This is a genomic window from Paenibacillus tyrphae (genome assembly GCF_000722545.1).
GTDB classification, from domain to species: Bacteria; Bacillota; Bacilli; order Paenibacillales; family NBRC-103111; genus Paenibacillus_G; species Paenibacillus_G tyrfis.
The window spans coordinates 346,029-446,196 of record NZ_JNVM01000002.1; the positions used below are offsets into that span (position 1 = coordinate 346,029).

General features: G+C 53.8%; 98 protein-coding genes, 2 pseudogenes, 1 riboswitch and 1 other annotated feature (1 of these 102 running past the window's edge). Of the genes and pseudogenes, 15 read left to right on the plus strand and 85 right to left on the minus strand.

Going from position 1 to position 100,168, the window contains the following annotated elements; all coding sequences use genetic code 11:
- On the plus strand, positions 1–469 hold the 3' portion of the coding sequence (locus ET33_RS02005; RefSeq protein WP_036675711.1) for an AraC family transcriptional regulator. It extends 398 nt beyond the left edge of the window; the window shows 469 of its 867 coding nt (coding positions 399–867); its start codon lies beyond the left edge, outside the window; it ends in the stop codon at positions 467–469.
- A gap of 23 nt (positions 470–492) precedes the next feature.
- Here ET33_RS02005 and ET33_RS02010 read toward each other — a convergent pair whose 3' ends face one another.
- From ET33_RS02010 to ET33_RS02045, 9 genes and pseudogenes are all read right to left on the minus strand, one after another.
- Positions 493–1,698 carry a trans-sulfuration enzyme family protein gene (locus tag ET33_RS02010; protein WP_081890179.1) on the minus strand — a complete coding sequence of 402 codons (1,206 nt, stop codon included), beginning with the start codon at positions 1,696–1,698 and terminating at the stop codon, positions 493–495.
- A gap of 29 nt (positions 1,699–1,727) precedes the next feature.
- The gene (locus tag ET33_RS02015; protein ID WP_036675713.1) at positions 1,728–2,564 is read right to left on the minus strand and encodes a carbohydrate ABC transporter permease; all 837 of its coding nucleotides are present in this window, start codon (positions 2,562–2,564) and stop codon (positions 1,728–1,730) included.
- Positions 2,564–3,496: a carbohydrate ABC transporter permease gene (locus tag ET33_RS02020; protein WP_081890164.1), complete on the minus strand. Its 933-nt coding sequence runs from the start codon at positions 3,494–3,496 to the stop codon at positions 2,564–2,566. Before ET33_RS02020 ends, ET33_RS02015 begins: the two co-directional genes overlap by 1 nt.
- A gap of 66 nt (positions 3,497–3,562) precedes the next feature.
- Positions 3,563–4,885, minus strand: a complete 1,323-nt coding sequence (locus ET33_RS02025) for an ABC transporter substrate-binding protein (RefSeq protein WP_036675715.1) — start codon at positions 4,883–4,885, stop codon at positions 3,563–3,565.
- A 337-nt stretch (positions 4,886–5,222) separates the two neighbouring features.
- Entirely contained in the window at positions 5,223–5,909 is a 687-nt protein-coding gene (locus ET33_RS02030) for a FadR/GntR family transcriptional regulator (protein WP_036675717.1), read from the minus strand.
- Between the two features lie 528 nt (positions 5,910–6,437).
- Positions 6,438–6,749 (minus strand): annotated as a pseudogene (locus ET33_RS02035) (RICIN domain-containing protein); the annotation flags it as partial.
- A 21-nt stretch (positions 6,750–6,770) separates the two neighbouring features.
- Positions 6,771–6,989, minus strand: a complete 219-nt coding sequence (locus ET33_RS36155) for an RICIN domain-containing protein (RefSeq protein WP_051775046.1) — start codon at positions 6,987–6,989, stop codon at positions 6,771–6,773.
- Positions 6,990–7,246: 257 nt separating this feature from the next.
- Positions 7,247–8,053 (minus strand): phosphodiester glycosidase family protein, encoded by an 807-nt coding sequence (locus ET33_RS02040; RefSeq protein WP_051775047.1) that lies wholly within the window; start codon positions 8,051–8,053, stop codon positions 7,247–7,249.
- A 214-nt stretch (positions 8,054–8,267) separates the two neighbouring features.
- Positions 8,268–8,759, minus strand: coding sequence for a hypothetical protein (locus tag ET33_RS02045; RefSeq protein ID WP_036675719.1), 492 nt, complete (start codon positions 8,757–8,759; stop codon positions 8,268–8,270).
- Between the two features lie 284 nt (positions 8,760–9,043).
- Here ET33_RS02045 and ET33_RS02050 point away from each other — a divergent pair, with 284 nt between their 5' ends.
- The gene (locus ET33_RS02050) at positions 9,044–9,514 is read left to right on the plus strand and encodes a hypothetical protein (RefSeq protein WP_036675722.1); all 471 of its coding nucleotides are present in this window, start codon (positions 9,044–9,046) and stop codon (positions 9,512–9,514) included.
- A gap of 860 nt (positions 9,515–10,374) precedes the next feature.
- Here ET33_RS02050 and ET33_RS38850 read toward each other — a convergent pair.
- Positions 10,375–10,644: a hypothetical protein gene (locus ET33_RS38850; protein ID WP_036675724.1), complete on the minus strand. Its 270-nt coding sequence runs from the start codon at positions 10,642–10,644 to the stop codon at positions 10,375–10,377.
- A 332-nt stretch (positions 10,645–10,976) separates the two neighbouring features.
- On the opposite strand from ET33_RS38850, the gene ET33_RS02060 reads away from it, so the two are divergent.
- The gene (locus ET33_RS02060; RefSeq protein WP_036675727.1) at positions 10,977–11,531 is read left to right on the plus strand and encodes a hypothetical protein; all 555 of its coding nucleotides are present in this window, start codon (positions 10,977–10,979) and stop codon (positions 11,529–11,531) included.
- Positions 11,532–11,533: 2 nt separating this feature from the next.
- On the opposite strand, the gene ET33_RS02065 is transcribed toward ET33_RS02060, so the two are convergent.
- The 11 genes and pseudogenes from ET33_RS02065 to ET33_RS40215 all read right to left on the minus strand — a co-directional run bounded on the left by ET33_RS02065 (position 11,534) and on the right by ET33_RS40215 (position 16,691).
- Positions 11,534–11,749: a hypothetical protein gene (locus tag ET33_RS02065; protein ID WP_036675730.1), complete on the minus strand. Its 216-nt coding sequence runs from the start codon at positions 11,747–11,749 to the stop codon at positions 11,534–11,536.
- Positions 11,750–11,882: 133 nt separating this feature from the next.
- Positions 11,883–12,113 (minus strand): annotated as a pseudogene (locus tag ET33_RS40380) (DNA methyltransferase); the annotation flags it as partial.
- Between the two features lie 66 nt (positions 12,114–12,179).
- Positions 12,180–12,878, minus strand: coding sequence for a hypothetical protein (locus ET33_RS40385; RefSeq protein WP_327204047.1), 699 nt, complete (start codon positions 12,876–12,878; stop codon positions 12,180–12,182).
- A gap of 28 nt (positions 12,879–12,906) precedes the next feature.
- Complete coding sequence (locus ET33_RS40390; protein ID WP_327204048.1) at positions 12,907–13,185, minus strand: ParB N-terminal domain-containing protein; 279 nt, start codon at positions 13,183–13,185, stop codon at positions 12,907–12,909.
- An 80-nt stretch (positions 13,186–13,265) separates the two neighbouring features.
- The gene (locus ET33_RS02075; RefSeq protein WP_036675733.1) at positions 13,266–13,532 is read right to left on the minus strand and encodes a hypothetical protein; all 267 of its coding nucleotides are present in this window, start codon (positions 13,530–13,532) and stop codon (positions 13,266–13,268) included.
- Between the two features lie 384 nt (positions 13,533–13,916).
- On the minus strand, positions 13,917–14,315 hold the full coding sequence (locus ET33_RS02080) for a hypothetical protein (protein ID WP_036675736.1): 399 nt from the start codon (positions 14,313–14,315) through the stop codon (positions 13,917–13,919).
- A 144-nt stretch (positions 14,316–14,459) separates the two neighbouring features.
- A complete protein-coding gene (locus ET33_RS02085; protein ID WP_036675738.1) occupies positions 14,460–15,035 on the minus strand; it encodes a hypothetical protein in 576 nt (191 codons plus the stop codon).
- 197 nt (positions 15,036–15,232) lie between these two features.
- On the minus strand, positions 15,233–16,003 hold the full coding sequence (locus tag ET33_RS36160) for an NPCBM/NEW2 domain-containing protein (RefSeq protein ID WP_051775048.1): 771 nt from the start codon (positions 16,001–16,003) through the stop codon (positions 15,233–15,235).
- Between the two features lie 38 nt (positions 16,004–16,041).
- Positions 16,042–16,299 (minus strand): sigma factor-like helix-turn-helix DNA-binding protein, encoded by a 258-nt coding sequence (locus ET33_RS36165; protein ID WP_051775049.1) that lies wholly within the window; start codon positions 16,297–16,299, stop codon positions 16,042–16,044.
- Positions 16,300–16,389: 90 nt separating this feature from the next.
- The gene (locus tag ET33_RS40210; protein ID WP_268808305.1) at positions 16,390–16,524 is read right to left on the minus strand and encodes a hypothetical protein; all 135 of its coding nucleotides are present in this window, start codon (positions 16,522–16,524) and stop codon (positions 16,390–16,392) included.
- A 35-nt stretch (positions 16,525–16,559) separates the two neighbouring features.
- Positions 16,560–16,691, minus strand: a complete 132-nt coding sequence (locus ET33_RS40215; RefSeq protein WP_268808306.1) for a hypothetical protein — start codon at positions 16,689–16,691, stop codon at positions 16,560–16,562.
- Between the two features lie 313 nt (positions 16,692–17,004).
- On the opposite strand from ET33_RS40215, the gene ET33_RS38855 reads away from it, so the two are divergent.
- Positions 17,005–17,166 carry an FDLD family class I lanthipeptide gene (locus ET33_RS38855; RefSeq protein ID WP_161783518.1) on the plus strand — a complete coding sequence of 54 codons (162 nt, stop codon included), beginning with the start codon at positions 17,005–17,007 and terminating at the stop codon, positions 17,164–17,166.
- An 82-nt stretch (positions 17,167–17,248) separates the two neighbouring features.
- On the opposite strand, the gene ET33_RS02105 is transcribed toward ET33_RS38855, so the two are convergent.
- Genes ET33_RS02105 through ET33_RS39610 form a run of 3 tightly spaced genes read right to left on the minus strand, consistent with a single transcriptional unit; the run spans position 17,249 to position 18,057 of the window.
- Entirely contained in the window at positions 17,249–17,434 is a 186-nt protein-coding gene (locus ET33_RS02105) for a hypothetical protein (protein WP_036675744.1), read from the minus strand.
- A complete protein-coding gene (locus ET33_RS02110) occupies positions 17,431–17,721 on the minus strand; it encodes a hypothetical protein (RefSeq protein WP_036675747.1) in 291 nt (96 codons plus the stop codon). Before ET33_RS02110 ends, ET33_RS02105 begins: the two co-directional genes overlap by 4 nt.
- 3 nt (positions 17,722–17,724) lie before the next feature.
- The gene (locus ET33_RS39610) at positions 17,725–18,057 is read right to left on the minus strand and encodes a hypothetical protein (RefSeq protein WP_235206621.1); all 333 of its coding nucleotides are present in this window, start codon (positions 18,055–18,057) and stop codon (positions 17,725–17,727) included.
- A gap of 57 nt (positions 18,058–18,114) precedes the next feature.
- Between ET33_RS39610 and ET33_RS40560 the strand changes: the two genes are divergently transcribed.
- Entirely contained in the window at positions 18,115–18,435 is a 321-nt protein-coding gene (locus ET33_RS40560) for a tyrosine-type recombinase/integrase (RefSeq protein WP_407668070.1), read from the plus strand.
- 82 nt (positions 18,436–18,517) lie between these two features.
- Entirely contained in the window at positions 18,518–19,990 is a 1,473-nt protein-coding gene (locus ET33_RS02120) for a DUF5050 domain-containing protein (RefSeq protein ID WP_036675750.1), read from the plus strand.
- On the opposite strand, the gene ET33_RS37185 is transcribed toward ET33_RS02120, so the two are convergent.
- The 4 genes from ET33_RS37185 to ET33_RS02135 all read right to left on the minus strand — a co-directional run bounded on the left by ET33_RS37185 (position 19,987) and on the right by ET33_RS02135 (position 21,505).
- On the minus strand, positions 19,987–20,640 hold the full coding sequence (locus tag ET33_RS37185) for an MFS transporter (RefSeq protein ID WP_327204050.1): 654 nt from the start codon (positions 20,638–20,640) through the stop codon (positions 19,987–19,989). The genes ET33_RS02120 and ET33_RS37185 overlap by 4 nt on opposite strands.
- Before the next feature lie 18 nt (positions 20,641–20,658).
- Positions 20,659–20,904: a hypothetical protein gene (locus tag ET33_RS39450; protein ID WP_051775050.1), complete on the minus strand. Its 246-nt coding sequence runs from the start codon at positions 20,902–20,904 to the stop codon at positions 20,659–20,661.
- The gene (locus ET33_RS39455) at positions 20,901–21,089 is read right to left on the minus strand and encodes a hypothetical protein (RefSeq protein ID WP_051775051.1); all 189 of its coding nucleotides are present in this window, start codon (positions 21,087–21,089) and stop codon (positions 20,901–20,903) included. The genes ET33_RS39450 and ET33_RS39455 overlap by 4 nt, the downstream gene beginning before the upstream one ends.
- A gap of 71 nt (positions 21,090–21,160) precedes the next feature.
- Positions 21,161–21,505: a winged helix-turn-helix transcriptional regulator gene (locus tag ET33_RS02135; protein WP_036675752.1), complete on the minus strand. Its 345-nt coding sequence runs from the start codon at positions 21,503–21,505 to the stop codon at positions 21,161–21,163.
- A gap of 164 nt (positions 21,506–21,669) precedes the next feature.
- Between ET33_RS02135 and ET33_RS02140 the strand changes: the two genes are divergently transcribed.
- Positions 21,670–22,338 (plus strand): flavin reductase family protein, encoded by a 669-nt coding sequence (locus ET33_RS02140; RefSeq protein WP_235206622.1) that lies wholly within the window; start codon positions 21,670–21,672, stop codon positions 22,336–22,338.
- Here ET33_RS02140 and ET33_RS02145 read toward each other — a convergent pair.
- From ET33_RS02145 to ET33_RS02160, 4 genes are all read right to left on the minus strand, one after another.
- Positions 22,329–22,976, minus strand: coding sequence for an SIMPL domain-containing protein (locus ET33_RS02145; RefSeq protein ID WP_036675755.1), 648 nt, complete (start codon positions 22,974–22,976; stop codon positions 22,329–22,331). The genes ET33_RS02140 and ET33_RS02145 overlap by 10 nt on opposite strands.
- Positions 22,977–23,139: 163 nt before the next feature.
- Positions 23,140–23,538: a cupredoxin domain-containing protein gene (locus ET33_RS02150; protein ID WP_036675757.1), complete on the minus strand. Its 399-nt coding sequence runs from the start codon at positions 23,536–23,538 to the stop codon at positions 23,140–23,142.
- Between the two features lie 258 nt (positions 23,539–23,796).
- Positions 23,797–24,981 (minus strand): MFS transporter, encoded by a 1,185-nt coding sequence (locus tag ET33_RS02155; RefSeq protein ID WP_036675759.1) that lies wholly within the window; start codon positions 24,979–24,981, stop codon positions 23,797–23,799.
- Positions 24,982–25,125: 144 nt separating this feature from the next.
- Complete coding sequence (locus ET33_RS02160; RefSeq protein WP_036675761.1) at positions 25,126–25,986, minus strand: AraC family transcriptional regulator; 861 nt, start codon at positions 25,984–25,986, stop codon at positions 25,126–25,128.
- Between the two features lie 187 nt (positions 25,987–26,173).
- Between ET33_RS02160 and ET33_RS02165 the strand changes: the two genes are divergently transcribed.
- Both ET33_RS02165 and ET33_RS02170 read left to right on the plus strand, forming a co-directional pair.
- Entirely contained in the window at positions 26,174–26,524 is a 351-nt protein-coding gene (locus ET33_RS02165) for a phasin family protein (protein WP_063761610.1), read from the plus strand.
- Positions 26,521–28,200, plus strand: coding sequence for an ABC1 kinase family protein (locus ET33_RS02170; RefSeq protein ID WP_036675763.1), 1,680 nt, complete (start codon positions 26,521–26,523; stop codon positions 28,198–28,200). Before ET33_RS02165 ends, ET33_RS02170 begins: the two co-directional genes overlap by 4 nt.
- Before the next feature lie 164 nt (positions 28,201–28,364).
- Here the strand turns inward: ET33_RS02170 and ET33_RS39615 are convergent, their stop codons facing one another.
- On the minus strand, positions 28,365–28,580 hold the full coding sequence (locus ET33_RS39615) for a hypothetical protein (RefSeq protein WP_235206628.1): 216 nt from the start codon (positions 28,578–28,580) through the stop codon (positions 28,365–28,367).
- Between ET33_RS39615 and ET33_RS02175 the strand changes: the two genes are divergently transcribed.
- Entirely contained in the window at positions 28,569–29,576 is a 1,008-nt protein-coding gene (locus ET33_RS02175; RefSeq protein ID WP_235206627.1) for a winged helix DNA-binding domain-containing protein, read from the plus strand. The two genes, ET33_RS39615 and ET33_RS02175, sit on opposite strands and share 12 nt — an antisense overlap.
- A 40-nt stretch (positions 29,577–29,616) precedes the next feature.
- On the opposite strand, the gene ET33_RS02180 is transcribed toward ET33_RS02175, so the two are convergent.
- The 3 genes from ET33_RS02180 to ET33_RS02190 all read right to left on the minus strand — a co-directional run bounded on the left by ET33_RS02180 (position 29,617) and on the right by ET33_RS02190 (position 33,187).
- On the minus strand, positions 29,617–30,999 hold the full coding sequence (locus tag ET33_RS02180; protein WP_036675765.1) for an MFS transporter: 1,383 nt from the start codon (positions 30,997–30,999) through the stop codon (positions 29,617–29,619).
- Between the two features lie 244 nt (positions 31,000–31,243).
- Complete coding sequence (locus tag ET33_RS40395; protein ID WP_327204049.1) at positions 31,244–32,614, minus strand: peptidoglycan DD-metalloendopeptidase family protein; 1,371 nt, start codon at positions 32,612–32,614, stop codon at positions 31,244–31,246.
- Between the two features lie 132 nt (positions 32,615–32,746).
- Positions 32,747–33,187, minus strand: a complete 441-nt coding sequence (locus ET33_RS02190; RefSeq protein ID WP_036675768.1) for a Dps family protein — start codon at positions 33,185–33,187, stop codon at positions 32,747–32,749.
- Between the two features lie 312 nt (positions 33,188–33,499).
- On the opposite strand from ET33_RS02190, the gene ET33_RS02195 reads away from it, so the two are divergent.
- A complete protein-coding gene (locus tag ET33_RS02195) occupies positions 33,500–34,516 on the plus strand; it encodes an acyltransferase family protein (protein ID WP_036675770.1) in 1,017 nt (338 codons plus the stop codon).
- A gap of 247 nt (positions 34,517–34,763) precedes the next feature.
- On the opposite strand, the gene ET33_RS02200 is transcribed toward ET33_RS02195, so the two are convergent.
- The 14 genes from ET33_RS02200 to nrdI form a co-directional block, all read right to left on the minus strand.
- Positions 34,764–35,546 (minus strand): ABC transporter ATP-binding protein, encoded by a 783-nt coding sequence (locus ET33_RS02200; protein WP_036675773.1) that lies wholly within the window; start codon positions 35,544–35,546, stop codon positions 34,764–34,766.
- A gap of 19 nt (positions 35,547–35,565) precedes the next feature.
- A complete protein-coding gene (locus ET33_RS02205) occupies positions 35,566–36,489 on the minus strand; it encodes an ATP-binding cassette domain-containing protein (RefSeq protein WP_081890168.1) in 924 nt (307 codons plus the stop codon).
- 23 nt (positions 36,490–36,512) lie between these two features.
- Positions 36,513–37,385 carry a nickel transporter permease gene (gene nikC / locus ET33_RS02210; protein WP_036675775.1) on the minus strand — a complete coding sequence of 291 codons (873 nt, stop codon included), beginning with the start codon at positions 37,383–37,385 and terminating at the stop codon, positions 36,513–36,515.
- A complete protein-coding gene (gene nikB, locus ET33_RS02215) occupies positions 37,382–38,332 on the minus strand; it encodes a nickel ABC transporter permease (protein ID WP_036675778.1) in 951 nt (316 codons plus the stop codon). Before nikB ends, nikC begins: the two co-directional genes overlap by 4 nt.
- Positions 38,333–38,334: 2 nt before the next feature.
- Complete coding sequence (nikA, locus tag ET33_RS02220; protein WP_036675781.1) at positions 38,335–39,954, minus strand: nickel ABC transporter substrate-binding protein; 1,620 nt, start codon at positions 39,952–39,954, stop codon at positions 38,335–38,337.
- A gap of 88 nt (positions 39,955–40,042) precedes the next feature.
- Complete coding sequence (locus tag ET33_RS02225; RefSeq protein WP_152570579.1) at positions 40,043–40,894, minus strand: DMT family transporter; 852 nt, start codon at positions 40,892–40,894, stop codon at positions 40,043–40,045.
- Positions 40,891–42,210, minus strand: coding sequence for an opine metallophore biosynthesis dehydrogenase (locus ET33_RS02230; protein WP_036675785.1), 1,320 nt, complete (start codon positions 42,208–42,210; stop codon positions 40,891–40,893). The genes ET33_RS02225 and ET33_RS02230 overlap by 4 nt, the downstream gene beginning before the upstream one ends.
- A complete protein-coding gene (locus tag ET33_RS02235; protein ID WP_036675788.1) occupies positions 42,204–43,007 on the minus strand; it encodes an SAM-dependent methyltransferase in 804 nt (267 codons plus the stop codon). Before ET33_RS02235 ends, ET33_RS02230 begins: the two co-directional genes overlap by 7 nt.
- A gap of 407 nt (positions 43,008–43,414) precedes the next feature.
- On the minus strand, positions 43,415–44,368 hold the full coding sequence (locus ET33_RS02240; protein ID WP_036675791.1) for an ABC transporter substrate-binding protein: 954 nt from the start codon (positions 44,366–44,368) through the stop codon (positions 43,415–43,417).
- 218 nt (positions 44,369–44,586) lie between these two features.
- On the minus strand, positions 44,587–45,564 hold the full coding sequence (locus ET33_RS02245) for a helix-turn-helix transcriptional regulator (protein ID WP_036676024.1): 978 nt from the start codon (positions 45,562–45,564) through the stop codon (positions 44,587–44,589).
- Between the two features lie 71 nt (positions 45,565–45,635).
- Complete coding sequence (locus tag ET33_RS02250) at positions 45,636–46,820, minus strand: MFS transporter (RefSeq protein WP_036675793.1); 1,185 nt, start codon at positions 46,818–46,820, stop codon at positions 45,636–45,638.
- Between the two features lie 215 nt (positions 46,821–47,035).
- Positions 47,036–47,998 carry a class 1b ribonucleoside-diphosphate reductase subunit beta gene (gene nrdF / locus ET33_RS02255; protein WP_029191656.1) on the minus strand — a complete coding sequence of 321 codons (963 nt, stop codon included), beginning with the start codon at positions 47,996–47,998 and terminating at the stop codon, positions 47,036–47,038.
- A gap of 42 nt (positions 47,999–48,040) precedes the next feature.
- Entirely contained in the window at positions 48,041–50,125 is a 2,085-nt protein-coding gene (gene nrdE, locus ET33_RS02260) for a class 1b ribonucleoside-diphosphate reductase subunit alpha (RefSeq protein ID WP_036675799.1), read from the minus strand.
- The gene (nrdI, locus tag ET33_RS02265; protein WP_036675801.1) at positions 50,112–50,471 is read right to left on the minus strand and encodes a class Ib ribonucleoside-diphosphate reductase assembly flavoprotein NrdI; all 360 of its coding nucleotides are present in this window, start codon (positions 50,469–50,471) and stop codon (positions 50,112–50,114) included. The genes nrdE and nrdI overlap by 14 nt, the downstream gene beginning before the upstream one ends.
- 157 nt (positions 50,472–50,628) lie before the next feature.
- Positions 50,629–50,833, minus strand: a riboswitch (cobalamin riboswitch).
- Positions 50,834–51,085: 252 nt separating this feature from the next.
- On the opposite strand from nrdI, the gene ET33_RS02270 reads away from it, so the two are divergent.
- Positions 51,086–52,426, plus strand: coding sequence for an SCP2 sterol-binding domain-containing protein (locus ET33_RS02270; protein ID WP_036675804.1), 1,341 nt, complete (start codon positions 51,086–51,088; stop codon positions 52,424–52,426).
- Positions 52,427–52,473: 47 nt separating this feature from the next.
- On the plus strand, positions 52,474–53,049 hold the full coding sequence (locus tag ET33_RS02275) for a TetR/AcrR family transcriptional regulator (RefSeq protein WP_036675806.1): 576 nt from the start codon (positions 52,474–52,476) through the stop codon (positions 53,047–53,049).
- A gap of 138 nt (positions 53,050–53,187) precedes the next feature.
- On the opposite strand, the gene ET33_RS02280 is transcribed toward ET33_RS02275, so the two are convergent.
- The 6 genes from ET33_RS02280 to ET33_RS02305 form a co-directional block, all read right to left on the minus strand.
- Complete coding sequence (locus tag ET33_RS02280) at positions 53,188–53,973, minus strand: arylamine N-acetyltransferase family protein (protein ID WP_036675808.1); 786 nt, start codon at positions 53,971–53,973, stop codon at positions 53,188–53,190.
- A 116-nt stretch (positions 53,974–54,089) separates the two neighbouring features.
- Positions 54,090–55,031, minus strand: coding sequence for a formylglycine-generating enzyme family protein (locus tag ET33_RS02285; RefSeq protein ID WP_036675811.1), 942 nt, complete (start codon positions 55,029–55,031; stop codon positions 54,090–54,092).
- 16 nt (positions 55,032–55,047) lie between these two features.
- On the minus strand, positions 55,048–56,550 hold the full coding sequence (locus ET33_RS02290; protein WP_036675813.1) for a sulfatase: 1,503 nt from the start codon (positions 56,548–56,550) through the stop codon (positions 55,048–55,050).
- A gap of 78 nt (positions 56,551–56,628) precedes the next feature.
- The gene (locus ET33_RS02295) at positions 56,629–58,083 is read right to left on the minus strand and encodes an ABC transporter substrate-binding protein (protein WP_036675816.1); all 1,455 of its coding nucleotides are present in this window, start codon (positions 58,081–58,083) and stop codon (positions 56,629–56,631) included.
- Between the two features lie 36 nt (positions 58,084–58,119).
- The gene (locus tag ET33_RS02300) at positions 58,120–58,938 is read right to left on the minus strand and encodes a carbohydrate ABC transporter permease (RefSeq protein WP_036675817.1); all 819 of its coding nucleotides are present in this window, start codon (positions 58,936–58,938) and stop codon (positions 58,120–58,122) included.
- Positions 58,939–58,952: 14 nt separating this feature from the next.
- Positions 58,953–59,852, minus strand: a complete 900-nt coding sequence (locus tag ET33_RS02305; RefSeq protein ID WP_051775053.1) for a carbohydrate ABC transporter permease — start codon at positions 59,850–59,852, stop codon at positions 58,953–58,955.
- A gap of 242 nt (positions 59,853–60,094) precedes the next feature.
- On the opposite strand from ET33_RS02305, the gene ET33_RS02310 reads away from it, so the two are divergent.
- Entirely contained in the window at positions 60,095–61,624 is a 1,530-nt protein-coding gene (locus ET33_RS02310) for a response regulator (RefSeq protein WP_036675819.1), read from the plus strand.
- On the plus strand, positions 61,614–63,383 hold the full coding sequence (locus ET33_RS02315; protein ID WP_036675822.1) for a cache domain-containing sensor histidine kinase: 1,770 nt from the start codon (positions 61,614–61,616) through the stop codon (positions 63,381–63,383). Before ET33_RS02310 ends, ET33_RS02315 begins: the two co-directional genes overlap by 11 nt.
- A gap of 262 nt (positions 63,384–63,645) precedes the next feature.
- Here the strand turns inward: ET33_RS02315 and ET33_RS02320 are convergent, their stop codons facing one another.
- The 29 genes from ET33_RS02320 to ET33_RS02460 all read right to left on the minus strand — a co-directional run bounded on the left by ET33_RS02320 (position 63,646) and on the right by ET33_RS02460 (position 99,916).
- Positions 63,646–64,092, minus strand: coding sequence for a GNAT family N-acetyltransferase (locus ET33_RS02320; protein ID WP_036675825.1), 447 nt, complete (start codon positions 64,090–64,092; stop codon positions 63,646–63,648).
- 184 nt (positions 64,093–64,276) lie between these two features.
- A complete protein-coding gene (locus ET33_RS02325; RefSeq protein WP_036675828.1) occupies positions 64,277–65,188 on the minus strand; it encodes an SDR family oxidoreductase in 912 nt (303 codons plus the stop codon).
- A gap of 199 nt (positions 65,189–65,387) precedes the next feature.
- Complete coding sequence (gene ileS / locus ET33_RS02330) at positions 65,388–68,468, minus strand: isoleucine--tRNA ligase (RefSeq protein WP_036675830.1); 3,081 nt, start codon at positions 68,466–68,468, stop codon at positions 65,388–65,390.
- 43 nt (positions 68,469–68,511) lie between these two features.
- Positions 68,512–68,767 (minus strand) — a binding site (T-box leader).
- Between the two features lie 87 nt (positions 68,768–68,854).
- Positions 68,855–70,162 carry an SMI1/KNR4 family protein gene (locus ET33_RS02335; protein WP_036675833.1) on the minus strand — a complete coding sequence of 436 codons (1,308 nt, stop codon included), beginning with the start codon at positions 70,160–70,162 and terminating at the stop codon, positions 68,855–68,857.
- A 16-nt stretch (positions 70,163–70,178) separates the two neighbouring features.
- Positions 70,179–70,874, minus strand: a complete 696-nt coding sequence (locus ET33_RS02340; protein WP_036676030.1) for a DUF4274 domain-containing protein — start codon at positions 70,872–70,874, stop codon at positions 70,179–70,181.
- Positions 70,875–70,930: 56 nt separating this feature from the next.
- On the minus strand, positions 70,931–71,392 hold the full coding sequence (locus tag ET33_RS02345) for a phosphotransferase (RefSeq protein WP_036676032.1): 462 nt from the start codon (positions 71,390–71,392) through the stop codon (positions 70,931–70,933).
- Between the two features lie 142 nt (positions 71,393–71,534).
- On the minus strand, positions 71,535–72,089 hold the full coding sequence (locus ET33_RS02350; RefSeq protein ID WP_036675835.1) for a hypothetical protein: 555 nt from the start codon (positions 72,087–72,089) through the stop codon (positions 71,535–71,537).
- A 173-nt stretch (positions 72,090–72,262) separates the two neighbouring features.
- Positions 72,263–72,598: an antibiotic biosynthesis monooxygenase family protein gene (locus ET33_RS02355; RefSeq protein ID WP_036675838.1), complete on the minus strand. Its 336-nt coding sequence runs from the start codon at positions 72,596–72,598 to the stop codon at positions 72,263–72,265.
- 61 nt (positions 72,599–72,659) lie between these two features.
- The gene (locus ET33_RS02360) at positions 72,660–73,757 is read right to left on the minus strand and encodes a GerAB/ArcD/ProY family transporter (RefSeq protein WP_036675841.1); all 1,098 of its coding nucleotides are present in this window, start codon (positions 73,755–73,757) and stop codon (positions 72,660–72,662) included.
- Between the two features lie 43 nt (positions 73,758–73,800).
- Positions 73,801–74,316, minus strand: coding sequence for a GNAT family N-acetyltransferase (locus tag ET33_RS02365; protein ID WP_036675843.1), 516 nt, complete (start codon positions 74,314–74,316; stop codon positions 73,801–73,803).
- A 53-nt stretch (positions 74,317–74,369) separates the two neighbouring features.
- Positions 74,370–75,485 carry a GerAB/ArcD/ProY family transporter gene (locus ET33_RS02370; RefSeq protein ID WP_036675846.1) on the minus strand — a complete coding sequence of 372 codons (1,116 nt, stop codon included), beginning with the start codon at positions 75,483–75,485 and terminating at the stop codon, positions 74,370–74,372.
- Positions 75,486–75,494: 9 nt separating this feature from the next.
- Positions 75,495–76,589, minus strand: a complete 1,095-nt coding sequence (locus ET33_RS02375; RefSeq protein ID WP_036675849.1) for a GerAB/ArcD/ProY family transporter — start codon at positions 76,587–76,589, stop codon at positions 75,495–75,497.
- Positions 76,590–76,628: 39 nt separating this feature from the next.
- The gene (locus ET33_RS02380; RefSeq protein ID WP_036675852.1) at positions 76,629–76,862 is read right to left on the minus strand and encodes a hypothetical protein; all 234 of its coding nucleotides are present in this window, start codon (positions 76,860–76,862) and stop codon (positions 76,629–76,631) included.
- Between the two features lie 15 nt (positions 76,863–76,877).
- Positions 76,878–78,083, minus strand: coding sequence for a Ger(x)C family spore germination protein (locus tag ET33_RS02385; RefSeq protein WP_036675854.1), 1,206 nt, complete (start codon positions 78,081–78,083; stop codon positions 76,878–76,880).
- Complete coding sequence (locus ET33_RS02390) at positions 78,080–79,717, minus strand: spore germination protein (protein ID WP_036675857.1); 1,638 nt, start codon at positions 79,715–79,717, stop codon at positions 78,080–78,082. Before ET33_RS02390 ends, ET33_RS02385 begins: the two co-directional genes overlap by 4 nt.
- A 235-nt stretch (positions 79,718–79,952) precedes the next feature.
- Complete coding sequence (locus tag ET33_RS02395; protein WP_036675859.1) at positions 79,953–80,327, minus strand: hypothetical protein; 375 nt, start codon at positions 80,325–80,327, stop codon at positions 79,953–79,955.
- A 54-nt stretch (positions 80,328–80,381) separates the two neighbouring features.
- On the minus strand, positions 80,382–81,242 hold the full coding sequence (gene bioC / locus ET33_RS02400; RefSeq protein ID WP_036675862.1) for a malonyl-ACP O-methyltransferase BioC: 861 nt from the start codon (positions 81,240–81,242) through the stop codon (positions 80,382–80,384).
- On the minus strand, positions 81,205–82,065 hold the full coding sequence (locus tag ET33_RS02405) for an alpha/beta hydrolase (protein ID WP_051775054.1): 861 nt from the start codon (positions 82,063–82,065) through the stop codon (positions 81,205–81,207). The genes bioC and ET33_RS02405 overlap by 38 nt, the downstream gene beginning before the upstream one ends.
- A complete protein-coding gene (gene bioF, locus ET33_RS02410) occupies positions 82,062–83,240 on the minus strand; it encodes an 8-amino-7-oxononanoate synthase (RefSeq protein ID WP_036675864.1) in 1,179 nt (392 codons plus the stop codon). Before bioF ends, ET33_RS02405 begins: the two co-directional genes overlap by 4 nt.
- A gap of 12 nt (positions 83,241–83,252) precedes the next feature.
- On the minus strand, positions 83,253–84,269 hold the full coding sequence (gene bioB / locus ET33_RS02415; RefSeq protein WP_051775064.1) for a biotin synthase BioB: 1,017 nt from the start codon (positions 84,267–84,269) through the stop codon (positions 83,253–83,255).
- Positions 84,270–84,287: 18 nt separating this feature from the next.
- Positions 84,288–85,067, minus strand: coding sequence for a dethiobiotin synthase (gene bioD / locus ET33_RS02420; RefSeq protein WP_081890170.1), 780 nt, complete (start codon positions 85,065–85,067; stop codon positions 84,288–84,290).
- Positions 85,064–86,431 (minus strand): adenosylmethionine--8-amino-7-oxononanoate transaminase, encoded by a 1,368-nt coding sequence (bioA, locus tag ET33_RS02425; RefSeq protein ID WP_036675866.1) that lies wholly within the window; start codon positions 86,429–86,431, stop codon positions 85,064–85,066. The genes bioD and bioA overlap by 4 nt, the downstream gene beginning before the upstream one ends.
- Before the next feature lie 192 nt (positions 86,432–86,623).
- Positions 86,624–88,039 (minus strand): amino acid permease, encoded by a 1,416-nt coding sequence (locus ET33_RS02430; protein ID WP_036675868.1) that lies wholly within the window; start codon positions 88,037–88,039, stop codon positions 86,624–86,626.
- A 458-nt stretch (positions 88,040–88,497) separates the two neighbouring features.
- Positions 88,498–89,319 (minus strand): GNAT family N-acetyltransferase, encoded by an 822-nt coding sequence (locus ET33_RS02435; protein ID WP_036675870.1) that lies wholly within the window; start codon positions 89,317–89,319, stop codon positions 88,498–88,500.
- Positions 89,320–89,421: 102 nt separating this feature from the next.
- Positions 89,422–89,781, minus strand: coding sequence for a VOC family protein (locus ET33_RS02440; protein ID WP_036675872.1), 360 nt, complete (start codon positions 89,779–89,781; stop codon positions 89,422–89,424).
- A gap of 330 nt (positions 89,782–90,111) precedes the next feature.
- Entirely contained in the window at positions 90,112–95,742 is a 5,631-nt protein-coding gene (locus ET33_RS02445) for a glycerophosphodiester phosphodiesterase family protein (protein WP_036675874.1), read from the minus strand.
- A 303-nt stretch (positions 95,743–96,045) separates the two neighbouring features.
- Positions 96,046–97,038 (minus strand): iron-hydroxamate ABC transporter substrate-binding protein, encoded by a 993-nt coding sequence (locus tag ET33_RS02450; RefSeq protein WP_036675877.1) that lies wholly within the window; start codon positions 97,036–97,038, stop codon positions 96,046–96,048.
- Between the two features lie 113 nt (positions 97,039–97,151).
- Entirely contained in the window at positions 97,152–98,747 is a 1,596-nt protein-coding gene (locus tag ET33_RS36180; RefSeq protein ID WP_051775055.1) for a helix-turn-helix domain-containing protein, read from the minus strand.
- Between the two features lie 194 nt (positions 98,748–98,941).
- Entirely contained in the window at positions 98,942–99,916 is a 975-nt protein-coding gene (locus ET33_RS02460; RefSeq protein WP_081890171.1) for an alpha/beta fold hydrolase, read from the minus strand.
- Between the last annotated feature and the right edge of the window lie 252 nt (positions 99,917–100,168).

A 100,168-nucleotide genomic window follows, 5' to 3' on the forward strand; every position in this document is an offset into this window, starting at 1 on the left:
TCAAAAGAGCGGAGACCTCACGTCCCCGCTCAGAGCAAATACGATTCTATATGAAATTTTGACGTACTATATGGACCGTCTCCCGCCGCAGGCGATCCGTCTATCCTCTTCCCCGGCGATCAGCCGGACGAATCAAATTTTGCAGTATATCGAAGATCACCTTGCCGAGCCGTTGACGCCGAAAGCGTTGGCTGAAGCGTTTCATTACAGTCCGAACTATTTTTGCCGGTATTTCAAAAACTTGTTCCAAGTTACGCCGATCGAATATATTAACAAGGTCCGGATCGAAAGGGCCAAATGGCTGCTCACCCATTCGAACCAATCCATCGAAAAAATCGCAAGCCAGATCGGGCTGGAACGGTTTTATTTCTCGAATTTGTTTAAGCGGTCTACGACGCTGTCCCCCAGCGAATATCGGCTAGCCGTACGTTCGGTCACCGGCCTAGAGGCGGGACTGGAAGAAGGTTGATCTGGCCTTTTCCAATATTGTGGTTATTTGGATTCCACCGGCAGCTGTGCGCTGGCCTGCTCGATGTCATCAATTAAAACTTGAGGATTTTCCAAGCCGACATACAATCGGACGAGCGAGCCCGGAACGGACTCGTAGCCGGGTCCGAGCCGGCCGACGGTGACCAGACTTTCATGGCCTCCCCAGCTGACGCCGATCCGGAAGTATTCGAGCCGGTCCGCCCACGCTTTCATTTCCTCGGCAGGCAGATCGGTCTCGAAGGAGAACAAGCTGCTCGAACCGCTCATTTGCCGCCGGGCCAGTTCATGCTGCGGGTGGGAAGCAAGCCCCGGATGGTTTACCTTCCTCACGAACGGAAGGCTTTCCAGATGGCGGGCGACGGTCAGCCCGCTCTGCTCCTGCTTCTCCAGCCGCAAAGGCAGCGTTCGCAGCCCCCTCATCGCAAGCGAGGCCGAATGCGGAGTCATAATCCCGCCCAGCAGCAAGTATTCGCTGGCGTTAATCCGATTGATGTTCTCGGCGGACCCGACCAGCACCCCGCCGACGATATCGCTGTGCCCGCCGATATATTTGCTCATGGAATGAAGCACGAAATCAACCCCGTGCTCGAACGGATTTTGCAAGCACGGCGTCGCCCACGTATTGTCGATCATGGTCACGGCCCCGATGCTTTTCGCTAGGCGGGCGCATGCGCTTAAATCTTGAAGCTGGAACGTCATGGTGGTAGGACTTTCCAGATACACCAGCTTCGTATTCGCCCGAACGGCAGCCTGGAATGCTTCGAGCGAAGCGCCGTCCACAAAGGTCGTCTCGACGCCATACCGCGTAAGAAAACTCGTCAACAGCTCCCGCGTCGGCCCATAAACCTGATCGATGCAAAGAATATGGTCGCCCGCGCGGACATTCGCCAGGATCGCGGTGGAGATGGCGGCCATGCCCGAAGCGAAGCATCGCGCTTTCTCGCCTCCTTGAAGCGCAGCCAGCCGCATTTCCAGTTGACGTACCGTCGGATTATTCCCCCGCGTGTACACGAACGAATCGCTCGCGCCTGTAGACGCGCGGTCAAACTCCTCGTAAGTGGCGAAGGTGAACAAGCTGTTCTGGTAAATCGGCATGACCACGGCGCCCCGGTGCAGCTCGTCATGCGAATCGTGGGCTACCTGCGTGCTCGAATCGATAATATTTTCGCGGGTACGGTCGTCTGTTTGACCATCCAATTTAGGGTTCACGGGAATCGGTCCTTTCAATATGGTTTTGACTATCCTTTTACCGCTCCCTGCGTCAAGCCTTCGACGATAAATCGCTGACAGATGGCGAATAAAATGACCGTCGGGATAATGGACAACACGGTTGCGGCAGACATCGAACCCCAATCGATATCAAATTTCGTAATAAAGGAGTTCATGGCGACCGGCAGCGTCTTGGAGCTTTCCTTGTCGATAAACATGATGGCCATGAACAGCTCGTTCCAGTTCTGTACGAAGGCAAATATAAACGTTGCCGAAATACCCGGCATCATGACCGGCACAATGACGCGAAACAAGGCGCTCAGCCTAGAGCAGCCGTCGACCATCGCCGCTTCCTCCAGGCTCGCCGGAATTCTTTGAAAAAAACCTCGCAGCATAATGGTGCAAAACGGAACGAGACCGACCGTGTACATCAGGATCAGAGAGCCCTGTTTGTTCAGCAGTCCCATGCGGGACATCATCAGATAGAGCGTACTAAATCCGATAAAAAGCGGAACCATCTGGGTGACGAAAAAGGCGATCATCAACTGCTTGCTGCCCCGAAACGTGAACCGGGCCAAAACGTATCCGCTCAGAACGGTCACGACCAGCACGACGGCCGCCGAGGTGAGCGAGACGATAAGACTGTTGCCGATGTAAATATGAAACTTCGAGATTTTGAAGATCTGAATATAGTTTTCGAACGAAATTCGTTCGGGCCAATACTGCAAAGGCAGCGTAAAGATCTCGTTGCGAGGCTTGAGTGAAGTAATGACCATCCAATACAACGGAAATACCATAAAGATCAAATAAAGGCCAAGAGCGGCCGCCTTGCCTGCCTTTCCGGCAAAAGCCAGCTGTTTCTTCATTAAAAATCACCCGCTTTTTCCGCTCTAGTCGCAAACAGATAAAAGGTCGTAAACAGCGCCAGAATGGCGATGCAGATGATCCCGATCGCGCTCGCCTGCCCGTAATCGCCGGAAAAGACGATTTTATCGAGCATGTACGTCGTCAAAATGTGGGTCGAGCCTGCCGGTCCGCCGTTGGTCATGCCGTAGATCAGATCGGGAAAATTGAAGATCCAGATGACGCGCAGCGCGGTCGTTGAAATGATGGTCGGCATAATGTAAGGGATCGTTACATGAAACAGCTGATTGAACCGGCTCGCCCCGTCGATCTCGGCAGCTTCATACAGCTCGGACGGCACGGATTGCAGCGCTGCCAGCAGCATAATGGCAAAGAAGGCTACCCCGTACCAAACGTTGGCGACAATGACCGAGAACATCGCCCATTTCGGGTCGGATAAAAAGCCGATACGCTCCGTAATCAAGCCAAATTTCAGCAGCAGGTCATTGATGACGCCGATTTGTCCGTTGAACAGCCAGCGCCAGATGATGCCGATTAGAAAACCGGACAGCGCCCACGAATAAAACACGAAGCCTTGATAAACCCCGCGTCCGCGAAAGCTTTTGCGCATCAGAAGCGCCAGACAAAATCCGATGACGAACTGCAAAACGAGCGAGATGATCACCCATAAGGCGGTATTTTTAAGGATCGTTTTGAACTGATCCCCGGCGAGCACCGTACGAAAGTTTTGCAAGCCGACAAAATGAACATCCGTCAAATTAAACAACGAATAGTTTTGAAACGCGACGCTAATCCCTTTGAGAATCGGAAAATAGGTGAAGCCGAAGACGAGCAGCAGGGTCGGAAGCAAGCATAGAAAAATAAACGTTTGTGTTCGGTTCAGCCGGAACAACCTTCCCGTTCCCCGTAACGGCGTCGCTTCCCGATTTTTCATGCATGGTCCCTCCCAGAATAGAGGCGGCGGCTAGGGGATGCCTATCCGTCGCCCGCTTTTGCTTGCTTATTTGCCTTGTTTCTTCTCATTGATCCAGTAGGCGTCCCATTTCTTCAAAGCATCGTCAATCGACATTTGGCCAAGGAGAATTCCCTGCGCATCCTGCTGAACGATTTTTCTCCATTCGCCGAAGCCCTTATAATCCGTCTCCGGTTTGTACGGGATGTAGTGGGCGGTATCGTTGGCCATATCGATATATGGCTTGTAAGCGCCTTCTTTAAAGTAATTGTCAACGGACGAGCTGTTGTGAATCGGGATAACGCCAGCCGCTTTGGTGAAGATCGCATTTTGTTCGGGACTGGAAATGAACTCGATTAGCTTCCACGCTTCTTGTGGGTGCTTGGAATAGGACGTAACTCCCCATCCGGCTGCGCCTACTTTGTAGTGCGAAGCTCCTGTCGGACCGGTCGGCATCGGCGCGGTCGCCCAAGTGCCTTCCTTCAGCTTCTGCTTGACCGGATCGATCGTATCGGGGTCCTGTATGAGCATCCCCGTCGCTCCGGAGACGAAGCCCTGCACCTGTTCCGCGAAAGCCCAGTTGACGGAGTCCTTAGGAGAGCCTTCCTTGTATAAGTTCACATACATCGTCATGCCCTGCTTGGCTTCCGGCGTGCTGAAGATCGTAGCCCCGTTTTTCAGGAACATCGCGTCGTCGGGGTTGACGTTCGTACCGTTGTAGTCGCGCAGCAGATCGACGATGTAGCCGTCAGCCCCCGCCCCGCCGCGGAACGAGTAGCCGAAGCGGTTGTTCGCGGAATCGGTCAGCGTTTTGGCCGCCTTGTACAGGTCGTCCCATGTTTTCGGAGGCGTCAAGCCTTTTTGATCGAACCAGTCTTTCCGGTAAAACAGCATTTTCTGGTACAGGCCGTATGGAATGTAATAAGGCTTTTGATCAATGTAATTCGCCATAGCCAGCGAGTTGGCATTCAGGTCTTTGTAACCGCTCCAAGAGGAGGTATACGAGGAAAGATCGGCAATCCACTTGTTTGTCACGAACTGCTTGACGGTAACGTCTCTTACTTCCAGCACATCGAGATCGTCTTTGACGGAAAGCAAGGTGGAGATTTTATTGTCCGCGCTTTCCAGAGGCGGAGAAATCAATTCGACTTTAATGTTGGGGTTCGCCGCTTCAAAGCTGGCGATCATTTTCTTAATCACTTCGGTCCTTGCCGGGCTGGTCAAGCTTTCGATCATCTTGAGATTCACGGTTTTCGAATTGCTTCCATCGCCCGCCGTTCCCTTCGCTTCATCGCTCGAACAGCCGCTTAACGCCCCTGCCGCCAAAACCGGAATCAAAGATACGGTCAACCATCGTTGTGTCCCCTTCATACTGCACCCCTCCACCATAATTGTTTTCCAGACAAGACCTCTGTGTCTGTTGAGGCCCCCTTTGAGCTAACGGAGGCCCTTTTACCGTGGAAATCTTATCCACCTATATACCTGTCTGATAGCTTGTGTAGAAGCTATCTCCAGTTTATGAGGACAAGGATCCCAAGCGGGAAAATGATTTGGACCTATATACCTGTCAGACAGGTATATAGTCAGTTGAGATAACCAAATCATAATATGGTGGAGGAGAGGAAGTCAATACCTTTTGTTATCTTTCATCACTTTGAAAGAAAATTGAAAACGCTGTATTGGAAATTAAATGGATGAAAATGTCATGTTACATGACATGAAACTGAAAATTTTTGATCGACTGCTCCATACTATCCATAATTTTATTGAATTCCTCACGTGCTTTCATGGGATTTTTCTCAACGATGGCGGCGAATAAGGTTTGATGAAACGGAAAGCTGTCTTGAAATATTTCCTGATGGCCGAATGGAGCATTCCAGAATACGGAAAACAGCTCCCACACCGATTCCACGATACTTTGCAAAATTGGATTCCCGGTTGCTTTATAGATCGCTTGATGAAATTTCATATCGGCAATCGAGCTGGCCTGTCCGCGCGTCCTTTCGATTTCCAGCAAATAGTGGCGCATTTCCTCAATATTCGCATCCGTAGAACGCTGGGCCGCCAATTCAACCGCGAGCACTTCCAAAGCGCGACGAACGTCCATGAGCTGCAGCAAAGCGGACCTTTCGTCCTCTACATTGATTTTCGCAGACATTTGATACTGGGCCGTTTCTTTCACATAAATGCCTTTCCCGTTAAGGACCTCGATGACATCCGACGCTTCCAGATAACGCAAAGCTTCCCGCAGAGAAGAACGTCCGACTCCCAAAATCTTCATAATGCTTTCCGCAGAAGGAAGCTTGTCCCCTTTCTTCAGGTCGTTGTTCCGAATATATTGTTTCAATTCTTCGGAAACCATTTCGTGCATCCTGACTTTGTTGATTTTTTTCATGCTCCGACTCTTCCTTTCCCTATCTCCAACACAAACATCACAAGAATCCAAATCAGCCCTACACTACACCGTTCAAATTGAGTTTGAAAAGTCTGGCGATCGTGCGCTGCTCTCTCATTATAGCAAGTATCTACGAGAAAAGAACCCCGCCATACAATCTTTACCAACCGTTGCGCAATGAAAGTTTCGTGAATCGCTTCACTCGTTCCGATGGCTACCTTTTAGACCATTGGTTGAATTTTTGCGGCAAAAGAAAAACACCTGTAGCAGGTGTTTCAGAGTGCTGAAAAGTAGTCAATTGAGGTAATAGAGGTTACGAGGGGGTGGGGTATCCACTTCCGACCGCTGTTGTCATCGGGAAATTTGATTGGAAGCCGTTTGTTAGCAGACATTTCCCGAAGACAAAGGCGGCCGCTATCGCTTCTCCAGTGGATACCCCACCTCCGTTTGCATCTCTATTTTGTTAAATCTCCACTTTCTCAACAAGCTCAAACACCTGTAGCAGGTGTTTTATAGGTCCAGACAAACTTAATTCGCTCTTTGAAGAAACCATTTTTGATTGTCCGTGTTTTGAAAAGGCCATTGGTGCAAAAACGCCGGGTCTTCGGACCTGCCGTTTTTCACATCCAGAACCTTGCCGCTATGCTTGGCGGCAATTTTGTAAGAGCCGTCGCCCAGGGGCTCGATGCTCCACCTTTGATTATTCCCCCCGTTATCGGACCATTGAACGATATACGCCCCATTCGCGTAGGAGTTATCAGCAACATCGAGCACTTTGCCGCTATGTACGGCAACAATCTTATAGAAGCCGTCGCCCGTCGGCACGATTCTCCACTGTTGATTGCCCCTATTATTATAAGTCTAGGTTTGGATGGCCGCGCCATCGTCCGAGGAACCATTCCTTACATCCAGCGCTTTGCCGCTATGCTTGGCGATGATGTTATAAATGGCCGAAGGGTCAATGTCGACCGCCGCTTCCGCAGACTTGGCCCCTGTACCAACGATGGCCAGCAGCACGAAGCAAAAGCTAATACCTAACGAGATCACCCAATTTTTGTGAGATTTCAGAGACTGAAGCACGTTCACCACTCCTCAATTTTGATGTTCGAAACATTACAATTTCGTTTAAGACATCTCCAGAATCGACAGCCTGTTAGTTCAAAGAAGTTTAAACCATCAAACCACCTCGAATTGTATATTCTAGGAAAATTCTATATTGTACCATATAATATGGTAAATTTATACATACGTTTTGAGAATCAAAACAAATAAATCGAAACAAAAAACAAGCAGGCCGTCTTTAAATGACAGCCCGCCTGCTTCCGAATTCGTCGTTATTATGGGGTAACCGTAACAATCTGATGCAACGCTCTGCTATCCCCTTTAATGTTGATTAGCTTATTGTTATTGTCATAGGCCCTCATTTGAGAAGAACCGCTGCCATCCAAAAATATCCCATTCACATCATTCTTAGGCGAGCCATCTTTAATTCCAAAATACTGTTGAATCGCCCCCCGAAACGCCTCGGCAGTACATTTCGTATCTGTTACAATTAAATAAATTCCCGTACCGCTATAAACCATGGCCGTACGTTGGACTTTTCCGTCCGGGTTCGGCAACTTTTCCTTTGTTATTGTGTCTTTCCAGCTTGTCGAACCAAGGCTCATCGACACGCCGCCTTGTGCCCAATAATTATTATGCCCAACCGCTTTGTTGACTTCCCAACCGTTGTTTAACACTTTAAACAGAAACTTTCCATTTTTCACATCCCAAATAATCGTGCCTTGGTTTCCCGAATTGTACCAGCCGTTATTGCCAGCTTTATCTGTACCAATGACCGGTTTTCCATTATTTATAGCAATATTGTGTGTTTTTTTCATACTTGTCGTTTCTTCGACTTGATTGGAAAAAAATCCGCCATTTATACCAATATAGCTTGTATTCTCCAGATTAACGCTAAGATTGAGAGCTTTCAACTGAATATTACCGGGACTCGTTTGAATCACATTTAATTTAACGTTATTCGCCGAATAAGTAGAGTATTTGTATGATGTCGGACCACCTATGCCTGCGAAGCTGCTGTGCGGAATAACGAATGATAGCAATACGATCAACGCCATAATAATAGAAAATCTCTTTTTCATCCAATTCGCCTCCAACCGATGAGTGTGTATTACAAGCCGTATAATACAATATCTCTCGGTTTAAAACCCATTTTGGATTATCTCGCAGAAAAATGAAATGATCCGGTGCAAAAATTGTCGAATTCCATATTCCTCATCCTAAGGCTGCCGTTTTATTTTGTTTTTTGCGCAAATGAAAAGTACTCCGGTTAGAGTGCTTCTCACGCAAAACTTTTTAGTTTGTATAGTAGGCTTCAATTTTGAAATCGTGGGACTTATCTGCCTTCCATGTACTCGAACCGACCCGCAAATAATAATACGTGTTTGCCTTCAATTTATCGGACTTAACCGTTCCCAATGAGCCTTGGCTTATGGATAAAAGAGCAGTGTTATTATTGGGATCGGAATCGTACACCGAAATCTTGTAGGTCTGACCGCTAGGGCCATAAAGCTTTACTTTCAGATTTCCTAGTTTCGCCGGTGTCATAAAACGATACCACACAACGCTATTATCTGTTTCCAGTGTTCCCGTAATCTTATCTGTATCTTTCGAAGGGATCTCAACATCAGTAAATTCCTTAGGCTCTGAAATCATAGGTGCAGCTAACTCTTCTGCAGTAAAAACGGTTTCCTGCTGCATAGGGACAGATGCGAAGCTTGCGGTTGGTGCCAATACGCCGGCCAATAACGTTGCTGTAGTGCCAAGTGCAATGAATGTTTTTTTCATAGGAACCTCTCCTTTTCATTAGTGTTGAGAAAAAAATCCTCTCACATCCATATTATACATTATTTTCCTAAATCAAGTTCATCTCTTGATTATCTGGTACAAAAATTGTCGAAATGCAAGATGCGAGAAAAACTATGTTACACAGGCTCATCCTTTGCACCTCCGTCCAATTCTTAACCTGTCTATAAAATGATGAGCTTGCAAAAATATCATTTTACAATATAAGAAATTATTGTTAGTATAATATTATAGTAAATTATTCCATTTGAAGGAGATGATTTACATTGAAGAAATTAGTTGTTTATGGTTTGCTGGCTCTTTCTCTTACAGTCGGGATTGTAACTACTCCACTCGATACTTCTACTGCAAATGCACAAACTACAGGTAATGGTCAGCGAGTAACAGGGCTAAACCAAGTGCAGCCTGCGGCATCCGATACAATCTCGTTTAAGGATGATTATGTTGAAAGGGGACGGTGGATTAGGAGAACAGATGCGAAAATTACAATTACTACTCCTAAACAATATAGATTACAAGTTACGCAAAACTCTCTTGATGGCACTACCATTAGTAATGTAGGGTATGATTTAATAAATGAAAACGACTTCCGTGGAAGCAGATCCTTTAACATTCCAGGAAATGGGAAATCTAAAGAAAAATATATACCACTTCTCCCTGGAACGTATCACGTCGAATACTTTAGCCAGCATAATAGTCCTATAAAGCTTGATGTGTTCCTCTACCCGGAAGCATAATGAAAGAATTCATGTATAGCGCACGGCAGTATGCTTGTTGTCCAGAATTAATCAGGGATCCGGGGTGTCTATTATTAGACGCCCCGATACTTCATGTCTTGCTTCCTCCGCTCTCCGGAGAAGCTTCAACGTCCCATCCAATTATCAGAAAATAAGGGTAACTAAGTAAAGGGGGTTGCCACATGACCAAGAGGGAACAACGTCGTCATACATGAATCGAACGTATCATAGATTACCAATCGAGCGGCCTTGCCGTATCAGCATGGTGTACCGCCAATCACTTCAAGTTAGATCAACTCAAATATCGCCTCCGTAAAACGTAAAAAACCTCCGCCTCCGTTTCACCAGCTCCTTCTAATGCCCAGGTTCCACTCCAGGTTGCCAGACCATCAGATACGTTTGCCTCCACGCCCTCTCTTGTTGTACGCATCGGACAAGTCCGTATCGAGCCGCGGCCAGGATTCGATCCGCAGTTGCTCCGCGAAGCCATTCCGGCACTGGATGCAACGCGATGCTGCCCCTTGCCCAGTACCCACTCGGTCTACCTTGCTTGCGGGCCAACCGATCTAGGCAAGTCGATTGACGGCTTAGCCGCGCTCATACAAGAAAGCTTTATAGGCCCGATGCTTTTTCCCCATGCGTGCTCGTATTCTGCAACCGCGGGCGAAACAAACTTAAAATCCTGCTGGGAGCACAACGGCTTTTGACTGTTCTATCGTCGGCTCGAACGCGGTACGTTTGAGTGGCCCAAGGGAAGTGAAAGTGCTCCTGTCCACGTCTCTTCCCGCGCACTTCGCTTTCCGCTCCCGGATTTGCTCTCAGTCAGTGGCAAGCATACTCGCAAATCATGGCAAAAACGGTCATTCGATTCGGATGATGTCGTCGAACTTTCGGTACTCTTTCTCCTCGATCTGAGACTCCACCAGTTCAGTTCGGTACAGGATTTTCGTGACCCCCGACTTGTCCTCACGAACCGGTACGGCGTCCTTGATTTCTTTCAATTCCCACAGCACCCGTCGCTGCGTTATCAATACCTGCTCATCAGGCTGCAGTGCACCCAGCCATATCGCTTTGTATTCTCCGGTCGTTACGGCCTTCTTATTCCCGGGTGGGCCGCCGCGGTTCCCCAATGCGTTTTGCTTCCCCTTCGGTGCGCCGCCTTTGTTGCCTACAGCGTTTTTGTTCCCTTTCGACGCGCCCCCTCGATTAGTAACGTTACCTTTCGATTCATTGTTTTCATTGGTAGCCTTATCTTTGAGCTTGGCGTCCCACTTGTCCAGACTCTTCCATTTCGAATCTGCGTTTCGCCAAGACCGGGAGCAGCGGCGATGTCCTTCAATTTCATCTTACCGCCGCTCTCTCGCCATACTACATATCACCCACCCCCTGGTTGTTTAACGTAAAGAAAGTGTGCCATCTAACCGATATTAATAAAGAAAAATTCAATTGGGGGAAATTAACATTGGCTGCTACTTTTTTTATTTTTCTATTTGGATTACTAGCTCTCTTGGAATGGATTGATTTGTTACTTTTCAAAAAAAACATATACAAACCAGTTAAGAAAATAATCATTAGAAAGTTGCTTTCAAAATATGAAACTACTGAGATGCTTTACCGAGCATATAAGGAAATGAGCAAAGACGAATTTAAAATAACTAAACTCAAAATAAAATCTAAAGATCCTGACTCCTCTTTTATACAACAATTAACAGACTTAGCCAGTAAGCTGGTTGTCACTGTAGGCCTTGCTTTCATGGTATCAATAACTACAATCTCAACTGGATTATTGAATTATTTAAACGGAAACAAAGACCTTTCCCAAGAAAATAAAGATGCTATTGATGGTATTCTAAAAACATTTACACAAGTAATTCAAAATAACCAATTAATATACCAATTTAGCTTAATTCTTGCCGGATACGCTATTAATCATTTCATGACTGTTTCTCTAAAAAAGAAGATGCACAAAATGCATCTTACGATCATAGAGGAAGTCGCAGAAGAAAATGAATCCTAAGTTTAAAAATCATCTTTCTGCAGCTCAATGTCTATTTCGATTAACTTTTTAAGGTCGTCAACCGTCCGGAACTCGATGCGGCCATCCTGAAAGTCCTTGACCCACTTGGCTAAGCTGGCCTTGATGATTTTCCGGTATTGCGCTTTGGATTCGAGAATTCCTTCCATCACCGCAAGCTCATGTTGTAATAAAGTATCGTGTTCGTTGCTTGTTCCCATTGCTGTATCCCTCGACTTTCCTTTATTATGGAAAACGAGATAGCGGATGTCTGCAAAATGCCGCGCACGGCGGACCGCTATCTCAGTCGGGGGATACCCTGATGCAGGGGAGGCGTTAGCGCGCCTCCTTTTTCTATTCCGCGCTCTCGGACCGGGACAACAAAATCGGCTCTATGCCGGTCCCCTCGTAGAAGCGCTTTTTAATAACGTCGAAGAATATCGGGTCAAGCTCCAGCGTCCGGCATATCCGGCCCATCTGCTCGCAGGTCATAAGCGTTGAGCCGCTGCCGCCGAAGAAATCCACGACGATATCGCCGGACCGGCTGCTGTTCCTGATCGGTATCGCCAGGAGCTCGAGCGGCTTTTGAGTGGGATGGACATACTTGGTTACATCGCCACGTGATACCTCCCATACCGTTTCCGGCTGCGGCTACTCTACAGGCAGCCCGGCCCGCCAAACCGTCGTTTGCTTGCAGTCCCTATACCAGGCCGGAGCCTCCCTCCGCATATGAGCATAGAATACAGGTTCGTGCTTGTATTTGTATTGAGCAAATCCGAACGTAAAAGCGTTCTTCACCCAAATACACTGAGTCCGAACGACGATCCCAGCCGAATTCATGCTATCCTCGAATTGGCGCTGATAGGAGGATGGATGAAACACGTAGATCGCGGTTGCCAGGTCCATTATGGCAGCATAGTTCGAAAAAGCGGCATTCAAAAAGCCGGCGAATTCCTCAGCCGGCATATCATCGTTCATTATCTTCCCCCGGCCGTCAGCGGCCAGCCTCGCCGAATCGCTCTCAACCGCCACGTTGTACGGCGGGTCAGTCACCACAAGAGCAGCCTTGGTGCCGTCCAAGAGCCGCAGAACATCATCCCGGCCAGTAGCATCGCCGCACATAAGAATATGACGGCCAAGCTGCCACACATCCCCACAGCGCGTCTCGGGCTCTTGGATCTCATCCAGCGCATGCTGCACGTCGAAGTCATCTTCTGTTACAGTGGGATCGACTTCGATTGCTTCAGCCATCCCGAAATCATTCATCAAGGAATCAATCTCCTCGATATCAAATCCTGAAAGCGAGATGTCTACTCCGCCAGCTTTTAACTCGGCAAGTAATCGAGCCAATGCATCATCATCCCAACCACCTTCGACTTTATTCAGCGATGTTCAGCAATTTCTCCTGTTCCGGGTCCATATCGACCACGGACACCTCAATCTCCGTCCGGCCCTGCTCGTTCACGAGGATCTTATACCGCTGGTGGCCGCCAACCATGTTCCCGGTCCGTTCATTCCAGACGATCGGGTCGATATAGCCGAACTCTTCAATCGATCGCTTCAGCTTTTCGTATGCCGGATCGCCCGGCTGCAGATCAATCCGCGGGTTGTATGCGGCAGGGTTGATCAGTTCTATCGATATCGTCTTGATGTCCATTTCAATCCCCTGTTGAGTTGGTTTTTTGTGCAATTGAAAAAGCACCCCGAGCTGGAGTGCTTGTTCACAAAAAAAAGTTGCTATTCATCTAAATAAAATTTCCCAGAACCACTAAAATTCCAGAAATCATAATCATAATCATCATCATTTACTTGCATTTCAACGTAATAGTTACCTAAGGGCAAATCACCAAATGATACGTCGAAGGGAGTTGGGGTTGCATTTCCTTTCACTTTTACATTAAATTCTCCAATCGTCCTATCTGGACCAGTTTTTTCCTGTTTAACTATAATAGTTACTTCACGGTACATTCTTTCTTCTGAAGGGTCCCATGCAGTTCCCTTCATTGTTCCTTTTATGTTAAGTTCACCTTTGCAAATCGCTACCGGATCTGAACCGCCGCTTTCACCTGAATCATCAAAAGCGTATTACCAACTTCCTGTATTATAGCAACTGGGTGCTGCAAAACTTGCTGCTGGGGCCATTACACTTGCCAGTAGAGTCGCTGTTGTGCCGAGTGCTATGAGTGTTTTTTTCATACTGCTCCTCTTATATCCAATGTTGAGAGGTTATAACCTCCCACATCCATATATTACACATTTTCTTGCTTTGGGTTATGGATTTGGATTATCTCGCGGAAAATCAGCATTATCTGGTGCAAAAATTGTCGATATTCATGAAAGTTAGAAGCAAAAAAGCACCCCGATCTGGAGTGCCCGATACTTCTTTATTTAGTTTATCTGTCCCCCCCAATTACCTGGCCAATTGAATGCAAATGATCCCTTGTTATTGTATCCATTGTTGTTTTCGAGACGAATATTGTACAGCCCTTTCGGGACGTTTTTAAATATATGGGAAGTTTTATTTTGTGTTAATGTCTTCGATACTTCGTAATTTTCTTCATCATTGAATAATACAACCTTGATATCCCACTCCAGTCGATTCATCTCACTGAAAGCTACTTCAATATCACCTTTAGAATCAAGTTTGATATACTTGTTGCAACAAAACGTATAATCTCCTCCCGGGATATTAATTGACTTTGAAGCTGTTTTTGCAAAAACCGGGAGCGCCAACGTTAACATCAAAATCAAACTCATCACAGTCGAAAATAAAAACTTCTTCTTCATGTTATAACCCCTCCTTTTTGTGATTACCCAAATTTTACTTTACTTTTTGTCACTTTTTTGAATAAAAAATAATCCCGCAGAAAAACGGCATTATCTGGTGCAAAAATTGTCGAATATGAAAGCTGCAAACGAAAAAGCACCCGGTTAGGGCGCTTTAGTATAATCTGTCCTCATTAGTCGTTCAAAATCTTCAATCAAACTTGATGCCATAATCTCGGCTTCCAAAGCACCATCATATGTATGATCAGGATCACCAAGTGGTTTAATATGTAATAGAAGAAATTCTTTGAATTTACTTACAGTCTGAATAATCGGTTCGATTTCTTCGTATTCAAAATATGGGATCAAATCCTCTTCTGTAAAAGGAGGCTGGTAATCAATCTCTTTTAACAATCTATATAATCTACTTTTATCTCTCACATCTCCGATTCGATATCCATCTAATAGTGCATTCCAACATACCTGTGCATAGTTAATTATTTTTTTTGAATAGTATTTACGGTACGCTTCTTTCTTTGTTTTTTCTTTTTGAATTTCCAACATGATAATTTGTTGATTCAATTCATAAGACTTTTGCGATGCTAAAGCACTTTCCTCAGCAGCTTTTGCGCTTCTTTTATTAGACTCTGCTGTTTGTCGACTAATCCTTATAACAAAATATGTAAGAACCCCGTTCAACAAAATCCCGCCGACTTGAATAAGCATCTCAGTAGTACTCATGTTATTCCCTCCCATCGTCATAATTCGACATAAGGAGGGTTTTTCCTGCCAAATTATTGTTTTATTCTACCAAATATATTACAATTTACCTGGGCCAAGTGGGAAAGCATCCCCAGGCTTTATTTTTTTCTCACAATATAGTGGCAGGCGTACTACAAAAAATAGAGTTTTTGGCTGCCGTGTAAAATGAATTTGGATTATTGTAACTTAGCATCAGCTAAAATGAAATTCAAGTATTCATTTCCTGGCCAGGTGCCCTCGTTTTCAAAAACTATTTCAAGTTTTAAAACATTGGTTACATCGATTTCTGCAGCTATCGGGTTATTTCCGCCCTTTAAATTATTGAATCCTTTGAGCTCCTTCCCATCTCCAATAAAACGCACGTTGCCAGTTGCAGCGCTGTTTTTCGTGCTATCATCAATTCCCAAGAATCCAGACAATTTTGTATACTTACCATTCAAGTTATACGAAATGGAAGTCTTTTTTTCAGATTTATATGTACCTGTTTTTGCACCTAAACCTTTCTGGTAAGGATTACTCGCAATTTTGAATTTTTGATCTCCTATTTTATCAAAATAAACCCATGAAGTATCACCATCAATACGAGCATACTCAATGGAAGTTAAGTATTTGAATTCTCCGTCTTTTTTCCCGACCCAGATCGTTTCGGTGCTTCCATCCCAGTTTACTTCTTTCCCCAACGCTTCTCCTATAAATCTTAATGGTACATAGGTGGTTCCTTCATAAATAAAACCCTGACCTTCAGTTGGTACCTTTTGTGTACCATCAATCATATATTTAAGATTTTTGAAATAAACTTCGATTTGCGTTCCATTCGCAGCATACGCTACAGACCCCATTAACATAGTGGTAAGTGCAGAACCGATAAGAATGCCCTTAAGTCTTTCTTTCATCTTCCATTCTCCCTTTTCTATTAGTTCGTTTTTCCCATTAATCCACTTCGACATATAGTTCTAAACTCCTTCATTAAATAATAAAAATCAACCTACCCCACAAGGAATAGGCTGCTCAATTTATTTTCTTCAATCTTCTGCTTGGCCCGCTCGATGTTCGTTTGAACGGTCCTCTTCTTTAAATCCAACTCCTCTGCAATCTGCCTTATTGAGAACCGGAAGGCAATATGCAGAACAAAGCATTGCCGTTCCCGTTCGGATAGATTGCACATTGCATCGTTAAGCTTGAAGCGCTCGTCTTCGGTCAGCTCCCGATCCAGCCCCGCTGGCTTGGTAATCAGTTGCTCCATCCAGGAAGGTTCCCATACCTTTGTTCGCTGGTATACTCAGCGCCGATCAATACCCCTTCGATTCCCCGGCATACGGCCGGTCTCAAGCCACTATTCCACGAACTCGCAATCTCTGATCATATCCGAAATCAACGAGCGGTCTTCTTTATCCACCGTTCTATTGTACAAAGATATGAGATCCTTTTTCGCCTTGCGGTAATCGAGCAGTAAGTCATGCAGGCTCATCCTTTGCACCTCCGCTGTCAGTCTTACCTTTTATGCTAATGCTGCCCGGTAATGATCCGATCGATACTCGCTTCGACCTCGATTTCGTGCAAGCCATCCCAGTTCTCCCGGATCTCAACAGTTTTTTGCATCACTGCCTCGACCTGCTTCTTGGTTATTCCTGGCATGCACTCCATTGCCTCGTGTACATGCTTAATCGCGAGTTGATATGCTTGATTATGGATGAAATTCATATTGTCCCAGAATGTTTTGTCTGAGCAGCTTTGCATATGCTGCCGTATTTTCCGCCGGGCTATTGGATTCATATGCTCTCACCCTTTCTCTTGGGATACCTCTCCCCGAGCCAACTTTGCAAAGCCGTGAAGAGACAATGCCGATTCGTTTTCAGCGTATTGGCCGGATGTTCAAGATATAACCATTTATTTCTTTTATTTGTAAATATAGGATGATATAATCATCTTAAAGAAAGGAGGTACTGTAATGGAAAACAAAGTTGGTGCTGTAATGACAAACGACGATTTTGATTTAGACGTTCAAGTACTGAAAGTGAAATCTTCCGTCACTCATCCTCAAGGAACAACTATGTTCTACCAGTGCACGACATTGTGTGTAACAATTACGATCGGCTGTCCCGAGTGTTGAGTCTACCTCCTTCGGGAAGGTGAACAGAAATTTTATAGTGCAAGTTTTTCAGGCTATGCATTCTTCGGGATCATAGCCTATTCTATTCTTTAGTCTTCAAAACGCCTTCCACTAAGACATTAGGTTCACCCACACCGATCCACTCATGTAGCAGATTACCCGCGAATTGCATTTCCATCTGTAGCATATCTTCCGGCGATTCTGTGCCGTAATCCTGCGGATCGAGCTCTACCTCTTTGGTGATCGTCACCGTAATTAGTGCTTTCATGTTCGGTTTCCCTCGCTCTCTGGAGAATCATCAACCTGCAGCTGGTTCGCGCGCGGGCAGTAATAGTCCACCTTCCGTGATTTTCCGCCCCGGGGAACAGCGATGATATACCGGGTATATTCTGCGTGGTTAGTATCAAATTTCTTTTGAGATTGGGCCAGGCCTTCCGGCAAATAGCGCCGAGCATACGAGCCGGCTGGCACGATCGCATGCACAGTACCGCGCTTCTCCTTTTCACTACCTTCTGCCTGGCTGCCCCATTTAACCTTGTCGCCGATATTCCACATTACTCATTTCCCTCCCACATTGAAGTCAAGTTTTTTCAGCTGCATGCGATCGGCTTCTACACTTCCCAATGTTGCCTCGGGACTGACGCCGGTGATTTTCGAAAAAGCATCTTTCAAAACAATAATTTCTTGTCCCCCGTACCTCACAACAAAATTTCCAGTGTGATGCTTCTGGTAAAAGATAGTCTCCGGGATTACCCCTACCTCTTTGTTCGAGCTCGCCGTTATCTGGCCATTTCCTCTAAGCTCGATAACCTCATTAAATATCAGCTGTATGTCGTCAACCGTTGATGTTTCAGATGTAGCTAGCCAGCAAAGGGCTTGCTTTTCAGCCACTTTTAGCTGCTGACAAGTGTATTGAAAATGCAAGAAGCGTGGAGAAAAAAATATAGGATGTCGGTCGCAGATCGCTTTTTCACCAAAGAAGAGTTCGTTTTCGTAAATTCTCGAGAAATTCCAGGCTACCCAGAAACTATTCTTCGTGTTGAATTATATATGAAAAAAATCTTGCAGAATGCAAAGCTTCCATCATCCCTCACACCTCACTCGCTCAGACATACGTACACTAACTTAATGGCTGAAGCCGGTGTAGAACTTTCTGCGATACAAAGACTACTCGGCCATATCAACGATGATTTAGCGAGTAAATCTACATGTAACAACTGCCGGTTAATTTTAATCCCTTTACAAATACGCGCAACAAACGGGCGGTAACGGCGTTAAAAACAATGTCAGCTTTTTCCTTCAAGCACCGCAAAACTTGTCCGAAGCCTTAGCCGGAAAAGGAGTTTTGATCATGCCTCGAATTTTGAAAGCTTGGACCGCGACCGCTGCGGCAGCCATAAGCCTAATGCTTGTTTGGCCGGCTTCCGTTTCCTGGGCGGCAGCTTCGTCGGAAGTTCAAGCAACATTTCCTGTGTTCCCGGTGACCGTTAATGGCACGGTTACGGACCAAATGCATAGTCAATACCCGCTGCTGCTGTACCGTGACATCACCTATTTCCCGATGACCTGGAATTACACGTCTTCCCTGGGCTTGGCCGTTTCATGGAGCAAGGAGAACGGGCTGTCTCTGGATAAAAAAGACGGCTGCGCTCCTCTGGCACAAGATCTAACCGCAGAGTCCAACGCCGACAGCAGCGGTTCGCAAGCTGCCGTCCCCGCTCCTTTTCCCGTGAAGGTTAACGGCAAAACGATCGTTAATGCGGACGAACCTTATCCTGTATTGCTGTACCGCAACATCGCTTATTTCCCGATGACCTGGAGATTTGCTTACGAGGAGTTCAACTGGAAAACTTCTTGGGACGTTGTGCGCGGCTTTGCCATCCAATCGTGCACCAGACCTGACGAGGAGGGGCGCACTCAAGCTCAAGCGGAGGCGTTAAACCTAGCGAGCGGCGGTCAGCTTGCCGTTAAAGACGGCTGGGTGTACATGAATCCGTACCACTGGTCGGAGGGAGCGCACCAGTTGGTCAAAACCAAGCCGGACGGCGCAAGTCAGACCAAGCTTTCGGACGATAAAGTCAACTCCATTAATGTAGTTGGTGATTGGCTGTATTACATCGCATCCGAGCCTTCCAAGCCAAACGCCATCTACAAAATCAAAACCGACGGCACGGACCGGTCGCTTGTCTCTCAAACGAATGCCAGCCGTCTGTGGGTCCGGGACGGATGGATGTATTACCTTCGCCTTGCCGAACGCAGCGGTAACGATAACGCCCCCTCCTACACTCCGGGCGGCATTGAGCGGATGAGAACGGACGGTTCGGAGAAACAGACGCTACTTTCCAGTATAGACCACATCAAGTGTTTTTTTCTGCAAGGCGAACGCCTCTATTATTTGACCAGCGAAGGAGAGAAAAAGAAGCTTTACGTCATGGGGAACGACGGATCGGGAAAAACAGAGCTGCGGGATAATGTGACGGAATTCAGTATCATTGACGGATGGATCTATTATGTGAAGGACGGCAAGCAGTTGCGCAAAATGAGCGCTGATGGCTCCGTCGATATTCCCCTGCACGAACCCGCGAGGACTCCGATTTTCGGACTGAATTACCGGGACGGTTGGGTTTACTATGTCAGCGGCAGCTTCGGGGTCTCAGGGTACGCTTCCATGGAGCGTATCCAGCTGGACGGCACCGGGCGTCAAGCGCTGGCCGAAGCGCGGGCAACGGCGTTATATATCGCCGAAGACCAGCTCTATTTCCCCTATTGGTCGATGGGCGACCGCACGATGTACCATATGAAACTCGACGAATCGCAGCCTTAAACGCCCCCTGTCCATGCAAAACAAAACAAGCCCTCGGACCCTACGGTTTCGAAGGCTTGTTTGTTTGGCTTAGGCGGCGACCTCCTCTCACACCTTCCGCTTGGGCAGAAAGCACAGGCAAATAAACGCGGCAAAAGCGCAAGGCTTCCGGTAGCGGGTAGAGAGACGGAGAATGCCCGTATATAATCCGGCAGATGCGCCGCTGCCAACGGCTTACCCAGCACGGCCGAGAACAAAATGCCGATCAGCGCAACCCCCAGCGAATAGGCCAAATTAGTAAAGGTCGTGAACGAGCCCGATCCGGTGCCTGCATTTTTCGCAGGCACTTCGCTGAGCGCGACATTGACAAGCGGCGTACCGGCCAAACCGAGACCGAGACCGTACACGAGCAGGATCACCACATTCGGCATGGTTAGCAGATCCGCAACATCGGCGTGCAGCGATCCAATGAGCGCAAAGCTGCAGATCGCTATGACCATCGCGCCTATTTTCAGCACGGTCCCTCCCCATCTCCTGACGATTCCGGACGATACCAGGGAGCTCAAGAAAAAACCGGCGCCGATCGGCAGAAAAACCAGATTCGTAGATTGGACGCTATAACGCAGGCCGTATTGCAGAAAATAGCTCAGGGTAAAGAAACATGCCGCTATAGAACACCGTTACCGTGATTATGCCGACTCTGAACGAAGGCAGTTGGAAAATGGACAGATCGACAATCGGAAACGCACCTCCAGCAACTGCAGCCGAAGACCCGCTTTCATTTCCTCGTATACTTGCGTATTTTCCAGGAACAGAACGTTGCCCGTCCGGCTCCCCATCAAATTTTCTTTGCCGTTCCATTCGCAGTAAATTTCACCGCTTACGCAGTAGCTGAGCTCGAACAGCCGGCATGCTTCCATAATGCGAAGCTTCACGTCATATCCGAAACAACGATCTCCATTCCCGGACGAATCTGCATCCGGGTAATCTTCCCCTTTCCGATATGAGGCGGTGGGGAAAGCTGCTGCTCCCAGCTTCGGGTACGTACCGTTCCATGAACCAATTCGGCGATCCGGTCAAAATAATCGTGTATGTTGGCTACCACGACGTTCGGTGTCAAAAAACGCACCTTCTTCCAATTATCCAGTGAGAATGATTATCATCAAGTCTCATTGTACTTGGTCGGTGCGTTCATTTCAACGGCAATTGATTCTCCACTCCCCATTTGCACATCTCCTCCAGAATGGGCATCAAGGTTGTTCCTCTTGGAGTTAACGAATATTCCACCTTCGGAGGCGTTTGCCGGTACTCTTCCCTGTTAACGATACCGCTGCTTTCCAACTCGTTCAACTGGGAGCTTAACACCTTATGCGTAATTTCAGGAATTCGCCTCTTGAGCTCTCCGTAGCGCGTAACCTTTTGACAGGCTAGTTGATACATGATTTTCATTTTCCACTTTCCGCCAATAATGGACAAGGTATAGTCAAACGGTGTTTGGTTGTTACTTAGTTCCGCGGTTTCGGTCCGTTCAGGCATCGGCGTTCCTCTCCTTAAGGTAAGTACTAACTTTAAAGTGCGTACTATTTATTATCCGGCACGCGATTATACTTAAGGGTACCGCGTCCGGCGGCCGCCATAGGAGTTCAGGTTGTATGGGGACCGAACTAAATTGTAACTCTCCGGTAGGACGGTGTAAACCGATGCGGACGATGCCGGACAACAAGGAAAGGATGATGACGATGCCGGGGCATGATGCGCTCGCGTTTCATAGGAGCGATTTAACGGAGCAGGAAATGTACAAGCTGATGATCGGTTCGGTTGTACCGAGACCCATTGCGTGGATTTCGTCCAAAAGCAAGGACGGCGTTCTTAATTTGGCGCCTTTTAGTTTTTTTACAGTCGCTTCCCGCAATCCGCCCACGCTGCTGATTTCCATCGGACCGGGCGTAGGCGAACGGGAAGGTACGGTCAAGGATACACTGACCAATATTCGCGAGGTCGGAGAGTATGTCATTAATATGGTTTCCGAGCCTCTGGGTGAAGCGATGCAGCGTTCGTCCGCTAATGTCGAGCCGCAGCGTAACGAGTTCGAGCTTGCGGGAGTTACGCCGCAGCTTAGCAAGAGCATCGCTGTACCGGCCGTATTTGAAGCGCCGATTGCGTTCGAGCTGAAGCTGGATCGAATTATTCCCGTAGGCGGGGATCATCTTGTGCTTGGAATCGTGGAGCGCGTGCAAGTGGATTCCTCCGCCTATGCGGGAAATTATAAAACGGCAACGGAGAATTGGAAGCCGCTGGCAAGCATGGCCGGAGACTTCGCGGGATTGACGTCTACTTTTTCATTCGATCCAGGGAATCGTCAAGAATAAGAATAAAAAGCTTTGACGGCAGCGGAAATGTTCAGCTCCCCTGGTTGGATGGGCGTAGAGGCCGCAGCAGCAAAAGTCGCCATCTGGTACGGCTGCGGTTCGATGCCATGCGACACCTCTTGAATCCGCACCGGAGTAGGATGAAGCGCTACGCCCATCGCTTTGGCGAAGGTCGCCGCCTTCTGCCGGCTACTGTGGACCGCCATCGTCAACGCCTGATGGTAATAAGCCTCCGGATGAGCCGAAGTAAACTGGATGCCGGATACGGTGTTCGCTCCATGACGAACCGCCGTATCCACGATAGCTCCCGTTTGCTCGATCTTATCCGCCGTCACTCGCAGAAGATGGGTGACTTTGTAGCCGCGGAACGTTTGCACCCCATCCTTGTAGTTATATTGGATCTCGATGCCGTATTGGACCGTCTGCACCTTCTCCTTCGGAACTCCCAGCTGGTACAGCGATTGGAGGATGCCTGACACCGCTCCGGCATTTTCAGTCTGCGCTTCGCTCAGATTCGCCTTCTCCGTCACTACCCCGAGCGTAATCAGCGCCCGGTCCGGAGCCGCGGCAACCGTTCCTTCGCCGGATACCTCGATGATGTTCCTAAAGCTTTCGGTTGATGCTGTCGTTGTATTCATTTCGAATCACCTTCCTTAAAGGATCTACTATCCAATGTATTTCGATACAAACCTACTATGAACCTTCCGGAAACTGGAATAACCGCAAACAAAACACAAAAAATCGGCGGCCCTCCCCCGACAAAATATCAGGAGACGACCGCCGCTTCTTCCCGCGTCGTTTTTATTTCACCGTAATGACGCCGTCAAACATATACATTCCGCAATGATAGCGATATGTACCGGGCTTCATTTCGGGTAAGGCGACAATATTGTTGCCGGCTGCCAATGGAGCATCGATGATTCCCAGATCTTTGGAGATCATGCTCTTGATGCAAGTAAATCGCGTCGATTTCTTGAAGTTGATTTTCGCCGGCACGCCCGCTTGAAGCTCGATTTGTTTGGGCTCGAAGCCGTCTTCTTTTACCTGGACGGTCGCGACCTGGTAACCCGCCGCTTTTTCAGCGATCAAAGGATCGACCGAACTCGAATCGTCTTGAATAAATGCAACAAGAATGGCCCCGATGCACAATATACCGAAAGCTGCCGCCAAGAAAACGAACTTCTTTTTATTGATTTTCATTCCATTCCACCCTCTCCGTTGGTTCTTATCTGCCGTTGTGGAATACCTCAAGTATAACGGAACGAGCACCGTGCGGACATGGAACATTATGTCATCTTGCGAATCATCCTTTGGTAATGTTATTTAATTTAACTATAACCCAGTTTAATCGTCTCAAAATGACTCGCAAGAGCTATATTTATGTCTAAATTAAGGCAACTCGCACTTGCATGCAAAATAGAGCCGCATTGTGCGGCCCTCCTTGATTGTCTGCTTGACTCAGGTAGCCTTCGGCCGGAACCATAGTCCGAGCAGCGCAAATAAGACATACGCGCCGCCAAGCCAATAAAACATGCTGTGGACGGAGAAATACTGCATGCTGAAGCCGCCGATATTCGGCCCGGTGATGCTCCCCATGCTGAACAGCACGGAGGCGATGACGTTCGTGCGCGGCAGCACGGCTTTCGGCACCACATCGGCCGCATAAGCAAGTCCCAGCGTAAAGAACGAGCCGACGAGCCCGCCGGCCAGGCCGAACAGAATCAGCACCAGCAGCAGATTCCCCTGCGCGGCGAACGGAACGGCTGCAAAGGCGGCCCCGCCAATCAGGCCTGCCGTCATCAGGATCGGCTTGCGGCCCCACCTGTCGCTCCATATGCCAAGCGGCAGCTGGAGGATCAGAGAACCGATTCCGATGACCGGCAGCAGCAGCGATATCCAGGCGTCGGACATGCCGATGCGCAAGCCATAAGCGGGAAAATTGCTGTTCATGGACGATTCCATGTACCCGTACAGGAACGAGGTAAGCAGAGCGTACCAGGCCAGCCGGAACACGGCAGGATAGGTGGTGACGGCTTGCGCCCCCTGCTCCCTTTTTACCGTTTCCGGGAGCGCATTAGGCAGCCGGCTTACGAACAGCAGCGATACGACCGTGCACAGCATTGTCGCCAGAAAAGGCGCCCACATCCCGTAGGGCAGCAGGTTAATGCCAAGCGGTCCCAGGCTGAATCCTGCCCCGTAAGCCATCCCGTAGAGCGAGATGTACCGGCCTCGCTTATCCGCCGGAGAGCGGGAAACGATCCACAGCTGGGTCGAATAATGCAGACCGCTGTCTCCCACGCCTACCAGAAACCTAAGCAGAAGCCAGACCCAGAAATTAGGAAATAATGGAAATAAGATCAGCGTGACAAGCACGATCAGGATGCCTCCGACGATCACCGGCTTGTAGCCGAAACGACGAACGGGCTTCTCAATCCAAAACATCGTGGCAAAGGTCCCGATGTACAGAGCGGCCGCATTCAAGCCGTTCACCCCGGTCGAGACCCCCGTCTTGTCAAGCAGCAGAGTAAGCAGCGGCAGCAGAAGTCCCTGGTTCATCCCGGCGATAATGACTACGGTAATCAGCGTAAGATAATGCCGGAGCTGGAACGGGGATTCCAAGCCGCGTTCATGGGATAACGTCAACGGTAACTCTCCTTCACGACTTCAATTCGGAATGACTTGACTATTGTAGCTGATCTTTGGTCAAAAATCGACCGTTGACGTTAAGCAATTGTGCCGCTGCCCATAAAAAAAAGAAGCTGCCGGGATTGCAGCTTCTTATCCCACTTATTCGATAGGAATATATATAATCATGCTTATTGCGTCCGGATACGACGACTTGAGCACATCGGTCACCTCAAAATCCGGCCCCTCCCGCCGATCGTAATTCGAATTCGGCAGCCAAGTGCCGTATATGTATTTTCTCGTATCTTGCGCCGATCCGTCCACCCGAAATGCCGCGTATTTCCCCTTTGGAATGTCATAACAGACGAATCCCGGCTCCAAATCGTCCGTAAATTCGTGCACTTCTTCTCCAACCAAGAACGAAAATCGGCCGTCATCCTGAAACTTGCAGGCGATCCCGTAGGCCATCTCCGGGGCCGCTCTACCCGGAATCTTCAGATATAAACCGTTGCTCCCGAACTCACGGTAACAGCGCGGAATTTCTTCAAAGTATTGCTCCTCCTGCAGCGTTGTCCGGTATTCGTAGCCGATGATCCGGATCGCGTCCAGATCGATAATCTCAGGCCGGTTCATGTTTAATTCCCCTTTTGCATGTTGTTGATAATCGAGAAAATTCACCTTGCACTGCAAGCGAAGCGGGACGGATTCCTTCTGGTATTTCGCCGGAGTGATGCCGAATTGACTCTCGAACGCCCTTGTGAACGCTTCTTGCGAGCCGTATTGAAACGCTACTGCGATGTCGAGAACGCTTCTGCTCGTTTCCTTCAATAAAACCGCGGCTTCGGACAGTCTCCGTCTCCGAATGTATTGGTGCACGGAAAATCCCGAGATAGCTTGAAACAGCCGTTGAAAATGAAAAGCCGAAAAACAAGCCGCCGACGCTATGACCGTAATGTCCAGCTCCTCCTGAAGGCGGTCTTCGATAAACTGTATCGCGCCTTGAATTCTTTTGAAATAATCCATTCGCTTACCAAACCTCCAGCCATCCTGTCATGGAATGTATTGTACAACAAAATCCCCTGCTTTTTTTGATAATCCGTGCTCATCGGCACATTTTATTCGGACGGGGACCGCGCCGGGCTTCCGTTTTGGTGTTTGCCGCACGCTATGATAAAATCACCCTATACGGACACGAACAGGAGGGACAGAGATGATTAGAGATTTGTTGGGAAAAGCGGTTTCGATGGGGCTGGGCTTTGCCGTGGTCAGCAAAGAGCAGGCGGAGAAATTCGTCGACGAGCTGGTCAAAAAAGGCGAGCTGAACAAAGCCGAGTCGCAGCAGTTCGTGGATGACTTGGTGCGCAAAGGGGAGGAAGCCCAATCCACGCTGGAAGAGAAGATGCGCGACTATATGCGTCAGGCGCTTCATGAGATGAACTTGACGACCAAGGACGACTACGTCCGGCTGACCCAGCGCATCGGGGAGCTTGAGCGCCGCGTGGCCGATCTGGAAGGCAAGCAGCACGAAGCCGACCAAACGTTACCTCCCGCAAGCTCATGAGTCTCGGACGGAAAATCCGGCACCTGCAGAGGTACCGCGACATTGCCAAAGCATTCGCCCGCAACGGGCTCGGCTTCCTCGTCAAAGAGCTTGGACTGCCCGATCTGCTTGCGGGGACGCGCATCGGCTTAAATGAACGGCGGGAGGCCCGGTCGCGCACCATCGGCGAACGCATTCGGACGTTTCTGGAGGAGCTTGGCCCGACCTTCGTCAAAATCGGCCAAATCGCCAGCACGCGTCCCGACCTGCTGCCCGCTCATATTATCGACGAGCTCGTCAAGCTGCAGGACCGGGTTCCGCCCTTCCCTTTCGAGCAAGTGCGCGAAGTTCTGGAAAGCGAGTTCGGCGAGCCCTTTGAGGAGCTGTTCGCGGAATTTCAAGAGACGCCGATCGCCGCGGCTTCCATCGGGCAGGTCCATCTCGCCCGCCTGCATACGGGTGAGCCGGTCGCCGTCAAAATTCAGCGCCCGAACATTCGTTCCATTGTTGAAACGGATCTTGAAATTTTGGACGATTTGGCCCGCCTGGCCGAGCACCGGCTCGACTGGGCGGCCAAATATCAGGTACGCGACATGGTGTACGAGCTGTCCCAGTCGCTGCGCGCCGAGCTGGATTACACGAACGAAGGCCGCAGCGCACAGCGGATGGCGAAGCCGTTCGAGCGCGATTCGGATGTATGTATACCGGCGATTTATTGGGATTATTCGAGCCGCAACGTGCTGACCATGGAGTATCTGGAAGGCATAAAGCCTACCGAAAGGGAGCGTCTGCAAGAGCTGGGGTATGAACCGAAAAAGCTCGCCGAAACGATTGCCCGAATCATCTTTCAGCAAATTTTTGTGGAAGGCTTCTTTCATGCCGATCCTCATCCGGGCAACATTATCGTCCTCCCGGGCGGGGTGATCGGACTGATCGATTTCGGCATGGTCGGGCGTCTTACCCCAATGATGAAATATCATTTCGGCTCGCTTGTCATTGCCCTGCGGCGCAACAGCACCGACGGCGTCATCAAGGCGATTGAAGGCATCGGCATCATTCCCGACGATGTCGACATGGACTCCTTGCGCGCAGATGTGGACGAGCTGCGGGAGAAATATTACGACGTGCCGCTCAGCCGCGTCAAGCTGGGCGAATCGGTCAACGACCTGCTCGCCGTCGCCTACGAACACCGCGTGCGCATTCCCGCCGACCTGACGCTCCTCGGCAAAGCGCTGCTGACGCTCGAAGGCGTCGTCACTTCGCTGGACCCGACGTTCAGCGTCATCAGCATCGCCGAACCGTTCGGACGAAAGCTGTTCGCCGAAAGATTCAGTCCCCGCAACGTGGCCGACAGCGTGTGGCATCAGGTAAGCGAGGCCGCCACCCTGCTGACGGAGACGCCGGTGAAGCTGCGCGAGCTGCTCGGAATGGTGAAGAAAGGCAGGCTGCGCTTTGAAATATCGATCGCCGAGCTGGATGCCTTGATGCGAAAAATGGACCGCATCAGCAACCAGCTATCGTTCAGCATCGTCCTGCTCGCTTTCAGCATTATTATGGTCGGTCTTATTATCGGTTCGTCGCTTGGCAGACAATCGACCTTCCTGTGGAATTTTCCCGTCATTGAAATCGGCTTCTCCGTTGCCTCGCTGATGTTTCTATGGCTGCTGCTGTCGATTTTCAGGTCGGGACGGTTTTGAAAATCGGATCGGTGTCCGACGACGCTTTGTCTTTAGGCGCCTCCCTGGAGTTGTTCGAGCTGCTCGAACGATGTCCAGAGGGGGCGTTTTTCGTTTAGTTAGCCATTTCAATACGGACATGATGCTGTCAGGATTACCGATGTATCATAGGACATAGGGAATAGTTAAACCATACCGGCACTGTTAAAGGAGGTCTTCGTCTCATGCAAACACAACCGCGGCCGATTGCCGCAACCGGCCCCCTCAGGGGAACCTCCCGTCCCGTCGTGCTCGGAGCCCGCGCCTTGAACCGCGCTCTGCTCGCGCGCCAGCTGCTGCTGCAACGCGCGGACATGCCGGTTGCCGACGTGCTGGAGCATCTGGTCGGCATGCAGGCTCAAGCGCCCAACCCGCCCTATTTCGGGCTGTGGACGCGGCTGCGCGGGTTCCGTCAGGACGATCTGTCCCGCTTACTTCTGGACCGGCGCGCGGTTCGCATCGCGCTGATGCGGTCCACCATTCATCTGGTTACCGCCCGCGATAGCCTGATTTTGCGTCCCTTGATGCAATCCGTCTACGAACGCGGTCTCAGCGGCAGCTTCGGACGACGTCTGACGGGGCTGGATCTTGAAGCGGTCGCGGCGGCCGGCCGGATACTGGTCGAGGAACAGCCTCGGACACTCGGCGAGCTTGGCAAGCTGCTGCGCGAGCAGTGGCCGGACCGCGATCCCGCCGCGCTCGCCAACGCCGTACGCGCCTTGGTGCCGCTCGTGCAAGTTCCGCCGCGCGGCATCTGGGGCGACGGCGGTCAAGCCGCCCACACCTCTGCGGAAGCTTGGCTGGGGCAATCGTTAGCCTCGGCTCCATCGCTGGAGGAGACGCTTCTCCGGTACCTTGCGGCATTCGGACCGGCCACGGTCAAAGACATGCAGGTGTGGTCGGGTTTAACCCGGCTGCGCGAAGCGATCGACCGGCTCCGGCCGCGCCTATCCGTTTACAAGAGCGAGGACGGCAGCGAGCTGTTCGATATGCCGGGCGCACCGCTCCCCGGTCCGGATACCCCGGCGCCGCCCCGCTTTTTGGGCGAGTTCGATAACATGCTCTTGTCCTATGCCGATCGAACGCGCATCCTGACTGACGAGTACCGCCCCCTTGTTTGCACCGAGAACGGCATCGTTCGGGCCACCATCCTCGTCGATGGTTTTGTCCGGGGGATATGGAAGATCGTGCGCCGGCGCCGTACCGTCACGCTGGTCATCGAGCCCTTCGAGCCGCTATCCGGGGAAGACTGCGAAGCCTTGGCCGAGGAAGGTCGCGGATTGCTCGACTTCGCCGCCGCGGACGCCGATGTCCGCGATATTCAATTCGTCTCGCCGGAGCTCCGAAGCCAGCCTTGAACACCACAAGGTCTTGCGTGTACTATAGCAGTCCGTTCGTTCAGCCTTCTACGACACGGCTTTTCCGAACGACTTTGCCGAACTGAAAAAAGTAGAAGGCCAGCGTCGCGAGATGCAGAATCGCGAGCACCGTATAAATATTGCTGAATACGAATGCGTTATGATTCAACGATATGTTCGCCGGATTCCATTGAAACGCGGAGCCGTGATCGACCAACTTGCTGTACAGACCGGCGGCGAGTGCGCCGGAGATAAAGTTCAGCAGCGAAAGCAGCCCCATCCCCACGCCGGTCTGGTCCTTAGGCAGCGTCCGGGAAATCGTATTCGACAAAGCCACGACCATGAACGTCTGCCCAACGTTGCCTAAGATCAGGAAAATGGCAATGGCGATCGGTGAAATTCCAGCAAAGGTCGATAGCAGGACAAAGCACGCGATCAGCAGCGCCGAGGCCGTGAAGTACAGAAACGGATTGCCTTTATCGTCCGCCAGCTTGCCGCCTGTTCTGCCCAGAAGCGCCGACGCGATGGCAGCCGGAACCATGCTGAAGCCAACCAATCCCGGAGCCAGACCGTTGACGAGGGATAAAAGCTGCGGGCTCAAAAAGGCAAGCGAATACCCGACCCCGTTCACTACAAAAGCGATCGCAAGCCCATAAGAGTAGCTTTTATTGCGGAACAGCCGGGGTTGAACGAACGGTTCCGCCGCGGAGCGAATACGTGCGATAAACAATGCTAGCGTAAGCAATGCGCAGCCTGCAAGAAGCCAAGCTTCGTTCGTCACGGACAGAAGCACCAGCGCTACCGTTATAGCCAGCAGGCCTCCGCCCAGCCAATCGATTTTCCCGGCCTTGCCCGGTTCGTCGTCAAGATACTTGCGGTAGAACGGGAGCGTAAGCAGCGCCAAGATCGGCAGTAGGAACAGCCAGCGCCAATGAACGACACTGACGATCAAAGCGGAGGTTGTCGGCCCGAGCGCTCCGCCGAGCGCCAGCCCGGCAGCCACAATGCCCATCGCGCGGCCGCGCGTCTCCGGCGGGAAGTAGCGAATCGGGATGATCATGGCCGTTGCAGGCACGACCGAAGCCCCGGCGGCCTGCAAAATCCGGCCGAGGAGCACCATCCAATACGTTTGCGCAGCTAACCCGATCAGGGAACCTATCGCGAAGAAGATTAACCCGAACGTTAGCAAATTTTTGAGCTTATACTTATCGGCTAGCTTCCCGTAGGTGACCGAGCCGATCGCGTAAATCAGCATATAGACCGAAGAGACCCAGCTGACTTGCGCAAGCGTTAGCCGGAACTCCGCCCCAATCTGCGGCAGCACGATGTTGAACATCGTTGCGCTCATGACAGAGATAACCAGTGTGAAAACGAGGATACGAATCACTTTCTCTCCTGTTTGATGTTTAGCTGTCGTTTCCACTCTGACTCCCCCTTTCCACTTGTCTTTATTTTGATAAGGTTTATTCTACAATGGTTGATGAATAAATAATAATATATGTTAATCTATGTAATTCATAACCTATAGTATATAAGAAAGTGATAGAATGACGCGGCCTCCGACATATTGCGGAAGCAATTCGGCCACGAACAGCTGCTTTGCGAGTCCGGCGCATAGCTACGGTGCTATTCACCGGACTTTTTCGGAAAGCAGCGGACTTGCCTGCTTAACGCGATTGGGGCTCCTGCTTCAGCCATTGAAACGGAGTCGCATTAAAGAACAGATTCGGGTTGACCGGAACGTTGTGCGCCCAGAACGTAAAATGCAGGTGCGGTCCCGTCGAGAATCCGGTCGAGCCCACCAACCCGATAATATCGCCCCGTTTCACCCGGTCCCCCGTTTTCACCTGAAGCTTCGACAAATGCGCGTATTGAGAAAACAGATTCATTCCATGATCGATATAGATCGTATTGCCCGTCAAATAGAAATTGTCCGCCAGCGCTACGATGCCATCATTCGCCGCTTTAATCGGGGTGCCTTCTTTGGCCGCCAAGTCAATGGCCGTATGGGAGCTGGCAAACTTGCCGTTCACATAGCGGGTATGACCGAACGGCGTCGTCAATATTCCTTCGATCGGCTGAATAAAGGAGTCGGAGAACAGGAACGCGGGCTCCGACTTGCTCCGTGCGGCGTCGATTTTTTTCTGATCGGCTTCGATTCGTTTCGTATCCTGACGCATGCTTTCCATCTGCTTCGATACCTTAAGGTGCTGGGTCTCGAACTTTTTATCCTTGATCTTCAGCGTCTGATCGCCGATCGGATACGAACCTGGCTTGGTCTTCATCGGCACCGGAAGGTAAGTGAAATACCCGGCCTCGAACGGCCGCAGCTCGTATGTCTTCCCTTGCCAAGAGACTTCGCCGGGCTGATCGTGCCGCACCAGCACAATGTCGCCGGGACTCGCCGTATCCGGTAGGAGCGTCCATGCGGTATTCATCGCCTTCTTGGCTTGCTCGGGAGAAGCGTACAAAGCCGCCTCCCGGCTAATCCGCTGCTGACGCTGCTTTTCTTCCTGCAGCGCATCCTTCACCGCAGGCGTCACTTCGGCATGCCAGGTTTGTCCCCCGTCCGTCGTTACCAGCAGCGGATTGGCCAGCTCCGTTCCGGCCGAGAGAAGAGCCCAGCCGACCCGGTCGGTGACAAATTGCGACTGCTTCACCGGGTAATCCTTGGCTTGGTAGGCAATCGTTGTGAGTGTTGTGCCATCGGGTGTCGAAGCGCTTGGCCCGTTCGTACCGGATGCTGCTGCCTCCGGAAGGCCCGAAGCTTGCTCCGTCCAATGGGCGCCTCCGTCCTCCGTCACGCCGCTTGTGCCGTCCGTATAACGAATCCAGCCTTTATCCAGATCGGTCATATGAAAATCGAGAATTTCGCGGCGGACCGGGGCTTGTTTTTCGGCAGCCTCCGGCGCAGCGCCCTTCCCGGACGTAAGCAGCCATGCAGGCGGCTCGCCGCCGTATGCGACCAGTACCACACAAGCGGCGGCAAGAGCCGTTCCGGCGAGCAAGTACCCTATCTTTTTGGAACGCGGCTTCATCGTTCTGATCTCCTCCAATACAGCTTCTTCCATATGTATGACTTCATCATACGATAGAAGCAAGCCGATTGTCCAAGCCGCGCACCGGCAGACAGAGCCGCAGTACTGCGATATTTGATCCTACCACTAGAATTAGTTGCCCAAAAACGCATTCAGCATCCAGACGTGCTTTTCCAGACTCGAATGAACGGCCAACAGCAGATCTCCCGTCGTTTCGTCCTGTATGGACTCGGCGTATTTCATTCCTGTTTTAAGCTCCCCGATGATCAGAGTAAAATCGTTCACCAGCGCCGCCACCATCTGCTCCGCCGTCTCCTCGCCTTCCGCCTCGCGAATCGAGGCGAGCCGGAGGCTTCCGCTCATCGTCGCGACCGGCTTGCCGCCCAATGCCAACAGCCGTTCGGCCAGCGCATCCACATGCAGCGCCGCTTCCGTATACAGCTCCTCGAATTTCGTATGCAGCGTAAAAAATTGAGGGCCTTTGACATACCAGTGGTAATTATGCAGCTTGACGTACAGGACCGACCAGTTGGCGATTTGGTTGTTCAGCAATACCGTTAATTGTTCATTCATGGATGATTCCTCCTCATATTTTATATTTAGATTAGGTCTAAATTCATAATCTGATTGTAGCATCGCCCTGACCTTCTTTCATGAAGAGAAGATGAGGATCGGATGAAGATTTGGTGAAGCTTGGCATCGTCACTCGAATTGAATTCCTGCGACTGCGAAATGTCTGTGATTTTAATCACCAACCGCCCGTGATCCTTCTCACTGCTCCGGCGCATCGAAAGAGGTATGCTCAAGACGAGGAGCCGGCAGCAGCCGCTCCAAAGCGGCGAGAGAGCCGGCAGACAGCACAGTATACAATAGAGGTGACTTCCCGTGGGAAAGGCTTCCGCACCATCGCTTAACACTTATGCGCTTAATATGAAATTTTTACTTATCGCTTGCGTCGTCACAGCCAACATCATCGAGCCGATGATCGATCGGAGCTCGCCGTTGTTCGCCCTTTACGAGACGATCTACTCGTTCCATATTCCGATGTTCGCTCTGGCGATGGGCTACTTTGCCAAAAGCTTCCGTCTCGATCGGTCCGGAATCGATGGGCTCTGCACGATTGCGTATCAATATGTGTTGTTCCAGACGCTGTACAGCTTGGCGGATATCATCTTCTTTCAAGCCAAAGGCGTAATTCATTCGTTCTTCATGCCCTACTCGCTGCTCTGGTTCCTGCTCAGCCACTTTTGCTGGAGGCTGCTGCTGCGAGCATTCGTTCATATGCGCCATCCACTGATTGTCTCGCTGCTGCTCGGCATCGCCGTCGGTTACCTCCCTTGGCCCGGAGCTTGGCTCAGCGTATCGCGGACATTGGTGTACTTTCCGTTCTTCCTGGCGGGATACTTCCTGCCGCAGCATTGGGAAACTATAGTCAAACGGCTGCGTACGCCTGTTGTCCTTCTCGGCATAGCCGTCATTTGCTTCTTCTGGCTGGGCGGACGAATCGATCCGCGCTGGCTGTACGGCAGCTTCACCTACGCAGAGGCCGGTCATCCGGAATGGTACGCCGGAATATATCGCTTGGGGATGTACGGGGTGCAGGCTGCCGCTTCGATCGCTTTTTTGAGCTTGGTGCCCTGGGCGGCCGGCCGGATCACGGATTGGGGGAAACGGACGGGGTACGTCTTTCTGCTCCATGCCTTCATTCTGAAATCGCTGCTTGCGGCAGGGATTTACGTCTACCTGCAAACCCCTTGGAGCCAAGGGCTGACGATTATCGCCGGTTTCGGCATCGTCTGGTTGCTGTCGCAGCCATGGGTCGAAACCCACGCCAAACGATGGTTCGAGCCGGATATTACTTTCGTGAAGCGGCTTGTCCTTAAATCGCATGGAACCCCGTAATCTCGGGGTTCTGTGCTTGTTGAGAAACCCGCTTCGTGTAGAAAACTCTCTGCATACGCCGGTGGGATATATCCCTCCAGCCGCTCTTGAAACCCGTGAACTTGATTAAAATTAGCGGTATTTTCACGGGTCTCAAAGGCGGACGTAAACTCTTATGGGATATATCCCACCTCTATTTGTCTGAGATTTTCTAATTCTTGGTTTTTTCAATACACTGCGGAACCCCGTAATCTCGGGGTTCTTTTTTTTATTCGCTCACCGCATCCACCAGCCGCCTCGTATATTCGTCGCGATCTGCGTCCATGAACTGACCGCTTGCGAACCGGTCCACGATCCGGCCGCCCTTCATAACGATGATGCGGTCGCTCACGGACTGAACGGCGGCGATGTCGTGGGAGATGAACAAGCAGGCCATGCCGAGCTGCTTTTGCATCGTTTTCAGCAGCCGCAAGATTTGCGCCTGCACCGACACATCCAGGCTGGAAGTCGGCTCGTCGCAAATCAGCAGCTTCGGGCCGAGGCTGATTCCCCTGGCGATCGCTGCGCGCTGGCGCTGTCCCCCGCTCATCTCGTGCGGATACCGGTCCAGAAAATCCGTGGACAAGCCCACCATCTCAAGCAGGCGGGCTGCTGCCGCTCGGCGGGAATGTCGCGCCTCCGTCAGAAAAGACGGCGTAACTTGGGGAAAGTTATCCAGCGGCTCGATGACCGACCGCCAAATGGGCAGACGCTGATTGAGCGACGCCGTCGGGTCCTGGAAGACGACCTGCATATGCTGACGGACTTCGCGCAGCGCGCTGCCCTTTAGAATGAGCAAGGAGCGTCCGGCTAAGGTAATCTCCCCGCGGTCCGGCCGCTCCAGCGCAAGCAGAATACGGGCCAGCGTGCTTTTGCCACTGCCGCTTTCTCCAACCAGACCGAGGCATTCGCCCTCCCCGATGTCGAACGAAATGTCCTGCACGGCCGTTACCGCGCTCCCGTTTTGAACAAACGTTTTGCTAAGCTGACGAACGTCCAACAGACGATTCACCCGATCCACTCCTGTTCCTTCAAGGTACGAGCTGCAATGGCTTATCCGGCTCTGCGGACCGGCCGGTGCCGGGATTTCGCAGCAGAAGCGGACGCGACTCAAGCAGCAGCCGCGTGTAAGGATGCACCGCCCGGTAGCGTATCGTGTCGGCCCGCCCACACTCGACGATACGCCCTCCCTGCATGACGGCAACGATATCGGCCCGCTTCAGCACAAGCCTCAGATCGTGCGAGATGAACAGAATCGCGCAGCCCGTCTGCCGCCGCAGCTTCGTCATCAGATCGAGCACCCGCTCCCCGGTCAGCACGTCCAGTGCCGTCGTCGGCTCGTCGGCAATCAGCAGCTTTGGCTGCAGCAGCATCGCCGCCGCAAGCGCCGCACGCTGGCGTTGTCCGCCGCTGAGCTGGAATGGATAGCTGCCGAAGACGCGCTCCGCAGGCAGATCAACCTCATTCAGCCAATGCAGCACAAGCTCCTTCGCTTCGTCGTAAGTTATCCGAACGTGGCTTCGCACCGCCTCAATAAGCTGCTTGCCCACCTTCATGAACGGCGTGAAGCTCCCTTGGTAATCCTGGAATACGAGAGCCATTTCTTTGCCGCGAAGCTGCCGCTTTCGCTTGTCCGGCCACGCCGAAATCTCTTCGCCCCGAAACCGGATTCCACCCTCACCGATACGAAGAGAGCTCGGCAGAAGCCCCAGCACGGCGTCCGCCGTTACGCTCTTGCCGCTGCCGCTTTCCCCGACCAGGGCCAGCATCTCCCCCGGCCGGATGGCGAGACTCAGATCGCGAACCAGCGGCTGCCTCGCTTTTCCCCGCACGGCATGGACGGTCAAGCGCTCCAGCTCCAGCACCGGCTCTGAAGGCTTTCCGGCGCCGTCCGCCCATTCATTCTGTGCAATAAGGGTACGCTCCCGCACATCGTTCGCAGCCCATCCCTTCATGCTTTCCTCTCCCCTTTCGCTTCTTATTGGCTCCGAATATCCAGCAGATCCCGAAGCCCTTCGCCGATCAAGTTGCACGCAACGACCACCAGCAAAATCGCCATGCCCGGGTAGATCATCAGCTCCGGCGCCGTTTGGAAATATGTCCGCCCGTCGTTCAGCATCGCCCCCCACTCGGGTGCGGGAGGCTGCGCGCCAAGCCCCAGATAGGACAACGAAGAAACGGTCAAAATGATTTTGCCGACATCCAGCGCAGCCAGCACGAGAACCGGGGAAACCACGTGCGGCAGCAAATGCAGACCGATCACCTTCCATATGCCGCTTCCCCCGACACGCGCCGCAAGCACATACTCTTTCTCCCGTTCGGACAGGACGATGCTGCGGACAACGCGGGCGTAACCCGTCCATTTGACCAGCACGACGGACAGCATCAGATTGCTCAAGCTTGGGCCTAGAAAGCCGGTCAGGGCAATCGCCAAAATAAACTCGGGCAAAGCACCCATCCCGTCCACCAGCCGCATCAGCAGCGCGTCGACACGTCCTCCGACATACCCGGACCACAGCCCCAGCGGTAACCCGATCAGCGCCACCGTCAGGACAACGAGCCCCGTAAAGCCAAGGGTTGTCCGGGCCCCGGCGACGAGCCTCGAAAAAATGCAGCGCCCCAAATGGTCCGTCCCCAGCGGATACTGCAGGCTGGCCGGCTTCAGCCGCTCCGCCATCTTCACGGTAAGCGGATCGTTCGGCACGATATAGGGGCCCAATAAAATAATCAAAAGAAGTACGCCCAGCAGTCCGATGCCCACGGCGGTCATCGGATCGCGCAGCATACGCTGCCATGCGCTTCTCCGGGCCGTAAAACGGTGGGAAGCCAAGGTTGTAGGTGCCGTGTTCATGTCAGCCCTGCCTTTCCGTAGCGGATTCGGGGGTCAAGAAAGGTGTAGGTCAGATCGACCAGCAGATTCACCAGAACGACAAAAGCCCCCGTCAGCAGAACGTACCCTTGAATGACCGGATAATCGCGTTGAAAAATAGCCTCGACCGCCATGCTTCCGAGCCCGGGCCACGAGAACAGCATCTCAATGACGACCGACCCGGTCAGCAGGTTGCCGATGCTCATGCCGAATACGGTGACGACCGGCATAAGCGCTGCGCGCATCGCATGGTTGCCCATAATCCTCCACTCCGCGATCCCTCTCGCCCGCGCTGCCCGGATGTACTCCTGCGACAAGCTTTCGAGCAGCCCCGCGCGAAGCAGCCGAGCATACACCGCGGCCATGGAAAAGCCAAGCGTGATCGAAGGCAAAATCTGATACGCGAAGCCTCCCTTGCCCATCGACGGCAGCCATTGCAGCTTGAACGCAAAGGCGTAAATCAGCAGCAGCCCCATCCAGAAGCTGGGGACGGAAGCGCCGATGAGCGCAAGAATCCGCCCGGCTTGGTCCGGCCAGCGGCCAGGATACCGGGCTGCAAGCAAGCCAAGCGGCGCGGCGATCAGCACCATGACGGCGAGACCGCCCGCGGTCAATTGAACGGTCGTCGGCAGCCGCTGCACGATCTCGTCGAGCACCGGGTTTCCTTTGATATAGGAATGGCCGAGATCGAGCCGCAGCAGATTCAGCATCCACCGGCCGTACTGCTCGTAGAGCGGCCGGTCGAAACCGAGCTCCTCGCGCAGCCGGGCTTCGTCGGCTTTCGTCACGGACAGTTCGTCCGAGTTCAGAATGGACAGCACCGGATCGCCCGGTGCCAGCTTCATCAAGGCAAACGTCACGAAGGACAACAGGAGCAGCACGAATATCAATTGCAGCAAGCGCGTCCTGACCAGCTTCCATAGGAGCATTTTTACTTCACATCCATTTGATTCGTCACGATATAGTACTCCTCAGCCCCTGGCTTCCAATTGGACACCCGCTTGTTGACGCCCACGACAATATTGGGGTAAACGGCATAGGACTGCGGAAGCTCCCGCTTAATGACGTTCACCGCCTCCTGCGTGAGCTGAACCCGCTTCCCGATGTCGCCTTCGGCATTCAACCGGCCGATAACCTCCGTCAGGTCGGGAGAGTCTAGACCTGCCGCATTAAGCGCCCCGCCAGGCATGAAGGCGGAATTCAAGAAGAAGCCCCCATCCCCGCGGGGAGCCGTTGAATTGCTGTACGTCGCCAAGTCCCAATCCTTGTTCTCGCGCAAATACGTATCCACGTTCTCGACCGTTTTGATATTCATTGTCACGCCGGCCGCCGCCGCGTCCGATTGAAGCAATTGGGCGATCAGCGGCAGTTCCGGACGGCCTTTATACGTGATAAGCTCCAGCGTAAGTGGCTGCCCGTCCTTCGCCAGCTTCCCGTCCGCTCCTGCCTTGAAGCCCGCTTCCTCCAGCAGCTTTTTGGCCCCGGCCGGGTCCGGCTTTTGTACCGGGTCCTTGCTTCCGAAGGGCAGGCTCGAATTGAACGGCCCGTTGGCCGGGACGGCATGTCCGAGCATGACGTCCTTCGCCACGCTTTCGCGGTTAAGCAGCAGATCGAGCGCTTTTCTTACTTTCAGATCCTGCATCAGCGGTTTCTTCTGGTTATACAGCAGGAAGTGAACGCGCAGACCCGCTACAGACTCCACCCGAAGCCGGCTGTCCTTTTCGAGCGAGACGACAGATTCCGCCGGAATATGGTATGCGATATCCGCTTCTCCGGACTGGAGCGCAAGCACCCTGACGTTGGCGTCCTCGTTGAATTTCACGGTCACCTCGTTTAGCTTGGCCTTGCCGTCCCAATAGCCGTCGTACCGCTCCAGCGCAATCTCGATATTCGGCTTAAACTGCTTCACTTGAAACGGCCCCGTTCCTACGGGGGCAAGGTTGAACGCATCCTTGCCCATCTTCTTCTCCGCTTCCACGCTAACGACGGCTGCAGACGGATTGACCAATTCGGACGGGAACGACGGCGAAGGCTCGGTCGTCACGACCGTCAGCTCCTGGCCGCTCGCTTCCATCGAAGCGATCTTCAGTGCGGAGGCCAGCGACTTGCTGGCGGCAATGCCGCGCTCGAACGACGCTTTGACCGCCGCCGCATCCAGCTTCGTCCCGTCCTGGAACGTGACGCCGTCCTCGATCGTAAACACCCAGGTCCGCTCGTCCTTCGCCGTCCACTTCGTCGCAAGCCACGGCTTCACCTCCAGCTTCTCGTCCATGCGCACGAGCGTTTCCGTGACGCCCATCCGCAGCGGCACCGCTCCGTTATGCGGATCGAGGCTGCCGCTCTTGAAATTATAGAGAAGCGTCAGCTTCTTGGCCTCGCCTGCCGCGCCCGCCTTCTCCGAACCGTCGGCAGCCTTCGTTCCGTTTGCCCCTGCCCCGCCGTCCGGGCCGTTCCCTCCCGAACTGCAAGCCGCCACGGTCATAAGCAAGCAGAGCAGCACTATGTAAAAATATGGCTTCGTACGGATCAAGCTCCAAACCGGTGACTGCATGAACTCTAAACATCCTCTCGACTAATTATTTGTAATAATTACTATAGTAATATTTACTATTAATAATTACCATATGTCCCGTCCTACGTCAATATGCTTTGGATTGCGGCCGTTTCTGCCTTGACAGCGCGATGCAGGCCGTAACGATCAGAACGCCGCCTGCAGCCGTGAGCAGGTCCGGCACCTCCATCCAGAACAAAAACCCCCACATGGCGTTAAACACGATGCCGATATAGCGGGTGACTTCAACAACGGCGGCATTTTCGTGCGTAAAAGCTTTCGTCAAAAACAGTTGTCCGAGCAAAGAAACGACTCCGATGCTGATCAGGTACAGCCAATCGAGCGTAGAAGGCACGACAAAATCGTTCCACATCAGCGGCATCGACACCAGCGTAGCCGTCGCCAAAAAATAAAAAACGATTTCGTACGTATGATGCTTTTGGCTGAGCATCCGAATGCTGACGGCGGCCCCCGCCGCAAAGAAGGCGCTAAGTAGGCCGATGAGCGCGTCCGCGGAATACGACGAGAACTGAAACGGCTTGATCAATAGCATCGCGCCGAGAATCGCGACCGGAAGGACGGTTAACGCTCTCCGGGATAATTTTTCTTTCAGAACCAACACGGCAAGCGCCATCACGAAAAAGGGAGACAAATGCGCCAGAATGCTCGCATCCGTCAGCGGAATTTTCGAAATCGTATAAAAATACGCGAGCAAATAAAGTGCACCGAGTACGCCCCGCGTCACCAGCAGCGGAATGCCTTCCCGGGAAAACGGTACCTTGCTGTGCCGCATCATCCCATAAATGATCGCTGTCCCGATGATGCTGCGGAAAAACGCAACCTCCGCGGAAGGGATCGATACGCTAGCCGCCTTCACAAGAGCGTTCATGACGCTGAATACGAGAGATGAGAAAATCGCCAGCAGAACACCGTTTTTCATAGGCCTCTCCTCATCTCGCGCCATACCGCTTCCACGTCCCCGGAGGTCGTATCCCGGAGCAACTCCGGGTGTACCCGGTCCGCGCCTTTGTCCCGGATGAACGCGCCTAATCTCTTCTCAAAGCTTTCGATCAAAGCCGAAGCTTGCGGCATGGCGATGTTCGCTTTTTGCGCCAGCCCGCGGATCAGCTTCAACTTCTTGTAGTCCTCCAGCGGAATTCTCGGAATTATCCACTTCCCGTTCCCGTCTTGATAAGCTTGCTTATAAGGAACGGCGGAGAAGTCAAAATAACGGCCGTTCTCGTCCGGAACGGAAAACGGATCGATCAGGATGGACGCGTACCGGACGTAGAGCAGGTATTCCTGCTTCACGGGCTCCCATTCCGTGAAACGGTCGATCTCGTCCCGAGTTAGCGTCGCTTCGTGCACCGGATAATTATCATCATTGAGAAACCGGAGCAGGTTCACCGGCTCTGCCCCCAGCGAGCGAAGCCATTCGGAAATTTCTCTCCACAGCCGCACCATCGTCCGGATCGTATCCGGTGTAATCGGTCCTTCCGGGTAAAGCTTGTACATGCTCTTCTTCGAGACCCCGCTTCCCAAAATTTCATCGAGCGCAAAATCGTTCATGAACAGCGGTGGATGCACATACGTCGTGACGCTTCGGCTTTCCGCCTCAATCGAGCGACCCGCCACGGCGCATTGTACGCCGAGGCTTTCAACAAAACGCTTCACATCCCGGACCGCCATACTGTCCGGCTTGTCGGAGGCGATGCTGATTCGTTTTTTGTAAGCTTTGGTCCGGGCGGCTGTGAAGCTGCCGGGCTCGAACTTCGTCGCAGCATGATACGTCGATAGGCTGATCACGTCGATCCGTTCCTTCGATGCGCCAAGCAGACTTTGTGCCAGCAGGTTCGAGCCCATACCCGGCGAGAGCAGGACAATCGTTTTAAGACGGGTTAACGAGTCCGGCTGCAGAGCGCGAAGGACATCGTTGTAGGCATCGCTTGGCGTGCACAGGAAAAGGGTGTCCCATAGATCATCGGGTCGGTCGCAGCCTTCGTACCAGTCCGTGATGCTTGCTTGTATGCGATATGTATCGGAGGATGCGGTCTGTACGCTGGAAACAAGCGTAAACCGGCTGCGCTCCAGCTCCTGTGCAAGCTGTGTCGTATGCGGGCCCCGCCGGTTCATCAGCCCCAGCAGACCGCACCACCCGCCATGGGCAAGATGAACTGCGGTATGGACGGCAGCCGGGCCCGCTCCGACGATTAACGTATGCCCGAACGGCGTCGGCGTATAGGAACCGCTCAGCATGGCATCCGCTTCCTTTCGCATTTTTCCAAGACCGCATAGTCGTAGATGGCATTGCTCCGGCTCCGGTAGATCGGCTTCCATCCTTCTGCTGCGCCCGTGTCGAACGGGTAATTAAAAATCGATTTCAACCCGTTCCCGTATCTGACGATGACTTTTGCCCGGTTATGTATCGTTTCTTGCAGCTCGGTAAGCACCTCCTGCTTGTTCTTGACTAGGGAAGCGACAATAATATGGGTCGCCTCTTTCGTAAAACGCAGCTCTCGCGAGCTCTGATTCGAAAACCGCACCTTGGATGCTAGCCCGGACGCCTTGGCCGCATGCTTCGCGAGATGGACCGCATGCGGATCGATATCCAGGCCCATGACTTCCGCTCCGATGCTCTTCGCGATCGTAAGCGCCGACACGGGCAGCGCCCCCGCTCCGATGAAAAGCACCTTCGACGATGGGCCGATATGCAAACGCTCCAGCTCGCTTGCGACGCTGCGGGACAGAAGGTCAATATACTCGCTAATATCTTGCCGGTGCATCAAGCACTCCGACTGATATTTTTCCATATCGCAGAGCGCCTTGACCGAGCTTTCCCTTAATTTCTCCGCATATTCCCTGATCTCGCCTTGATGCTCCCATTCGCTCCACCGCGCTTCATTCTCTTCGCGGGCGATAAACCGGCAAAGCTCGTCCAGCTTCGTCTGAAGCTGCTCGAAGCATTCTCGGCACGTCTTGGAATACTCGGTCAATTCGCGGATTTCGTATTCGAGCAGCTTCAAGGCAAGCAAGAACATATATTTCTCCTTCATCTCACCACTCCGATTAATAGTAATGTTTACGATTTAAAGTCATTCTACTAGTCGTCGGTTCCCCTGTCAAGCGGTTGCTTTATTTATAAACCAAAAAAGGAGCCACAGTTGTGACCCCAGAGTGTTGAGAAGGTGGGCTTTTACAAAAATAACGGAGGTGGGGTATCCACTGGAGAAGCGATAGCGGCCGCCTTTGTCTTCGGGAAATGTCCGCTACTAAGCGGCTTCCAATCAAATTTCCCGAGGACCCGGGGTCCCCGCACAGTAATCGGACTAAGCTTCCCCGATTCAACTTCACTTTGCGGGGTGGAGCAGTGGTCGGAAGTGGATACCCCACCCCCTCGTAACCTCTATTATCCCCATTTGACCACTTTCTCGACAAGCTAAAGAGCCACAACTGTGGCCCCTTACCGATTCCCCATCGCCTTCATCACTTCTTCGATCGCGATCAATTTGCCAAGCGGCATCGGTCCAAGGATGGACGTATCCTCGATATAGTAGACTTGATTGCTTTTGGGAGCTTTCATTCCGTTCCAGATCGCGTTGTCCTTCAGCATTTCCTTGACGCCCTGTTTAATCGGCGCAGCATAGTTATTTACGATAAAAATATGATCCGGGTTCATCGTTGCCAACGTTTCGAGGGACAAGGACCCGCCCTTTTCGTTACCGGGCACCGGCTTCAGTCCAAGCTCCTTGTAAAAGTCGGCGACACGCTGCTCGTTGAAGGTGATGAATTCTTTCCCGCCGTACATCGCGAACAAGACCGTCTCCCCACTGCGGCTCGCCAGCTTCGCTTTGTATTCTTTCGCCTTACGGTCGAAGTCGGCTAAGAAGGCCGCTGCCTTCTCTTCCTTCCCGATGGCCCCAGCAATCAGCTGCAGCGTCCCTTTCCAATCTTCGGTATACGGAAAAATAACCGTCGGCGCAATTTGGCTCAGCTGGTCGTATTTATCGGCCATATCGTCGGAGGCGATAATGAGATCCGGCTGCGACGCGAGCAGCCTCTCCATGCTCACTTCTTTGCCCAGATCAATCACGGGCTTCCCATCGAGCTTTTTCTGCAAATTCGGGAAGCTGCTCATCATCGTCATCCCTTGGGCGGCCACGGGAATTTCATCCAAGACGACCAAGTCGTCGACAAAAGAAACATAAGGCGCCGCGATTTTTACCGGCCGCTCCTTGATCACCGTTTCCCCTTTCATATGCTTGATCGTCCGCGGAAAAGAAGCTTGCGCCGCCGTCCCCTCGGATTTTTTCCGATCCCCTGAAGCGCCTGCTCCCGGGTCGATTGCCGTACATCCGGCAATCACCCCTGCCATCGCAATCAGAAGCAGAAGCGATAACCAAGCTCGTTTGTGCATGTTTTTTTGGCCCTCCTTTGTTTTTGCCGCCGGTCCTTGCGGTGCTTTTGCTCTTGATTTATTGATAACGATACTCATTATCAACAAATGGTATGCTACCGTATCCGTGTCCGCTCATCCACCCCTGCACGGATTTTTTCGGCGGTTGGCGGGATTTTTATGCGCAATAAAAACCGCCAAAGGAATTTCCTCTGGCGGGTCAAAAAGCGGAAGCCACGTTATTTGCGGACAAGCTCGCCGGGATTGAACCCATATTTCTCACGGAACACTTCGGCAAAATGGCTCGGATTCGAATAGCCGACGACGCAGGCGGCCTGATTCACGTTGACCTGCCCCTTTTTCAGCAGCAGCAGCGCTTTCTCCAGCCTCTTCTCCCGCAAATAGCCGAATACCGTGTGCCCGTACACTTCCTTGAATCCGATTTTCAGCTTAAAGTCGTTGAGACCGACCGTTCGGGACAGCTCCAGCAGCGAAGGCGGACTATCCATGCGGTGCAGCAGCACCTCTTGCGCCTGACGTATTTTCTCCAGATCGTTCTTGCTCAGCTTCGACCGGATATGCTTATCATCGGGCTCGCGATCCCACAGCAGCGTATGAAACGACAGGGAAAGCAGCTCCAGCGCCTTGCTTTCCATATAAATTTTGCGCGTCTCGTTCGAGTAGGAAGCGTCCAGCATCTGCTGCAGGATGACGGAAGCCGCGGGCTCGATCGTCTGCTCGAACAGGCGGAACGAACGGCGGTTGACCAGCTTGGCAAAATCGACGTCACGCTTCCCTTCAAAATCTTCCATAAAACGGTCGAACGTCGCGACTGGAATCCCGATACCAACCGCAAGCATCGGCTGGTTCCCGTCCAAGTCAAACTGCGCGTGAAACCGGTCCACCAACTGCAGCGTACAGCGGTTCGCGCGAAATTCATGTCTCATGCCGGAAATGTTCAGCTCCCGCTTCCCTTGCAGGCAAAAGCTAAGCTCGACCATCGCCGAATCCGTGCGCACCTGTAATTGCCGGTTTCGCGAAAGCGTATAATCCGAAATGACGATCTCCAAATCCGGACGCGGCACGAACCGGCGCAGCGCGCCTTCTCCGGCATGACGCGGAACGGGCAGCTGTTCGGTCCGGTCGGCATAACGGCGCGACAATTGAAAACCGTCGAAAAATGCATTATATATTTGATGAAAATCCTCAGCCATCATCGTTAGCACCTGAATCCTCTCACTCCGTAGTCGTTCATCCCTCCTCTTAAATGATAATAATTCTCAATTGATTAGTCAACTACGATCTGCTGTTCCCCCCGGATTCTCCGGCTGCCCCATACATAGCCCGTAAGCAGCGCAAGCAGCAGGATCAACAGCCAGAACGGCGTTTCCGGGCTGATCCGGTACAGGAACGTGCCGGCCAACGGACCGAGAAGCGATCCGATCCCGATGGATGCGGCGATCATGCCTGCGGCAGCGCCCTGTTCATGCTTCGCTACGGCCAAGGAAGCTCCCGAGGTGAAGCCGGGGATCGCCAGCCCCACTCCGACCCCCATCAGGGCGAAAGCGGCAAAGAACGTGACGATATGGCTGAAGCTTACCAGCAGCACAAGAGCGACGGCGAAGACTGGGACTCCCAGCTTCAGCAATTTTAAGGGCGTCAACCGGTTTTTGCGGACGACCGTGAACTGAACCAGCGCCATCATGAAGCCGATGCAGAACAGAGCTGCGCCGACCGCTTGCGCCGTTTCGGTCGCCGACAGGCCGAGCTTATCCTGAAAATAAAATCCGGCGGTTACCTGGGTCTGGATCAACGCCATCATGACGATCATCGCGACCGCAAGGTAAGGAAGTATTCCTTTGCGCAGCGTTTTTTTCTGCTGGCCGTGTACTTGCGGCTTGGAATTCGCCATGCCGAAGGCGACCCAGAGCATGACAAGCAGAGGCAGAACCACCGCGAGATAGATCGGGGCGAGCAGACTCAGAGCGGTCAGCAGCGCGCCGACTGCGGGACCGACAACAAGCCCGAGCCCGTTGGCGGCGCCGATCAACGACATGCCGGCGGCGCGGTCCTTCTCCGTCGTAATATCCGCCATATACGCCTGGCTGGACGACAGGACGGCCGGAAACGCGGCTCCCAGCAGCAGGCGCGAGATGAGCAGCAGCGTAAACAATACGGCAGGCTGAAACTTTCCGTCCAGTCCTTGCTCGGTCACCGCGACGAACATGCCGAAGCTGGCGGCCATGCCCGTCAGGCCGATCAGCAGCACCGGCTTGCGTCCGATGCGATCGCTCAAGCTTCCCCAGAGCGCCGAAGTGAGCAGCACCATAAATGAGGAAGCCGCGACAATCCAGCCGGCATCCGTTTCCGAAAGCCCGAGCTCACGGATCAGCGGAGCTACGAGCGGATTGAGAATGCCCAGACCGACATAGCCGATCAGGACCGAAGTAAAAATAATGGATTTTGCACGCATCTAACAATTCCTCCCTCCGTTTCGTTCTCTATTCTAGAGCGAACGGAAGCCGGTGTCCGCCGTCCTGCGGAGCATGCCGAACACCAGAGGGATTTTTTCTTAGGGCACGACACAAAAGCACGGTTCGCTACCCTATCCGCTTGAAGCGAATCTCCGAATGGCAAACCGTGCTTCTCTATTTAAAGTAGACTGCCTGCACTATGGGCAGCCGCCATTTATTCAAACCGGAAATCGTCGTCGGTCAGCGGCTCGACGTGAATCGTGCGCACATAGCCGTTTCCTTTTTTGGAAAAGAAATCATGCTGCTTCGTCCGGGTGCTGATGCCGTTCAAGACGATCGGGTTGATCTCTTCCTCCTCGAACAGCGGGTCCTGGCCCAAATTCATCAGCGCTTTGTTCGCGTTGTAGCGCAGAAACGCCTTCACCTCGTCGACTAGGCCGACGGAGGCGTAAAGCTGCTCCGTATACCGTTCCTCGTTGCCGTGCAAATACCGCAGCAGTCCAAGCAGCGTCTCGCTGGCGTCCTCCTGGTCCTCCTCGCTCAGCCCGGCGAACACCTCCTGCGCGAGCACACCGACATACAGTCCGTGGATGCTCTCGTCGCGCAGAATGAGATCGATGATTTCGCCGCTGCTCGTCATTTTCCCCTGCCCGGCCAAATAGAGCGGATAGAAAAAGCCGCTGTAGAACAAGTAGCTTTCCAGCAAGACGGACGCGCACATCGCCAAGTACAGCTCCTTCGGCGTCCGGATGTGGTTGTAGTATTGGGAGATCGTCTCCGCTTTCGTCTGCAAAAACACATTTTGCTCCACCCAGCGGAACACGCCGTCGATCTCTTCGGTTGTCGCCAGCGTCGTAAAGATGCTGCTGTACGATTTGGCGTGAATTTGCTCCATCATGCCCATAAACCCGAGCACCGCCTTGCGCTGCAGCCCTTCGACGTGCTCCAGCAGTTTCGGCATCCCGACGCCGCCCTGGACCGTATCGAGCAGCGTCAATCCGCCAAGCACCTTCATATATAAATCGCGTTCGTCGTCATTGAGCGTCAGCCAGCTCATTTTGTCGTCGGACAGCGGAATTTCGTCGTCGGTCCAGAACTGCATGATGTTCTGGTTCCAGAAGGTTATCGTAAAATCATCATCCGGACGGTTCCAGTTGACCGCCTTCAACACGCTCATACCATTGGCTCCTCTCTCTTGCTTGCTCGAATGCTGTCGTCGTTACACGGAGCAGCTTATGCATTCTTCCATCGTCAACCGGTTCGTCCGGGTATAGTACAGCGACTTCAAGCCTTTGCGGGCCGCATAAATGTAATACCGTGCCAGCTGTCTCGTCGTCACGTCGCTGTTGACGTGCAGTACGGTCGAGATGCCTTGGTCGACGTGTGTCTGAATCTCCGCGATCAGATCCAACACCTTGAACTGGTCCATCTGGTAGGCGGACTTATAGTAGAAGAAGTTGTCCCGGTTCATATACGGCATCGGGTAATACGTCGTCGAGTTCGCGTACGTCCGCGTCTCGATCGGCTCCACGATTGGCATGATGCTGGAGGTCGCATTTTGGATATACGAGATGCTTTGCGTTGGGGCAATCGCCAGCCGATAGGCATGATACAGCCCGTGCGTGCGAACGGCCTCCTGCAGCGCCCGCCAATCTTCGGGAGAAGGAATCGCCATTTGCCCGAACAGTTCCTTAACCTTCTCCGTACCCGGGCGGTAATCCGTACTAATGTAACGAGCGAAATAACTGCCGTCGGCGTAATCCGACCGCTCGAAGCCTGCGAACGTAACCCCCGTCTTCTTCGCCGTCTCCATACTGGCTTCCAGCGAGTAGAAATTCATCATCATGAAGAAGGTGCGAACGAAATCTTTGGCTTCTTCGCTTTCGTACGCGATCTTGTTCTTCGCCAGGAAGCCGTGCAAGTTCATCGCGCCGAGCCCGACCGAATGCATCTCGCGGTTCGCTTTCGCCACGCCCGGCGCATTGGCGACATGGGTCATATCGCTGACCGCCGTTAACGCCATGATCCCTTCGTGGACCGATTCACGTATTTTGCCCTGTTCCATCACATTGACGATGTTAAGCGAAGCCAGATTGCAGCTGATATCGCGCCGGATGATGTCCGGCTGCCCGTAATCGGCGATCTCCGACGTTTCCTGAAGCTGGAAAATTTCCGTGCACAGATTGGACATTTTAATCGAACCGATATTTTTAAGCGCATGCGCCCGGTTGGCGTTGCTTTTGTTCATCATGTATGGGTACCCGGATTCGAGCTGCACCGTCGCAATCTTCACGAGCATGTCGCGCGCGCTCATGACGGCTTTCTTGCGCACCCGGTCGTCGGCCATCAGCTGGTCGTACATCTCGTCCATATCCATGTCGTCGAGATGCGTCCCGTAGGCCTTCCAGACGGAATATGGCGCAAACACGTGAAGCGGCTCGTTCTCCTCGGCCAGTCGGTAAAACCGGTTCGGAACGATCAGGCCGATCGAGAGCGTCTTCAGCCGGCTTTTCTCGTCCGCGTTAATTTTTTTGCTGTCCAGAAACTCCATAACGTCCCAGCCGAAAATGTTGTAATAGGCTGCACCGGAGCCTTTGCGCTGTCCCATCTGATCGGCATACGAGAACGCGTCCTCCATCAGCTTCAGCACCGGCATGATGCCTTTGGCGGCGCCTTCCACGCCTTTGATCGGCTCTCCGCGTCCGCGCAGCTTGGACAGATTCACCGCGACGCCGCCGCCGATTTTGGACAGCTGCATGCACGTCGCAAGCACGTAGTTGATCGAATTGAGCGAGTCGTCCATCTCCAGCAAAAAGCACGATACCATCTCGCCGCGACGGCTTTTTCCGGCGTTGAGGAACGTCGGAGTCGCCGGCTGCAGCCGCTGCTCCATCATCGAAGCCGCCAAGGCCCGGGCCGTGTTCGCATCGCCTCGTCCGAGATACAGCGCCACGATCGCCACGCGGTCGGGATAATGCTCCAGGTAGAGCGAACGGTCATTGCTTTTCATCGCATAATCGGTATAAAATTTCGACGCCGCCATGTACGACTGGAACTGGAAGCCGTAGCTGTGCGCAATCCGGTAGATGTCCTCGACCTCTTCCGGCGAATAGCGGTCGTACACGTTCTCGTAGAAGTCGTTGTCGATCATATAACGGACCTTTTCAGCCGTATCGGCGAAACGGATGCTGCTGCGTTCCACCTCTTCCATAAACGCTCGGACCGCCTCCCGGTCCTTCTCCAGTTGAAAAAATCCGTCCGCTTCCCGCCGCATCAGTTGGTTGTTCAATTCAATATGCCGCAACGGTGCCCACCTCGCTTCTAAACGTTTCTACATCGCGCTTCGTCCCTGCAAGCTCGAATTTGCCCAAAACCGGCACGCCGTACATGAATGAAATCCGATCGGCGCTCTTGGCAAAGCCATCGCCCCAATTGCGGTTGCCGCTGGAGGCGACCCCAAGCAGCCGGCTGTGATTGCGCTCAAGAAAGGCGGCCGTTTTCTCCGGAACCTGACCGAAACCGGTCGTATACGTAACAAGGACGAAAGGCTCGTCCATCTGCATGTTCTCCTCGATTTGAACCGATGGCATATTCAGCTTACCGATAAATCTCCGCACATTCCCCGTTCTGGAATCGTACGCAATCAGCATGGGTTCTCGTCTCCTTTTTTCTCTCCCGCCAACGCCTCAGGCCCGGCAAAAAAAGACGCCGCCGGCCCGCAGAACGGACCGAATGCGTCTCAAAAACAGCATGTAAATAAACATGCTGTCTAAGCACGATGCCGGACACGTTCCTATCTCCGTAGGGCGGGTGTCGAGTGAACAGGCAGGTCTCCTGGCTCGGAGTCATCGCTCCCTCCCCCTTCCCGGCCATCCATGCAGCAAGACCAGTGGGCGAACTCGGAGGGACACTCTTCCTTACAGTGGCGGGACCGCGCCGGCTTTGCACCGGACTTCCCTATTAAGCCTGTCCGTGTCTTTCGCGGAAAGGCACCTGTCCAATCACGATATGTAGATGATAGTTTCAAATCTATATCAAGATATTGTGTTTGTCAAGACTAATGCTCACGGCTTGAACAGTGGTCTGCGGGTGATTTTTGGGGCGCATTCGGCCCCACCTGCCTCCTGGTGCGGGTTCCGCAAATGTGGATATTTATTGACCGTTTTAAATATGATGATTATAATATTTATGATGATCATCATATTTAGGTCGTCGATCCGGTTTCTTCATTTTCGTTTTTGGAACGAAAGGAGCTATAATGATCATGAGAAGAAAGCTTGAAGACCACCCTACCGTCCGACAGCATCTTGCCAATCAGCCCCCTTCCGGCACGTCCCGGGGAACGGCCCTCGATGCCGCCTGGCTGCGCAATCTTTGTCTGGAAGCGGGAGCGGACGACGTCGGCTTCGTTGCGGTCGAACGATTCGAGCTGGACGGACAGCGGCACGAAATACGCGAGCTGCTGCCGGATGCCGGTCTGCTGATCAGCTTCGTGTGCCGAATGAACCGCGAGCCGGTCCGGGCAGCGGCCCGCTCCGTCGCCAACGCGGAGTTTTATCATGTGCACGACCGCATCACGCATGTCGGGCATGAGATTGTAGCCCGTCTGGAGGCGATGGGCATCAAATCGGTGAATCCTCCGATGGGCTTCCCCATGGAGGTGGCCAGGGACGGCAAGCAATGGGTCATTTCGCACAAGCCGATCGCCGTGGCGGCCGGGCTCGGTCAAATGGGCATTCACCGCAATGTCATTCATCCGAAATTCGGCAACTTCATTTTGCTCGGGACCATCGTGACCGACGCCCGCATTTCGGAGGAGTCCAGGCCCATCGACTACAATCCGTGTCTGGAATGCAAGCTCTGCGTCGCCGCCTGCCCCGTCGGCGCCATCGAACCGGACGGGCACTTTAATTTTTCGGCCTGCTACACGCACAACTACCGGGAATTTTCAGGCGGGTTCACCAACTGGATCGAGACGATTGCGGATAGTAAAAACGCCAAAGCGTACCGCGCCAAAGTCGAAGACGGAGAAACGGCCTCCATGTGGCAGAGCTTATCGTTCGGCGCCAATTACAAGGCTGCTTACTGCATGGCCGTCTGTCCCGCAGGAGAGGACGTCATCGGCGCGTTCTGGAACAACCGCAAGCAATTCCTGGAGGACATCGTCAAGCCGCTGCAGAACAAAAAGGAAACGATCTACGTCGTTCCCGGCTCCGATGCCGAGCAGCATGTCGTCCGCCGCTTTCCGCACAAGCAGGTGAAACGGGTAAGCAACGGGCTGCGCTCGAAGTCCGTCCGATCTTTTTTGAAGATGCTTCCGCTGTTCTTTCAGCGCCATCAGGCCAAGGACTTGGACGCAACGTATCATTTTACCTTTACCGGTCAGGAAGAAGCGAAAGCAACGGTCGTGATCAAGCAGCAGACGATCACCGTAACGGAGGGGCATACCGGCGAAGCGGATTTTGAGCTGAACGCAGACAGCGGAACCTGGATTCGCGTCCTTGGGAAGATGGAGCATCCGCTTCCCGCCATGCTGCTTCGCAAAATCCGGACGAAAGGCCCGCTCAAGCTGCTTACTGCGTTCCGCAAATGCTTTCCTTCGTGACATCATGGAGAATACACATCAATTATCGTTAGGCGTGGTGAGAAATAATGCCTTATACCAAAAAACATAAAATGAACATCCGTCATAAAATTTTGCAAAGCGCCTCGCAAGCATTCCGGGCGAACGGGATCAAGGCGGTCAGCGTACCGCAAATTATGAGCGGAGCCGGACTGACGCACGGCGGCTTCTACGCCCATTTCGAAAACAAGGAGCAGTTGGTCGCCGAAGCGTGCAAAAGCGCGATGGAAGGCACCGTCACCCGGCTCGGCTCCGTCGCGGAACAGGCGTCAGACGGGGAGAAGCTAAACGCCGTGATCGAATCTTACTTGAGCGCGGCCCACCGCGACTCGTCGGAGCAAGGCTGTATCATGCCTGCCCTAGCGGGCGAAATCGCCCGCTCTTCCGAGGACATACGAGAAGTGTTTACCGAAGAGGTCTCCTGCTTTCTCTCCTTCGTCTCGGGACTTGCCGGTCAAGACGAGGACCAAAGCATCGCGCTGACCGCCACCATGGTCGGCTCCATCCTGCTGGCCCGTTCCGTCAACGATCCGGAGCTAAGCGACAAAATTTTGAGCGCATGTCAAGCCGACTTAAAGCAAAGAACTGCCAGCCCCGTTTCTTAGCGGTGCGGCAGTTCTTTTTTATCCCATTAATTATTAACTTCATTGATAATATGCTGCATTAACTATATTTTCGTCATAATCACGAAGTATTTGAACCATCTTTGGATTTTTTGTCGAAGGCTCATGCGTCCTCCTCCTTCATTCCAAAATAATGCCAAAATGACTGCGCAGCGCTTCGGCGTACTCTTCTTTGGTCTGCGGGGTAAAGGTTTCGACGCTGTCGGCGGTGAAAATCCGAAACTCCTCCCCGGCCAACGTCTTGCGCCCGTCCCGGGTACGAATCGCCGCCCTGGCATGATTGATGAAGACCGAGTCGGGTGCGGTTTCGCACCAATGGCTCGCCATGATGAAGTCCTTAGGCAGCTGTGGCTCTTCGGTAAAGGAATACAGCCAGCACCATTGCCCGTGCTTCAGCTCGCTGAGCACCCAACCGTAATAGGGGTCGCGCTCCATCCGGTAACATTCGTCTCCCTGCTGATGCTCTAGTCCTTCAATCAGTTGGACAGGCCGGCGTGGAACAATCCCGCCTACTCCCACATCGCACAGATACGTCGCACCTCCCGCCTCCACCTTCAGCACCTGATGGCGGCGCTTGGGGGGCGGTGCCGGCTCGTCGCGCCAGAAGCGGGCTACGAAATCCGTGACCGGGTATCCCAGCTCCCGCAGCAGCCAGCCGAAGAGCGCGTTAAGTTCGAAGCAGTATCCGCCGCGGCCACGAACGACAATTTTGTCGATCAGATCCTCGACTTCCAATGACAGCGGAATGCGACGCACAATATCCAGGTTTTCGTAAGGTACCGAATGAATATGGCATTCCTGCAATTCGGCCAGCACGGCCGCGCTTCCGTCCAGTGGACCGTCGTATCCGATACGTTCTAGGTAAGCGCTTACTTCGGGCCTCACATCATGGCGGCGGTCGATCATCGTCTAAACTCCACTCCTTGTCGGCATTGATTAGCGTAGAATAACGAAGTAATGTATTCGTGGAGCATCCTCAGATATCCTTTTTTTCCGTACAATGCCGCTCAAGAAAGAAGCTCCTAAGCATCCGCCGCGCAGCGAAAGCCCATATTGCCGGTGGAGCTGTCCGGCGTGTTGGCGGTTCTTGCCGCTACCCGGTACCGGTTGCAGTACGATTTGTGACACAGATACGATCCGCCGCGCATGACACGCGCTTCTCCGGCGGAAGCGCTCCGCGGGCTAAACCTGTCCGAGCACCATTCCCAGACGTTTCCGGAAACATTGTAGAGGCCGTATCCGTTCGGCTCGAACGAACGGGCTGGCGCCGTTCCGGCATAACCGTCGCCCGCATTGTTTTTATCCGGAAATTTGCCTTGCCAAATGTTGCACATGTGCCGTCCGTCCGGTTTCAGGATATCCCCCCAAGGATACCTCTTCTGGACAAGTCCGCCCCGGGCCGCATACTCCCATTCCGCTTCAGCAGGCAGGCGTTTGCCCGACCACTGGCAATAAGCTGTCGCATCGTTCCACGAAACATGAACGACCGGATGGTCCATCCGATCCTCGATCGAGGAATCCGGGCCTTCGGGGCGCTTCCAACAGGCGCCTTCCACTACCCACCACCATGGGGTATGTCGTACGATCCGGCTTACCTTTTTGGAGGTTGCCGCCGAAACAAACAAATGAAAAACGTAAGACCAGCCGAACCGTTCGGCTTCCGTCCGGTAGCCGGTATCGGCGACGAACGCTTCAAACTCCGCATTCGTCACCGTGCAAGGATCGATATAAAAGGGGCTTACCGTAACGTTGCGTACAGGTCCTTCCCCATCCGCAGGAAAGCCTTCCTTATCATCGGTTCCCATCAGAAACGTTCCTCCCGGCAAATAGATCATTCCGCTTTTGGGATCGTTCCGCGGCGGTGCTGCACGAACAACCTCTTCGATCGGCGTCACAGCGGAAACTTCGGAGCCTCTTGTTGCGGCACAGCAGCAGGAACGACGGCTTTGATCCGCATCATCCATCTTGCACACCTCGATCTCAACCGGATTGACCGGATATGCCCAGCCGTTCGAGCTGCTCGGCCGGAGCCTTCAGCTCTGCCAGCTTGGCCGCCAAAGCCCGCTGCATGTCGGCGAGCTTGTCCGGCCGCGTCTGAAGCAGATTGATCCGTTCGCTCGGATCGTGCCGCTTATCGCTCAGCCATGTCGGCATCGGCCAAGAAGGGCAGTCGACTGCCCGACGTCCGTTTTCGAACGGACCCAGACCGTAAGGAATGAATTTGGCCGTGCTGTGACCGTACCAATACAGCGGCTGGTTCGATGCGACCGGCGACTGATGAAGAGTCCATTCCCCGTCCGTGATCGATACGCTTTTGCCGAACATGCCCAGAATTGCATAGTCCCGGGTAGGCGCCTGCGCGTTCCGCAGCACGGGAAGCAGGTCGACGCCGTGACGGTCCGGCGGACAAGGGCGGCCGACGGCGCTCAGCACCGTAGGATAAATGTCCACAAGCTGGACGAGCTGGCTGCGCCGTTCCCCGCGGCCGTGATGCGGATGCGCGATAATAAACGGAATGTGGCCGCACGCATCGTGCTGATGCGTCTGCAGCTTGCCGATCCGGCCATGGTCGCCGTTGTACGTTCCGTGATCGCTCGTAAAAATGACTATCGTGTTGTCCCAGAGCCCCAACTCGTCCATTTTGTCGAGCAGCGTGCCGAGCCAATGATCGGTGAGCGCCACCATGGCCGCATACCGCGCCTGTACATGCCGCATCTCGTCGGGGGTATAATGGTTCTCCCAACGGTCATAGGGCACCATCGACGTCCATTTCCCGACCGCATAGCCGCGGGGATCGAACTTTTTCAGCCACTCTTCGGGCGGGTCCCAAGGCTCGTGCGGGTCGAAGCAATCGATATGCAAGTAAAAGTTCTCGTGAGCTTGGTTCACTTTGAGCCACTCCGCAGCATGCGTAAACACTTGGGCGCAAAAGTAATCGCTTTCCGATTTGCGCGTCAGGTGGACGTTGCGGAAATGCCGCTCGACCTTATGATCTCTCTCATCGGGGCAAGGAAAGTCGACGGGATCGGTTTTCCAGGCGTCGGCCTCGTGGCCGCGGATGAACTCGAAGCCGGTATAGCCCATATGGTAATTACCGGCCCCCTGCTCCCACAAATGAAAATGATCCGTCACCATATAGCTGACCGGATAGCCTTGAGCCAGCTGGCGGGTCAACGATCCGTTCGGGCTGCCCGATATTTGCCGGGGCAGGTCGTAATCGTCATCCTCCAGCGGTCCCCACCCCCGCTCCAAAAATTCGTACCGGCCCGTATAAATGTCCCGCCGGGCCGGCATGCAAGGCGTCGAGCCGGCCCAAGCCTGCTCGAAGACGGTTCCCCGGGCCGCCAAACGGTCCATATTGGGGGTCGGCACGACCCAGTCTGGCTGCTCCGGGCTCATCACCCGGTTGACGGGACGGCCTTGATGGTACGGCCCGCAATGATCGACACGCAGCGTATCGCACACGATAACGATGCAGTTCATCGTTCTCCCTCCCTGTAAATCAGCCCCCTGAGGCTGCCGAAGTTATGCACGTACAGGGGGCATTCCGGCCGAAGCCGCTTATTTTTTTGAGCCGTACTGGTTATCTTTGCTCCAATTGTTCGCTTTCATCGCTTCGTCCATGCCGCTCTGCAGCGTCTTTTGCATCTCCATTACATATTTCTCCAACGTAACGGAGTTCTCGAGATAAAGCTGGCCGATTCGCGCCAAATCCTCATTCAGCTTTTTGTTGATATGCGCGGCGTAGAAGTTGACAAGAATGCGGTCGCCGACAAATTGGAAGCCTTGAAGGTTGTCCGGAAGCTTGACGTTGACAAGCGTCGTTGCCGTATACATCTTGTTGCCCATGATGGCGGCAACCTCCGGCGAAGACAAATATTTCAGGAAGTCCGTCGCCGCCTCCAGCTTGTCCCCGGTCACCTTCTTCGGAATAGCGAACACCATATCCGGATAGCCACCCAGCTCGTAATATTTCTCAGCTGCATTCGGATTTTCCGCTTTGGTCAAGTACGGGAGCGCGAACGTGCCGTATTCGAACTTTCTCGCCTTGGAATCTTGAATCGTCTTGAGCTCGAAGTTGCCCGCCATCACCATCGCCACGTCGCCGCGCAGGAACATTTCCTTGGCCGTATCTCCGTTGGTGCCGTTAAACCCTTTGGCCCAATACTGCGACCAATCCTTCACGATCGGCAGGACGGCGTTCCAATCCTTCGATTCGAGGTTGATGACGCCTTGGTCGACGGCCCCTGCGATTTCATTGAGCTCCAGCTGCCGGTTATTGTTCCAGTCGAAGGAGCGGACCTTCTCCGCCGCGATTTGGTTCGTCATCAGGTTCACGACCCACAGCAGATGGTTGTCGCCCGGCTTCGAGTTGGCGAAGGCGAATGGCGTCACGTTGTTTTCTTTCAGCTTTTTCTGAACATCGATAAATTCCGGCCACGTCTTCGGCACCTGCAAACCGTGCTTTTTGAACAAGTCCTGATTATAAAAGACGCGGATCGCAAGCGTCTGGAGAGCGACGCCGGACAGCTTGCCGGAAATCGGATTTTTCATTTCGCTTAGGATGGTCGGCGTAAACGTATCCTTCCATATTTTGTTATCCGTGTACGGATTGGGCTTGTCGTATTCCGCCGTCAAATCGGTGAGCAGATCTTTGTTCAAGTCTTCGTGCGTCCACGTGTAGCGGCTCGGAACAATTTCCGGGGCCGTTCCGCCGATCAGGCCGGTTGTCAGCCACGTGCGAAACGCGTCGCCGTCGCTGGGCGTGTAGTCGAGCTTGATTTTGACGTTCGGTTTTTTCTGCTCGTAGCCATTGACGATTTCCTGCCATACGGCTTTCGTTTCTTCCTGCTTCGGCGTCTCTACGGCGAACGTCAGGTTGACTGTTTTAGGCGCATCCCCGCCGGTCCCCTTCGGTTGGTCCGCATTCGAAGGACCGCAGGCCGCAAGCGCGACAGACAGCCCCACCGTTAAGGACACCCCTTTGGATAGTCGTCTCTTTTTCCCGATAAACATGCACAACACCCCTTAGCTGTATGATATTATTCTATCCTAACCTTTCACTGCGCCGGAAGTGATGCCGGAGATGAAAGGTTTGGTAGCGACGATGAACAGCGCCAGCAAAGGCAGCGAAGAAATGACATAGCCTGCCAGCTTGACGCTAACGCCTTGATCCATGCTGCCGGTAACGGTGCCGAGCGCGAGAATGACCGGCTTCACCTTCTCGCCCGTCGTGGACACGAGCGGCCAAATGTAGTTGTTCCATCCAGCCAAAAAGTTGATGATCGCCACCGCCGATAGGACAGGGAGCGAAAGCGGCATGACGATCCGCCCGAAAATTTGCAGCTCGCCGGCCCCTTCCGTTTCGGCCGCTTCCAGCAGGCTGCGCGGGATGCCTTCGAAGAACGTCCGCATCAAATACGTGGCCATCGAAGCGCCGAACGCCATCGGCGGAAAAATTTGCCCTTGATACGTATTGAGCATGCCGAGCTTCTGTATGAGCAAAAACTGCGGGATGAGGATTAAAAAGCCGGGTACCATCATCAGCGATAAAATGAGCAGGAACAGCACGTTTTTGCCGGGATATCGAAAGCGCATGAACGAATAGCCGGCAAGCGCCGAGATGAAGATGACCCCGGCTGCGATGCATACGGAAATGAAGACCGTATAGGCGATAAAAGGACCGATCTGACGGAATGCTGATGCGTAGTTATCGATGTGCAACGGCAACGTAACCCCCCAGAAATCATGGATCATCTGGTCCGTATATTTGAACGAGCTGACAAGAAGCATGTAAAAAGGAAACAGTGTCAGGCCGAGCAGCAGCGCAAGCACCGCATAATGCGGTACGGCAGTTCTCAGGTTTCTCATCAATATCCCCCTTTCTAATCGATCGTCTCGGTGTTTTTGACAAATTTATTGTTCGCCCAGGTGATGAGCAGCAGGATGAGGAAGAGCACGAATCCGATGGCGGACGCATAGCCCATCCGGCTGTACGAGAAGCCCTGCAAATACAAGTAGAGCGCGGGTGTCATCGTCGATTGTCCGGGCCCCCCGTTGGTCAGCACCAGAATGTTCTCGAAGCTCTGGATTTGCTGGATGATCGTTAGCGTCGCGACAAGCTTGAGCTGGCTTCGCACAAGCGGAAGCTCCAGGCGGACGAACCGCTGCCACACGTTCATGCCGTCCAGCCGGGCGACTTCGAACAGCTCGCTGGAAATCGACATCAGCCCGGCCAAATACAGGAGAAACGTTATGCCGCCGATCCACGGGAAATTGACGAAGATCACCGACCAAAGCGCGGTCTTGCTTTCGCCGAGCCAGGCGTGCGTCCACGATTCGAGGCCGAGCCGCTCCAGCAATTCGTTCAGCACCCCATAGTCCCCGGCAAAAATCCACTGCCAGGTTAAATAAATGACGATGGAGGGAATGACGAGCGGTATGACGAACCACAGTTTAAAAATGTTCTGCAGCCGCTTTCCCCGCACATGAAACACGAGGACCGCCGCGATCAGCGGCACCGTCAGTTGAATGAGGACGCCCGCTCCCGTAAAGATCAGCATATTTTTCAAAGAAACATAAAAAGCTTGGTCCTGAAGCATTTCCTTAAAGTTGCGCAGCCCGACAAACGTCTTGACGTTGGCTCCGTTCCAATCGTAGAACGACATGAACAGCGCGTTGAAGAAAGGAACATACTTAAAGGTGGCAAGCACGGCAAACACCGGAAGCAAAAAAGCGTATCCCTTCCAATGCTTGCTCCAAAATCGCGTTGCAGCCGCAACCATGTTGTTGACCTCCTGTCGTCGAAGCGAAACGTGTTTCTGTAGCGCTAACTTTACGTGAAAACGCTTCATATTTCGAGGTGTCATTCTTCTTTCATGATGGGGGTCAGTTTTTCGCGATGAATCCCAGGTTCCTTCAGCCCGTCTACGGAAGGAATTCCTATGGTATACTAAGAAGTACATGGGACGGAACGATGTTGCGTCATGTCTAGACAACAAACGACACCAAGAGGGGGAACCGGAGGATGAACTTGCTTGTCGTGGACGACCAGCGGCTTTCCCGCGCTGGCTTGATCAAGATGATCGAATGGGAACGGCTCGGCCTGAAGCTTGTCGGGGAATGCTCCGACGGCCGGCAGGCGCTGGAACAGATCGGGGATAAAGAGGCGGATATTATCATTACCGACGTCCGCATGCCCGTCATGGATGGGCTCGAGCTGATCGAGAAAGCGAAGGAGCAGTACGAAGGGCTCGCTTTCATCGTGATCAGCGGCTATGACGATTACGACTACGTGCGCAGGTCGATCCATCTGACCGTGGACGATTATTTGCTGAAGCCGGTCGATCCTCAGGAGCTGAACGCCCTGCTGGCCAAAGTCGCACGTCGTCACTTGGAACGAAAACGCCGGACGGAAGCCGAGCTGACGAAATGGCGGGAGCAATTTTTTTACTTTGTTTTGGAAGGCGCTTACATGCAGGACGAGACACAGCTTCTGGCCGAGTTCGCCGATCTCCGGTTCGCGGATGCGCACGATAGATTCACCGCGGCCGTCTTCGAGAGCGAATGGGATAAGCCGAGCGTCTGCGAGCTGCTCCGGCCGCTTGTGGACCGGTACGGCATTTGTGTGCTTCGAACCCGGGGCGTTTACTTGCTTATCGCGGCGGGCGCTGAAGCGACGGCGGAACGGCTAGCGGAGGATCTCACGCAGGTTCGTCGGCAGGACAGGCACGAGCTGCGGCTAACCGGCATCGGCTCAACCGTGCAAGGCATTGTAAGGCTGCGTGATTCGATCGAACAGGCGTTCGATGCGTTTGCGATCAAAACCAGCTTGCCGGAGCCGGAAAGAGACGAGCCGCTCACCTACGAACAGCTTCAAGCGTCCAGCCCGTTGCTTGTTCCGTTCGACTCCGCCGCCGAGCAGGAATGGACGTTCCACCTGCGCCAAGGAAACCGCGAGGCGGCGCTGCGCAAGCTGGACGAGCTGCTGAGCGTGCCGGCCTTCGCCCATCCCGACATCGTCGACGGCTCGTATCATTATGCGCTGCTGCGCGGCACCCGCGAGCTGTATGAGGCAGGCCGTCTTCACGAGACCGATTTCGTCGAAGCTTGCCGTGTCGCCAAATCGCTCCCGAACCTGATCGGGCAAGAAACGAAGCGGCGGGCCGTGCACGATTTTTTCGGCGCCCGTCTGATGGCCGACTCCGAGACTCAAGCGGTCGAGACGCGGCAAGCGGTCGAGAAGGCGAAGGCTTATATCGACGCCCACTATTGTGAAACGATCGTCTTGTCCGAGCTTGCGCAAAGCAGCTACATGAGTCCGGGCTACTTCAGCGCCCTGTTTCGCCAGCATACGGGGAAAAATTTTCTCGAATACGTCTCCCATCTGCGCATCGAACGCGCCAAAGCGCTTATCGCCGCGGACCCGGGGCAAAAAATAAGCGATGTTGCGCTGAAGTGCGGGTATCAGGATTTGAAATATTTTCGCAAGCTGTTTAAACGGCATACGGGCATGACTCCGCTCAGCTTCAAGGAGGACGCCGCCGGTGCTCGGTAAAATGATCCGAAATGTGCGCGCAAGCATACGCAAGAAGCTGTTCTTCTCTTACTTCGTCGTCGTATCCATCCCGCTCCTCCTGATCGGAAGCATTCTTTACGTCTCGATGCTGTCGATTACCGAGCAGCAGACCTTGGACAACCGCGCAACCCAAATGAAGCTTGTCTCGCAGCAGTTGCAGGCCTACGTCGATCAGTTGGAGCTGTACTCGCGGGTCATTTATACGGGCGAGGTACAACAGTTATTAAACGAAGGACCGCCGGAGGAGCCGATCGCCTTAACCCGCTGGAAAAGCGCATTGTTCGAGCAGTTCGAGCAGTGGTATGGCTATATGAACATCAAGGCCACTATCCAGAACGTGACGATCGTTTTCCCGGACGGGACGATGATTTCCAAAGAGCCCTTATACGGGACCGGCTTATCGTTCCGCAATGCAGCATGGTACCGGGAAGCGGTCGCGCGTCAAGGCGAGGTCGTGATCGCCGGTCCGTTCCTCCGCCCGTTCGCCGACCCCGGAACCGCCCAATCGCCGCATACGTTCTCGCTGGTGCGAAAAATCAACAACACGTTAAGCCCGACAGACCTCGGCGGCATCGTCATCGATATAAACGTGATGGACATCGCACGCCTGCTGTCGACACTTCAACTGAACCAAATTTCGATCCTGAACGCCGAGGGGAAGCTTGTCTACAGCCAGCGGGCGGAAGAGATCGGAGAAGTGTGGCCCTACGACACTCAAATGCCGAACGGAATGTCCGGTTGGCTGCAGATCGACGGCGAGCGGATGCTCGTCAATGCGGGAGAACTGCCCGCTACCGGCTGGAGATTCGTCAGTCTCGACCCGCTCGGCAGCCTCTCCGCTTACGCGGTTACGGTCCGCAATATAACGCTGGGGGTCGGTTTGTTTGCCCTCCTGATCGCGCTCGTGATTTCGACGTTTATTGCCGGACGGATCACGAAGCCGCTGCGCACCCTGCAAGCGAATATGAAGCAGGTGCAGACCGGCCGCTTCGACACCCGGCTTCAAGTCAACCGGTCGGACGAAGTCGGCCAGCTGACGCAAAGCTTCAATCAGATGACCGACCGTATCGAGTCGCTTGTCAACGATGTCTACAAATCGGAAATTATCCGCAAGGAGGCGCAGCTGAAAGCGCTCCATTCGCAGATCAATCCGCATTTTCTATACAATACGCTCGATTCGATGAATGCGCTCGCGATCCTCGAAAACGTGCCCCTGCTCGCCCGTATGTCCAAAATGCTGGCAGATATGTTTCGCTACAGCATTTCCCAGGGAGAACACGTCGTCGCACTCCGCGACGAGCTGAATCAGGTGAAGCGCTACATGGAAATCCAGCAAATCCGCTACGACCACAAGTTCCGCTTGTTCCTGTCGATTCCGGAGAAGCTGCTGGACTATCCCATTCCGAAGCTGGCGCTCCAGCCGATCGTCGAGAACGCGGTTTACCACGGGCTGGAAATGATTCCGGACGAAGGTATCATCGCGATCACTGCTTACGAGACAGCGGATCTTACGATGATCGAAGTATTCGACAACGGCAAAGGCATGACGGAAGCTCAGTTGAACGAAATTTCCGCCCACCTGGCGGCCCCGATCGACTACACCGAGCATCTCGGGCTTGCCAATGTACAGGAGCGGTTGCAGCTCTATTTCGGCGGGGAATACGGCATTTCGATCCACAGCATACCCGAAAAAGGGACCAACGTCGTCTACCGGTTCCCTGCGCACACGATCAACTAATTTTAGGAAAATAATTGGCAGTTCAGAGTTACTGACGTTGTACGGCTTATGTATCGAAGGATCATGATCATAATGCCTAGTACATTATATTGCTTGATTTAAGAACTACATGCTGCTCGCGTAGGTGCTTTGCTCTTGAAGTCGAATAGGCAGGAAGACTTAGATTAGCTTGGAATAATTAAGACCGGCAGCCTTGGATGAGAGAATCAAAGTCCTAGACTGCCGCTGTTTTAATGTTTGCACATTTATCAAATGATGAGCATTACTTAAACATTTTTATAAAATTTTTTTGGTCCTTTGTAAAAACATAACCTCTTCGTTCGTAGAACCGATGTGCATGAATTCGACTCGGGTGGGATAGCAATTTAATTCCGGAAAACCCGTTGGTCTCCGCCCAATCTTCAAGACTCTGGATCAACATACTACCGATACCATTATTTCTATACTTTTTTTTGACTACAAACCCTAAAATATTTACTAAAGATTCAGAAAAAAGTAAATAGTACGGGCTTCCATGAATGTAGCCAATGACCTCGTTGTTTTGTTCACTAACGAGAATGATATCTTTTGTATGGTTCGTGATGAATTCGATCCGTTCTTTTACTTGCTCCTCCGAAAAAGCATAAAAACTGGGATTAAAATCCAGATTCAGCGAATAAATATCGCGATAATCCGTTACACTAACGCTCCTGATGTTTATTCCGTCCATCTTCAGTCTCCTCGTTTCACATGAGTACAGCAAAACTGAAATCCTGAACTTCATTATAAAATATATTCCCCGGAAAAAACACTAAGCTGCGTAACGACCGCTCGCATACACAAGCGGCAGTCGTGGACAAGTAACGTCCGCAACTGCCGCACGTTCATTCAGGTGTCTTTTCCTCGTCCGCCGATTAACGGTACCCGGTGACATCCGCCGGTTTTCCCGCATCCTGCACCTCGACGATATACCTCCAGCAATCCGGCCGTGAACCGTCAAGATCATGGAACCCGTATACTTGCGCAAGCTGGCCGCTTGACAAGGACTGGCCGTTCCACCGGGAAACCTTCGGGTCGGCAGCCAGCGCGGCAATGGCCCGGCCAACAAACCGCGGCGTTTCCGAGATCATGAAATGAGGTTCTTTCGAAGCGGCGTCGCGCCAGTTCTCTTCCTTCACCCCGAAATGCTCCAGCATGATTTCGGAGCGCATCCAACCGGGGGTCACTGCCACCGCCGTACATTGGTGTGGCGCAAGCTCATGGGCCAAAGACCGGGCCATGCGAATGGCGGAAGTTTTGGCCAAATCGTAAAACAGCGAAAGTCGATAATTTTGACGGTTGTATTCCTCCGTACCGTCGGTCATTTCAACGACCAGTCCGTTGCCGGTGCGGATTAATAAGGGCAGCGCAAAATGGCTCGTAATGATATGCGTATCGACCGCCAGTCGCAGCATGCGAAGCCCTCCTTCGAGGGAATGCTTCCAAACGGGCACGTTCCATTGCATCAAGTACTCGGAGCCCCAAATGTCGTTGACCAGGATGTCCAGCCGCCCCTGTTCCTGTTCTATGCGTGAGACCAGATCCCGGACCTGGTCCGGTTCGAGATGGTCCACTTGAACCGCGATCCCTTTGCCGCCCGCGCAAGTGACAAGCTCGGCCGTCTCTTCGATCGTCTCGGGCCGGTCATACTCGGAGCGTTTCGCCCGGGTTGTACGGCCGGTGACATAAACCGTGGCTCCGGACGCTCCCAATTCAATCGCAATGCCTCGGCCCGCGCCGCGCGTAGCGCCGGCAACCAGAGCCACCTTTCCATGCAAAGACTTCATCGATGATTCCTCCTTGGTCGTTGATTCTCTTTCATTTTAAACAACCTACCCAGCCAACCTATGTCATATATAAATCTTTCCCGACATCAATAATTCAAGTACCTGCTAAAAAAAGAAACGACACAAAGCGTCAAGACGTCTCGCATCTTGATGCTTTGTGCCATATATGTCCCCTCTGCTTCAAGCAAAAGCAGCGGGATTATTCAATACGCAGACCGATCGTGCGCTCTCCTAACGAAACGGATTCCATCCCTGTTTCCTTGGCATACTGGACGCCGGACAGCAGCACGTTGTCCTGCAGCACATGATCGAACCGCTCCAGCGCTTCCTTCAACTGCGGATCGACGTCGAGCACGAGCACGACGCGCTTTTCGATCGGCAGCTCCAGCTTTTTGCGGTAATCCTGAACGGCGCGGACGACCTCCCGGACAAGCCCTTCCTGCTCCAACTCCTCCGTGATCGCCGTATTTAAAGCAACGGTAATTCCGTAGCAGGACGCGGAGGCGAAGCCGGCTTTCGCTTGTTTGTCCACGAGCAGCTCGTCAAGCGTAAGATGAAGCGTTTCTCCGTCGACCGCCACATCCAGGAAGCCCGCGGCGACTGCTTGCTTCGCTTCCGCGGCAGACAGCTGCTTCAGGCCGCTTTGTACCGGTCCGACAAATTTGCCGTATTTTTTGCCGGCCACTTTCAGGTTCAGCTTCAAGCTGAAGTCCACGAACCCGCTGTCGCTTTGCTCAATGCGGATGTCTTTGACGTTGATCTCCTCTTTGACGATATCCGCATACCGACTCAGATGGAAGTCCCGGTCCAGCGAAACGATCAGCTCCGCCAGCGGCTGGCGGGTTTTGATCCCGGTTTCGTTCCGGACGCTGCGCGCCAGCTCGACGATTTGCCGTGCGGTTTCCATGTCCCGCTCGAGGGTCGTATCCACCGCGGAATCGCTCGCCTTCGGGTAATCCGCGAGATGAACGCTTCCCTCCCCGCCAAGATTGCCGTAGATGTCTTCGGCGATAAGCGGCGCATAGGGCGCGATCATGGTGGCAAGCGTCAAGAGCACTTCGCGGAGCGTCTGGTACGCGGACACTTTATCCTCGGTCATGCCGCTGGCCCAGAAACGATCGCGGGAGCGGCGGATATACCAGTTGCTCAGCTCGTCGACGAACGCCTCAATCTGCTTCGCCGGATTCAAGAAATCGTTATCGTCCAGCCCCTTCACGACCTGGCGCAAGGTGCTGTTCAGCCTCGATACAATCCAGCGGTCCAGCTCGTTCGCGGAAGCCCGCAGCGGGTGCTCCTCCGGCTTATAGCCGTCGATCGCCGCATACAGCGCATAAAACGCATGCGCGTTATGGAGCGTGTCGATCACCTTCGATTTCGCTTCGGCGACGATTTGCTTGGAGAACCGCTTGCTGTTCCATGGCGCGCTGTCGGCCAGCAGCGCCCACCGGAACGCGTCGGTGCCGAACTCTTCAATGATTTCCCAAGGATCGATGCCGTTGCCCTTGCTCTTGGACATTTTCTGTCCGTTCTCGTCCAGCACGTGCCCGGTCGAAATGACGGCTTTGTAAGGCGACTGACCATTGTACAGCGTCGAGACGGCTAGCAGGCTGAAGAACCAGCCCCGCGTCTGATCGATCCCTTCGCAGATCATATCCGCCGGATACTGCTCGCGGAACAACTGCTCGTCGCCGAACGGATGATGATACTGCGCAAAAGGCATCGAGCCGCTGTCGAACCAGACGTCGATCACTTCCGGGGTTCTCTCCATCGTGCCGCCGCAGGCGCAGCGCAGCTTCACTTCGTCGACATACGGCTTGTGCAGCTCCAGGTTCTCGTCAAGCGGCTGAATCGCCCGTTCCCGCAGCTCTTTCCGGCTTTCCGGCGCATGCTCTTGTCCGCAATCCCCGCATACCCAAACGTTCAGCGGCGTCCCCCAGTAGCGGTTGCGGCTGATGTTCCAATCGACGAGCTCTTCGAGAAACTTGCCGAAGCGGCCTTCGCGGAGGTGGGAAGGATACCAGTTGATCTTGCGGTTGTTCTCGATCAATTGATCCTTGACCGCCGTCGTCCGGATGAACCAGCTTTCCATCGCATAGTACAGCAGCGGCGATTTACAGCGCCAGCAGAACGGGTAGCTGTGCTCGTAACGCTCTTTGGAAAACAGCAGGCCGCGCTCAGACAAGCTTTTCACAATATCGACATCGCAATCTTTGACGAAGCGTCCGGCGAATTCCGTCACCTGCTCGGTGTAACGGCCGGCCAGGTTCACGAGGTTGACGTAATCCAGCTCGTGCTTGCGGGTCGTCCGGTAGTCGTCCTCCCCGTGCGCAGGAGCCGTATGGACGATACCAGTCCCGCTCGTATCGCTCACGTAGTCCGCATCGACGACGATATGCCCTTTGCCCGGACGGACATAGCCGAAAGGCGGCTCGTAAGGGATGCCGACGAACTCCGATCCTTTATGCACAGACACAATTTCGTAGTCCGCCTTGAACACGTTCTCGGCAAGCTTCTCCGCGACGACATACACTTCGCCGTTATACTTGACCTTCGCATAGTCGATGTCTTTGTTCACGGCAAGCGCCACGTTGGACGGCAGCGTCCACGGAGTGGTCGTCCAGGCGAGGAAGATTTCGTTCCCGCGCTTGCTTTTGAATTTTACGGTTGCGCTCAAGTCCTTGACATCCTCATAGCCCTGTGCCACTTCGTGCGAGCTGAGCGTCGTTTGACAGTCCGGACAGTACGGGCTGACCCGGTGTCCTTTATACAGCAGCCCTTTGCCGTGGATTACGGACAAAAGGTGCCAGACGCTCTCGATATATTCGTTGGTCAGCGTCACATACGGATGGTCCATATCCGTCCAATACGCGATCGCTTCGGTCAGCTCCCGCCACTGCTTCTCGTATTCGAATACGCTGCTTTTGCATTTTTCCACAAATTCGGCCACGCCGTACTTCTCGATCTCCTGCTTGCCCGAGATGCCGAGCTGCTTCTCGACGCCCAGCTCGACCGGGAGACCGTGCGTGTCCCAGCCGGCTTTGCGGACGACGCGGTAGCCGGACATCGTTTTGTAACGGCAGATGAAATCTTTCACGACGCGCCCGAGCACATGCCCGATATGCGGCGAGCCGTTGGCTGTCGGGGGCCCTTCATAGAACACGAAATTCGGGCGATCGGCCCGGTTCTCGATCGATTTGCGGTGCGTTTCGTCCCGTCTCCACTGCTCCAGCACGCGAAGCTCGCGGACTCTCGCTTTTTCTTTCACGTCGACTTTTCTCACAGGTCTCATCCTTTCTTCTTAAAAAACAAAAAAATCCCGCCCCGTAAGGGACGAGATTTGTTCTCGCGCTACCACCCTTGTTCCGCAGCAACCATCATGAAACATGATCCCGCGGCACCTCTACGACGTACCATCATACGCGTCCCTTGTAACGGCGGGATCCCGGGGCTGCTTACTGAAGCTTCAGCATTCCTTCTCGGAGAGGATGTTCGGCTAATTCTTGAACGTTGGCTTTCAGCACAGGGCCAACTCTCTGGGGAACAAGGGATTAGCGTACTCGTTCTCGTCAATGAATTTAACAGGGAATTCAATTATTACAGTTGTACACCAGTTTCAACCAAATGTCAACAGTGCTAATCGCGGACAGTACATTCGTCCTGCCCCCGCTACCGCCAATCGGCCAAATGTGCCGTTACCCGCCGAACCGCTTCCTTTTCCTTCTTCAGCACGGCTTCCTGCTCGGCCTTCTCCAGCAGACGTATAATTTCATCGCGATCCGGCTCGCCCTCCGGAACTTCCCCTCTTGCGAACAACTTCCCGAGTGCGGACAGCGCCGTCTGCCGCATGGCCTCATGCCCGTCCAGCCAGCGGCAGACGTCCTCCCAGTTCGGCGCGGAGGCCGCGAACAGCTCGTCCCAGCCTCCGAACGGAAACGCGACGTGAGACTCCGCCCACCGGATGACGTCCCGGCTTCGAAAATACCGCAGCAAGCCATTGGTGCTGTAGCCGTCGATTTTTCCGCTCTGTGCCTCCTGCTCTAGCCGGGCCAACACCCGCTCCAGCCCTTCACGCCCCGGAAGGCAGCATGCCGACAAATACGCTCTGCTATGGTTCGACACTGCAACCGGAGGCTGGTCCGACCAGAGCGAACGCACCCAATCCGCCGCCGCTTCGCCGACGGTTTCCCCTATGTACCCGAACAGCCGATCCCGGTTGCCCCAGTACGTCTCCCGCTCAAGTCTGGACAGCCATGCCTCCAGCACAGCGGCAGGCTCATAGCGCGCAAGAGCTTCACGCACCCCCGCATCCTCCGCTTCGTGGAACGTAATATAGTCGATAAGCGACGGCAGCTTCTTCGCCGCCTCTTCCAGCGTAAGTGTCAAATAGCGGTCCAGCCAAGCTTTCCATGCCTTCGCGTTCGCTCCGTCGACCTCCAGACCGTCCGGACCGCAGAAGGGCTCATACGCGCTATCCTCGGCGCCGACCAAAGCCAGCTCCGTTACCCGCTCCACAAATTCGGTGAACGATGGGGCCAGCAGCAGAAACTCGCCCGTCTCATGTCCCCAACTGACGACAGGCGGATCGTCCGGATGGCCTTCGAGATCGAGCAGCACATAGTCCCCGTTACCGGCTACATGAAAAGCAAGATATCGCTTCTCCTCCTCCAGCTCATCGTCGCCGAAATACGGCCATTCGAACGCATCGAGACTCCACGCCAGCTCTCCGGACGATTCAAAGGGGGCTAGCGTCTCTTTATCAAAATGCCAGTAAATCGTAACTTTTCCGGCTCCTTCGGCAACGATTCGGCGCACGGTCGGCGGCAACCCGATTCCGAGGCGCGCCTCCGTTTCCCTCACGCGTTCCTCATCCGCTTCCGACTCGATGACCCATTCGCGCACCGTTGCGCCCTGCGCTTCAAGGCGCTTCAGCAGCGTGTCCCAGCGATCGATCCATCCTTTTACTCTCTCCCTCATGCTTCCGTCTTCTCCTTTAGGTAGCCTTCAACTGCGGAAATCTTTCCAGCGTATAACGGATTAACGCGATGTACTGCCGCTCGTACTCATCCTCGATCCTCTCGCGCTCCAGCCAGTAGTCTCCGTCCGCAAGATCGTATATTTCGTAAGCCGTCGCTTCCCCGCACTCCGGGTGCCGCACAAGCGCCTCGATCGGCCCCAAATCGTCGTCCCAGTTAAATCCCAGCACAAAAGCGTGCAGAAGCTCCGGCGTGTTCAACAGGTGCAGCCGGGCCATGCGCTCCTCGTTCTCCGAATAGAGCAGAGAATCGACCAGCTCGCTTTCCGCCTCCGTCAGCGTTAACCGGAAGGCCCCTTTCGCGCCAAGCAGCAGATCGGCAATTTCCGTATGATGTCTCGCCTTAAACCAAGGCGTATGCGTAATGCCCTTCGGATGGTCCAGTTCGATGCCATGCGCGATCAGCAGTACCACCGCCTGCTTATTGCCGAATTTGATCGCTTTTTCCAGTACCGTTAAGCCGAGCTTGTCTTCCAGCTGCGGATCGGCTCCCTTGGCGAGCAAAAAAGCAAACATCTCCATCGGCGCTTTTTGCGTAATGATATAATGCAGCGGAGTGCGGCCGAACTTGTCCTGCCCGTTCACATCGTCTGCTGACGCTGCGGCTTCGAGCGCCGCCATCGACCGGTTTTTGATCGCTTCAAACAATAGCATGTATCCCCCTCCTAGAACCGGTTCGTCTTTCAGGTATTTTTCGAAATAGCTTTTCATCACCGGGCGAACCCTGCGGGAGCATCCCACTCCATCGCATGCTTGTGCAGCGCAGCCATGAGCTGCGCCAGGCTTCGAGTTTCCCCGGGTGTCGGCTCCCTGTCCAGCAGCTCGCCATTCACCCACCGATGCAGCGTGACGACGATACTTTCCCGGGATGCGTTGATGGCTAGCTCTGCGGTCAGCCCGTTGTCGCGGTTTCTTACCGGAGAAGGTACCGTCAAGGTCGTATCCGCGGCTAGCGCTTCGAGCCACAGCAGCTCCGATTCGACAGCCTTTTGGGAATGGCTTCCCTTTGTAGCATAATGCAGCTTCATCAGATAGTTCAAGCTTTCCTGCTTCGTCTTCACCTGAAAGGTCACATTATCGCTCTTCCCCAAGTAAACAAGCCGCTCCCTATGAACCGGGAATTGCTTTAAAGCTTCCCTCGCGATGCTTTCGTCGTCCCAATTGGCACCCATAACGTTCCCCCCGATAGCTTCCGCCGATCCATCTACTTTACCATACGTTTCCTGTTTTGAAGAGGGAAAAAAATAATACAAAAAAGAGGAGGCAGGCTCCTGAACGAAACCGCACGCTCCTCTATGGACTGACTTGATTGACCTACTCTTCTTTGACCGCTGCCGCTTCGGCTGCCGTCGGCACAGCGGCCAGCTCGAACGTCTGATTGCCGTTCACTTCGACGTTCTGAACTGTTCCGTTCGTATTCACCCAGCCTCTCGCAAGCAGCGAGGCTTTGCCTGAGTTGACGAAGATTCTCCCCAGATACGCGCGCTCGTTGCACTTGAGATGGTTACCAAAGTTGATATGGTACAGCCCGGTAGCATAGCCCTTCAGCGTAAAAGGCTTGCCGGGGACGATCGTGGAGCCGATCTCCTGGTAGGACGTGCCTTCCGTCGTAAGCTTGGTGCCGTCCTGTTGATAAAAGGACACCGTAATATCGGCAGGCGTGCTGCCGGCATTGGATAATTGGAACGAAAAATCCAGAGACTTATCCGCACTGCAATAATTGTTCGTCGGAATTTGGAAGGCGATTTCTTCAGGCAGCGGCTGCTGCTGTCCCGCCGCACGGGACGGTCCTTCCGCAATAGCGGGAGCCATGATCATCAGACTTAGCGCCATCGTAGGCAGTAATACTTTTTTGAGCTTGCTTTTCATTTCCCGTACCCCTTTTGTCAAGTCATTCCTCTATACTGTAATGGAGCCCGCTCCGATTGTCCAGAGGGATTCCTTCCAGCATATGGGCAGCAAAAAAAGCCTCCGGCGCCCCATAACGGGCTTAAGCCGAAGGCTTCGTTTCCGAATCGATAGAACGGACGGGAGCGGGCCCGTCACGCTTGCGCTTGCTGCTGATACGGCCCTTTGACCGTCTTCACTTCGTAGTTTCCGTGGCTCGAGCTAAGGATATGCTCCGGCTTCGGCTTGCCTCTTGCCTGCCTGTGCCCTTCGAGATGGACCTCGCTGGTCTCCCATTTCTTCCACGCTTCCTCGGACTCCCAGCGAATCATCACAATGACCTCTTCGTCGCCTTTTCTCGCCTTCTTCACAAGTACGCTTAAATCGATAAAGCCTTCGGATTTTTCAATGGCGCCCTCTCCGCTGAAGCGCTGAACGACCAGATCCGAGGTTCCTTCTTTGACGATAATCGTTTTCATTTCAATAAACATTGAATCACTCCCCTAGATAAACTTACCACTTTATAATATTGATAAAGATTATCATTGTCAATTAACCGGTCGTTTTCCGGTATCGGTCGATAGCCGCAACAAGCATCCACAGCACAAATGGAAACACAACGGCAAAGCCTGCTCCGAATTTGCCCATCCAATCGATCATTTTGTCGTTGTCGCGAAACGTCGGCTGATAAAACCAATAAGAAACAACGAGCAGCAGCAAAAACACGAACAGATGCGGCCGATGGTCCGGCTTACCCAGCATCCAGCTCGTGGAGTATACGCTGCAGTACGTAAAAGGAACCCACGTCAGAGCGATAGTTAAAAGATAAAAGGCGAGGAACACGATTTCAAAGCGTTCGACGAAAGGAAATTCGACCACTTTCAGCAAGCTGATCACCGGTTCGTTGTATTGCAAGATCTCGTCCGGGCTGTAGAACACCAGGCAAATAAAATCCAGCAGCAAGTAGACAAGCAGGGCCATCGTATTAGCGGCAATCACCCCAAGGGCCGCCCGTTCTTTCTTTTGCAGAAACGGATACAGCACAAACGTCATTTCGAAGCCCAGGAACGTGAACACCATCTCCGGGGTCGCCGACAGCACCGGTCCCCACCCTTCCTTTAGCACGGGAAGCAGATGAAGCCATTCGGCGTCATAAAGCACGTCGATAAAAATCAAAGGCATCCAGCAGCATATCATGACAACGAACTCCGCAAATCTGCCATGGACCCGGACGCCGCTGCGGGCAATGATCCAGAATGGAATGATCAGCATGATGACGAGCATGATCTCCGGCGTTTGCGGCAGCAGCCATGCTTTGACGAAGATCACCGTCCGGGAGAAAACGACGTATGAAAAATAAGCAAAATAGAGAGCGACGACGATCGCGCCGGCAATTCCCACCCATTTGCCCCCATAGTTCGTCAGCAGATCAAGCAGCGTGCCGTCCGGGTAACGCTTCATGGCTTGGATGATAAACAAGCTCGCAGCCGTAATCAGAACCCAGCCCAAGATGACCGATATCCAGTTATCCGTCCCCGCATACCGGGCCACATTCGAAGGAAACGGGAGGACGCCGATGCCAATTTCCGAGGTGAAAATGAGAAAAATATATTGCCAAAGCGTAATTTCGTTAAAAGCGTACTTTTTCATCCGCAAAGCCTCCGGGTTGGACGATCCCGATTAACATGCCCAATTAAAGGAAATATATGTACTCCCGCTCCAGCATGGACATGACGATCAGCGATTCGTACCGACCGTTCGTCCGGATGCATTCCCGCAGCATTCCTTCCGTCTTAAAGCCCGACGATTCGTAAAGATGCTTAGCTCTTGCGTTATGCTCCTTGACATCCAGCCACAAGCGGTGAGCCTTCAAGTCCTTGAACGCGTAGTTCTGAACGAACCGGATCGACGCTTTGCCGTACCCCCGCCCTTGATCGGCAATGGTGATACGGACCAGTTCGATGCAGCGGTTCGGGCTCGTCAATCCGGCGAGAATAAGGTAGCCGACAGGCCTGCCGTCCGGCGTTTCGATGAGGAGATGCAGCTTGTCGCTGCCGTATATGGCTTCCCGGTGCTGATCCGGGGTCCACGAAATGATAAATGGCGCATGATCGGGATGCCGCTCCGTCGTTAATACGAAATCCAAATCCTCCTCAGCGGTCCTGCGAAATTGAAGCAAATCGAAGCTTACCGGTACGTTCGAGAGCATAAGCAGCCACCTTCCTTGGTATTCTGCTCCCATTATAACGAATCGTCCACGCTTCACCTACCATTTTTTGCATGTCGTTTCGTCCTTCGGCCCCGAACTGTCGCAACGATCAGCAAAACCGCCGGCCACAAGGCAAACGTCAGCGAAAATAACGGCCACACCTTAAAATCCCATGCCTGCTCGTAGCCCACATTCGGATAAATGAGCAGTGCAAAAGGCACCAGGCATAGGCCTGCCGACAAATTGAGCGAGCGGTATTCGTCCACCCGAATCATGTGCGCCAAACCTGATACAGCAGCGTAATAGCAGAGTACCACTTGATAAAATATAGCGAGCAGCCACAACAAGACAAGCAGCGCTTCGATGCGTTCGAAGAAATGGCCGATGTTGATTTTCATCGTCAGGCTATAGGTAGGATACAACTCGATGGACGTCCGGTCAGGTCCAAGCACCATAACCGTCAACGCAGTTACGGCCGTCAAAATCGCGCCCGAACTTAGAACGGCGGTATAAAGCGCTTTACCGCACGCTTCGGGACGGCTCACGTGCTTCGGATAAATCATCAGCAATGATATCCACGGGAAATAGGCGAAACTTGCAAACGTAAGCGATGCCCGCGCAAGCGGCCCGGGTCCCGATTCCAGAACCGGCATCAAGTTCGCGGTCCGGGCTTCCGGCAGCAGCGATAACATGACGACGACAAGCCCGGACATAAAGATCATGAAAGACGTCTCCGCGGAGCGGGCCAATGCCCCAAGCCCCAGATGCGTCCCGTACAGCATGACGGCAACATAGAGGATCATCAGGACCGGCCGGGGGGTTTCGGTGAATAGATAGGTCGTCAAGAAGTTGCCGACATACCAGGTTAAAGCAGCTGCGGAGTAAAAGTTGAAAAAGAAGTAGGCGAGCATAAAGACGCGGCCTGCCGTTCTTCCAAGCAGATGCGTGCTAAGCTCCGTCAAGGTCTTGTCCGGGAACCGTCCCGCCAAGGCAGTATACAGCCAGACGAGCACCAACCCTCCCAAGGTGCCCAAAGCGGCGCCTAGCCAAGCATCCTGCTCCAGCTCATCGGCCATTCCCGATGAAATGACGAGCAGCGTGGAGCCAAGCGAGAACATGATCGTCAGGACCGTAAATTGATATACCGATAGTTTCCGTTGACCGCCCATTCCTTCACCTCATCTCTTCCCGGGCGACCTGTGCAGCCAAGCCGCTCCGAGCATGAGCAAAGGGAGAAACAACCCGAAGGTGAGCGTGTAAGGAGTCCAGAACTTCGTGGCAAAATGGTCAAAATACGGCCGGTTCGGAACGAACACCAGAGCCAGCGCATAGCAAATCATGGCGAGCGGCAGCGTGACCGGACGGTATCTCGGCAGCTTCACGATCTGCGCTATCCCATGGGAAGCGGCATAGTAGCAGACGGATATTTTTACAAAAACGGTGATAAACCAAAGAAACGCCATAATGGCTTCGATCCGTTCCAAAAACTTGCCGACGGCAACCTTCTGCGCCAGCACATAGCTCGGATAGGCCAGCAAAGCGGTCATATCGCTGCCCATCACCATAATGGAAACCGTGGAAAACACGGTAAGGATGATCGTGCCGACAGCCAAGCCCGTCGCATAAGCTTTCGCCCCCTTGCCCGGGTTACGGACAAAAGGAAACAGCATGAGCAGAATGACGCTTTCCTCCAAATTTCCAAAAAATCTTAAATTCCCTTGGATAATCGGTTTCATCCCTTCGCTCAACACCGGCTGGGCATTCTCCGGCCTGATCTGCGGGGAAATAAACAAGACCAGCATCAGGTAAAGCAGCACAAACGAAGGGAACACCAATTCGGAAGAGCGAGCCAGCGTAACCGCCCCCTGCCGTACACCGAGGACGATGACGCCGGTGAACAGCAGAATGACAACCTCGATCGGGGTCTCCGGCATCATCTGCGTCGTGATGAAGTCCCCGATTTCATACAGCATGATGGAAATATCGACCAGAATAAAACTGACGAAGAAGCAGGCCGCGATCGTTCCCGCCCATCGGCCCAGAACGGAGCGGCATAGATCGATTAACGTCGCCGGAAAGTGGCGTTTGGCCAGCGTCGTGTACAGCCAAGCGATCGCTAAGCCCTCGACGCATCCGAAAGCGGCGGCCAGCCAGGCATCCTGTTTGGCGGAGGAAGCCAGCCACGAAGGCACGTACAACAACGCATCCCCGACAACAAATAAAATCACAAGCAGCGTAAATTGATGGGTATCGATCTTGTCGTTATCGAACATACGGTTCCACCTGCCATTTCCTCGACAGACGATTTGGGCTTAAGCCGAGCTTCCGTATATCAGGTTGCTCAGCGGCTTATACAACGCGGAGATCCAGTCCAGCGGATTGGGGATGTTGAGCTGCAGCGCTTCCGCCACACCGAGGCTTGTTCCGACGATACACAGCAGGAAGAATGTCCACAGCTCTCTTTTCAGCTTCCTCTCCATCAAGGAACGCCATTCGACGGCAACAATCGCAGCTGCCGCCAATAAAACGATCAGCACCTTCCACATGACAAACGTCCCTCCTTATTTCATTTTGTCGATGAACGATTGTCCCACCTTGCCCGTTCTGCGCAGCTTGACGTCGATTCGGGTGTCTACTTTGACGCTCATGAAATACCGGTCCCAATCGTCCTTCAAGCGATTCCAGTTCCGGGGATCGTACCGGTGAATCGCCTCGCCGAATCCGAAGATGTCGGAGCGGCTGCTTTGCCGAGCCTTGCGAACCGCTTGACGGATGTAGCCGTCAATTACCCGCTCCGCCCTGCGTTCGAACGCATAGATCGTCTCCGGCTTGGACAAGTCTTCCCTGCACGAGATTTCCCCGATATTGCCTTCTGCCTCGACTTCGACGGTAATCACCGGTTCACCTTGGGGCGCGCTGCCTTTTAAGTTCGTATGGCTTCGAAGAATTTCAACCGTCGATCTTCCTCCCGAATCGCACGGGACATCCGTCACCGTAGCGTTGACACGATTGGTAATATAACTGAAGCCCCGGCTTTCATCCTCATTCAGCCAGCCGACCAGCTTGTCGTTTTTGAACACCCCAATGTTGGAAAACCGGAAATAGCTTGGAGGGTTGACGCTTTTTAAATTCGCATCCGTCTGGCCAGTGCGAAGATCCCCGTTCAATTGCAAGCCGGTCATCACTCCCTCCTTGCCTACTTTCATCAGATCCGTAATAAACTCGTCCAACGTAATGGCAATGGTGGGAGACCAGTTTTTTTCGGAGATTTCCAAACTTTTCAGCAAGGCGGTGGCAGGCGACTGCTCGATCGGTACGATCTGGCTCATAACTTCCCTGGCTTCGACGCCTTTGGTCACGATAAGGAAAAAATCCGGCCGAATTTCATGGTCGCGCACAAACAGATCCAGGATGTCCCGCAGCCCTTCTCGCGCTAGCGTTTCGCTAAATACAAGGACCCGGATATGAGAAAAATACAGCTTGCGGGGAAGCTTGGTCGTCAAGCGGCGAAAGCCTTCATAGACCGAATCCGCCTTTATATACTGCGTCGTCACCGGCAGACTCGAGCCGCCCCCGCCTCCCGGAGCTTCGCTCCCCGCTTGCCCCATGTTGAGCACTTGGAGCGACAGCAAGTATTGGTTATCGAGCTTGTCGATGCCAATGCCTGTGACGATCGCCAGCTCGTTCAGCTCGCGGCGGCTCCAGCAGCCCGTGGTCAGGACGAGCAGCAGGCATAAAACGCAAACCACCGACACGCTACGCTTCATGGGTTACCTCTCCCGCCCTCCCGCTGATGATGCGCATCCGGCTCAGACGGGACTGTATTTTGCCGAACCGGGTTCGGACTCTGCATCAGGACCGGCCGTCTTCGCATTGCGGACAACGGGAACCGGAATATGGCGTCTTTCTGATCGCTTGGATAGTACGGGGCAAAAGGCGCCATATAAGGAACTCCGAACGAATGCAAGCTGCACAAATGCAGGTTAAGCACAATCAGTCCGATAAACACGCCGAAAAGGCCGAAGAATGCGGACAACCCCATCAAGGCGAAGCGTAATATCCGGATCGGAATGGACATCGCGAATGAAGGAAAGGCAAAGCTGGCAATGGCCGTAATCGATACGACGATGACCATAGCCGGGGATACCAGACCGGCCCTGACCGACGCTTCCCCCAGCACTAGCGCCCCTACGATGGAAATCGCGGGGCCGATCGCTCTGGGCATCCGAATGCCCGCCTCACGGAGAAGCTCGAACGTAAACTCCATCAGGAAAGCTTCGATAGCCGCCGGAAACGGCACCCTTTCCCGCTGTGTCGCGATACTGGTCATCAGCGTGGTCGGCAGCATCTCTTGATGAAAGGTGGTGACGGAAATAAATAAAGCGGGAGCGAGCAGCGCAATCATCAGGGAAATGTATCGGAGAATGCGAATAATCCCGTAATCCGACCGGTGATAGTAATCTTCGGGAGACTGAAAAAATTGGGCGAATACGACCGGCACGACCAGAACAAACGGCGTCCCGTCCACAACGATCGCCACCCGGCCCTCCAAAAGATTCGCTGCGACCGAGTCGGGGCGTTCCGTATTATACATTGTCGGAAACGGGGTAATCGTTTTCTCTTGAATTAGCTCCTCGATATTGCCGCTCTCAAAAATACCGTCGATATCAATGCGGTCCAGCCTGCTGCGCACTTCCTCAACCGTGCTGTCGTTGGCAATACCCTTGATGTACATCAAAGCGACTTTCGTCTTCGTCACCCGGCCGATCGACCGGGATTCCAGCCACAGCCTCGGGTCTTTGATTTTGCGCCGGATTAAAGCAGTGTTGGTAGCCAGACATTCCGAGAACGATTCCCGGGGCCCGCGTACAACGGATTGTACGGAAGCCTCCTGGACGCCGCGGTCTTCCCAGCCCTTCGTATCTGCGGACAGCCCTTTGGCGAATCCGTCGATCAGAATGATCATATTGCCGGACAGCAGGTTGTCGAACAGCGCGTTAAAATTGTCGATTTCCGCTACCGAACTGAGCGTTAAAGTAAAATCTTCAAGCATTTGCAGCGGAGTCCATGGGCTCTCCGCCCCGTTTAAATCCCGGAATAGCGCCGGATTGCGGGCATGCAGCAAGAACGACTCCAAGAACCGGGTAATGATTTCTTTGTCCGTCAGCCCGTCGGTATGAATGATCGCCGCCTTCGTCGTGCCTGAAGCTCCGATGCGAATCGTCCGTATGATCAGATCCGGGCTGTTTCCCGTCGTCGTCCGAATATGCTCTAAATTAAGCTCCATGTCCGGGCTTAAGGGTGTGGCTTCTTGCGGAGGCAAGTCGGCCCGATTGGCCTCCCATTTTCCCGCAGCGCTGCGTCCGGACCTTCCGGCTCTGGTTAATTTGAAGAAACGCATCTTCCGTCACCTGCATTTTGTATGTGACTCTGGTTCTACTGATACATTGCTCAAATTTGGTAAAATCTATTCATTTGTCCGATACAATCGAACAACCGTTCTCTTGCCACAAACTTCCAAAATACGGTACACTAAGTCCTAGTGGTTCGAATGGCCGAAAGGTCCGTTGAGCCATCAAAAAAAGGCCTGTGGGAAAGCATCCCCGGCCTTTTTTTCGTTTATTGTATTTCCAGTTCTACGCCTTAACCGACAGCTTCTGCAGCAGAACCTCTCCTTCGGTCTTGAACGTTCGATTCGCCTCCAAAAACGCTTCCACTTCGTTCAGCTTCGCCGGCCGGTACCCCGGTCCATTGCAGCCGCAGGAATGATAGCTGAAGCCGCGGGCATACAGAAGCTCGACTTTTTTCCACTGCTTGGTATCATTCTGTTTCGGCGCTTGAAAGTCGTGTCCCATATTATTCATGACTTCCCCACATTGCGGACACTTGTATTGTCTGTTCGCCACTTCGATTTTGCTCAGCTCATAATCAGACGTTTGCTTGAACACTTTGCGGCACGAAAAGCAAGCGTAAATATTTTTGTACGGGCCATACATGGCATAGCGGCACATCGTAATCCACCTCCGGTAGCTTCCTTTCCATTTTACCGTTTCCAGGAAACTTTGTCATGAGGGAACTTCCGCTTGGAGCAAAAGAAGCTGGTACGTGGCTGCAATCCCTTCCGGGGCCGGAAACCGTTTTTCGTACTCCCGAAACATTCCGGCGAATAAGGAACGCCAGCCAAGGCCTCGCGAAGCGTCTGCCGCCGATACGCTGGCCCCCGTCGCTTTGACCGAGTGCAGAAATTCGCTGACGGAGGCATAGCCTTCGGTCCGGATAGTACTCTCTTCCCGAACCTCCGCAAAGCCCGCATGTTGAAGTAGGGTCCGCCACTCGCCGGCAGAGAGAAACGAAAGGCCGTGCCGCTGCGGCTCCAGACCGCAGGAGCGGTAAACGGCGGCAAACGATTCGTGCAGCTCATGGAACGTTTCCGGACCGAAGGTCGTGAACGCCAATAAACCGCCGGGACGCAGCAGCCGCCGCAAATGCCGCAGCGTTTCCTGCGGGCGGCCCAGCCACTGAAAGCAAGCGCTTGAGACGATAACATCGAACGACAACGGCTCCGCTTGGGCGGCCCACGCTTCGGCATCCGCCAGGTGGAAGCTCACGGAGAGCCGTTGGTTTGCGTCGGCCGATGCCGCCTTGGACCGGATGCGCTGTTCCGCCGCTTCCAGCATGGCCGGGGCGATATCCAGCGCGGTGATGAACGCATCGGGCCAATCGCGCAGCAAAATCTCGGTCAGCAGGCCGGTACCGCAGCCGATTTCCAGCAGATGCGGCCGTGTTTCGCCGGCTCTCTCCTTCCGGCGGGCCAGCGACCTGCCAAGCTTATTCGCCATGACGCGTTGAACGCGTGCGTGCGCGTCGTAGGACGCCCTGGCGGAACGGTCAAACCGGCGGCGAATCGAAAGCAGCCTGTGCTCCATGCCACCACCTCCTTATCGCTTCGGCGATAGCGGCCTCCCGCCCAAGAAACGGGATATACCCGCTGCCTTCGACCGGCAGGATCTCCGCTTGCGGCAGCCGTTCATACAGCTCCTCCGCCGCACCATACGGGCATACTTCGTCCTCTTTGCCGTGGACCAGAAGCGTCGGACAAGCGATCTCCGGCAGTTCCGAGACATGGTTCTCTGTCTGGAGAAGCTGTATGCCGGCGAGCAGCGCCGCGGTCGACCAGCTTCCTGCCGGGGGAAGCTGCGGGCAGAAGCCGGTCTTCTTCTCCTCATCCGATAGCAGCCGTTGGCGGAATCGGGCTTCAACCGCCAGCCGATCCTTGGCGATCGCCGCCGCCATGTGCCGGAGAACGGCGTCCGGCCAGCCGAGATTCGCCTGTTCCTTGGAGCGGACGAATCGGGCGGTTGCGCCGAAAAGCACAAGGCCGTCCGCGAACCCCCGGGCGGCAAGCCGCAGCGCAAGCAATCCGCCGAGAGACCAGCCGGCGATCAGGAGCTTTCCGCTTCTACGGGAGGACGCAAGGCTCGGAAGGGCGCGGTCTGTCCCGGTGAACCAAGCGGCGGCAGCCGCTTCAGCCAGAGCTCTCATCTGCTCCGGCGTTTCGGCGCAGCTCAATCGTACCGGGGCATGAACGAATTCCGGCAGATGCGATTGAAGCTCCGCGAATACCGTTTCCGGCGTGCTCCATCCGGCCAGCCATAAGATAACGGCGCCGCGCGGCTTTGCCGTTTTTGGCGTTCCGGCCGATGCGCCGAGTGCCGCTCTATTCGCGAAAATGCGAATCGGGTCCGTCATGGCGCCAGCACCCCCAGCCGAAGCGCGACCTGTTCGATGCGGCGGGCAGCATCGGCCAAGTCGTCCGGGGTATGCGCAGCGGATAAGGAAAAGCGGATGCGCGCCGTCCCGTCCGGGACCGTCGGGGGGCGAACGGCAACGGCGGCGATGCCTTCCGCTTCCAGCGCAGAGCTGAAACGCAGGGCAGTCGCGTTGTCTCCGACGACAACCGGGACGATCGGCGAATCTCCGAGTCCGACTTGGAAGCATGCCTTGTGTAGCAAGGAACGAAACTGCCGACTGGACGCGGCAAGCCGTTCGCGCCGCCGGCGTTCCGTTTGCACCAGGTTCAGAGCTTCCGTGATCCCGGCTATGACGGACGGAGGCAGCGCCGTCGAGTAGATGACGGGCCTCGCCTTATTGACCAGCCAGCGGATGAGCGTGCGGCTGCCGGAAACGTAGGCTCCGTAGACGCCGAACGCTTTGCTGAAGGTCCCTACATGCACGTCCACGCCGTTTTGCAGCCCCAGCGCATGACACAGCCCTTCGCCGCGTGTCCCATAGACCCCACCGCTATGGGCTTCGTCGACCATGAGGATGGCTCCGTACTCCCGCTTCAGCGCAACAAGCTCGGCCAGCGGCGCCTCATCGCCGTCCATCGAGAAAACCGCGTCCGTGACGATCAGCTTGCATCTTGCATCGCGGTGCTTGTGCAATAGCCGGCGCAAATGCTCCATGTCATTGTGGCGGTACCGGGCGTGCTCGGCGCGGCTTAATCCGATGCCGTCCACGATGCTCGCGTGATTCAGCCGGTCGCTGAACACGACATCTCCGCGGCCTGCAAGCACCTGTATGACGCCGAGGTTCGCCATATAGCCGTTGGCAAAAACCAGCGCGGCCTCGCTCTGCTGCCAAGCGGCGAGAGCTTCTTCCAATCGGCCGTAGGGAGGCCGGTTGCCGGTGATCAGACGTGACGCGCCGGAACCGGCTCCCTCGGCGAGAAGGGCTTGTGTCATGGCGTCAACAATGGCCGGATGGCGGGCCAACCCAAGGTAATCGTTAGACGACAAATCAAGCAGCGTTTTTTGTCCGCGCAGCACGTATCCTGGGCGGCCGGGAACCGAGACGCTGGTCTGCAGCGAGCGGTTTAGCGACCGATCTTCCAGCTTCTGAAGCTCGTCTTCGATCCATTTCATGCCGTCACCGCCTTAAAGCGCACATTGTTCAATCTCGAAGCCCAAATCTTCGATCATTTGATAGTCAACCATAGCCTCCTGCCCTTTCGTCGTCAAATAATCACCGACGAACAGCGAATTGGCGGCGTACAAGCCAAGCGGCTGCAGCGTCCGGAGATTGACCTCACGGCCGCCCGCCACGCGGATTTCCTTGGAGGGGCAGATCAACCGGAACAACGCCAGCACCTTGAGCGCCTTCATCGCGGGAGTACGGCGCGCTTGTTCCAGCGGAGTCCCCGGAATGGCGTTCAAGAAGTTGACCGGAATCGAGTCAGCATCCAGCTCCCGGAGCGCGTAAGCCATCTCCACGATTTCGCGGTTCGTTTCGCCCATGCCGATAATCACGCCGGAGCAAGGGGACAGGCCGTAACGCTTCACTTTTTCCACGATTTCGATCCGTTGATCGTAGGTGTGGGTTGTCGTGATGGAAGGATAGTTGTCTCTGCTCGTGTTCAAGTTATGATTGTAGCGGTGTACGCCCGCTCCCACGAGGCGTTCGGCTTGATCGTCCTTCAAAAGGCCGAGACATGCGCAAATTTTGAGCGGCATCGTCGCGCGGATTTCCTTGACCGCTTCGATGACCTGATCCAGCTCTTTGTCCGTCGGCCCTTTGCCGGACGCGACGATGCAATAGGTTCCCGCTTGACGGGCCATCGCTTCGCGCGCGCCGGCCAGCAGCGTGGCTTTTTCCAGCAGCGGGTACTTGGCGATTGGCGCCGAGGACACGACGGATTGGGCACAATAGCCGCAGTCCTCGGGGCAAAGGCCGCTTTTGGCGTTAATAATCATGTTCAGCTTGACTTTCTTCCCGTAGAAATGTTTGCGTACCCGAAAAACGGCCTGCAGCAGCGGCAGCACTTCGTCGTTGTCGGCCTCCAGTACGGCGAGCCCTTCTTCGACGGATAAGCGTTCCCCATCCAATGCTTTTTGAGCCAACGCCTGCCAATCCGCAGCCGTTTCGGGTGTTCCGGGTATTCCGGTTGCCTTCATCCTCATCTCCCTCTCCTCCTACGAATTTATTACGTTTTCCAATATTTGTCGGACCGGCGAAATGTCCATATGCTGCTTCACGGCTCGCACGAGCCTCTCCATCGTAGCTTCGCCGCTTATCCACGGGAATTGCCCAAGTACGCAGAGGCCGCCGTAGCGCTCAATCAGCTCCGCATTCGCAGCGGTGCTCGGGTCGTTGCGCGATGTCGCGTGATCGACCTCGTTCATCACGACGCCTGCAACCGGAATCCCCCGCTGCCGCAGCAGCGCTGCGGTTAACAGCGTATGGTTAACCGTGCCCAGGCCGCAGCGGGCGACGATCAGCGCCGGAACGCCAAGCTCCGCGATAAAATCCGCTACGAGAGCATCGGAGGTTAACGGCACGGCAGCGCCACCTGCCCCTTCGATCAGCAGCGCGTCGTACCGTTCAGCCAACGGTTCCCCTGCCGCCAGAAGCCCGGCCATCGTCAAGTCTACGCCGGCTTGCTTGGCGGCAAGCGCCGGAGCCAGCGGCGCTGCGAACGTAAACGGCGCGACCTGTTCCGGCCGCTCGCCGATACCCGTCCCGCGCAGCAGTCGTTCGGCGTCGGTGATTCCCTCGCCGAGAAGCGCTCCGCTCTGGACCGGCTTCCAGACGCCGACGTTCTGCCCCTCGCTGCGAAGCGCGGCGGCGATTGCCGCGGTAATCACCGTTTTGCCGACGCCGGTATCCGTGCCTGTGACGAATATTCCGCGCCACCGCTTCCGGCCGGGCGGCTTCTCGCTGCCGTGCACAGACGACACGTGCGATCCGGTCACGCTCCCCAGCCTTCCTCGGTGACGTCATAGATCGCAGCCGCCAAAATATCCGTCATCGCATCCAGCTCCGCTTCCGTACTGGCGAGAGGCGGGATCAAAACAACCACGTTGCCGAGCGGGCGGGTCAGCATGCCGAGCTCTCGCGCCCGCATACAGACGCGGACGCCGATGCGCTCCGTCCAGGCATAAGGCTCGCGGGACTTTTTATCCCGGACAAGCTCGATCCCGATCATCAGGCCTTGCTGCCGGATTTCGCCGACATGCGGCCAATCGGCAAGCGGAGCCAATTTCTTCGCCGCAAATGCGGCTTTTGCATTTACCGTATGTATCATCTTCCGTTCTTCGAGAAGCCGGAGGCTGGCCAGCGCAACGGCGCACCCAAGCGGATTGCCCGTATACGAGTGACCGTGAAAAAACGTTTTTTGCTCCGAATAGTCCGCATAAAAAGCAGCATAAATCTCATCGGTTGCCAGCGTTGCCGCCAGCGGCAGATAGCCGCCGGTCAATCCTTTGCCGACGACCATCAGGTCGGGCGATACGCCCTCCAAATCGCAGGCGAACATCGCTCCGGTGCGGCCGAAGCCCGTCGCCACCTCGTCGGCGATCAGCAGCACGTCGTGCTTGCGGCACAGCGCGTCAATCTCACGCAAGCATCCTTGCGGCATGACGATGATGCCGCTCGCTCCTTGCACGACAGGCTCCACAAGGAGCGCCGCAATCTCGTCCGCCCGCGATTCCAGCAGCTCCCGCAGTGCGGACAGCGTTGCTTCCATCGCGGCGGAAGCCCCGCCTGAGGTGCGGTAAGCGTAGGGATAAGGTATGACGTAAGAGGAAAACAGCAGCGGCCGGAAGACATCGTGGTAAAGCGGAATCGCACCGACGCTAACGGCGCCGAGCGTGTCCCCGTGGTAAGCCTGGTTCATCGTAATAAATTTCGTTTTGCGGCCGACGCCCCGGTTGTGCCAATACTGGAACGCCATTTTGAGCGCAATCTCCACGCCGGTCGCACCGGCATCGGAATAAAACACCTTCGTCAGCCGTTTCGGAGCGACACGCACCAGCTTCGCGGCCAGCTCGATCGCCGGGACGTTGGCCATGCCGAGCAGAGTCGAATGAGCGACTTTCGCCAGTTGGGACGCTACCGCTTCGTTCAACTCGGGAACGTTGTGTCCGTGCACGTTGAGCCATACCGACGAAAACCCGTCATAGTAAGCGCGTCCCCGAACATCGTAAAGCAAGATGCCTTCGCCCCGTTCGATAATGAGAGGCTCGCCTTTAACATAGTCCTTCATCTGTGTAAACGGATGCCATAAGTACGCCTTGTTCCAAGCCGCCAGCTCTTCGCAGGTTGTGGCCGTTTCCATCACCGTTCACCGCCTGTATTTTTTTAATTGTTAACCATGTACAATAATTTTAGGTTAACAATTGATCCTATTCTAGCAAACCGATGACCTCGTGTAAAGCAAGAGGCTTGCCCCGGCTTAAGTCTCGACAAAACGAAAGGCCCATGGAAGACATTCTTCCATAGGCCTCTGGGGGCTTCGAGCCAAGCTATTTTATAAGCTTCTCCCCGTCTGTTCTTGCTTCGGGTGCTTGTGCCGGTAAAACAGATAGTGAACCAAATAGCAAATGATCGTAAACGGGATTCCGTAGTAAAGAGCGATTTTCTGCTCCTGGTCGAAGGCTAGCCCAACCAGCGCAACGATACACAGGATGATCGCGAAAATGGGCACAAATGGAAACAGCCGGACCCTGTATTTCAGATCGTGAACACTGTTCCCTTCAGCGATAAAACGGCGGCGGAACAAATATTGCGATAAGGCAACCCCCATCCAAACCAAAATTCCGGCGAATCCGGATATGCCGCTCAGCCACAAAAATACGGTGTCCGGGGCCACGACGCTTGAAATCAAGGCGAGCGACGCAATAACGGCGCTGATGGTAAGCGCCCGGAACGGCACGCCTTGAGGGGTCAGCTTGCTTAAGTAAGGACTGGCCATATTGCTTTTGGAGAGCGCCCACAGCATCCGCGAGGAAGCATATAGCCCAGAGTTGCTCGCCGAAAGCAGCGCCGTCAAAATAACAAAGTTCATAATATCGGCGGCAAACGGAATGCCCATTTTATCAAAAACAAGCACAAACGGACTGTCCGTCAAACCTGCCTCCTGCCACGGAATCAACGAACCGAGGACAAAGACCGACGTCACGAATAGAAATAAAATTCTCCAAATCGTATTTCGTGTCGCCCTCGGAACCGATTCTTCGGGATTTTCACTCTCTCCCGCAGCAATGCCGATGAGCTCCGTCCCCTGATAGCTGAAATTGACGGCCACCATCGTCATAAATACGGGAATAAACCCATTGGGGAACAGCCCTCCATCATGGGCGAAGCCCGAGCGGATCGGTGCCGCATTCAAGCCCTCGAAAGGCATAAGTCCCACAATAGCGGCCAGCCCCAACAAGACGAACAGCATGATCGTCGTCACTTTAATGCTGGAGAACCAGAACTCGGATTCGGCAAAAAGACTCGCGGAAAAGGCGTTTAACAGGAACATCAGCACAATGAACAGCGCGATCCACACCCACGAGGGCACGCCCGGGAACCATCGGGTCATCAGAATCCCGGCGCCGACCCATTCGGAGCCGACGGCGACAATCCAGTTGATCCAATACAACCAGCCGATCGTAAACCCGGTAGCCGGGCCTATAAACTTGGTCGTATAGGCCTGAAAAGAACCCGTCACCGGCATCACGACCGCCAGCTCGGCCAAACACAGCATGACCAGGTACATAAGAAGTCCGCCGGCCAAATAGGCCAGGACGACACCGCCCGGCCCGGCTTGATTGATCAAATACCCCGTGCTGACAAACAAGCCCGTTCCGATGGCCCCGCCCAGCGAAATCATAAACATATGCCGGCTTTTCATGGAACGCTTGAGACGGTTGTCCTTTTCCTCGATTGCACTAGCCATATAACGATACCCCATTTCCAATAATGTCATTTTATAGAAAACGCTTACAATTATTTTGTGAAAATGCCCGTTTCCTAAGACCCCCCTCCGTTCTCATCCTTTGCTAAAAAATAAAAAACTTAGCATGTCCGGACTTTTCTCCTTCACGCCAAGCTCTTTTCTATAGACTATAAGCTAAACAGAGCTACGAAAATAAATTTGTAATTTTTTCCTATTATACTATAATTCATCATTAAGTCAATAATTTGTATATCCCAAAAGCCGCTTCGGCTTGTTTTTAGTCGTTAAGTCATGCCTCGTTGTAAATTCGACAACATTCGCGCTTTTCCTTTTTCCAATGTATGGACTCGGCAATTTTTGTAGGCTGGAAAATCTACTTATTGCCGATCGAAGCCATGAAAAAAGAGGAAGCCAGTCGGTTTTACCGATGCTCCCCCTTAAGCGTCCTAACGGATAAGCTAAAATTCGAATTCGTATATCTTCGACTTCTGCTTCAGCACGAAACCGCATTTGTTGGCCAGCGCAATGGACGCCTCATTCTCCTCGTCCGTCGTCCAATAAGGCACCAGACCATTGCGGACGCAATGATCGAGATAAGCGAAGGTGACCGCCGCTCCGAGCCCCTTCTGCCTCTCCTCTTCCTCGTAGGTGCGAACGACAAGGTCATGCCCGTTCCCGTAGACATAGCCGGAGAAGCAAACGCTCTGCACGGTCCCGTCCTTCAACACGCAATAGCCGAACCCTTTGTCCATAAAGTCGCCTGACGAATTCCAGAATTCGTTCAAGTCTTCGAGAACGAAGTCATTTTTCGGATCGTTTAAGAGGTCGGCATCGAGAGGCACAACCTGAATGCGGCTTTCCGCCTGCGTCGGCCTGAACTTCGAATAGCGGTCCGCCGCAAAATCAAATTCCAAATCTTCGCCCTCAACCAATTCGTAGTCCGTTAACGCTTCATTTAACGCCTCGTCCCAAGCTTCGTCCTCAACCGCAATGGTGAACCAGGTGCCCCCGATGATATCCAAGGAATCCTGTTTTATTTTCCGACCCATATACGAATTCAAACGTGCGATAAATTCGGAATTGCGGCTATCCCCAACGAAAAAAGCGATGCTCGCGATCGCCCAGATCATGGCCGTTCTCGGGCTCTCGGGATCGTCGACGAAAATTTTACCCTTGTTGTTGCCTGCCACAATGCTCATCAACGCGACATTCGTCTGATCCTCCTCCGATAACAGAGGCGTTATTTTCGAATATTCGTTTACATCTAGTTCTACAATCACGTCCGGTTCCTCCCCCTAATTTCCAGTCGTCTCCCACCTTCACTAGACGATCTCCGTGAGAATAGGTTGCCGGAACGGGCAGGAGAAAATCGTTATAACGATTTAATCGGCTTGGACATGAGCAAGGATGTTGACAAGCTTGCCGAACGGGTCCCGGACAAAGAAGCGCCGAACGCCCCACGGCTCGTTCATCGGGCCGTATTCGACCGAATATCCGGCTTTCTTCACGCGTTCAAGCGCAGCCTCGACATCGTCGACTTCAACGGACAGATCGGGCGTAGATGTGCCGGAACCCCCTTCCGAGGCGAAGCTGATTTGAACGCTCATCTGCTCGTTGGAGCCATAAGTGGCGATCCAGCCATGGTCCATCAATAGATCGAGGCCGAGCACGTCGTGATAAAAGCTTTTAGCTGCCTCGATCTTCCGGGTGTCAATATTGGCAACGATTCGTCTGACCTTCATTTTCCAACCTCCGTCCCGTCCTGCCGGGGTAACTGTTTTCGTTCCTAACTCGATTATACGGTAAACGATAATAACTCGCTCCCCTTTTCGAGTTGGAAGGGTCTGATTTAATGGGCTTTTTGTACAATATCGCTGCCCAACTGCTCCAGGAGCACTTTTTTACCCAGGGCATAAAATGCCTCGTTATAGTTTCGCTTGCTTGTCATATGGTTTTATTCTAGAGAAAACCCGGAGGGCGGGCAATCTACGCTATAGCAGCCTGTGAAAAAAGCCCGCCCAGGCTTAATAGCCCGGGCAGACTCGCTTCGAACAAAGCTTCATCTCCATGTGTTAATTGATATAATTCGCTTGGATTAAGAAACGTTTCAGCATTACCGCGGATTGAGCCCGCGTAGCGATTCCGTCCGCTTCGAGCGTCTCCGCCGTCATTCCGTGCATCAGACCGGCATGAATTGCTGCGGCTACTTCAGCCTTCGCCCAGCTCAAGCTGCCGATGTCCTTAAACGGCGTCAAGACCTCGCTCTGCTTCGCCTGCGATAGCTGTGTCTCCAATCCTGCATAAGACATGGCGCGGATCAGCATGGCCGCCTGTTCTTCGCGCTTTATTTGCCGGTCCGGACGGAACGATCCGTCCTCATATCCGCTGATGAGCCCCGCTGCCGCTGCGGCCGCTACATCCTCCGCATACCAGGCCCCAGGAGCCACATCGTTGAAGCCGCCTTGTGTCGTCGCAGGACTGAGACCCAATGCGCGGACAAGCAGCGCCGCGAATTCCGAGCGGGTGATCGGGCGATCGCCTTCGAACCGGTTATCACTGACCCCTTCAACAACGAGCTTATTAGCGAGCAGCTCGACATCCGCTTGCGCCCAATGGTTTTCCATATCCGCAAAGCTTTTGTTCATTTCGATAATGGCATATGTGCCGTTCCCGCTCCGCTTCAACGTCGCAGCCGTTTGTCCGCTCCTCGTATCGAAGAGGGTCGGAACAAACCGCACCCGTTTCGTGGCCGGATCGTAGAGGACTCCAGTCGCTTTGGACCGGTCCACGGCTTGGCCAAGAAGCAGTTGGTACGTAACCGGCGCGGACCCGAACGCTACCGGCACCGTGCGACCTACTTTGTTCGCCGCCTCCACCGAGAGATGAACGCCGTCTGCAACCGATGCGCCGTTCGCTGCCAGCTTGATCTCGTCACGTTCGCTGCCGCTCAGCTTCTTGATCGCAAAACGGATCGACATATCGTTTACCTCCGAGCCAAGCTGCCGAGCCAAAGCTTCCAGCTTCAGCGCGTCCAATCGCAGCGTATATCGGCCGCTGTCCCCGGTTACCGCCAGCGTCGCGCCGTTTTTGCGGCTCGCATCGGACAGACCTGCAGCTGCCAGCTCCAGCTTATCGCCGGTAAATTTCACTTCCACGCCGGAGTTGGCACGAAACGCTTCCTTCAGCGTGTCGGCGTCTACTTTACCGCCGCTTGCTTCAAGCATCGCTCCCGGCTTGGCCGCAGGGACATCGGGCCTGCCTGCGCCATCCGCCGGCTTCCCGCCGGTACTATCGGTGCTGTCGCTATCGCTGCTGCTACCGCCGTTGTCGCCTCCGCCGTTGTTTCCTCCGCCATTGTTTCCTCCACCGTTGTTTCCACCGCCGTTGTTTCCACCGCCGTTATTTCCACCGCCGTTGTTACCTCCACCGTTGTCGCCTCCGCCGTTGTTCCCACCGCCATTGTTTCCTCCGCCGTTGTTTCCACCGCCGTTGTTTCCACCGCCATTGTCACCACCGCCGTTACTGTCGTCGCCCTTCACTTCAAAAGCAATGGGCTGCGTATACAGATCATACTTGCTGCTTGCGTCCATCGACGCTGTATACCTTAACAAAGCATGCGCCGTTCCCGGTTTTTTGGCCGTAACCTTGCCTCCGTTCACCTCTACGACGTCTTGTCCGTTCAGCAGGACGATGTCCGGCGTGACGATCGTTTTTGCGCGAGCGTAGGAATACACTTGCGCCGTGACGGCCGTACTTTCATTTTGCGCCAGGACGTACTTGTCCTTCTCCGGAAAAACCGAGGCGGCCCAGTTTTTCGAGTAGCTTGCATAGTCGGTCGTAAGGCCATAGGCGCCCATCGCGAACATACTTTTGTAATCTTTCTCAATGTTAACCGTCCACGGGGAAATAAAAATGCCCCGGTGCTTGGCCGCTTCCATATAGTCCTTCTTCAGTCCGGTATACCCTACGTTATACGTGACGTTCTGCTTCTGAACGATCTTCAACGTTTCGCGCAGCGATTTGTTGACGTTCGAGGTATCGAAGCCGCTGTGCAGCAGTCCTAGCGGCACCTCAGGCATTTGCTCGGCGAACCGCTGCAATTGATTCGGATCGAACGACATGACGTTGAGCAGGTGCTCCGCGTTCTTCTCCTTGATCAGCTTCACCAGCACGTCGACCGCTCGCGGATTGCTTGTTTTGATTTCGGCGTATACCATGATACCGCGTCGTTTGGCCAGATCGATCTGCTCGTCCAGCGTCGGCACTTTCGTTTCCTTATAGCCCGGCTTCGGCTTGCTCGCGTTGAGCGCCTTGATCTGCTCCAGCGAATGATCCTCGACCTTACCGAATCCGTTCGTCGTATTTTGCAGCACATCGTCGTGAATAATGACCAGATGATCGTCTGTCGTCACGTACATGTCGTTCTCGATAAAGTCCGCCCCGTAATCGACGGCAAGCTCGTTGCTCTCGATCGTATTTTCGGGCGCCTCCGACGGAATGCCCCGATGGCCGATCACATACGGCTTGCGAACCAGTGTCGTCTGGTTCGAATACATTTTCAGCGCATCGAAGGCTGCCGTCGGGGAATCCGTCACGATGCCGTTCGTTCCGGCTGTGATCAGCCGGTGGATGGACACGCTTTTGTCCGCTGCGCTTGCCGTTTCCTTGGCCCATACCGCGATCAGCCGCTGCTGCAAGTAAGCGACATTGTCAATCGAAGCCGCGTTCTGCGGCAGGATGGCGATTTTCGCCTGATTGACCGTTGTCTTTCTGCGGATATCGAGCAGGCTTTCCTGCGTCATTGGGACCGGCGCTGCGCTGTAATCGACAATGCCCCGGATCATCGGGTATGCCGTTCTTACCCGCTTGACCAGTTCGCCACGGTCCGAAACGACGAACGCGTCTTCCAACTCGGTCCGCTGCACATAGTCGGCCAGCTTATCGGCAGCTTGCTCGTCCTTCACATAGAACGCCGGAATCATCCGGGTGCCGAGCGAAGCCAGCACCTCGTCCAAGCTTCCGAGCTCGCTCGCGCCTGCCGGGTCGGTCACCTTCAGTTCAGAGTTCACATGCAGAATCACCGTCGCCGGCAGGGCAGGCCCGCTCAAGCTCGCTAGATCCATTGCGCTGCGCACCTCCTTGACAACGGACGGCGCAAGCGAAATTTTCGTCTCCGGCTCGGTGACATTCACGAAGCGGTCCGTCGGCATTGGAGGCAGCGCCTCCTGCTGCAGCGTAATGCGGATGTTGTCCACTTTCATCCTGCTGCCGTTTGCCTGCAAGCCGATGCCTCCCTTGGCATAAGCTGAAGCCGCATCGGTGTTGACCATCACGCGGTTGTCGATCAGCTCCTGCACCCGGTTGCCGTAGGCTTTGACCGTGTAACGGTACATTTTCGCCGGGTCGATCGCTTCGCTGTTTGAGCCGCGGTCCGTCACGTTCCAGCCGTTCGCCGGGGTCCGCTCGGCGAATTCGACGCCGTTGGAAGCCGTCGCGTCTTTGCGGACTGCCATTTGGTAATAAGGGTAGTCGTTATTTTGGATACGGAACATGATCGAATTCCATCTCGCCGCATCGTTGGCCGACAGATGGGTGACATCCGCTTCGATTTTATAATTGCCGAACAGCTTCAAATAGTCCGGAAGCAGCACGCGCGACGGGTTGTCCGGGGCCGAGCTCGCATTCAGCTCGAATGCGCCGGCTTTCACGACGGCCGCACCGGGCGTGGTGCCTTCGATTCTCGTCCAGCCCGGCGGCAGCACGCCGTCCGGCAAAGCGTCGAAGTTCTCTTCGTACAGCACGTACTCGGCATCGCCGGCTTCTTTCGCTACAACCAGAATCGGAACCGACACGCTGTCGATGGAAGCGGTCAGCGTGTGAACGCCTTTTTGCTTGACGCTGATTTTGCCGTTCTGTATCGCGATCCCGCCGCTGCCCGAGCTCCAAGTTAAACGGTCTCCGGTTAGCGTGCCTGAAGTAAAATCACTAAGCTCCGATTGAAATACAATGGATTGAAGATCGATCGTTCCGCCTGCCGTGCCCAGCACATAGCCTTCGTTATGCTTGAGCGAAACGACTTTTGCCGCGATGGCCGACGGCGTAACCGTAACCTCCTGCGCCGCATCGGCATTGGCGAAAACCGTTTGAATCGTCGCTTTTCCCGCTTTGACCGGATACAGCTTGCCGTCCACGATTTTGATCGTACTCTCGTCCGAGGAATACAGCTTCAGCCGGTCGCCATAGACCGCTTCCGTAACGCCGTCCGAGTAGTAGACGCTGCCGGTCACGCTCAGCGGTCCGGTCAGCGCTTCCATCGTCGACGGGATCGCCAGATCGAGCCGGTCGGCCGTGATCCGCGTGACCTTCACGTTATCGAACGATACTTTGCTCTGATCGGCCTGCAAACCGATTTTGCCGCGTTCCAGCAGCACATTCGGACTCAAGGTCTTATCGGTCAGCAGCGTAAAGTCCGCATCGCTCTTCGCTTTGATATATTCTTTGACATTGTTGTCGAACACGCGGACTTTCATTGTGTAATCGTTATTCAAGGCAAGCGGCTTCCACATCCCGCTGGCAGGTGTAGGGCTGAACCACGCGTTATCCGGCTTCCGGTAGGCGATTTCGTAGGTGCCGTTTTGCCGGACCGCCATCTGGTTATAAGGAGCTTTGCCGCTGGCGGCTCCGCGGAACATGAGGGAAGCCCAGCGTCCCGCATCCAGCACTTTTTCGAACCGGACGTCCACTTCTATAACGTAATTGTCCCACTGCACCGGCGCGATAACCCGGCCTTGCTTGCCCGACGCGCTCCCGTCGAATACCATTCGCCCGTTGCCGTATGTATCCTGCACGACTGTAAATGGACTGCTTCCCGCATTCACATCAGAGATCCAGCCAAATGGAAGCTGGCCTGACGGATATCCGTCAAACGTCTCGTGCAAAAGCACCGGATTCACCGCTCCGGTTACCGGATTGCCATCATCCAGCGTGACGGTTCCGTACCCAGACGTGTCGTTCCAGAACGATGTGGTGTTGTAGGCGCTCCAATAGCTCGACCTTTGCTTTGCAGGGTCTGCGGCATCATACCGGTCGGTTGTGCCGACTTCCAATCCGAACTGTTTGTTCCGCCTCGGGTCAAGCTGGAGCATATCCCACGGCACTGCCACTTCGAGCGTCCAGCCGCTGCCTGTCGTGCGGATGGCGCGCAGTATTTTTTTCTCATCCTTGTCGCTATGATTATTCAGCGCTGCGCCGAAGTGAAATTCCGGGGTCGTCGAGCCCGGCTGATACACGAATCCGAGCTGCATGTCCTCGCTTGCGAACGGAGCCGAGCGGTGATTCGTCGGATCGAAGAATAGATTGATATTGTCCTGCTCAAACCAATAGCTGCCCGGTCCGTTATGGATCAGCGTATCATCGTCGGCCTTCACGCCAATATAGAGATACTGATTGTCCCATAAGAGGCCGAATTTGGACTCTTTGGAGACGCCTTCGCCTGTACGGACGGTTAACGGCTGGTCGATGCTCCAGACGGATTCGTCGAGCTGTCCGTCAATCACGGGTGCGTTCTTCGTCTTTTTGGCGATCATGGATTTTCGTCCCGCATCGGCAGCTTCGGCTTGTCCCGGAACAAGGCCGACCGGAATCGTCCCGCTAAGCAATGCGATAATGAGAAATACGTAGAACGATTTGGCATGACGTATCATTGTGGATTCTGTCCTTTCCTATCGTCTTGGTAAGTCATTTCGATCCCGCTTCTGCTTTCAGAGCGTTAATCCTGGCAACATCCGGTTCGGTATGCACGGCTCCCTTCTTGTGAACATGAAAAAAACCCTTCTATCCATCAAACAGAGGGGGCGCGCCTAACCGGCTCCTCTGTCTGGTGCATAAAAGGGTTTTCTCCTCGTCTCGTACCCTGTTTATTTGGCTGTCCTTACACTTTCTAATTGTACTGCGGTTTGTTATCGGAGCATCAAACGCAATTAAATAAATTGTAAACGAACCGGCATTTACTTTTGGCTCCGCGACAAAATCGTTTCCGTCAAAATATCCAGCTGCTTCTCCAGCGACAGTCCGTCCGAAAACCAGAATTGCTTCAGGTTAAGCAAATACACCCGATTGTTTTTAACCGAAGGAAGGTTTTTCCATATGGAATTGTCCATCAACTCCTTGGCCCGTTCCGCTCCGCCCTCTTCCTGATACACCGTAACGAACATATGGTCCGCGGCATATTCCGGAAGCACCTCTTGCGAGATGTCCCGGCTCTTGCCCGGCTCGAAAACGTCCTTCTTCACTTTGTCCGGCGGCGTTAACCCGAGCGTGGCAAACAGATTGTACCCGGCCCGCTGATTTTTGTCCCAGACCCATAAATTTTTGGCCCAAATTTCGTAGGAAGCCGCCGTTTCTCCGGGACCGATGACTCCGGCAAGCTTCTGCTTCGCCTGCGCAGCCTTCTCCTTGTAGCGCGCGATCCAGGCTTCCGCTTCCTTCTCCTTGCCGAGCATGCGGCCGAACGTGCGCACTTCTTCCAGCGGGTCTGATCCGGCGAAGCCCCCCCACGGAAGAGTCACCGTAGGCGCGACTTTGCCAAGCTTCTCGACCGTTTCGGGCGGCAAATAGCTCGGCGCAACGATGAGATCCGGCGCCAGCTCCAGCACCTTCTCGACGGAAACGTCCCCGACGTCCGCCACTCCGGCCAGCTCGTCCTTCAATTGCTCGGAATTGTTCAACACGATCGACCCTATGCCGACCGGCTTGACGCCAAGCGCCAGCAGATCCCCTGCGAACTGAATCGCGACGATCCGCTGAGGGTTCGCCGGAATCTCGATTTCCCCGTTTTCCGCCTTGAATAGTTTCGTTCCCGGCTTGTTCCCGGTGGCTGCGCGATTTCCTGCCGTACTCGACGGATTCTCCGTCCTGCCGCTGCAAGCGGCGATAACGGCCGCCATCACGACGAAAAGCAGTCCTAGCCATACGATCTGTTTGATGCCGATGCGACGCATAGTCCCCCTCCGATGTCACTGATAATGATTATCATTTTAAATCCCATCTCGTATTGTATCAGTCCAAGGCGGAATGACCATATCCGATAATCATCATTTTTATGGACAAAAGGTCATCCGAGGGCCGACTTCACTAATTGCGTCTGGATATCGAGCTGCTTTTCCAGCGACAGCACGTCAACGGAATGGATCATATCCAGCTCAATGGAATATACCCGGTTGCGCCGTACGGCAGGGAGCTGTTTCCAGATAGCGCTCTGCATCACCTTACCTGCTCTCTCGGTCCCTCCGTTCGCTGGGTATACGCTGATGAACATATGATCGGCCGCATAGTCCGGCAGCTCTTCGAGCGTAATTTTTTTCGGCTGACCGATGTCCAGCACCTCCCGCTTCACCTTCGGCGGAGGAGTGAACCCGAGCGTCTTGTACAAATTGTAGACGCCTCTTCCGTACGATTCGCACATGACCCAGAGGCAGTCGGCCCAAATCTCGTAGACGGCCGCCGTCTCGTTCGGTCCAATAAGACCGTTCAGCTCCGCCCGCGCCCGCTTCCCTTTTTCCTCATAGCGGGCAATGAACGCTTCCGCTTCCCGTCTCCAGTTCAGGATATCCGCCAGCGACTTGAATCTCTCGAACGGATCGCCGCTGTAAAATACAAGCGTCGGCGCGATTTTGTGCAGCTGCTCGATCATGCCGCGGTCCAGCCAGTCCGTCGCGATGATAAGTTCCGGCTCCAGCTCCAGCATCGGCTCCACGGACGTGTAGCCGACATCGGGCGTGCCCGCCAGCTCCTCCCTCAGCAGCGCCAGGCTGCTCAGCCCTTGATTGTACGAAGCGCCGAGCGGCTTGATGCCCAGAGCGAGCAGATGTCCGACCAGGTCGTAGACGACGATTTTTTTCGGCTCGCGCATATAGCCTGTCGGCGATACGCCGACGACCTGCTTGAATTTGCGGCTCAGATAAAACCCGTCCGCGTAGCCGACATTGCGGGCAATGTCGTTCAGGCTCCCGCCCGTCAGCAGCAGCTGCTCCTTCGCTCGGTCGATCCGGATGCGGGCCAAGTAGTCGGAGAAGCTATGGCCGGTCTCCCGCTTGAACAGCATGGAAAAAAAGCGCGGGTGAAAACCCGTCATATGTGCCAGCATATCGCGGCTAATTTTTTCCCGGTAATGCTTATGCATATAGTCGATGGCAAGCTCGATCCCCTTGCGCGACGGCTGAACGTCCGTCTCCGAGTCTGGACGACGGCCCGGCACCAGCAGGTGAAGCAGCTCGTAAAGCAGCATCTCCTGCCGGAACGGCTCGTCCCCGGCCTCCTGACTGCGGAGCGCTCTCAGCTCCTTGACGAGCATCCCGATCCGGTAAGGGGACTCCGGGTACAGCTTGCCGTCGGGAAGCCACGGGCTCCGCTTTTCGCCATACGCCGCTTGTCCTGCGGACCATTCTTCTTGACCGGTTGAAGTGAACATGCGGAACGCAATCAAATCCAGCAGCAGGCCGCTCCCGGGGGCGGCACGGTATTCGATCATTCTCCCAGGATTGCAGAACAGTACGGTGCCCGAATCCACCAGCATTCGCAGGCCGTCGATACGGAGCTCGCCCTTCCCCTCCTCGGCAACAATAAAGGTATAGGCATCTATCCAACGTCTGTGCGCCTCATTCCCCGCCGTCAGCCGCTCGATATCCTTCATTTGATAAAGATCACGCATCCCTTTTTTCGCTCCAATTCCGTTATTGATAACGATTATTATTATCAGTAAAACTCATTATAAAGGATGTTTCCGAGGCTCTTCAACACGATGCCAGAAAAAACACAAAAGACGCAAATCATGTTAAGTCGTTTATCAACTAACGAGCAGGTTACAGCAATAATCAAAAGCATCTGTGCAATGAGATACAGAGTTCAAACACGCAGAAAATGGTTTAGTGCATGTAGTAGACCCTGCGGGTCCTCCTCCGGTATGAGGTGACCGCACGGTAGCGGGTATCCCGTATAATTAGCTGCATACTTTCGCCATAGGTCAAGAACGTCAAATAATTGTCCGACGGTTCCCTTTTGTCCCCATAGGACGAGTAGAGGTTGTTTCGCCTTTAGTCCGTTTTGTTCTTTTTCGATAGTAACATCAATGGTGACCGAGGCACGATAATCCTCACAAACGGCGTGTACGCAAGATGGATTTCGATAACAACGCAAATATTCGGCATAGGCTTCTGGTGTTACCGCTCCCGGTGTTTTACTTTGAGCAGAAAGATGATCTGTCAAATAAAGTGCAGACGTAGCGTTTATCATGCACTCAGGTAATGGGGCGGGCTGAATATGAAAAAACCACCAGAAATATTTAGTGGCAAATTCCTGATTGGTGTGAGCATACATTTCAGTGGTAGGAGCAATGTCAAGAACAACAGCTCTCTCCACTGAATAAGGATGATCTAACATCATCTGAAAAAGAACCCGTCCACCTCGGTCATGACCTACTGCTTGGAATTGCTTGAATCCAAGGGTGTTCATCACTTGTATTTGATCGTGTCCCATCTCTCTTTTCGAATAACGAATATGGTCTGGGCCCCCTTCCGGTTTGCTAGAGTCACCGTAACCCCGCAGATCAGTTATAACCACAGTAAACTTTTTTGCAAGCGTTCCGGCAACTTTGTGCCAAGCAATGTGTGTTTCGGGATGACCATGTAGCAGAAGTAACGGGGGACCAGAGCCGCCGACAAGTGTGTTAATGATTGCTCCACTTGTGCGGATAAATTGTTGTCTAAAGCCGGGAAAAAATTTTAGGTTCGCTTCATAGGCTGGCGCAGCCGATTGATTAGATGCTTTAACCGCTGCGGAAAAGCTGCCCGAATCATCTGGGGGAATAAACGGGGAAGTCATTTTGTCCTCACCTCTCTTGATTAATATTTCTATTATTGGAACATGATGTTTTAAAGATGGTGGTAGAACTTCACTTAAGATTAGAAGTATTCTTAAATGGGGTGGCGTTATAGCCTACGATAACACAATGACAACAGGATGCCGGCACGGTCATTTCTTACCAATATTCTATTCCTTTGCATTATCTGCAAGAACGAAGAATGGGCTAGAGGCAACTGCCTGACCGGCAGAATCGAGTAGGAGGAGGCGGCT

What these genes read in the sequence shown, in the direction of transcription:
- nrdI (WP_036675801.1), bottom strand. Translation starts at nt 50,471, where the DNA reads ATGCTGATTGCGTACGATTCCAGAACGGGGAATGTGCGGAGATTTATC.
- ET33_RS36180 (WP_051775055.1), bottom strand. Translation starts at nt 98,747, where the DNA reads ATGCGTGATCTTTATCAAATGAAGGATATCGAGCGGCTGACGGCGGGG.
- ET33_RS02360 (WP_036675841.1), bottom strand. Translation starts at nt 73,757, where the DNA reads ATGAAAAAGTACGCTTTTAACGAAATTACGCTTTGGCAATATATTTTT.
- ET33_RS02345 (WP_036676032.1), bottom strand. Translation starts at nt 71,392, where the DNA reads ATGGGTGCCAATTGGGACGACGAAAGCATCGCGAGGGAAGCTTTAAAG.
- ET33_RS02300 (WP_036675817.1), bottom strand. Translation starts at nt 58,938, where the DNA reads ATGAGAAACCTGAGAACTGCCGTACCGCATTATGCGGTGCTTGCGCTG.
- bioF (WP_036675864.1), bottom strand. Translation starts at nt 83,240, where the DNA reads ATGAAATGGATCGAAGACGAGCTTCAGAAGCTGGAAGATCGGTCGCTA.
- ET33_RS02240 (WP_036675791.1), bottom strand. Translation starts at nt 44,368, where the DNA reads ATGCACAAACGAGCTTGGTTATCGCTTCTGCTTCTGATTGCGATGGCA.
- ET33_RS02370 (WP_036675846.1), bottom strand. Translation starts at nt 75,485, where the DNA reads ATGGGCGGTCAACGGAAACTATCGGTATATCAATTTACGGTCCTGACG.
- ET33_RS02235 (WP_036675788.1), bottom strand. Translation starts at nt 43,007, where the DNA reads ATGAAGGAGAAATATATGTTCTTGCTTGCCTTGAAGCTGCTCGAATAC.
- ET33_RS02175 (WP_235206627.1), top strand. Translation starts at nt 28,569, where the DNA reads ATGCAGGCTCAAGCGCCCAACCCGCCCTATTTCGGGCTGTGGACGCGG.
- ET33_RS02430 (WP_036675868.1), bottom strand. Translation starts at nt 88,039, where the DNA reads ATGGCTAGTGCAATCGAGGAAAAGGACAACCGTCTCAAGCGTTCCATG.
- ET33_RS02275 (WP_036675806.1), top strand. Translation starts at nt 52,474, where the DNA reads ATGCCTTATACCAAAAAACATAAAATGAACATCCGTCATAAAATTTTG.
- ET33_RS02110 (WP_036675747.1), bottom strand. Translation starts at nt 17,721, where the DNA reads ATGTGGAATATCGGCGACAAGGTTAAATGGGGCAGCCAGGCAGAAGGT.
- ET33_RS02405 (WP_051775054.1), bottom strand. Translation starts at nt 82,065, where the DNA reads ATGACGGACCCGATTCGCATTTTCGCGAATAGAGCGGCACTCGGCGCA.
- ET33_RS02025 (WP_036675715.1), bottom strand. Translation starts at nt 4,885, where the DNA reads ATGAAGGGGACACAACGATGGTTGACCGTATCTTTGATTCCGGTTTTG.
- ET33_RS02390 (WP_036675857.1), bottom strand. Translation starts at nt 79,717, where the DNA reads ATGCGTTTCTTCAAATTAACCAGAGCCGGAAGGTCCGGACGCAGCGCT.
- ET33_RS02085 (WP_036675738.1), bottom strand. Translation starts at nt 15,035, where the DNA reads ATGAGTACTACTGAGATGCTTATTCAAGTCGGCGGGATTTTGTTGAAC.
- nikA (WP_036675781.1), bottom strand. Translation starts at nt 39,954, where the DNA reads ATGCAGTCACCGGTTTGGAGCTTGATCCGTACGAAGCCATATTTTTAC.
- ET33_RS02445 (WP_036675874.1), bottom strand. Translation starts at nt 95,742, where the DNA reads ATGATACGTCATGCCAAATCGTTCTACGTATTTCTCATTATCGCATTG.
- ET33_RS02325 (WP_036675828.1), bottom strand. Translation starts at nt 65,188, where the DNA reads ATGAAGTCTTTGCATGGAAAGGTGGCTCTGGTTGCCGGCGCTACGCGC.
- ET33_RS02380 (WP_036675852.1), bottom strand. Translation starts at nt 76,862, where the DNA reads ATGTGGAAGGTGCTGATCGTTTTATTGGCGGCAGCTGCGATTGTTGCC.
- ET33_RS02295 (WP_036675816.1), bottom strand. Translation starts at nt 58,083, where the DNA reads ATGTTTATCGGGAAAAAGAGACGACTATCCAAAGGGGTGTCCTTAACG.
- bioB (WP_051775064.1), bottom strand. Translation starts at nt 84,269, where the DNA reads ATGAAGGCAACCGGAATACCCGGAACACCCGAAACGGCTGCGGATTGG.
- ET33_RS36160 (WP_051775048.1), bottom strand. Translation starts at nt 16,003, where the DNA reads ATGTCGAAGTGGATTAATGGGAAAAACGAACTAATAGAAAAGGGAGAA.
- ET33_RS02460 (WP_081890171.1), bottom strand. Translation starts at nt 99,916, where the DNA reads ATGACTTCCCCGTTTATTCCCCCAGATGATTCGGGCAGCTTTTCCGCA.
- ET33_RS02170 (WP_036675763.1), top strand. Translation starts at nt 26,521, where the DNA reads ATGAGTCTCGGACGGAAAATCCGGCACCTGCAGAGGTACCGCGACATT.
- ET33_RS02320 (WP_036675825.1), bottom strand. Translation starts at nt 64,092, where the DNA reads ATGGACGGAATAAACATCAGGAGCGTTAGTGTAACGGATTATCGCGAT.
- ET33_RS02365 (WP_036675843.1), bottom strand. Translation starts at nt 74,316, where the DNA reads ATGCTCTCGAACGTACCGGTAAGCTTCGATTTGCTTCAATTTCGCAGG.
- ET33_RS02440 (WP_036675872.1), bottom strand. Translation starts at nt 89,781, where the DNA reads ATGAAGGTCAGACGAATCGTTGCCAATATTGACACCCGGAAGATCGAG.
- ET33_RS40215 (WP_268808306.1), bottom strand. Translation starts at nt 16,691, where the DNA reads ATGCCAGGAATAACCAAGAAGCAGGTCGAGGCAGTGATGCAAAAAACT.
- ET33_RS02225 (WP_152570579.1), bottom strand. Translation starts at nt 40,894, where the DNA reads ATGAAAAACGGTGTTCTGCTGGCGATTTTCTCATCTCTCGTATTCAGC.
- ET33_RS02075 (WP_036675733.1), bottom strand. Translation starts at nt 13,532, where the DNA reads ATGAAGGGAACTGCATGGGACCCTTCAGAAGAAAGAATGTACCGTGAA.
- ET33_RS02020 (WP_081890164.1), bottom strand. Translation starts at nt 3,496, where the DNA reads ATGAAAAATCGGGAAGCGACGCCGTTACGGGGAACGGGAAGGTTGTTC.
- ET33_RS02015 (WP_036675713.1), bottom strand. Translation starts at nt 2,564, where the DNA reads ATGAAGAAACAGCTGGCTTTTGCCGGAAAGGCAGGCAAGGCGGCCGCT.
- ET33_RS38855 (WP_161783518.1), top strand. Translation starts at nt 17,005, where the DNA reads ATGGAAAACAAAGTTGGTGCTGTAATGACAAACGACGATTTTGATTTA.
- ET33_RS02135 (WP_036675752.1), bottom strand. Translation starts at nt 21,505, where the DNA reads ATGCCTGAACGGACCGAAACCGCGGAACTAAGTAACAACCAAACACCG.
- ET33_RS02230 (WP_036675785.1), bottom strand. Translation starts at nt 42,210, where the DNA reads ATGCTGAGCGGTTCCTATACGCCGACGCCGTTCGGGCATACGTTAATC.
- ET33_RS02105 (WP_036675744.1), bottom strand. Translation starts at nt 17,434, where the DNA reads ATGAAAGCACTAATTACGGTGACGATCACCAAAGAGGTAGAGCTCGAT.
- ET33_RS02335 (WP_036675833.1), bottom strand. Translation starts at nt 70,162, where the DNA reads ATGAGGGAGAGAGTAAAAGGATGGATCGATCGCTGGGACACGCTGCTG.
- ET33_RS02270 (WP_036675804.1), top strand. Translation starts at nt 51,086, where the DNA reads ATGAGAAGAAAGCTTGAAGACCACCCTACCGTCCGACAGCATCTTGCC.
- ET33_RS02285 (WP_036675811.1), bottom strand. Translation starts at nt 55,031, where the DNA reads ATGGATGATGCGGATCAAAGCCGTCGTTCCTGCTGCTGTGCCGCAACA.
- ET33_RS02355 (WP_036675838.1), bottom strand. Translation starts at nt 72,598, where the DNA reads ATGTTTATTGAAATGAAAACGATTATCGTCAAAGAAGGAACCTCGGAT.
- ET33_RS02045 (WP_036675719.1), bottom strand. Translation starts at nt 8,759, where the DNA reads ATGAAAAAAACATTCATTGCACTTGGCACTACAGCAACGTTATTGGCC.
- ET33_RS40390 (WP_327204048.1), bottom strand. Translation starts at nt 13,185, where the DNA reads ATGGACATCAAGACGATATCGATAGAACTGATCAACCCTGCCGCATAC.
- ET33_RS02290 (WP_036675813.1), bottom strand. Translation starts at nt 56,550, where the DNA reads ATGAACTGCATCGTTATCGTGTGCGATACGCTGCGTGTCGATCATTGC.
- ET33_RS02245 (WP_036676024.1), bottom strand. Translation starts at nt 45,564, where the DNA reads ATGATGGCTGAGGATTTTCATCAAATATATAATGCATTTTTCGACGGT.
- ET33_RS02040 (WP_051775047.1), bottom strand. Translation starts at nt 8,053, where the DNA reads ATGAAAAAGAGATTTTCTATTATTATGGCGTTGATCGTATTGCTATCA.
- ET33_RS02350 (WP_036675835.1), bottom strand. Translation starts at nt 72,089, where the DNA reads ATGAAAAGCAAGCTCAAAAAAGTATTACTGCCTACGATGGCGCTAAGT.
- ET33_RS02250 (WP_036675793.1), bottom strand. Translation starts at nt 46,820, where the DNA reads ATGCGTGCAAAATCCATTATTTTTACTTCGGTCCTGATCGGCTATGTC.
- ET33_RS40560 (WP_407668070.1), top strand. Translation starts at nt 18,115, where the DNA reads ATGTCGGTCGCAGATCGCTTTTTCACCAAAGAAGAGTTCGTTTTCGTA.
- ET33_RS02385 (WP_036675854.1), bottom strand. Translation starts at nt 78,083, where the DNA reads ATGAAGCGTAGCGTGTCGGTGGTTTGCGTTTTATGCCTGCTGCTCGTC.
- ET33_RS02030 (WP_036675717.1), bottom strand. Translation starts at nt 5,909, where the DNA reads ATGAAAAAAATCAACAAAGTCAGGATGCACGAAATGGTTTCCGAAGAA.
- ET33_RS02160 (WP_036675761.1), bottom strand. Translation starts at nt 25,986, where the DNA reads ATGGATTATTTCAAAAGAATTCAAGGCGCGATACAGTTTATCGAAGAC.
- ET33_RS02310 (WP_036675819.1), top strand. Translation starts at nt 60,095, where the DNA reads ATGAACTTGCTTGTCGTGGACGACCAGCGGCTTTCCCGCGCTGGCTTG.
- ET33_RS02140 (WP_235206622.1), top strand. Translation starts at nt 21,670, where the DNA reads ATGCGGACGATGCCGGACAACAAGGAAAGGATGATGACGATGCCGGGG.
- ET33_RS02395 (WP_036675859.1), bottom strand. Translation starts at nt 80,327, where the DNA reads ATGTGCCGCTATGCCATGTATGGCCCGTACAAAAATATTTACGCTTGC.
- ET33_RS02165 (WP_063761610.1), top strand. Translation starts at nt 26,174, where the DNA reads ATGATTAGAGATTTGTTGGGAAAAGCGGTTTCGATGGGGCTGGGCTTT.
- ET33_RS40395 (WP_327204049.1), bottom strand. Translation starts at nt 32,614, where the DNA reads ATGAAGCCGCGTTCCAAAAAGATAGGGTACTTGCTCGCCGGAACGGCT.
- bioC (WP_036675862.1), bottom strand. Translation starts at nt 81,242, where the DNA reads ATGGAGCACAGGCTGCTTTCGATTCGCCGCCGGTTTGACCGTTCCGCC.
- ET33_RS02120 (WP_036675750.1), top strand. Translation starts at nt 18,518, where the DNA reads ATGCCTCGAATTTTGAAAGCTTGGACCGCGACCGCTGCGGCAGCCATA.
- ET33_RS02340 (WP_036676030.1), bottom strand. Translation starts at nt 70,874, where the DNA reads ATGCTATTGTTTGAAGCGATCAAAAACCGGTCGATGGCGGCGCTCGAA.
- ET33_RS02375 (WP_036675849.1), bottom strand. Translation starts at nt 76,589, where the DNA reads ATGTTCGATAACGACAAGATCGATACCCATCAATTTACGCTGCTTGTG.
- ET33_RS02190 (WP_036675768.1), bottom strand. Translation starts at nt 33,187, where the DNA reads ATGAATGAACAATTAACGGTATTGCTGAACAACCAAATCGCCAACTGG.
- ET33_RS02145 (WP_036675755.1), bottom strand. Translation starts at nt 22,976, where the DNA reads ATGAATACAACGACAGCATCAACCGAAAGCTTTAGGAACATCATCGAG.
- ET33_RS02280 (WP_036675808.1), bottom strand. Translation starts at nt 53,973, where the DNA reads ATGATCGACCGCCGCCATGATGTGAGGCCCGAAGTAAGCGCTTACCTA.
- ET33_RS36165 (WP_051775049.1), bottom strand. Translation starts at nt 16,299, where the DNA reads ATGGAGCAACTGATTACCAAGCCAGCGGGGCTGGATCGGGAGCTGACC.
- bioA (WP_036675866.1), bottom strand. Translation starts at nt 86,431, where the DNA reads ATGGAAACGGCCACAACCTGCGAAGAGCTGGCGGCTTGGAACAAGGCG.
- ET33_RS40210 (WP_268808305.1), bottom strand. Translation starts at nt 16,524, where the DNA reads ATGAGCCTGCATGACTTACTGCTCGATTACCGCAAGGCGAAAAAGGAT.
- nikB (WP_036675778.1), bottom strand. Translation starts at nt 38,332, where the DNA reads ATGCTCCTATGGAAGCTGGTCAGGACGCGCTTGCTGCAATTGATATTC.
- ET33_RS02305 (WP_051775053.1), bottom strand. Translation starts at nt 59,852, where the DNA reads ATGGTTGCGGCTGCAACGCGATTTTGGAGCAAGCATTGGAAGGGATAC.
- ET33_RS02150 (WP_036675757.1), bottom strand. Translation starts at nt 23,538, where the DNA reads ATGAAAATCAATAAAAAGAAGTTCGTTTTCTTGGCGGCAGCTTTCGGT.
- ET33_RS02450 (WP_036675877.1), bottom strand. Translation starts at nt 97,038, where the DNA reads ATGCGTCGCATCGGCATCAAACAGATCGTATGGCTAGGACTGCTTTTC.
- nikC (WP_036675775.1), bottom strand. Translation starts at nt 37,385, where the DNA reads ATGAACACGGCACCTACAACCTTGGCTTCCCACCGTTTTACGGCCCGG.
- ET33_RS02065 (WP_036675730.1), bottom strand. Translation starts at nt 11,749, where the DNA reads ATGGGAACAAGCAACGAACACGATACTTTATTACAACATGAGCTTGCG.
- ET33_RS02205 (WP_081890168.1), bottom strand. Translation starts at nt 36,489, where the DNA reads ATGAAGGGATGGGCTGCGAACGATGTGCGGGAGCGTACCCTTATTGCA.
- ET33_RS02080 (WP_036675736.1), bottom strand. Translation starts at nt 14,315, where the DNA reads ATGAAGAAGAAGTTTTTATTTTCGACTGTGATGAGTTTGATTTTGATG.
- nrdF (WP_029191656.1), bottom strand. Translation starts at nt 47,998, where the DNA reads ATGAGCGTGTTGAAGGCGGTCAACTGGAACCGTCCGGATGATGATTTT.